This window comes from Sphingomonas cannabina, assembly GCF_021391395.1.
Classification (GTDB): domain Bacteria; phylum Pseudomonadota; class Alphaproteobacteria; order Sphingomonadales; family Sphingomonadaceae; genus Sphingomonas; species Sphingomonas cannabina.
This window is the reverse complement of the sequence record NZ_CP090059.1, coordinates 3404681-3516552: the sequence shown is the minus strand read 5'-3', so window position 1 is coordinate 3516552 and position 111872 is coordinate 3404681. Positions and strand designations below refer to the sequence as shown.

At 68.2% G+C, this 111872-nt stretch carries 108 protein-coding genes and 3 tRNA genes (2 of these 111 running past the window's edge); 68 read left to right on the top strand and 43 right to left on the bottom strand.

From position 1 onward, the window contains the following. The 9 genes from LZK98_RS16640 to LZK98_RS16600 form a co-directional block, all read left to right on the top strand. Positions 1–4, top strand: partial view of a FadR/GntR family transcriptional regulator gene (locus LZK98_RS16640; protein ID WP_319937510.1) — the final stretch only. Its footprint begins 743 nt before the window's first position; 4 of the gene's 747 nt are visible here — the last part of the coding sequence; its start codon lies off the left edge, out of view; it ends in the stop codon at positions 2–4. A gap of 182 nt (positions 5–186) precedes the next feature. Then, entirely contained in the window at positions 187–2556 is a 2370-nt protein-coding gene (locus tag LZK98_RS16635) for a glycoside hydrolase family 127 protein (protein ID WP_233783637.1), read from the top strand. Next, positions 2553–3575, top strand: coding sequence for an Ldh family oxidoreductase (locus LZK98_RS16630; protein WP_319937509.1), 1023 nt, complete (start codon positions 2553–2555; stop codon positions 3573–3575). Before LZK98_RS16635 ends, LZK98_RS16630 begins: the two co-directional genes overlap by 4 nt. 20 nt (positions 3576–3595) lie before the next feature. Next, positions 3596–5362 (top strand): DUF885 domain-containing protein, encoded by a 1767-nt coding sequence (locus LZK98_RS16625; protein ID WP_406693395.1) that lies wholly within the window; start codon positions 3596–3598, stop codon positions 5360–5362. After that, a complete protein-coding gene (locus tag LZK98_RS16620; RefSeq protein WP_233783636.1) occupies positions 5352–6908 on the top strand; it encodes a family 43 glycosylhydrolase in 1557 nt (518 codons plus the stop codon). The genes LZK98_RS16625 and LZK98_RS16620 overlap by 11 nt, the downstream gene beginning before the upstream one ends. A gap of 249 nt (positions 6909–7157) precedes the next feature. Beyond that, complete coding sequence (locus LZK98_RS16615) at positions 7158–9908, top strand: TonB-dependent receptor (protein WP_233783635.1); 2751 nt, start codon at positions 7158–7160, stop codon at positions 9906–9908. A gap of 143 nt (positions 9909–10051) precedes the next feature. Continuing rightward, entirely contained in the window at positions 10052–10453 is a 402-nt protein-coding gene (locus LZK98_RS16610) for a hypothetical protein (RefSeq protein WP_233783634.1), read from the top strand. Positions 10454–10543: 90 nt separating this feature from the next. Then, positions 10544–11473 carry a dihydrodipicolinate synthase family protein gene (locus LZK98_RS16605; RefSeq protein WP_233783633.1) on the top strand — a complete coding sequence of 310 codons (930 nt, stop codon included), beginning with the start codon at positions 10544–10546 and terminating at the stop codon, positions 11471–11473. Between the two features lie 9 nt (positions 11474–11482). Then, on the top strand, positions 11483–12481 hold the full coding sequence (locus tag LZK98_RS16600; RefSeq protein WP_233783632.1) for a 4-hydroxyproline epimerase: 999 nt from the start codon (positions 11483–11485) through the stop codon (positions 12479–12481). Between the two features lie 190 nt (positions 12482–12671). Here the strand turns inward: LZK98_RS16600 and LZK98_RS16595 are convergent. From LZK98_RS16595 to infA, 5 genes are all read right to left on the bottom strand, one after another. Continuing rightward, positions 12672–12747: transfer RNA gene (locus LZK98_RS16595), tRNA-Phe, on the bottom strand. A gap of 31 nt (positions 12748–12778) precedes the next feature. Continuing rightward, positions 12779–12964 (bottom strand): DNA gyrase inhibitor YacG, encoded by a 186-nt coding sequence (locus tag LZK98_RS16590; protein ID WP_233783631.1) that lies wholly within the window; start codon positions 12962–12964, stop codon positions 12779–12781. Next, entirely contained in the window at positions 12942–13898 is a 957-nt protein-coding gene (locus LZK98_RS16585) for a ribonuclease (RefSeq protein ID WP_233783630.1), read from the bottom strand. Before LZK98_RS16585 ends, LZK98_RS16590 begins: the two co-directional genes overlap by 23 nt. Further along, positions 13891–14472, bottom strand: coding sequence for a Maf family protein (locus LZK98_RS16580; protein WP_233786621.1), 582 nt, complete (start codon positions 14470–14472; stop codon positions 13891–13893). The genes LZK98_RS16585 and LZK98_RS16580 overlap by 8 nt, the downstream gene beginning before the upstream one ends. Beyond that, positions 14469–14717 (bottom strand): translation initiation factor IF-1, encoded by a 249-nt coding sequence (gene infA, locus LZK98_RS16575; RefSeq protein ID WP_097063066.1) that lies wholly within the window; start codon positions 14715–14717, stop codon positions 14469–14471. Before infA ends, LZK98_RS16580 begins: the two co-directional genes overlap by 4 nt. A 291-nt stretch (positions 14718–15008) precedes the next feature. Here infA and LZK98_RS16570 point away from each other — a divergent pair, with 291 nt between their 5' ends. Further along, positions 15009–15293 (top strand): hypothetical protein, encoded by a 285-nt coding sequence (locus tag LZK98_RS16570; protein WP_233783629.1) that lies wholly within the window; start codon positions 15009–15011, stop codon positions 15291–15293. An 82-nt stretch (positions 15294–15375) separates the two neighbouring features. Here the strand turns inward: LZK98_RS16570 and LZK98_RS16565 are convergent, their stop codons facing one another. From LZK98_RS16565 to LZK98_RS16555, 3 genes are all read right to left on the bottom strand, one after another. Continuing rightward, entirely contained in the window at positions 15376–17541 is a 2166-nt protein-coding gene (locus tag LZK98_RS16565; RefSeq protein WP_233783628.1) for a sodium-translocating pyrophosphatase, read from the bottom strand. Positions 17542–17654: 113 nt separating this feature from the next. Beyond that, on the bottom strand, positions 17655–18524 hold the full coding sequence (thiL, locus tag LZK98_RS16560; protein ID WP_233783627.1) for a thiamine-phosphate kinase: 870 nt from the start codon (positions 18522–18524) through the stop codon (positions 17655–17657). A 227-nt stretch (positions 18525–18751) separates the two neighbouring features. After that, positions 18752–19336, bottom strand: coding sequence for a TetR/AcrR family transcriptional regulator (locus LZK98_RS16555; protein WP_233783626.1), 585 nt, complete (start codon positions 19334–19336; stop codon positions 18752–18754). Positions 19337–19427: 91 nt separating this feature from the next. On the opposite strand from LZK98_RS16555, the gene LZK98_RS16550 reads away from it, so the two are divergent. Further along, complete coding sequence (locus tag LZK98_RS16550) at positions 19428–20018, top strand: DUF308 domain-containing protein (protein WP_233783625.1); 591 nt, start codon at positions 19428–19430, stop codon at positions 20016–20018. A gap of 143 nt (positions 20019–20161) precedes the next feature. Here the strand turns inward: LZK98_RS16550 and LZK98_RS16545 are convergent, their stop codons facing one another. The 4 genes from LZK98_RS16545 to hisG all read right to left on the bottom strand — a co-directional run bounded on the left by LZK98_RS16545 (position 20162) and on the right by hisG (position 22931). Continuing rightward, positions 20162–20338 carry a DUF4169 family protein gene (locus LZK98_RS16545; RefSeq protein ID WP_233783624.1) on the bottom strand — a complete coding sequence of 59 codons (177 nt, stop codon included), beginning with the start codon at positions 20336–20338 and terminating at the stop codon, positions 20162–20164. A 3-nt stretch (positions 20339–20341) separates the two neighbouring features. Next, positions 20342–20812: a transcription antitermination factor NusB gene (gene nusB, locus LZK98_RS16540; RefSeq protein WP_233783623.1), complete on the bottom strand. Its 471-nt coding sequence runs from the start codon at positions 20810–20812 to the stop codon at positions 20342–20344. Positions 20813–20982: 170 nt separating this feature from the next. After that, entirely contained in the window at positions 20983–22275 is a 1293-nt protein-coding gene (gene hisD / locus LZK98_RS16535; protein WP_233783622.1) for a histidinol dehydrogenase, read from the bottom strand. Beyond that, positions 22272–22931 (bottom strand): ATP phosphoribosyltransferase, encoded by a 660-nt coding sequence (gene hisG, locus LZK98_RS16530; protein WP_233783621.1) that lies wholly within the window; start codon positions 22929–22931, stop codon positions 22272–22274. The genes hisD and hisG overlap by 4 nt, the downstream gene beginning before the upstream one ends. A 53-nt stretch (positions 22932–22984) precedes the next feature. On the opposite strand from hisG, the gene LZK98_RS16525 reads away from it, so the two are divergent. Beyond that, positions 22985–24085 (top strand): DUF2332 domain-containing protein, encoded by a 1101-nt coding sequence (locus tag LZK98_RS16525; protein WP_233783620.1) that lies wholly within the window; start codon positions 22985–22987, stop codon positions 24083–24085. A gap of 160 nt (positions 24086–24245) precedes the next feature. Here LZK98_RS16525 and LZK98_RS16520 read toward each other — a convergent pair whose 3' ends face one another. The 4 genes from LZK98_RS16520 to LZK98_RS16505 form a co-directional block, all read right to left on the bottom strand. After that, positions 24246–25133: an alpha/beta fold hydrolase gene (locus tag LZK98_RS16520; RefSeq protein ID WP_233783619.1), complete on the bottom strand. Its 888-nt coding sequence runs from the start codon at positions 25131–25133 to the stop codon at positions 24246–24248. Positions 25134–25253: 120 nt separating this feature from the next. Continuing rightward, on the bottom strand, positions 25254–26156 hold the full coding sequence (locus LZK98_RS16515) for a pirin family protein (protein WP_233783618.1): 903 nt from the start codon (positions 26154–26156) through the stop codon (positions 25254–25256). Beyond that, positions 26153–26863 (bottom strand): glutathione S-transferase, encoded by a 711-nt coding sequence (locus LZK98_RS16510; protein WP_233783617.1) that lies wholly within the window; start codon positions 26861–26863, stop codon positions 26153–26155. Before LZK98_RS16510 ends, LZK98_RS16515 begins: the two co-directional genes overlap by 4 nt. Further along, positions 26863–27150 (bottom strand): BolA family protein, encoded by a 288-nt coding sequence (locus LZK98_RS16505; RefSeq protein WP_233783616.1) that lies wholly within the window; start codon positions 27148–27150, stop codon positions 26863–26865. Before LZK98_RS16505 ends, LZK98_RS16510 begins: the two co-directional genes overlap by 1 nt. Before the next feature lie 46 nt (positions 27151–27196). Between LZK98_RS16505 and LZK98_RS16500 the strand changes: the two genes are divergently transcribed. Then, entirely contained in the window at positions 27197–27799 is a 603-nt protein-coding gene (locus LZK98_RS16500) for a J domain-containing protein (RefSeq protein WP_233783615.1), read from the top strand. 149 nt (positions 27800–27948) lie between these two features. Here the strand turns inward: LZK98_RS16500 and LZK98_RS16495 are convergent, their stop codons facing one another. The 5 genes from LZK98_RS16495 to LZK98_RS16470 all read right to left on the bottom strand — a co-directional run bounded on the left by LZK98_RS16495 (position 27949) and on the right by LZK98_RS16470 (position 31406). Further along, entirely contained in the window at positions 27949–28620 is a 672-nt protein-coding gene (locus tag LZK98_RS16495; RefSeq protein ID WP_233783614.1) for a dihydrofolate reductase family protein, read from the bottom strand. Between the two features lie 30 nt (positions 28621–28650). Then, positions 28651–29151 carry a VOC family protein gene (locus LZK98_RS16490; protein ID WP_233783613.1) on the bottom strand — a complete coding sequence of 167 codons (501 nt, stop codon included), beginning with the start codon at positions 29149–29151 and terminating at the stop codon, positions 28651–28653. A gap of 22 nt (positions 29152–29173) precedes the next feature. Then, positions 29174–29932 carry a VOC family protein gene (locus LZK98_RS16485; RefSeq protein WP_233783612.1) on the bottom strand — a complete coding sequence of 253 codons (759 nt, stop codon included), beginning with the start codon at positions 29930–29932 and terminating at the stop codon, positions 29174–29176. A gap of 134 nt (positions 29933–30066) precedes the next feature. Further along, entirely contained in the window at positions 30067–30783 is a 717-nt protein-coding gene (locus LZK98_RS20725; protein ID WP_406693387.1) for a DUF1428 domain-containing protein, read from the bottom strand. A gap of 191 nt (positions 30784–30974) precedes the next feature. Further along, positions 30975–31406 carry a VOC family protein gene (locus LZK98_RS16470; protein ID WP_233783611.1) on the bottom strand — a complete coding sequence of 144 codons (432 nt, stop codon included), beginning with the start codon at positions 31404–31406 and terminating at the stop codon, positions 30975–30977. An 81-nt stretch (positions 31407–31487) separates the two neighbouring features. Here LZK98_RS16470 and LZK98_RS16465 point away from each other — a divergent pair, with 81 nt between their 5' ends. The 6 genes from LZK98_RS16465 (at position 31488) to LZK98_RS16440 (ending at position 36288) form a co-directional block, all read left to right on the top strand. Beyond that, positions 31488–32180: a winged helix-turn-helix transcriptional regulator gene (locus LZK98_RS16465; protein ID WP_233783610.1), complete on the top strand. Its 693-nt coding sequence runs from the start codon at positions 31488–31490 to the stop codon at positions 32178–32180. Between the two features lie 109 nt (positions 32181–32289). Continuing rightward, positions 32290–33294, top strand: a complete 1005-nt coding sequence (gene cobS / locus LZK98_RS16460) for a cobaltochelatase subunit CobS (protein ID WP_233783609.1) — start codon at positions 32290–32292, stop codon at positions 33292–33294. Positions 33295–33337: 43 nt separating this feature from the next. Continuing rightward, positions 33338–33625, top strand: coding sequence for a type II toxin-antitoxin system Phd/YefM family antitoxin (locus LZK98_RS16455; RefSeq protein WP_233783608.1), 288 nt, complete (start codon positions 33338–33340; stop codon positions 33623–33625). Continuing rightward, the gene (locus LZK98_RS16450; protein WP_233783607.1) at positions 33622–34008 is read left to right on the top strand and encodes a type II toxin-antitoxin system VapC family toxin; all 387 of its coding nucleotides are present in this window, start codon (positions 33622–33624) and stop codon (positions 34006–34008) included. Before LZK98_RS16455 ends, LZK98_RS16450 begins: the two co-directional genes overlap by 4 nt. Further along, the gene (cobT, locus tag LZK98_RS16445) at positions 34008–35837 is read left to right on the top strand and encodes a cobaltochelatase subunit CobT (RefSeq protein WP_233783606.1); all 1830 of its coding nucleotides are present in this window, start codon (positions 34008–34010) and stop codon (positions 35835–35837) included. The genes LZK98_RS16450 and cobT overlap by 1 nt, the downstream gene beginning before the upstream one ends. A 178-nt stretch (positions 35838–36015) precedes the next feature. Beyond that, positions 36016–36288, top strand: coding sequence for a ribbon-helix-helix domain-containing protein (locus tag LZK98_RS16440; RefSeq protein ID WP_233783605.1), 273 nt, complete (start codon positions 36016–36018; stop codon positions 36286–36288). A 96-nt stretch (positions 36289–36384) separates the two neighbouring features. Here the strand turns inward: LZK98_RS16440 and LZK98_RS16435 are convergent, their stop codons facing one another. After that, positions 36385–41010: an NAD-glutamate dehydrogenase gene (locus tag LZK98_RS16435; RefSeq protein ID WP_233783604.1), complete on the bottom strand. Its 4626-nt coding sequence runs from the start codon at positions 41008–41010 to the stop codon at positions 36385–36387. Between the two features lie 57 nt (positions 41011–41067). After that, positions 41068–42348 carry a PAS domain-containing protein gene (locus LZK98_RS16430; protein WP_233783603.1) on the bottom strand — a complete coding sequence of 427 codons (1281 nt, stop codon included), beginning with the start codon at positions 42346–42348 and terminating at the stop codon, positions 41068–41070. Between the two features lie 171 nt (positions 42349–42519). Between LZK98_RS16430 and LZK98_RS16425 the strand changes: the two genes are divergently transcribed. Next, positions 42520–42595, top strand: a tRNA-Thr gene (locus tag LZK98_RS16425). A gap of 218 nt (positions 42596–42813) precedes the next feature. Here LZK98_RS16425 and LZK98_RS16420 read toward each other — a convergent pair. Together LZK98_RS16420 and LZK98_RS16415 are read right to left on the bottom strand one after the other, a co-directional pair. Continuing rightward, the gene (locus LZK98_RS16420; protein ID WP_233783602.1) at positions 42814–44448 is read right to left on the bottom strand and encodes a DUF6438 domain-containing protein; all 1635 of its coding nucleotides are present in this window, start codon (positions 44446–44448) and stop codon (positions 42814–42816) included. 208 nt (positions 44449–44656) lie between these two features. Continuing rightward, entirely contained in the window at positions 44657–47266 is a 2610-nt protein-coding gene (locus tag LZK98_RS16415; protein ID WP_233783601.1) for an amino acid adenylation domain-containing protein, read from the bottom strand. Between the two features lie 231 nt (positions 47267–47497). Between LZK98_RS16415 and yghU the strand changes: the two genes are divergently transcribed. The 6 genes from yghU to LZK98_RS16385 all read left to right on the top strand — a co-directional run bounded on the left by yghU (position 47498) and on the right by LZK98_RS16385 (position 53151). Beyond that, the gene (gene yghU, locus LZK98_RS16410) at positions 47498–48400 is read left to right on the top strand and encodes a glutathione-dependent disulfide-bond oxidoreductase (protein ID WP_233783600.1); all 903 of its coding nucleotides are present in this window, start codon (positions 47498–47500) and stop codon (positions 48398–48400) included. A gap of 8 nt (positions 48401–48408) precedes the next feature. Next, positions 48409–49410: a methionine ABC transporter ATP-binding protein gene (locus LZK98_RS16405; protein WP_233783599.1), complete on the top strand. Its 1002-nt coding sequence runs from the start codon at positions 48409–48411 to the stop codon at positions 49408–49410. After that, on the top strand, positions 49407–50072 hold the full coding sequence (locus LZK98_RS16400; RefSeq protein WP_233783598.1) for a methionine ABC transporter permease: 666 nt from the start codon (positions 49407–49409) through the stop codon (positions 50070–50072). Before LZK98_RS16405 ends, LZK98_RS16400 begins: the two co-directional genes overlap by 4 nt. Positions 50073–50088: 16 nt before the next feature. After that, positions 50089–50889, top strand: coding sequence for a MetQ/NlpA family ABC transporter substrate-binding protein (locus LZK98_RS16395; protein WP_233783597.1), 801 nt, complete (start codon positions 50089–50091; stop codon positions 50887–50889). A 338-nt stretch (positions 50890–51227) separates the two neighbouring features. Then, entirely contained in the window at positions 51228–52421 is a 1194-nt protein-coding gene (locus LZK98_RS16390) for a sensor histidine kinase (protein WP_233783596.1), read from the top strand. Then, entirely contained in the window at positions 52411–53151 is a 741-nt protein-coding gene (locus LZK98_RS16385; protein ID WP_233783595.1) for a LytR/AlgR family response regulator transcription factor, read from the top strand. Before LZK98_RS16390 ends, LZK98_RS16385 begins: the two co-directional genes overlap by 11 nt. A 255-nt stretch (positions 53152–53406) precedes the next feature. On the opposite strand, the gene LZK98_RS16380 is transcribed toward LZK98_RS16385, so the two are convergent. Beyond that, positions 53407–53748 (bottom strand): UrcA family protein, encoded by a 342-nt coding sequence (locus LZK98_RS16380; RefSeq protein WP_233783594.1) that lies wholly within the window; start codon positions 53746–53748, stop codon positions 53407–53409. Positions 53749–54063: 315 nt separating this feature from the next. Between LZK98_RS16380 and LZK98_RS16375 the strand changes: the two genes are divergently transcribed. The 6 genes from LZK98_RS16375 (at position 54064) to LZK98_RS16350 (ending at position 60885) form a co-directional block, all read left to right on the top strand. After that, positions 54064–55176, top strand: a complete 1113-nt coding sequence (locus LZK98_RS16375) for a Gfo/Idh/MocA family protein (RefSeq protein ID WP_233783593.1) — start codon at positions 54064–54066, stop codon at positions 55174–55176. Between the two features lie 235 nt (positions 55177–55411). Further along, entirely contained in the window at positions 55412–58369 is a 2958-nt protein-coding gene (gene uvrA, locus LZK98_RS16370) for an excinuclease ABC subunit UvrA (RefSeq protein ID WP_233783592.1), read from the top strand. A 124-nt stretch (positions 58370–58493) separates the two neighbouring features. Further along, positions 58494–59045, top strand: coding sequence for a hypothetical protein (locus tag LZK98_RS16365; protein WP_233783591.1), 552 nt, complete (start codon positions 58494–58496; stop codon positions 59043–59045). After that, positions 59014–59196, top strand: coding sequence for a hypothetical protein (locus LZK98_RS16360; protein ID WP_233783590.1), 183 nt, complete (start codon positions 59014–59016; stop codon positions 59194–59196). Before LZK98_RS16365 ends, LZK98_RS16360 begins: the two co-directional genes overlap by 32 nt. A 175-nt stretch (positions 59197–59371) precedes the next feature. Next, complete coding sequence (locus tag LZK98_RS16355; RefSeq protein WP_233783589.1) at positions 59372–60427, top strand: GmrSD restriction endonuclease domain-containing protein; 1056 nt, start codon at positions 59372–59374, stop codon at positions 60425–60427. Further along, entirely contained in the window at positions 60427–60885 is a 459-nt protein-coding gene (locus LZK98_RS16350) for a HEPN domain-containing protein (RefSeq protein ID WP_233783588.1), read from the top strand. The genes LZK98_RS16355 and LZK98_RS16350 overlap by 1 nt, the downstream gene beginning before the upstream one ends. A 106-nt stretch (positions 60886–60991) precedes the next feature. On the opposite strand, the gene LZK98_RS16345 is transcribed toward LZK98_RS16350, so the two are convergent. Further along, positions 60992–61228 (bottom strand): DUF433 domain-containing protein, encoded by a 237-nt coding sequence (locus LZK98_RS16345; RefSeq protein ID WP_233783587.1) that lies wholly within the window; start codon positions 61226–61228, stop codon positions 60992–60994. A 179-nt stretch (positions 61229–61407) separates the two neighbouring features. On the opposite strand from LZK98_RS16345, the gene LZK98_RS16340 reads away from it, so the two are divergent. From LZK98_RS16340 to LZK98_RS16325, 4 genes are all read left to right on the top strand, one after another. After that, positions 61408–62679: a hypothetical protein gene (locus tag LZK98_RS16340; RefSeq protein WP_233783586.1), complete on the top strand. Its 1272-nt coding sequence runs from the start codon at positions 61408–61410 to the stop codon at positions 62677–62679. Between the two features lie 103 nt (positions 62680–62782). After that, on the top strand, positions 62783–62995 hold the full coding sequence (locus tag LZK98_RS16335) for a cold-shock protein (RefSeq protein ID WP_233783585.1): 213 nt from the start codon (positions 62783–62785) through the stop codon (positions 62993–62995). Between the two features lie 101 nt (positions 62996–63096). Next, positions 63097–63318: a hypothetical protein gene (locus LZK98_RS16330; protein ID WP_233783584.1), complete on the top strand. Its 222-nt coding sequence runs from the start codon at positions 63097–63099 to the stop codon at positions 63316–63318. 177 nt (positions 63319–63495) lie between these two features. Further along, positions 63496–64020, top strand: coding sequence for a hypothetical protein (locus LZK98_RS16325; RefSeq protein WP_233783583.1), 525 nt, complete (start codon positions 63496–63498; stop codon positions 64018–64020). A 3-nt stretch (positions 64021–64023) separates the two neighbouring features. Here LZK98_RS16325 and LZK98_RS16320 read toward each other — a convergent pair whose 3' ends face one another. From LZK98_RS16320 to LZK98_RS16310, 3 genes are read right to left on the bottom strand one after another with little or no spacing between them, the layout of a single operon-like run. Beyond that, on the bottom strand, positions 64024–64494 hold the full coding sequence (locus LZK98_RS16320; protein ID WP_233783582.1) for a vgr related protein: 471 nt from the start codon (positions 64492–64494) through the stop codon (positions 64024–64026). Between the two features lie 12 nt (positions 64495–64506). Then, positions 64507–65025, bottom strand: a complete 519-nt coding sequence (locus LZK98_RS16315; RefSeq protein ID WP_233783581.1) for a PH domain-containing protein — start codon at positions 65023–65025, stop codon at positions 64507–64509. A 14-nt stretch (positions 65026–65039) separates the two neighbouring features. Next, positions 65040–65471, bottom strand: a complete 432-nt coding sequence (locus tag LZK98_RS16310) for a copper chaperone PCu(A)C (RefSeq protein WP_233783580.1) — start codon at positions 65469–65471, stop codon at positions 65040–65042. Between the two features lie 165 nt (positions 65472–65636). Between LZK98_RS16310 and dnaK the strand changes: the two genes are divergently transcribed. Then, positions 65637–67544, top strand: coding sequence for a molecular chaperone DnaK (gene dnaK / locus LZK98_RS16305; RefSeq protein ID WP_233783579.1), 1908 nt, complete (start codon positions 65637–65639; stop codon positions 67542–67544). Between the two features lie 120 nt (positions 67545–67664). Then, positions 67665–68780 carry a molecular chaperone DnaJ gene (gene dnaJ, locus LZK98_RS16300; protein WP_233783578.1) on the top strand — a complete coding sequence of 372 codons (1116 nt, stop codon included), beginning with the start codon at positions 67665–67667 and terminating at the stop codon, positions 68778–68780. Between the two features lie 760 nt (positions 68781–69540). Here the strand turns inward: dnaJ and LZK98_RS16295 are convergent. Continuing rightward, the gene (locus tag LZK98_RS16295) at positions 69541–70116 is read right to left on the bottom strand and encodes an NADPH-dependent FMN reductase (RefSeq protein ID WP_233783577.1); all 576 of its coding nucleotides are present in this window, start codon (positions 70114–70116) and stop codon (positions 69541–69543) included. A 119-nt stretch (positions 70117–70235) separates the two neighbouring features. Between LZK98_RS16295 and LZK98_RS16290 the strand changes: the two genes are divergently transcribed. Next, positions 70236–70571: a winged helix-turn-helix transcriptional regulator gene (locus LZK98_RS16290; protein WP_233783576.1), complete on the top strand. Its 336-nt coding sequence runs from the start codon at positions 70236–70238 to the stop codon at positions 70569–70571. 143 nt (positions 70572–70714) lie between these two features. Here the strand turns inward: LZK98_RS16290 and purB are convergent, their stop codons facing one another. Next, positions 70715–72028: an adenylosuccinate lyase gene (purB, locus tag LZK98_RS16285; RefSeq protein WP_233783575.1), complete on the bottom strand. Its 1314-nt coding sequence runs from the start codon at positions 72026–72028 to the stop codon at positions 70715–70717. A 210-nt stretch (positions 72029–72238) separates the two neighbouring features. Here purB and LZK98_RS16280 point away from each other — a divergent pair, with 210 nt between their 5' ends. The 3 genes from LZK98_RS16280 (at position 72239) to LZK98_RS16270 (ending at position 74399) form a co-directional block, all read left to right on the top strand. Further along, positions 72239–72733, top strand: a complete 495-nt coding sequence (locus LZK98_RS16280) for an EF-hand domain-containing protein (RefSeq protein WP_233783574.1) — start codon at positions 72239–72241, stop codon at positions 72731–72733. A gap of 108 nt (positions 72734–72841) precedes the next feature. Continuing rightward, entirely contained in the window at positions 72842–73411 is a 570-nt protein-coding gene (locus LZK98_RS16275; protein WP_233783573.1) for a septal ring lytic transglycosylase RlpA family protein, read from the top strand. 181 nt (positions 73412–73592) lie between these two features. After that, entirely contained in the window at positions 73593–74399 is an 807-nt protein-coding gene (locus LZK98_RS16270) for a phytanoyl-CoA dioxygenase family protein (RefSeq protein WP_233783572.1), read from the top strand. Positions 74400–74409: 10 nt separating this feature from the next. Here the strand turns inward: LZK98_RS16270 and radC are convergent, their stop codons facing one another. Beyond that, entirely contained in the window at positions 74410–75117 is a 708-nt protein-coding gene (gene radC / locus LZK98_RS16265) for a RadC family protein (RefSeq protein ID WP_233783571.1), read from the bottom strand. A 57-nt stretch (positions 75118–75174) separates the two neighbouring features. Between radC and LZK98_RS16260 the strand changes: the two genes are divergently transcribed. The 9 genes from LZK98_RS16260 (at position 75175) to LZK98_RS16220 (ending at position 82492) form a co-directional block, all read left to right on the top strand. Then, positions 75175–78306 carry a YdbH domain-containing protein gene (locus tag LZK98_RS16260; protein ID WP_233783570.1) on the top strand — a complete coding sequence of 1044 codons (3132 nt, stop codon included), beginning with the start codon at positions 75175–75177 and terminating at the stop codon, positions 78304–78306. Between the two features lie 77 nt (positions 78307–78383). Continuing rightward, on the top strand, positions 78384–78554 hold the full coding sequence (locus LZK98_RS16255) for a YnbE family lipoprotein (RefSeq protein WP_233783569.1): 171 nt from the start codon (positions 78384–78386) through the stop codon (positions 78552–78554). Beyond that, entirely contained in the window at positions 78554–78922 is a 369-nt protein-coding gene (locus LZK98_RS16250) for a YdbL family protein (RefSeq protein WP_233783568.1), read from the top strand. The genes LZK98_RS16255 and LZK98_RS16250 overlap by 1 nt, the downstream gene beginning before the upstream one ends. A gap of 502 nt (positions 78923–79424) precedes the next feature. Further along, the gene (locus LZK98_RS16245; protein WP_233783567.1) at positions 79425–79742 is read left to right on the top strand and encodes an AtpZ/AtpI family protein; all 318 of its coding nucleotides are present in this window, start codon (positions 79425–79427) and stop codon (positions 79740–79742) included. 66 nt (positions 79743–79808) lie between these two features. Continuing rightward, positions 79809–80561: a F0F1 ATP synthase subunit A gene (locus LZK98_RS16240; RefSeq protein ID WP_233786619.1), complete on the top strand. Its 753-nt coding sequence runs from the start codon at positions 79809–79811 to the stop codon at positions 80559–80561. A 49-nt stretch (positions 80562–80610) separates the two neighbouring features. Next, positions 80611–80838: a F0F1 ATP synthase subunit C gene (locus LZK98_RS16235; protein WP_055984318.1), complete on the top strand. Its 228-nt coding sequence runs from the start codon at positions 80611–80613 to the stop codon at positions 80836–80838. Positions 80839–80882: 44 nt separating this feature from the next. Then, positions 80883–81374 (top strand): F0F1 ATP synthase subunit B family protein, encoded by a 492-nt coding sequence (locus LZK98_RS16230; protein ID WP_233783566.1) that lies wholly within the window; start codon positions 80883–80885, stop codon positions 81372–81374. Further along, on the top strand, positions 81367–81954 hold the full coding sequence (locus LZK98_RS16225; RefSeq protein WP_233783565.1) for a F0F1 ATP synthase subunit B family protein: 588 nt from the start codon (positions 81367–81369) through the stop codon (positions 81952–81954). Before LZK98_RS16230 ends, LZK98_RS16225 begins: the two co-directional genes overlap by 8 nt. Before the next feature lie 202 nt (positions 81955–82156). Next, positions 82157–82492 (top strand): hypothetical protein, encoded by a 336-nt coding sequence (locus LZK98_RS16220; RefSeq protein ID WP_233783564.1) that lies wholly within the window; start codon positions 82157–82159, stop codon positions 82490–82492. A 99-nt stretch (positions 82493–82591) separates the two neighbouring features. Here the strand turns inward: LZK98_RS16220 and LZK98_RS16215 are convergent, their stop codons facing one another. Then, entirely contained in the window at positions 82592–83335 is a 744-nt protein-coding gene (locus LZK98_RS16215) for a class I SAM-dependent methyltransferase (RefSeq protein WP_233783563.1), read from the bottom strand. A 77-nt stretch (positions 83336–83412) separates the two neighbouring features. After that, a complete protein-coding gene (locus LZK98_RS16210; RefSeq protein ID WP_233783562.1) occupies positions 83413–83580 on the bottom strand; it encodes a hypothetical protein in 168 nt (55 codons plus the stop codon). A 127-nt stretch (positions 83581–83707) separates the two neighbouring features. On the opposite strand from LZK98_RS16210, the gene LZK98_RS16205 reads away from it, so the two are divergent. From LZK98_RS16205 to leuB, 7 genes are all read left to right on the top strand, one after another. Continuing rightward, positions 83708–84109 (top strand): hypothetical protein, encoded by a 402-nt coding sequence (locus LZK98_RS16205; protein WP_233783561.1) that lies wholly within the window; start codon positions 83708–83710, stop codon positions 84107–84109. 444 nt (positions 84110–84553) lie between these two features. Next, positions 84554–86476, top strand: a complete 1923-nt coding sequence (gene uvrC, locus LZK98_RS16200) for an excinuclease ABC subunit UvrC (protein WP_233783560.1) — start codon at positions 84554–84556, stop codon at positions 86474–86476. Between the two features lie 90 nt (positions 86477–86566). Continuing rightward, on the top strand, positions 86567–89365 hold the full coding sequence (locus LZK98_RS16195) for a DUF3857 domain-containing protein (protein ID WP_233783559.1): 2799 nt from the start codon (positions 86567–86569) through the stop codon (positions 89363–89365). A 228-nt stretch (positions 89366–89593) separates the two neighbouring features. Continuing rightward, positions 89594–90547, top strand: coding sequence for a polysaccharide deacetylase family protein (locus LZK98_RS16190; RefSeq protein ID WP_233783558.1), 954 nt, complete (start codon positions 89594–89596; stop codon positions 90545–90547). Next, positions 90544–91437 (top strand): GNAT family N-acetyltransferase, encoded by an 894-nt coding sequence (locus tag LZK98_RS16185; RefSeq protein ID WP_233783557.1) that lies wholly within the window; start codon positions 90544–90546, stop codon positions 91435–91437. The genes LZK98_RS16190 and LZK98_RS16185 overlap by 4 nt, the downstream gene beginning before the upstream one ends. 154 nt (positions 91438–91591) lie before the next feature. Next, a complete protein-coding gene (gene recO, locus LZK98_RS16180) occupies positions 91592–92323 on the top strand; it encodes a DNA repair protein RecO (RefSeq protein WP_233783556.1) in 732 nt (243 codons plus the stop codon). A 44-nt stretch (positions 92324–92367) separates the two neighbouring features. Further along, a complete protein-coding gene (leuB, locus tag LZK98_RS16175) occupies positions 92368–93417 on the top strand; it encodes a 3-isopropylmalate dehydrogenase (protein ID WP_233783555.1) in 1050 nt (349 codons plus the stop codon). Between the two features lie 124 nt (positions 93418–93541). Here the strand turns inward: leuB and LZK98_RS16170 are convergent, their stop codons facing one another. Continuing rightward, positions 93542–94771 carry a phospholipid carrier-dependent glycosyltransferase gene (locus tag LZK98_RS16170; RefSeq protein WP_233783554.1) on the bottom strand — a complete coding sequence of 410 codons (1230 nt, stop codon included), beginning with the start codon at positions 94769–94771 and terminating at the stop codon, positions 93542–93544. 294 nt (positions 94772–95065) lie between these two features. Between LZK98_RS16170 and LZK98_RS16165 the strand changes: the two genes are divergently transcribed. The 6 genes from LZK98_RS16165 to LZK98_RS16140 all read left to right on the top strand — a co-directional run bounded on the left by LZK98_RS16165 (position 95066) and on the right by LZK98_RS16140 (position 100897). Next, positions 95066–96271 (top strand): trans-sulfuration enzyme family protein, encoded by a 1206-nt coding sequence (locus LZK98_RS16165; RefSeq protein ID WP_233783553.1) that lies wholly within the window; start codon positions 95066–95068, stop codon positions 96269–96271. Continuing rightward, complete coding sequence (gene apaG, locus LZK98_RS16160; protein ID WP_233783552.1) at positions 96271–96669, top strand: Co2+/Mg2+ efflux protein ApaG; 399 nt, start codon at positions 96271–96273, stop codon at positions 96667–96669. Before LZK98_RS16165 ends, apaG begins: the two co-directional genes overlap by 1 nt. Next, positions 96666–97454 (top strand): LysR family transcriptional regulator, encoded by a 789-nt coding sequence (locus tag LZK98_RS16155; RefSeq protein ID WP_233783551.1) that lies wholly within the window; start codon positions 96666–96668, stop codon positions 97452–97454. Before apaG ends, LZK98_RS16155 begins: the two co-directional genes overlap by 4 nt. Continuing rightward, entirely contained in the window at positions 97451–97711 is a 261-nt protein-coding gene (locus tag LZK98_RS16150; protein ID WP_233783550.1) for a hypothetical protein, read from the top strand. Before LZK98_RS16155 ends, LZK98_RS16150 begins: the two co-directional genes overlap by 4 nt. Positions 97712–98316: 605 nt before the next feature. After that, positions 98317–99150, top strand: coding sequence for a TIGR00266 family protein (locus tag LZK98_RS16145; RefSeq protein ID WP_233783549.1), 834 nt, complete (start codon positions 98317–98319; stop codon positions 99148–99150). Positions 99151–99409: 259 nt separating this feature from the next. Further along, on the top strand, positions 99410–100897 hold the full coding sequence (locus LZK98_RS16140; RefSeq protein ID WP_233783548.1) for a DUF4403 family protein: 1488 nt from the start codon (positions 99410–99412) through the stop codon (positions 100895–100897). 14 nt (positions 100898–100911) lie between these two features. Here LZK98_RS16140 and LZK98_RS16135 read toward each other — a convergent pair whose 3' ends face one another. Beyond that, the gene (locus LZK98_RS16135; RefSeq protein WP_233783547.1) at positions 100912–102246 is read right to left on the bottom strand and encodes a serine hydrolase; all 1335 of its coding nucleotides are present in this window, start codon (positions 102244–102246) and stop codon (positions 100912–100914) included. 74 nt (positions 102247–102320) lie between these two features. Next, positions 102321–104300, bottom strand: a complete 1980-nt coding sequence (gene parE, locus LZK98_RS16130; protein WP_233783546.1) for a DNA topoisomerase IV subunit B — start codon at positions 104298–104300, stop codon at positions 102321–102323. 129 nt (positions 104301–104429) lie between these two features. Between parE and LZK98_RS16125 the strand changes: the two genes are divergently transcribed. Next, entirely contained in the window at positions 104430–104618 is a 189-nt protein-coding gene (locus tag LZK98_RS16125) for a hypothetical protein (protein WP_233783545.1), read from the top strand. A 6-nt stretch (positions 104619–104624) separates the two neighbouring features. Here the strand turns inward: LZK98_RS16125 and LZK98_RS16120 are convergent, their stop codons facing one another. Beyond that, complete coding sequence (locus LZK98_RS16120; RefSeq protein ID WP_233783544.1) at positions 104625–105242, bottom strand: DNA-3-methyladenine glycosylase family protein; 618 nt, start codon at positions 105240–105242, stop codon at positions 104625–104627. A gap of 61 nt (positions 105243–105303) precedes the next feature. Between LZK98_RS16120 and LZK98_RS16115 the strand changes: the two genes are divergently transcribed. Then, positions 105304–105621, top strand: a complete 318-nt coding sequence (locus LZK98_RS16115; RefSeq protein WP_233783543.1) for a 2Fe-2S iron-sulfur cluster-binding protein — start codon at positions 105304–105306, stop codon at positions 105619–105621. 207 nt (positions 105622–105828) lie between these two features. Here LZK98_RS16115 and LZK98_RS16110 read toward each other — a convergent pair whose 3' ends face one another. From LZK98_RS16110 to LZK98_RS16100, 3 genes are read right to left on the bottom strand one after another with little or no spacing between them, the layout of a single operon-like run. Next, positions 105829–106566, bottom strand: a complete 738-nt coding sequence (locus LZK98_RS16110) for a hypothetical protein (protein ID WP_233783542.1) — start codon at positions 106564–106566, stop codon at positions 105829–105831. Between the two features lie 16 nt (positions 106567–106582). Beyond that, positions 106583–107338, bottom strand: coding sequence for a TrmH family RNA methyltransferase (locus tag LZK98_RS16105; RefSeq protein WP_233783541.1), 756 nt, complete (start codon positions 107336–107338; stop codon positions 106583–106585). Next, positions 107335–108945, bottom strand: coding sequence for a M20/M25/M40 family metallo-hydrolase (locus LZK98_RS16100; RefSeq protein WP_233783540.1), 1611 nt, complete (start codon positions 108943–108945; stop codon positions 107335–107337). The genes LZK98_RS16105 and LZK98_RS16100 overlap by 4 nt, the downstream gene beginning before the upstream one ends. 151 nt (positions 108946–109096) lie before the next feature. On the opposite strand from LZK98_RS16100, the gene LZK98_RS16095 reads away from it, so the two are divergent. Both LZK98_RS16095 and LZK98_RS16090 read left to right on the top strand, forming a co-directional pair. Continuing rightward, positions 109097–109182: transfer RNA gene (locus LZK98_RS16095), tRNA-Tyr, on the top strand. 523 nt (positions 109183–109705) lie between these two features. Continuing rightward, entirely contained in the window at positions 109706–110212 is a 507-nt protein-coding gene (locus LZK98_RS16090) for a hypothetical protein (RefSeq protein ID WP_233783539.1), read from the top strand. Positions 110213–110387: 175 nt separating this feature from the next. Here the strand turns inward: LZK98_RS16090 and ppdK are convergent, their stop codons facing one another. Continuing rightward, on the bottom strand, positions 110388–111872 hold the 3' portion of the coding sequence (gene ppdK / locus LZK98_RS16085; RefSeq protein ID WP_233783538.1) for a pyruvate, phosphate dikinase. The gene runs 1197 nt beyond the window's last position; 1485 of the gene's 2682 nt are visible here — the last part of the coding sequence; its start codon lies beyond the right edge, outside the window; it ends in the stop codon at positions 110388–110390.

The window sequence follows — 111872 nt, the reverse complement described above, 5'->3', positions numbered from 1 at the left end:
GTAAGGCCATCCTTCTCCCCTTGGGAGGGTGAGGGTGACCTCACTCACCACAGTCACCCTCACCCTCCCGCCGCTTCGCGGCTCCTTCCCTCTCCCAATGGGAGAGGGACACTGAGTTCGGGATTGACAGCCGGGACAGCCGGCCTATCGTATGGTATACGATATTCGATAGGAGTTATTGACGCGATGAAAGCCAGTCGCCGCGAATGGATGGCGGGCGTTGCCGCGCTGGCTGTCTGCAACGTCTCCACGTCCGCCATGGCAGCGCTGGCGCCAGGGATTCCGCCGCGCGCGAAGCCGCTGCCGCTGACCGACGTGCGCCTGCGCCCCTCGGACTATGCGACCGCGGTCGAGGTCAACACCGCCTATCTCCATTCGCTGAGCCCCGACCGGCTGCTGCACAATTTCCGCAAATATGCGGGGCTGGAGCCCAAGGCGCCGATCTACGGCGGCTGGGAGTCCGACACGATCGCCGGGCACACGCTCGGCCATTACATGACCGCGCTGGTGCTCGCCTGGCAGCAGACCGGCGACGCCGAATGCCGCCGCCGCGCCGACTATATCGTCGACGAGCTGGCGCTGTGCCAGGCGAAGCGCAGCGACGGCTATGTCGGCGCGCTGGGCCGCAAGACCAAGGACGGCAAGATCGTCGACGGCGAGGAAATCTTCCCCGAGGTGATGCGCGGCGAGATCAAGTCGGGCGGCTTCGACCTCAACGGCTCCTGGTCGCCGCTCTATACGGTCCACAAGATCTTCGCCGGCCTCCTCGACGTCCACGGCGCCTGGGGCAATGCCAAGGCGCTGGAGGTAGTGACCGGCCTCGGCAGCTATTTCGAGACAGTGTTCGCCGCACTCGACGATGCGCAGATGCAGCAGCTGCTCGGCTGCGAATACGGCGGTCTCAACGAAAGCTATGCGGAGCTTTACGCCCGCACCGGCGACCCGCGCTGGCTGAAGGTCGCCGAGCGCCTCTATGACCGCAAGGTGCTCGATCCGCTGGCCGCCGGCGAGGACAAGCTCGCCAACTTCCACGCCAACACGCAGGTCCCCAAACTGATCGGCCTGGCGCGCATCCACGAACTGACCGGTAACGAAGCGCCCGCGCGCGCCGCGCGCTTCTTCTGGGAGCGGGTGACGCAGCATCACAGCTACGTGATCGGCGGCAACGCCGACCGCGAATATTTCTTCGAGCCGGACTCAACCGCGCTGCACCTGACCGAGCAGACCTGCGAGCATTGCAACACCTACAACATGCTCAAGCTGACGCGGCACCTCTATTCGTGGCAGCCCGACGGCGCGCTGTTCGACTATTACGAGCGCGCGCATCTCAACCATGTGATGTCGGCGCAGAACCCGGCCAACGCCGGCTTCACCTACATGACCCCGCTGATGAGCGGCGCGGCACGCGGCTATTCGCAGCCCGACGAGGACGCTTTCTGGTGCTGCGTCGGATCGGGGATGGAAAGCCATGCCAAGCACGGCGATTCGATCTTCTGGGACGGCGGCGACACGCTGTTCGTGAACCTCTACATCCCCGCCGACGCCGAGTGGAAGGCCAAAGGCGTCGCGCTGTCGCTGGAGACCGAATATCCGTTCGAGCCCGACGTCCGCCTGACGCTGAACGCGGTGCGTCAGGGACGGTTCGCGCTGGCGCTGCGCATCCCCGGCTGGGCCGGCGGCCGCGCGACGATCGCCGTCAACGGGGAGAGCGTCCCCGCCACCCCGGCGAACGGCTATGCCGTCATCACGCGTCGCTGGAAGAAGGGGGATGTGGTGACGCTCCGCCTGCCGCTCGAGCTGCGCCTCGAATCCGCGCCGGGCGCCGACGACACCGTGGCGGTGCTGTGCGGGCCGCTGGTGATGGCGGCCGATCTCGGCCCCATCGAGAAGGACTGGACCGGCGTCGAGCCGGCGATGGTGGGCGAGAACCCGCTCGCCGCCTTCACCCCGATCGTGTCGAGTCGACCGCGCTACCGGACGCGGGGCATCATCCGGCCGGAGGACCTCGCCTTCGTGCCGTTCTACAGCCAGTACGAGCGGCGCAGCGCGGTCTACTTCAAGCGCTTCTCCGAAGCGGCATGGAAGACCGAGGAGGCGGCTTTCCTGGCCGAGCAGGCGCGGCAGAAGGACATCGCCGCCCGATCGGTGGATATCATGCACCTCGGCGAGATGCAGCCCGAGCGCGACCATGGGCTGACGTCGGAGATCTCCTATCCGGTCTCCTACCGCGGGCGGAACGGCCGCGATGCCCGCTCCGGCGGCTATTTCGAGTTCGCCATGAAAGTGAAGCCGGGCCCGCTGCTCCTCCAGGCGACCTATTGGGGCGGCGAGCGCCAGCGCAGCTTCGACATCCTGGTCGACGGCGTGAAGCTCGCCACCCAGGCGCTGGCCAACGACCGGCCCGGCAAGTTCTTCGACGTCGAATATCCGATCCCCGAAGCGCTGACCAAGGGCAAGAGCAGCGTCCGCGTGAAGTTCGTGCCGCACGATCGCAGCTCGGCCGGCCCGGTGTTCGGCGTCCGCCTGTTCACCGCCAAGCCGGGGTCGGCGGTGTGAGCAGAGACGGCGATGTCACGCTGACGCTCGGCGAGGCGGAGGCGCTGGCGCGATCGGTGCTGGAGCGGCAGGGCCTTGCACCCGACCATGCCGCCGCCGTCGCGCGCACCATGGCCGCGGGCGAGCGCGACGGCTGCGCGTCGCACGGGCTCTACCGCCTGCTGGTTGCGGCCAACTCGATCGCGAAGGGTGTTGTCGTGCCGGATGCGGTCCCGGTGCTGTCGGAGCCAGCCGTGGCGCTGGTCCGCGTCGACGGCGGCGGCGGCTTCGCCCAGCTGCCGTTCGAGCAGGGCAAGCCGCTACTGGTCGAGAAGGCGCGGCGGTTCGGCATCGCCGCGCTGGCGCTCAACAACGTCGTCCATTTCGCCGCGTTGTGGCCGGAGGTCGAGGCGCTGGCGGGGGAGGGCCTCGCCGCGCTCGCCTTCACCCCCAGCCACGCCTGGGTCGCGCCGGAGGGCGGGACGAAACCGGTGTTCGGCACCAATCCGATCGCCTTCGGCTGGCCGCGGCCGGGCAAGCCGCCGTTCGTGTTCGACTTCGCCACCAGCGCGGTCGCGCGCGGCGAGATCGAGCTCCATCGCCGCGCCGGCAAGCCGATCCCGCCCGACTGGGGCTACGATGACGCCGGCAATCCGTCGACCGATCCCGTCGCGGTGCTGAACGGGGCGATGCGGACCTTCGGCGGGCACAAGGGATCGGCGCTGGCGGCGATGGTCGAGCTGATCGCCGGGCCGCTGATCGGCGACATGACCAGCGCGGAATCGATCGCTGCCGACCAGGGGCGCATGGGATCGCCGATCGGCGGCGAGCTGGTGATCGCGATCGATCCCTCGGGTTTCCTGGGCGCGGGCCTGGAGGACCACCTGCGCCGCGCCGAGGCGATGTTCGAGGCGATCGAGGGACAGGGCGCGCGCCTGCCGTCCGCGCGCCGCTATGCCGCGCGGGTCCGGTCGGAGACGGAGGGCGTGCGGATTCCGGCGCAGCTCCATCGCGACATATCGGCGTTGCTGAAGGCTTAGATTGAGGAAGGGGACGGAGCGTGACGATATCGGGTCGCTGGCTGCTTGCCGGTGTAGCAATCGCAATCTGGACCGCCCCGGCGCCTGCCCAGAAACCGGCCGCGCAATCCGCCGACGAGGCGTTCAAGGCGATCTACACCGCCGAATATGACTGGCGCCTCAAGCAATCCGGGCCGAGCGAGGACGGCCCCAAGGACAAGCAACCGTCGCTCCCCGACGTCGGCCCGGAGGCGCAGGCCGCCCGACTCGCGCGCTGGGAGGCGGTGGAGAAGCAGCTCGCAGGGGTCGACGTGAACCGGCTGTCCCCGGCCAACCGCGTCAACTTCGCGGTCTACAAGGCACAGATCGACGCCCTGCTCGCCGCCCAGCGCTACCGCGAGTACGAGAAGCCGCTGAACGCCGACTCCAGCTTCTGGGGGGAACTGGCCGAAGGCGCACGCGACACCTTCCGCACCGAGGAGGACGCCCGGCGCTACATCGCGATGCTGCGCGAGATTCCCCGCTATTTCGACCAGCAGATCGCCAACATGCGCGCGGGCCTCAAGCGCGGCTTCACCGTGCCGCAGGTGACGCTGAAGGGCCGCGATGCCGGCGTCGCGCTGGTGGCGAATGCGAAGAGCGCGGAGGAATCTCCCTTCTACGCGCCGTTCAAGATGCTGCCGCCGACCATCCCCGCCGCGACCCAGGCAGCGCTGCGCGGCGAGGCGCGCGACGCGATCACCCAGGCGGTGGTGCCCGCCCATGCCAAGCTGCTGGCGTTCCTCAGGACAGAATATATCCCCGGCGCGCGCACGACACTCGCCGCCTACGAGCTGCCCGACGGCAAGGCCTATTACCGCTCGAAGATCCGTGAATTCGTGACGCTCGACAAGAGCCCGGAGGAGATCCATCGGATCGGCCTTGCCGAGATGGCGCGCATCCGCGGCCAGATGGCCGAGGTCATGAAGCAGGTCGACTTCAAGGGCGATTTGCCGGCGTTCCTCACCTTCCTGCGCACCGATCCGCGCTTCTATGCCAAGACGCCGCAGGAGCTGCTCTACCGTGCGGCGTGGATCGCCAAGACTTTCGACGGCAAGGCGTCGCAGTTCTTCGGCCGCCTGCCGCGCAGCCGCTTCGCGATCCGGCCGGTGCCCGACGACATCGCGCCCTTCTACACCGGCGGGCGCGGCGGGCCGGGCATCTACCTCGTCAACACCTACAACCTGCCGGCGCGGCCGCTCTATTCCCAGGTCGCGCTGACGCTGCACGAGAGCGCGCCGGGCCACGCGATGCAGATGCCGCTGGCCGCCGAGAACAAGGACCTGCCGGCCTTCCGCCGCGACACCTATGTGTCGGCCTATGGCGAGGGCTGGGCGCTCTATTGCGAGGCACTGGGCGAGGACATGGGCATGTACGAGACGCCCTACGACCGTTTCGGCATGCTGAGCTACCAGGCATGGCGGGCGTCGCGGCTGGTGGTGGACACCGGCATTCACGCGATGGGCTGGACGCGCGAGCAGGCGCAGCAATATCTCCACGACAATACCGCGCTCGCCGACCACGAGATCGAGACCGAGGTCGACCGCTACATCGCCTGGCCGGGGCAGGCGCTCTCCTATTACATGGGCGAGCTCGCCTTCCTCGACGCGCGCCGGAAGGCGGAGAAGGCGCTGGGGCCCAGGTTCAACATCCGCGCCTTCCACGATGCCGTGCTCGAGCTGGGCGGGGTGCCGCTGCCGGTGATCGACCAGCGCGTCGACCGGCTGATCGCCGACGGCGGAAAGGGCCCCTATCCCGATGAGGAATAGGCTGGCGCCGCTTCTGCTCGCGGGGATGGCGGCCGCCGGCGTGGCGCAGGAACCGCGCGCGATCATCGCGCCGGGCAACCCGATCCTCGCCGACGGCGACTATTATTCGACCGATCCCGCGCCGTTCGTCGCGGACGGCGCGCTGTGGATTCTCGCCGGACGCGACGAGGCGCCGCCGGACGTCAACGACTTCATCATGAACGAATGGCAGCTGCTCAGGACCGACGACCCGGCGTCGGGCAAGTGGCTGCACTATCCCGCCGTCGCGCGGCCGGAGCAGGTGTTCGCCTGGGCGGAGACCGGCCGTGCCTATGCCGGGCAGATCGTGCAGGGGCCGGACCGGCGCTATTATCTCTACGCGCCGGTGCTGGAGAAGGACAGCGACGCGCCGGACCGTTTCGCGATCGGCGTCGCCGTCGCCGACAATCCGGCCGGGCCGTGGCGCGACGCGCACCCCTCCGGCCCGATCGTCTCGCAGCGCGTGCCGGTGCGCAACGACATCCAGAATATCGATCCCACCGTGCTGATCGACGACGATGGCCGGGTCTATCTCTACTGGGGCACCTTCGGTCGGCTGCGCGGCATCGAGCTCGAACGCGACATGATCACCCCCAAGGGCCCCGAGCAGGTCATCGAGGGCCTGACCGGTTTCTTCGAGGCGCCGTGGATCATGAAGCGCAAGGGCGTCTACTACATGCTCTACGCCGGCAACCGCGCGGGGCCGGCGTCCGACTGCACGCCGGCGCTCTATCACGCCTGCATCGCCTACGGCACCGCGCCGTCGCCGATGGGGCCGTGGACCTATCGCGGCGTCGTGCTGAAGCCGGTGTCCTCCACCACCTCCCATGCCGGGGCGGTGGAATACAATGGCCAGTGGTATCTCGCCTATCACACCGCCGATGCGAAGGACGGTGGCCATTTCCGGCGCAGCGTCGCGCTCGACCGGATGGAGTGGGACGACAGCGTGACGCCCGCCGCGATCCGCCTGGTGGTGCCCACGCCGCGCCCGCGGCCGCCGCTTGGCGTCACCCGCAACATCGCCCGCGCCGCCTTCGCGACCGCGTCCAACGATCCGGTGCCGGTGCAGTTCTGGATCAAGGCGCTGAACGACGGCATCACCAAGGCCGCGCCGCTGCCGCCCGACATGTGGGGCAGCTGGACCGCGAACAATCCCCGCAGCCAGTGGATCGAATATCGCTGGAACCGGCCGGTGACGATCGACGGGTCGCGCATCTGGTTCTGGAACGACCAGCCGGCGGGATCGGGGATCGGAGTGGCGCCGCCGGCGCACTGGCACCTCGAATATTGGGATCGCGGCTGGAAGCCGGTGCCGGGGGCCGGCGCTTATGGCACCACGCCGGGCACGTTCCAGACGGTGACCTTCCCTCCGCTCAGGACGCGCTGCCTGCGCGCGGTCATGACCGCTTCGAGCGACGGCAAGACCAACGCCGCCCTCGCGGTCCAGGAATGGGAAGTGCTGGCGCCCGCCGCTCGCGAGCCGATGATACGAGAGCAAGGGAAGCAGCCGCCCGCATCCTGCGGCTAGCTTCTACCCCCCTTCAGATAGAAGCAGAGTGCTCCTGCGAAGGCAGGAGCCAGGCCGCGAGCGATGTGCCCGCGATCCAACGCTCCTGCCTTCGCAGGAGCACGAGTCCGCTTTGTCCGAACCGGGCGGAGCCGCCACCTCCACTTGTTTCCCCTCCGTGACAACCCTGTTGACTCCCTCAGAATAATATAGTTTGTATACGATATAAAGTAGGGCGTTTGACCCGAAAAACAAAAGGGGGGTTTGGGGATGAAGTCACTTACGCTGCTCAGGATGTCGACCGCGCTGCCGGTCTTCGCGCTCGCCTCGATCTCGCCGATGGCATTGGCGCAAGTGGCCTCCGATTCATCAGACCAGACTGCTACGCTGCCGTCCGACCAGGAAGGGAACGCGTCGGACATCCTCGTGATCGGCGTCCGCGGCAGCGTCGAGGCGGCTTCGACCAAGAAGAAGAACGCCAAGCAGATCGTCGATTCCGTCGTCGCGGAAGACGCCGGCAAGTTGCCGGACAACAATGTACCCGAGGCGCTCTCACGCGTGACCGGCGTGCAGATCGATCGCGAGCGCGGGCAGGGGCAGAGCGTCACCATCCGCGGCCTCAGCCAGGTGCAGACGACGATCAACGGCAACAACACCAACCTGGGGACGGAGCGCTCGCTCAACCTCGCCGATATTCCCGCCGAGCTGCTGAAATCCGTCGAGGTCTACAAGACGCGCACGGCCGATCAGGTGGAAGGCGGCGTTGCCGGAACCGTCAATGTCGAGCTGCGGCGCCCGCTGGACCTCAAGAAGGGATGGACGATCGCGGGCAGCGCACGTGGCGCCTATGACGAATTCGCGAAAAAGGTCAGTCCCTACGGCAGCCTTCTTGTCGGAGACCGTTTCGAGACGGGGATCGGCGAACTGGGCTTTCTGGTCAACGGATCGTGGACCAAGACCTTCTACCGGGAAAACTACGTCGAGAGCGAATCGCCGGATACCGTCTGCTGCGAGGCGGATCCGAACAGTCCCCTATACAATCTTCCCGCCAACCTGCGGAACATCGTCATCCCCTATCGCACCCAATATGGGCTGGAGAGCGGGCATGTCACGCGCCCCTCGGTCAACGTCGTGCTCCAATGGAAACCTTCGGACAAACTGGAGTTCGTGCTGGAGGGCGGCTACCTCGGTTCGCGGGAAAAGCGTTCGATCGACAAGATGTGGACGCTCAATCGCGAATGGAACACGCAGTTCAGCGGCATCGAATTGATGCCCGACGGGCAGACGATCAGCAAGCTGACCATTGCCGATCCCAACGGTGTCCGGGCCTATATCGAAGGCACTTACAACTCGCTCGAATCCAACCTCTACACCACGAACTTCGAGGCGAACTGGAAGGGCGACCGGGCGCAGCTCCACTTCGGCGCGCAGTACAACTGGAGCAATGACAGCTATTATTTCGTCCAGCAGATCCTGCGCCCGCAGAATCTGGCCTCGGCGACGATCGACTTCGTCTCGAACAATTATTCGCGGCCGATCCCGTCGATCACCCTCAACGGCGTCGATCTCGACGATGTCTCGGTCTACGGCGTCGATCGCTTCCAGGACAATGCCGGCGACTCCAAGAACAAGGAGTTCGCGACCCAGGCCGACCTGACGCTGACGCTGAGCAATGACAGCTTCCTGCGTTCGCTGCAGGCCGGCGTGCGTTACAACCGGCGCAAGGTCGACCGCTACTACGGCTATCGCGACGGTTTTCCGCGCGTCAATGGCGTGGCTGCTCCGCTCACGGCTCTGCCGGGGGGCGATCAGGCGGCGATGATCGGTCCGGACCTCGACGGATCGCCGCAATGGTATCGCATTCCCGGCCCGGTGCTGCTCGCCAACATCACCGCGGTCCGCGAGTATATCCAGGTAACCGATCCGGGGAATGCGGAGCGTTTCGCGAGCGAACTGCCGCCGAGCGATCAGGGGCAGACGTTCCGGTCGACCGAAAACACTTTTGCCGCCTATGCGCAGCTCAACTACGGACTGGATGTCGGCTTCCCGATCGATGGCGTCATCGGTTTGCGCGCGGTCAATACCTGGGGCGTGTCGAACAGTTTCAACTATCGCATCTCCCCCGCCCCGGAAAATGCGCTGATCATCGAACAGGCGACCGGCCGCGGCAATTTCATGGATTATCTGCCCAGCGTCACGAGCACGCTGCACTTCGATTCCAAGACCCAGCTCCGCCTGTCCTACACCACCAATGTCTCGCGGCCGAGCTTCTACGATCTTCGTCCCTTCTATTTCGTCGATCCCAATGCCGCGAACCCGCGCGTCGATGCCGGCAATCCCGATCTGAAGGCGCAGAAGGAATGGGCGATCGACGGCAGCCTGGAACATTATTTCGGTCGCGCCGGGTCCGCGTCGCTGGCGGGATACTACAAGAAGGTCACCAACTGGACCTACTATAGCGCCGAAATCGTGGACGATCTTGCCGCCTATGGGCTACCCGGCCGCAGCGGCACCGTCGCCCAACAGCGTAACGCCGGCGATGGCGAGTTCATCGGCGCGGAGGCCGCGGTTCAGAGCTTCTTCGATTTCCTGCCGGGCTTCTGGAAGAACTTCGGCGCCAGCTTGAATGTGACTCGCATCATCCGCGCTCGCGTCGAATATCCCTATCCCGAGGATTTTCCGGGTGCGTTCGATTCTGTCGATACTTCGAAGTGGACGGCCAACGCGGCTCTTTATTATGATACGCCGAAGTTCAGCACGCGCGTCGCGTTCAATTATCGCTCCCCTTATCGCCTGTGGGTGTGGACCGACAATCCGGAATATTCCTGGTACAACGACGATACCTATCGGCTCGACGCGGCGATCAACTACACTCCCGTCAAGTTCATGACCTTTTCCCTCGAAGGGACGAACCTGCTCGGCAACGATGTCTATCGCTATTTCGGTCAGCAGAATCTGCTGCCGCTGGGTGTCCGTACCCTGGCGCGGACGGTGCAAGGCAGTGTCCGTTTCCGGTTCTGAGGCGATCGCCGGCACGGCGGCGGCATGATGAAAGGAGCCATGGCGCAAGACGCCGTGGCTCTTTTCGTTTGAAGGCTACGCATATCGTCCTACCATCCATACCGGCGATCTTGGGGACGATCATTTTCTTTGGGAGGTAATCCATGTCCCGGGAATCCATACTGAGGAATACCACCCTGATCCTATCGCTGCTGCTTGCCGTCGGCCCGGCTGCGGCACGGGAGGACGCGGCGCGAGCCAGGCGCTGTGTGCCCCAGGGCTTGGTCGCGGCGCCGGTCGTGCGGGACGACGGCCGCCTCTACTTCCGCGGCCAGCCCGACCGCCGGCAATCCTATATCGCGGTGTTCAAGGGCGGTGAGTGTCCCGGCCTCAACCGCTTCTCGATCGTCGCGATCGAGACCACCGGGGCCGGCTATTGCGAAGGGGACAAGGTCCAATCGCGGACGACGCCGACCCAGATTCCCGGTCCGCGCTGCGTGATCGATCACCTGCAGCCCTTCGCCGGTGACCTGGACGATCCGATTCCACCGGATCCTGTGTGGTAAAAATCATTGCTGCGGTGCGGAAGCCCTCTTGTGCATGCGTTGGTAATATCGTATACGATATTTGATAAACAAGAACGCAGGTAGAGCATCATGGCAATTGGTTGGAAGGGCGTATTTCCGGCAGTCACCACGCAGCTGCGCGAGGATCTGTCGATCGATCTCGCCGACACGCAGCGCGTCGTCGACGATCTGATCCGCGACGGCGTGACCGGCGTGATCGCGCTGGGCACGGTCGGCGAGAACAATTCCCTGGAATATGCCGAAAAGGTGTCGGTACTCTCCGCGATCGTCGAGGTGGTGGCGGGGCGCGTTCCGGTGATCACCGGCGTGTCGGAGTATGACACGCGCCGCGCCGTCCGCTACGCGCAGGCGGCCGAGAAGGCTGGCGCCGACGGCCTGATGCTGCTGCCGCCGATGGTCTATGTGCCCAAGCCGCACGAGCTGGTCGCGCATTTCAAGGGCGTGGCCGATCAGACCGGCCTGCCGATCATGCTCTACAGCAACCCGCCGGCCTATCGCACGGTGATCGGTGCCGAAGTGCTGACCGCGCTGATCGACGTGAAGAACATCGTCGCGGTCAAGGAATCGGCGCCGGACACCCGCCGCTTCACCGATTTCCGCAACGCGTTCGGCGACCGCTACACGCTGTTCGCCGGCCTCGACGACGTCGCGCTGGAGAGCCTGTACCTCGGCGCGCAGGGCTGGGTGTCGGGCCTCACCAACGCCTTCCCGAAGGAATCAGTCGAGCTCGTCGCCGCCTTCGAGCGCGGCGACCATGCCAAGGCGCTGGAAATCTACCGCTGGTTCATGCCGCTGCTGCATCTCGATGCCGAGCACGACCTGGTCCAGTCGATCAAGCTGGCCGAGCAGGTGATGGGCCGCGGGTCCGAGCGCGTGCTGCCGCCGCGCCTGGTGCTGCAGGGCGAGCGCCGCGCGCAGGTGATCGCCATGGTCGAGAAGGCGGCGGCGACGCGGCCGGACCTGTCCGCCGCGGCCGTGGCGGCGGAAGCGGCGGCCTGACGCACGACGATGCGCCACACCTTCTTCTGCATCGATGGCCACACCGCCGGCAATCCCGTCCGCCTGGTGGCGGGCGGGGCACCGCTGCTGAAGGGCGGCTCGATGTCCGAGCGGCGGCAGGATTTTCTCGCCCGCTTCGACTGGATCCGCACCGGCCTGTGCTTCGAACCGCGCGGGCACGACATGATGTCGGGCGGATTCCTCTATCCGCCGACGCAGCCCGAAAACGACATCGGCATCCTGTTCATCGAGACCAGCGGCTGCCTGCCGATGTGCGGCCACGGCACGATCGGCATCGTCACCTTCGGCCTCGAGCACGGGCTCATCCAGCCGGCGACGCCGGGAAATCTCCGCATCGAAGTGCCCGCCGGCGTCATCGACATCGCCTATGAAACCGCCGGCGAGAAGGTGACATCGGTCCGCATCACCAACGTCCCGGCATATGTCGCGGCGCGCGGCATCGTCGTGGACGTGGAAGGGATCGGCCCATTGTCGATCGACGTCGCCTATGGCGGCAACTATTACGCGATCATCGAGCCGCAGGGCGCCTATACCGGCCTCGACGACATGGGCGCGTCGAGGCTCGTCGACTTGAGCGGCCGCATCCGCGCCGCCATCCGCGAGACGTTCGAGCCCGTCCATCCGCTCGATCCGACGATCCGCGGGGTCAGCCATATCCTCTGGGCCGACCGGCCGAAGGGCGAGGGCGCCGACGGCCGCAACGCCGTCTTCTACGGCGACAAGGCGATCGATCGCAGCCCGTGCGGCACCGGCACCTCGGCGCGGCTGGCGCATCTGGCGGCAACGGGCCGGCTCGCGGTCGGCGACCGGTTCGTCCACGAAAGCTATATCGGCAGCCGCTTCGTCGGCCGCATCGAGCAGGCGGTGACGCTGAGCGACCAACCGGCGATTATCCCTTCGATCGAAGGCTCGGCGATTGCCACCGGATTCAACACGATCTGGATCGACCGCGCGGACCCGTTCTGGGCCGGCTTCCAGGTAAAATGACGCCGCGGATGTCGGAGTGTCTCGCCCCCGCGTAGCGTCGCGCGGGTCGCCGCCTGCTGAGATTGGCGCACCTTCGTGCTTCTGCGGAGGCAGGAGCGCTGGATCATGAACGTGTCGCTCGCGGCCTGAGCTCCTGCCTTTGCAGGAGCACCGAAGCTGTTTCGATCCGAATAGGATGGTTTCAGGAAGATGGTGCCCAGGGGCGGGATCGAACCACCGACACTGCGATTTTCAGTCGCATGCTCTACCAACTGAGCTACCTGGGCATTCACGGCGTGCCGCGAAGGAGCGTCGCCTTTAGTCGCGGCTTTCGGGGCTGTCTAGCCCCGCCGGATCGACCGGCGGGCCCGGCAGGCGATAGCCCTCGCCGAGCCAGTTCAGCAGGTCGCGGTCGCGGCAGCCCTGGCTGCAGAAGGGCGCGAGCCCGGGATCGGTCGGCTTGCCGCACAGCGGGCAGAGATCATGCGAATTGGGCCTGGACATGCCCGCCGGACATGGTGAGCGACGCGTCCTCGCGCAAGACGATTTCGGTGCCGAGGCGGCGGGCCAGCTCCTCCCGCCAGCCGGGAGCGATCGCGGCGATCACCGCCGGGTGCGCCGTGAGCGTCCGCGCGCCCGCGCCGGATGTGCGCTCGGCGCGGCGGAGGAGCGCGCGGGCATGGGCGGGCGCCGGCTCCATCGCGTAAATCTCGGGCAGCGATCGGCGGCGGCGCGGGCGGACGATCTGGACGAAGCCGAAGCCGTTGACGGCGGTGCGCTCGAACGGCTGCGGCAGTGCGGCGTCGATCGCCTCCGCTGCGGCGTGGCGCACGGCCTTGTCGGCCCCGCCCGGGAGGTCGATGCCGATCGAGCCGGCGATGTCGAGGCGGCGGATCGCTTCGGCCGCGGCTCGCGCGCCGGCGATCGCGAGCGGCGCGGACGCGAGCGTGCCGTCGACGTCGATCAGCGTCATCGCCGGTGTCAGCGCGATGCGGAGCTCGCCGCCGGGAAACGCGACCACGCCCGTGGCGGCCTCCTCGATCAGCTCGGACCATCCGGCCGCCTCGAGCAGGTCGGGGTCCGTGTGCCGCAGCGCGCGCCCGTCGAGCGACGGTGCCGGTGCGGGCTCGGCATCGCTGGGGCGGGCGCGGGCGCGCTTGGGCTTGCCGGGCTCGGGGATGGCCGGCCGGACGATCTCGACGCGGGTGAGCGCCCCCTCGGTGACGCCGGCGGGGAGGGGCGACACCAGCGCCTCATGCCCGTCCCAGGCGACGATGCCCTGACCCCGCTCAGGGATACGGGCGACGAGGCGCGCCTCCACCACCGTCCCGGCGATCAGCTCACCGTCGGGAATGATCCGTGCTTCCAGGATGCGATCGCCCTCGACCAGCACGGCGCGGGTTTCGCCGATGCCGGCCTCGACCAGCCACTCAGCCAAGCGGATAGCCCGCGGCACTGAGCAGCGCGCGCGTCTCATAGACGGGCAGGCCGACCACGCCCGAATGGCTGCCGGACAGGAAGCGCACGAACGCCTCGGCGCGGCCCTGGATGGCATAGCCGCCCGCTTTGCCCATGCCTTCGCCGCTGGCGACATACCAGTCGATCTCGGCGTCGCTGAGGCGCTTGAAGGCGACGACGGTCTGCGAGACGCGCAGCCGCGCGCGGCCCTCGCGGTCGATCACGCAGACCGCCGAGAAACAGGCGTGGCGCCGGCCGGAGAGCAGGCCGAGCATCCGGCGGAGGTCCGCTTCGTCGCGCGGCTTCTCCAGGATGCGTCGGCCGACGGCGACGGTGGTGTCGCCGGCGAGGACGATCTCGTCCGGCGTGCGTTCGACCGCGCGGGCCTTGGCCTCGGCGAGGCGCAGGACGTAGGGTTTGGGCAGCTCGCCCTTGAGCGGCGTCTCGTCGATGTCGGGCGCGGCGAGCCGGGCCGGCGCGATGCCGAGCCGCGCGAGCAGCTCGAGCCGGCGCGGCGAAGTGGAGGCGAGAACGAGTGCGGGCGGTTCGCTCAGGATTGCGGCCCGGGCCCGCCGCGGCCGGGCATGAAGCGATAGGTGATGCGGCCCTTGGTCAGGTCATAGGGAGTGAGCTCGACCAGCACTTCGTCGCCGACGAGCACGCGGATGCGGTTCTTGCGCATCTTGCCGGCGGTGTGGCCGAGAATTTCGTGATCATTCTCCAGCCGCACGCGGAACATCGCATTGGGCAGGAGCTCGACCACCTGGCCGCGCATTTCGAGCAGTTCTTCCTTGGCCAAACAAAACCTCTTGGGTGCAAACGGGTGGCGCCCCTTACTCCCTGAACGGCAAAAAGGAAAGCGGCGAAGGGACTTGGCGGCAAGGTGGACTGTCCGCGTCCGGACAGCATGCGTCCGTTTCCGTTCAGGTCCGGATGTGAGAAACCGGCGATCGGCGCCAAGGCTTGGCCGAAATTGCTTGGCTCATTCGGTTAAGTGATTGAATTTGTGTAAGTGGAGGCACTTGGCACGGGGGATGCACCTCGTTGGACGCGGGCGACGAGCCCGAGCGTTCAGTTCGAGGAGGTTTCCATGTCCGTTTCACTTCGTCCGTTCGGTGCCGCCCTTGCCGCCGGGATCGCCGCCACCCTCTGCATCGCCGCGGCGGCCGCGCCGGCGATGGCGCGCGACAAGGAGGAGTCGGTATCCTCCAAATTCGACGTGAAGACCCAGGGCGACAAGATCTGCCTGATCGCGAAGGAGGTCACGACCGGCTCGATCATGAAGCCGCGCACCTGCAAGACCCGCGAGGCCTGGGCGGCCGAGGGCGTGAAGTTCTCGGCGCGTGCGGATGCAGCGAAGGTCGCGGCGAACTGACGTCGCCGTCGGCCTTCAATCGTCCCAATGAAAAGGCCCGCCCGGATCGCTCCGGGCGGGCCTTTCGCATCGCCGGAGCGGATCAGCCCGCTGCGTGGGCCGCCAGCGCCGCGAGCAGCAGCAGCGCGACGATGTTGGTGATCTTGATCATCGGATTGACCGCCGGGCCGGCGGTGTCCTTGTAGGGATCGCCCACCGTGTCGCCGGTCACCGCCGCCTTGTGCGCGTCGGAGCCCTTGCCGCCGTAATTGCCGTCCTCGATGTACTTCTTGGCATTGTCCCACGCGCCGCCGCCCGAGGTCATCGAAATGGCGACGAACAGGCCGGACACGATCACGCCGAGCAGCATTGCACCCAGCGCCGCGAAGCCCTGGCCCTGGCCGGCGACCGCGGTGATCAGGAAATAGACCAGGATCGGGCTCAGCACCGGCAGCAGCGACGGCACGATCATCTCCTTGATCGCGGCGCGGGTGACGATGTCGACGGTGCGGGCATAGTTGGGACGGCTGGTGCCCTCCATGATGCCGGCGTTCGAGCGGAACTGCTCGCGCACGTCCTCCACCACCGATCCGGCAGCGCGGCCGACCGCGGTCATGCCGAAGGCACCGAACAGATAGGGCAGCAGCGCCCCGAGCAGCAGCCCGACGATCACGAACGGGTTCGACAGCGAGAAGTCCACCGTGATGTCCGGGAAGAACTCCTTGAGGTCGGTCGTATAGGCGCCGAACAGCACCAGCGCCGCCAGCGCGGCGGAGCCGATCGCATAGCCCTTGGTCACCGCCTTGGTGGTGTTGCCGACCGCGTCGAGCGCGTCGGTCTTGTGGCGCACGTCGTCGGGCAGGCCGGCCATCTCGGCGATGCCGCCGGCGTTGTCGGTGACCGGGCCGTACGCGTCGAGCGCCACCACCATGCCGGCGAGCGCCAGCAGCGAGGTCGCGGCGAAGGCGACACCGATGATGCCGGCGAGCTGATAGGTTGCGACCACCGCGACGACGATCACCAGCGTCGGCAGCGCGGTCGATTCGAGGCTGACGGCGAGGCCCTGGATGACGTTGGTGCCGTGGCCGGTGACCGATGCCTTGGCGATCGACTTGACCGGGCGATAGTTGGTGCCGGTGTAATATTCGGTGATCCAGACGAGCAGGCCGGTGACGCCGAGGCCGATCATCATGCACCAGAACAGGTCCATGCCGGTGAAGCTCGGACCGGCTGCTTCCAGCCCGAGCGCCGCCTCGGTGGTGAGCCCCTCGCTGGCGGGATCGAGGAAGCCGGCGCCGCCGATAACGGCATGCATGTCGCCGAGCGTATAGCTGGTGACGAGGTAGATCGCCGGCACCGCCAGGATCACCGTCGTCCAGAAGCCCTTGTAGAGCGCCCCCATGATCGAGCCGTTGCCGAGCCGGACCGCATAGGTGCCGATGATCGAGGTGATGATGCAAACGCCCCCGACGATCAGCGGCAGGCTCATCAGCGCGAGCAGCTCGGCCGAGCTCGCCTTCACCAGCAGCGCGATCGACACCATGGTGAGGCCGAGCGTGACGACATAGGTCTCGAACAGGTCGGCGGCCATGCCCGCGCAGTCGCCGACGTTGTCGCCGACGTTGTCCGCGATCACGGCGGGGTTGCGGGGATCGTCCTCGGGAATGCCGGCCTCGACCTTGCCGACCAGGTCGGCGCCGACGTCGGCCGCCTTGGTGAAGATGCCGCCGCCGAGACGCGCGAAGATCGAGATCAGCGAGGCGCCGAACGCGAGCGCGGTCAGCGCGTCGATGATCGGGCGATCGTTGGGCGCATGGCCGGCGGGGCCGATCAGGTACCAGAACAGCCCGGCGATCGCGAGCAGGCCGAGCCCCGCCACCAGCATCCCGGTGATCGCGCCCGAGCGGAAGGCGAGGGTGAGGCCGCCCTGCAGGCTGCCGCGCGCCGCCTCGGCGGTGCGCACGTTGGCGCGCACCGAGATGTTCATGCCGACATAGCCGGCGACGCCCGACAGCACGGCGCCGATCAGGAAGGCGACGGTCGACAGGATGCCGAGGGTGAAGAACAGGACGACCGCGACGATCGCGCCGACGATGGCGATGGTGGTGTACTGCCGGCCGAGATAGGCCTTGGCCCCCTCCTGGATGGCGGAGGCGATGTCCTGCATCTTGGCGTCGCCCGCGGGCGCGCGCAGGACCTGGCTACTGGTGAAAAGGCCATAGAGCACGGCAATCAAGCCGCACAGGATAGCGCCGTAAACGATCGTCATAAGCGAACGTCCCCTTCTCTTCCTAAAGGCCGCGCGTTGGGTTGCCCGGTCTGACGCCGGATGCGCGTTAGGAGAAAGGTATAGGCGCGAGCCGACTGAGCGCAAGCGCGCCGTCAGAGGTGCTCGTACCCAAGGCGTGAGGGGAGGGGGATCGGCCTGCCTCGATCGGTGAGGCTGAGGCCCCGTCCGGCGGCAAAGGCGCCGATGCGGGTGGCGGGCACGGGCGGCTCGGTGCCGGCGGGGAGGGCGAACAGCAGCTCGTAATCGTCGCCGGCGGTGGCGGCGGCGAGGCGGTCGCCGGGATGGTGCGGCGACAGCGGAACGTGCGCGAGATCGATCGTGACCGCGCAACCGCTGGCAGCCGCCATGCGGGCAGCGTCGATCAGCAGCCCGTCCGACACGTCCATCATCGCCGTGACGAGCGGCGCGAGCGCTGGGCCCTCGGCGAGGCGAGGAATGGGCCGCCGATACCGCTGGAGCAACTCGGGCGGCCCTGCCGTCCCCCGCGCAATGGCAAGGCCGATTCCGGCATCGCCGATCGTGCCGGTCACCCAGAGCGCATCGCTCGGCCGCGCACCGGATCGGGTCGGAGAAACGGCGGCCCGGCCGATCGCGGTCAGTGCCAGGGTGCGCGGGCCGGCAACCTTCACCGTGTCGCCGCCCAGCAGCGGGCAGGCGAAGGCGGCGAGCGCCGCGCCCAGGCCGGCGAGGAAGGCGCGATCCCAGGCCTCGTCGCCGAGGGGATAGCCGAGCAGGATGCCCTCCGGCCTGGCACCTTTCGCGGCAAGATCGGAGAGGTTCACCGCCACCAGCTTCCAGGCGACGTCGCCGGGCGGATCGGCGGGAAGGAAATGGACGCCCTCGGCGATCAGGTCGGTGGTGATGACCAGTTCGCCGAGGCGTGCGGCATCGTCAGCCAGACCCAGCGCGCCGGTATGGAGCGGGAGCGTGCGCAGCGCGGCGAGGAACTCGGCTTCGGTCATGACGAACGACATAGCCCGGTTCGGCGGGGGCGTCTGCCGTGAGTGATCCGCTGCAATCAGGTTCTACTGGTATGGATCGACATTCAATCCTCCCCCGCCAGGGGGAGGTGGCACGCGAAGCGTGACGGAGGGGGCGGAAGCCGGTCGATAGTGAGTCGCCGTCCTCCCCCTCCGTCAGCCTACGGCTGACACCTCCCCCTGGCGGGGGAGGATTGAATGGGGCCGCCCTAGTGAAGTGGGACAATGCGCGACAGCAACGTCTCGGTGATCACCGCGAACCGTTCGGGATCGCCGAACGCGCGGGCCGACAGCATCGCCCCATAGACGGCGGACATGAAGGCATCCGCTTCTTCCGCAGGCGGCCGGACGAGCGATACGCTCTCCTGGCGGACGCCCAGGGCCAGGATGCGCGTCAACCATCCCGTCAGCTCGGCGAAATGCGCCCTGACGACGACGACGAGATCGTCCGGCAGGCTCGGCAGCTCGGCGGCGAGCATCGCGGCCACGCAGAACGGCGCCGAGTCATCGGCGATGCAGCGCTCCCAATAGGTCACATAGGCACGAAGCTGCGCGGCGGCTTCGGGTTCAACATTCGCCAACTGCTCGACCTGTGCGCGGATCACAGCGCGCGACTGTTCCACGACAGCTTTCGCCAGGTCGCTCTTGGCCGCGAAGTGGTGGTGGATGCTCGCCTTCCGGATGCCGATCGCGGCGGCGACGTCGGCATAGCTGAAGCCGTTATATCCCCGCGTCATGATGAGGCGCCGGCCTTCATCGACGATCTGCTCGGCCGTGGATCGCGCTGGTTCCATGTTTCTACCTTCCGATAGGTAGGTAATCGCTTGCAATGGGCACGACAATCATCCTATCGCCTACCTACTGATAGGTAGATGGAGAATTTCCATGAGTCGAGTCGTCGAACACAACGCCGTTTCCGTGACGACGAGCGCACCTGCAGCGGGTGCTGCCGAGCTGCGGAACTATTACTGGATACGAGCAACCGTCGCGGCGGGCTGGGTCATTGCGGCCTTCTCGCTCGGCAGCGCGATGCCGACGGCAGCCGCCGTCCTGCTGATCGCCTACCCAGCCTGGGATGCGGCCGCCAATCTGATCGACGCCGCACGGAACGGCGGATTGAAGCGGAACCGTACCCAGGCGCTGAACGTGCTGGTGAGCGCCGCGACGACGGTCGCGGTGGCGGCAGCGATCGGGGACATGAGGTTGGTCGTCGGTGTGTTCGGCCTATGGGCGATCCTCGCCGGCCTTCTGCAACTCGCTACGGGCGTGCGGCGGTGGCGGTCCTATGGCGCGCAATGGGCGATGGTCCTGAGCGGCGCGCAGTCGGCACTGGCCGGCGGCTTCTTCATCAAGAGGTCGCTCGGAAGCGCCACACTGGGCATCACTGATGTGGCACCCTACGCCGCGTTCGGCGCCTTCTACTTTTTGGTTTCGGCGCTCTGGCTCACCGTCCGCCGCGGCCGTCTCAGCCGCTAGAGTTTGATCCATCTGGCTTGCAGCAGCCGTTCCCCGGCGAAGGCCGGGGCCCAGTTGCGAGCGGTTCGAGACTGGGCCCCGGCCTTCGCCGGGGAACGGATTCAAAACTGGCCGAATCCGACTCTAGCCGGCCACTCGCAGCGTCAGTCTTCCCGTTTGGCGCCGTCGAGATCGCGCTCGCGCCGCTCGGCCTCGCGTCGGGCGGCTGCCTTCTCGCTCTTGGTGCGGCCGAAGGCGACTCGGTTGGCAGCGGCCTGCGCCTCGGCCTCCGTGCGGCGCTTCGCCTTGCGGGCGCGGCCCAGGTTGACGACCTCGCCCACCGCCTACCCGCGGACGTCCTTCGCCACCGCATCGAGCAGGCCGTTGACGAAGCCCTTCTCGCGCTTGTCGTAGAAGGCGTCGGCGACGTCGAGATATTCGCTGATCACCGCCGCGGTCGGCACGTCATTCCGCGCGAGCAGCTCGTAGGTGCCGGCGCGCAGGATGCCGCGCATCGGCTTGTCGAGCCGGTCGATGCTCCAGCCCGATGAGAGCTTGGCGGTGATGAGGCGGTCGATCTCCTCGCCGCGCGCGTCGACGCCTTTCACGACGTCGTCGAAGAAATCGACGTCGGCGTCGGCATATTCGACGTCCTCGATCGTGGCGCCGAGCCGGTGATGGTGGAACTCATGGAGCAGCTGCGCGAGCGGAGTCGCCTCCATCTCGCGCTGGTAGAGAGCCTGGACCGCGGCGAGCCGCGCGGCGGCACGCGCCTGGCTGCGCGCGCGGGTTCGGGAATTGGCGTGAGTCGTCATCGTGCGGCCCATAAACTGCGGAAGAGGGGTTTGTCGAAGGCCGCCGTTCGCCCTTCCGTCATGCCGGACTTGTTCCGGCATCCACCAGGCCGCAAATATCGCAGCAAGAGGCGCGACCGCATAGCCTGCCTCCCGGTGGACCCCGGCACAAGGCCGGGGTGACGGAGAGGCTATCGGGCCACGAGCCGCATCGCCACCGACTTGGCGTGCGCCGGCAACCCTTCGGCTTCGGCAAGCGTCACCGCCGCCGGTCCGATCTCGGCCAGCGAAGCCGGATCGCAGGCGAGGAAGCTGGTGCGCTTCATGAAATCGAGCACCGACAGACCCGAGGCGAAGCGCGCGCGGCGTCCGGTCGGGAGGACGTGATTGGGGCCGGCGACATAATCGCCCACCGCTTCGGGCGTATGGCGGCCGAGGAACACCGATCCGGCGTGACGGACGCGGTCGAACAGCGCCTCGGGATCGTCGCAGGCGAGCTCGAGATGCTCGGGGGCGAGGCGGTCGACCAGCGGCAGCGCCTCCTCCAGGCTCGCGGTGACGATGATCGCGCCGTTGGCGTCCCAGCTCGCGCGGGCGACCTCGCGCGTGGCGAGCTGGCCGATCTGGAGGTCGACCGCATCCGCCACCGCGGCGGCGAGTGCGGCATCGTCGGTGAACAGGATCGACTGGCTGGTGGGGTCGTGCTCGGCCTGGCTGAGCAGGTCGGCGGCGATCCATTCGGGATCGTTCTTTCCATCCGCGACCACCACGATCTCGGATGGACCCGCCACCATGTCGATGCCGACCACGCCGTAGAGCTGGCGCTTGGCCTCGGCGACCCAGGCGTTGCCGGGGCCGGTGATGACGTCGACCGGCGCGATGCGCCCGGTGCCATAGGCGAGCGCGGCGATCGCCTGCGCGCCGCCGATCCGCCACGCCTCGTCGACCCCGGCGAGATGCGCGGCGGCGAGGACCAGCGGGTTGATCTCGCCCTTCGGCGTGGGCGTCACCATGACGAGCCGCTCGACCCCGGCCGCCTTGGCGGGAAGCGCGTTCATCAGCACCGACGAGGGATAGGCCGCGCGACCGCCGGGGACGTAGACGCCGGCCGCCTCCACCGCCCGCCAGCGCGCGCCCAGCCGGACGCCGTTGGCGTCGATCTCGTCGCGGTCGGCCGGCACCTGCTTGGCGTGATAGGCGGCGATGCGCTCGGCGGCGAGCTCGAGCGCGGCGCGCAGGTCCGGCGCGAGACCTTCCCAGGCGGCCAGCATGTCGGCACGCTCGATGCGCCAGCCGGTCTCATGGAGGTCGTGACCGTCGAAGCGCTTGGTATAGGCGGCGACCGCCGCATCGCCCTCGTCGCGCACAGAGGTGACGATCGTGCGGACGTCGCGCGCGACGTCTGCGTCGGCCTCGCGCCGTGCGTTGACGAGCGTGTCGAACGCCTGCGCGAAGCCGGGGTCTGAGGTGGACAGCTTGATCATGCCGCGACCGGCTCCACCGCGCGGCGGAAGGCGTCGACCAGTGGCACGACCTCTGCGCGGGTCTTGAACGCGGCGCGGTTGACGATCAGGCGGCTGGTGACCTCGGCGATCGTCTCGACCTCGACCAGGCCGTTCTCCTTGAGCGTGCGGCCCGAGGAGACCAGGTCGACGATGCGCGGCGCGAGCCCCAGCACCGGCGCCAGCTCCATCGCGCCGTTCAATTTGATGCACTCGGCGCCGACGCCGCGCGCCTCGAAATGGCGGCGAGTGGTGTTCGGATATTTGGTGGCGATCCGGATATGGCTCCAGCCGCGCGGATCGTCGCGGGCGGCGAGCGCCGCGGGCTCGGCGACCGACAGGCGGCAGTGGCCTATCCGCAAGTCGACCGGCGCGTAAATCTCCGAATAGGCGAATTCCTCGAGCACGTCGGAGCCGACGATGCCGAGCGAGGCGGCGCCGTGCGCGACGAAGGTCGCGACGTCGAACGCGCGCACGCGGATGAGGTCGATGTCGTCGCGGCTGGTCCGGAAGCGGAGCGCGCGCGACTCCTCGTCGGCGAAGGCATCCTCGGGATCGATGCCGACCCGCTGCAGCAGCGGCACGGCTTCCTCCAGGATACGCCCCTTGGGCACGGCGATGATGATCGGATCGGCCATCGTGCGCCGGCCTTAGTCATGAGCTACAGGTGGCGCAACTGAAGGAGCGGGCGATGGCGAACGAGACCAACAATCGCGGGGCGTTCCGGATCCAGGCATATTATTGCGATCGCATGGGCGCGCCGATCTACGCGGCGATGTGCGAGGCGATCGCCGAGGGGCTGACGCGCAGCAGCCTTACCGCCCGGCGGGTGCTCGACTGGGCGGGCGAGCCGACGCGCGATGCGCTGCCGCTCCGGCTGATCGGGGGACTGCACGCGCTGGTCCGTGCCGGGGCGGACGAGGAGCTGGCAGCGGTGTTCGCTGGCGAGGTCCAGGGTCAGGAGCAGATCGCGGCGGTGATCAACCGCGTGCTCGCCCGTCATGACCAGGCGCTGCTGCCCTGGCTCGACGGCCCGCCCCAGACCAACGAGCCCGGCCGCTCGGGCGCGCTGATCGTCGGGCTGATCGAGGTCGCGCGGCGCTGGGGGCCGAGGCTGGAGGTGCTGGAGATCGGATCGAGCGGCGGCCTCAACCTGCTGATCGACCGCTATCGCTTCGACCTGGGCGGGGCGGTGCTCGGCCCGGCCGATTCGCCCGTGACGATCGCACCCGAATGGCGTGGCCCCGCGCCCGACCTGCCGGCGATCGAGATCGTGAGCACGCGCGGCTGCGACATCGCGCCGCTCGACGTCACCGACCCGGCGGTCGAGGCGCGGCTCGCCGCCTATGTCTGGGCGGAGAAGCCGGAACGGCTGGAGCGGCTGGCCAAGGCGATCGCGATGGTGCGCGAGCGCGGCGTGCGGCTCGATGCCGGCGACGCGGCGGATTGGGTCGAGGCGCGGCTCGCCGAGCCGCAGGCGCCGGGCGTGACCCGCGTGCTGATGCATTCGGTGGTGTGGCAATACCTCCCGGAGACGAGCGCCGAGCGTATCCGCGCCGCGATGACGGCGGCGGGCGCCCGCGCGACGGCGGAGACGCCGCTCGCCTGGCTGGCGATGGAACCCGACCGCGCGCTCGCCGAACAGGTGGTGAGCGTGCGCGGCTGGCCCGGCTCGGGCGAATGGGAGGTGGTGGCGATCGCCCATGCCCATGCGGCGTGGGTCAAGCCGGGCAAGCCCGACGGGCGCGAGCCGGAGATTCAGCTCGAGGCGGCGGCGCGGGTGATCGTTTGAGACCGATCGATACTTAAATCCTCCCCCGCCAGGGGGAGGGGAACCGCCGAAGCGGTGGAGGGGGAGGGCGGCGACTCATTATCGGTTCGCTTCCTCCCCCTCCGTCACGCTTCGCGTGCCACCTCCCCCTGGCGGGGGAGGATTGGAATGCCGATCCGCTTCAGGGCTGCGCCAACCATTCCCGCACCGCGTCCGTAACCGCCTCCGGCGCCTCCCACGGCACGAAATGCCCCGCGTCCACCCGCACCAGCGTCAGCTTCGGCACCAGCGCGTCGAGCCCGTCGAGGTTCGACGGCAGCAGCGCCTTATCGCCGGTGCCCCAGATCACCAGCGTCGGCTGCCGGATCGGCGGGAAGGGCGCATCGAGGAAGGCGGGGCGTTCGGGCGTCTCGTCCATCGCCGGCACCTGGATCGCACTGGCGCGATACCAGTTGAGCATCGCCGTCATCGCGCCGGGCTGGGCCCATTGCGCGAGGTAGACCGGCTTCTCTTGCCTGACCTTCTCGAAGTCGGTGTGGCGCATGAAGCTGCCGTCGAAGAACGCCGACAGGCCGATCGCGTCGATATGCCTCTCGAACTCGGGGTTGCGGAAGGCGCGGATATACTGGCTCGCCTCGCGCTGGGCCGGGTCGTCGAACATCAGCTTCTGGAAGAGGAAGGGATGCGGCGCGTTGACGATGATCAGCCGCGCGATCCGCCCCGGATTCTGTAGCGCCGCCATCCACGCGATCGCGCCGCCCCAGTCATGGCCGGCCAGCGTGAAGCGCTCGATCCCGAAATGGTCGGCGAGGGCGATCAGGTCGGCGACCGGCTTGTCGGGCGTATAGTTCTCGACGCCCGCGGGCTTGGAGGAGCGGGCGAAGCCGCGCTGGTCGGGAACAAGGACGAAATGGTCCGCCGCCAGTGCCGGCACCTGATGGCGCCAGGTGCGATGCGATTCGGGAAAGCCGTGGAGCAGGACGATCGCGGGATCGGCCGGGTCGCCCGCGACCTGCACGTCCAGTTCGACGCCGGTGGGAAGGGCGATGCGCTGCAGCTGATCGGTCATGCTTCTCTCCTAAGCCCCTCCCCTTCAGGGGAGGGGTTGGGGGTGGGGCAGTGCGGCAGGCGCGGCGCTTGTAGATAGGCCCCACCCCAACCCCTCCCCTGAAGGGGAGGGGCTATAAGATCACGGATAGCTCACCGTCTTCGGCACCTCCGGGATCGGGATGAACTCCTTGTCGTCCCCCGGCACCTTCGGGAAGCGCCCGGCCTTCCAGTCCTCCTTGGCCTGGTTGATGCGGTCGCGGCTCGACGAGACGAAGTTCCACCACACATGACGCGGCGTCGCGAACGCCTCGCCGCCGCACAGCATCACGCGCGCGCCGCTATCCGAGCGCAGCGTCGCCGCGGTGCCCGGCCGCAGGACGTAGAGCGTCATCGGCTCCAGCGTCAGCCCGTCGAGCGTCGCCTCGCCGACGCCGACATAGATCGCGCGCTCCTCGGCATCGGCGTCGATCGGGATCGCGCCGCCCGCGGCGAGCTGGATGTCGGCATAGACGGTGTCGGCATAGGTGGTGGTCGGCGCCCGGCGGCCCCACAGCGATCCCATGATCACGCGCGCCTTGGCGCACTCGTCCTCGACCACCGGCAGGTCGTCGCGGGTGACGTGCTCGAACGCCGGGTCGATGTCCTCGGCGCCGTCAGGCAGCGCCAGCCAGGTCTGGATGCCCGACAGCTCCGGCCCGTGCGCCCGCTCGTCGGCCGGGGAGCGCTCGGAATGGACGATGCCGTGGCCGGCGGTCATCAGGTTGACCGCGCCCGGCTCGATCCGCGCATTGGTGCCGAGCGAATCGCGATGGTCGATCGCGCCGGCGAACAGATAGGTGACGGTGGCGAGGTTGATGTGCGGATGCGGCCGCACGTCGATGCCGGTGCCGGCGTCGAGGATCGCCGGCCCCATCTGGTCGAAGAAGATGAAGGGGCCGACCATCGTCCGCGGCTTCGACGGCAGCGTCCGGTGGACCTTGAACCCGCCGAGGTCGTGCGTGACCGGAGCGATGGTGTGGATGAAGAGGTCCTCGTTGGTCATGCCGCATCAAGCTCCGGATAGTGGCGGAAAATGCCGTCGGTATTGAACGCGATGCGGCGGTCGCTCTGCAAGTAGGATTGGATGCCGGGCAGCTCGGCGACCTGGTCGTGGATACGCAGGAGCGTCGGATAGTCGCCTTCGATCGCCGCCATGCGCTCCGGAAACATGTAGCGCAGCCCCTCGACGAGCTGGAACAGCGAGCAGTCGACATAGGTCCAGCGGTGATTGATCACCCATGGGCCGGGATTGGCGTTCGCCGCCGCATCGAAATGGTGGAGGAACTTGGGGATGCGCGCCTCGCGGAACCGCTCGGCGGCGCGCGCGGCTTCGGCCTTCTGCTCCTCGTAATAGAGGTCCGCGCCGACCGGGTGATGGACGTCATGCACCTCGGCGACGAAATCGGTGATGGTGAGCTGGAGCTGGTGGAGCCAATACCGGTCGGCCATCGCCGGAGGTGCGAGATCGTGCCGCTCGCCGAGATAGAGCAGGATGTTGGCGACATGCGCGATCACCATCCCGTTGAACTCGATATAGGGCGGGGCAAAGGGGCCGCGGCCCCCGCTGCGCAGCTTCATGTCGGCGACCAGCGCCTCGTCGCCAAGCTCGCGCGCACAGTCGCGATAGGCGATACCGGCCGCTTCCATCGCCAGCCGGACGAACTCGCCGCGTCCCTGGATGCCGGTCCAGTACCAGAGATTGTAGATCATCATGCCTCTCCGGGAGCACGCGCCCGGATCACGAGCGCATGGACGCGCTCGCGGAGGAGGTCCGCCAGCGCCGCGTTCACCAACCGCTGGCGCGCGACGCGGTTCAATCCGGCGAAGGCGGGGCTTTCGACGATCACGGTGAAGTGCGATTCGCCCGCCGGATTATGCCCGGCATGGCCGCGATGGCCGGCGCTGTCGTCGATGACCTCGAGGTGCGTCGGATCGAGCGCCTCGCGGAGGCGGACGGTGATTTCGGCGGCGACGGGGCCGGTGGCGGGAGCTGTCATCGCGCCTATATAGACCGTTTTGCGAGGGGTTTGAGTGGCGCGTGGAATGCCCGGAAAGGATCGTCCCAACGCCCGCTTCCACGGCCGCGTGGAAGCGGGCGATCGGCTGTGCGAGGAACCGGGCTGCGATCAGCCCGGCGAGTTCCGCGCGCCGCCTCTGGAGGGCTCGGGCGCGAGCGGGGAGGGGCCGGGGCGTTACCGCTGGCTGTGCCTCGATCATGTCCGCGCGTTCAACGCCGGCTATAATTTCTTCAACGGCATGACGCCGGAGGAGATCCACGACGCGCAGCGTCCCTATGCCGGCTGGGAGCGCGAGACCCGCGCCTTCTCCACCGCCGGCGCCGACCGCCCGCCGCGCTGGGCCGACTTCAGCGACCCGCTCGACGCGATCGGCGCGCGCTTCCGCGAACGGATGGCGACAGAGAGGGCGCGCGCCGACGGCAAGCCGCTGCTGCCCGAGGACCGCGCGGCGCTGCGCGTGCTGGGGCTCGGCGTCGACGCCGACCGCAAGGCGCTGCGCGCGCGCTATTCGGAGCTGGTCCGCAAATTCCACCCCGACCGCAACGGCGGCGACCGCACCCATGAGGCGGCGCTGCAGAAGGTGGTCGAGGCGTACCAGCGGCTGAGGAAGGCGCCGGCGTTCGCGTGACCCGATCCTCCCCGAGCTTGCTCGGGGAGGGGGACCGCGCGACGCAGTCGCGTGGTGGAGGGGAAATGCGAGACGGTGGGATTCTCCCCTCCACCAGCCTTCGGCTGGTCCCCCTCCCCGAGACAAGCTCGGGGAGGATCTGACAGCTTCTACCCCTCGATCCTCATCCTCTCCTGCCGCGCCACCTCCGCCGCACTCGGCTCGGCAAGCTGGAACGACCCGATCGGCACCGGCCCGGCCGGCTCATAGGTCGCGATCGTCACGCCAGTGGTGGAGACCTTCTGGTCGACCAGCCTGAGTGCGAACGACGGTGTGCCCGGTCCGAACAGCCGCTTGCCGCCGCCGAGCACCACCGGGAACGTCATCACGAACAACCGGTCGATCAGCCCCGCCGCGAACAGCTGCGGGTAGAGCGTCGTGCTGCCCTGGATGAGCAGGTCGGGCCCGTCGCCCGCCTTGAGCTCGGCGACCCGCGCCGTGACATCGCCGCCGACGATGTGGCTGTTGTTCCACGCCAGCGGATCGGTCGACGAGGTGACGACGTATTTGGCGATCCGGTTGAACTGCTCCGCGATCTCCTTGTCCGGTCCCTCGGTGGCATAGGGCCAGTGCGCGGCGAAGATCTCATAGGTCTTGCGGCCGAGCAGCAGGTCGTAGGGCTGGGAGAACAGCCCGCCCATCGCCTCGCCCATCGCTTCGTCCCAGAAGCTGGTCGACCAGCCGCCGAGCGCGAAGCCGCCGGTCGGGTCCTCGGTGGGGCCGCCGGGTGCCTGCATCACCCCGTCGAGCGACTGGAAGACGCCGCCGACGATCCTACGCATCGACCGTCTCCCCTGCCTGGCCGGCCGCGCTCATGCCGGCACCTGCTCGCCGCGGATGGCGGCCTCGATCGCGGCGACGTCGATCTTGCGCATCGTCATCATCGCATCCATCGCCCGCTTGGCGGCGGCGCGGTCGGGATTGTCCATCGCTTCGAGCAGCACCCGCGGCGTGATCTGCCACGAGAAGCCCCAGCGGTCCTTGCACCAGCCGCAGGCGCTCTCCTGGCCGCCGTTGTCGACGATCGCGTTCCAATAGCGGTCGGTCTCGGCCTGGTCCTCGGTCAGCACCATGAAGCTGACCGATTCATTCGCCTTGAAGTTGGGCCCGCCATTGAGGCCGACGAACTGCTGCCCGAGCACGGTGAAGTCGACCGTGATCTCGTTGCCCGCTTCGCCGCCCGGATAGTCGGACGCGGCATAGTGGCCCGACCCGACATGGCTGTCGGGGAAGGTGGCGGCATAGAATTCGGCCGCCTTGCGCGCCTCGCCGTAATCGAACCACAGGCAGGTGATGAATTTGCCGTACGTCATCTCGTCTCTCCTTCGATGTTGATCAGCGTGCGGGCTCGACGAGCCCGAAGACGGCACCCTGCGGGTCCTGGCAGAAGGACACGCGCTCGCCGCCGGGGACTTCCATCGGCTCGTAATGAACCTTACCGCCGTCGGCGCGGACCTTGGCCAGCGCGGCGTCGAGGTCGGGAATACGGAAATAATAGTTCCACATCGCCGGCTGCTCGGGCCCCTGGCGGTTCATCACCGCGCCGATCATGCCCTCGCCGTCGCTGAGGAAGGTATAGTCGCCCTGCTCGCCCATCGGCATCGCGCCATCCTTCCGCCAGCCGAACATCTCGCCGTAGAAATCGAGCGCGGCGACCTGGTCGGTGGTGGTAAGCTCGTTCCAGCAGCAGTGGCCGAGGCCGGTGCGGTTCCACGCCTTGCTGTCCTCCGGACTGAACCCGCGCATGATGTTGAACTTTACGCCCTGCGGGTCTTCGACCAGTGCGAAGCGACCGACGTCCGGAATGTCGGCGGGACCGAAGTGGACCGATCCGCCGAGCGCCTTGATCTTCTCGGCCGAGGCATCGACGTCGTCGACGCCGATATAGCCGAGCCAGACCGGCGGGGTGGGGGCCGGGTTGGTCATGATCCCGGCGGCCCCGTCCGCGCCTGCACTGGCGACGATGTAGCCGCCGTGACCGCCGGGAAACTCGGCGGTAGTCCAGCCGATCACGTCCTCGTAGAATTTGACGGCCGCGTCGCGATCGCTCGTCAGCAGCTCGTACCAGATATGCGTGCCCTGCGGGTTCGCCATGATGGTTCTCCGGTTTTGTCCACCCCGCTCGCCCTGAGCTTGTCGAAGGGCTGCCCTTCTTCTTCGAGGAAGAAAGGACAGGGCTTCGACAACCCCGGATCAAGTCCGGGGCCGAACGGTGCAGGGGGAGGGGTTTACGCCTGGACGATCGGCTCGAAGCCGCCCCAGATCATGCGCTTGCCGTCGAACGGCATCTCCGCGGGCGGCTTCATCCGCTCGTCGGCCATCACCTTCTCCCAGCCGGCGTTGCGCGCCTCCTTCGAGGGCCATTCGATCCAGGAATAGACGACGTTCTCGCCCTTCTCGGCGAGCACCGCGCCCTTGTAGTCGGTGACCTTGCCGTCGGGCACGTCGTCGCCCCACGCCTCGACCACCCGGGTGGCGCCATGCTCGCGGAAGATCACCGCCGCCTTGGCCGCCATCTCGCGATAGGCCTCGCGCTTCTCCGGCGTCACCGGCACCAGGAAGCCGTCGGTATAGCCCGTGCCCTTGCCGTCGCCTTCCTCGACGATCGGCTCGAAGCCGGCGAAGATCATGCGCATCCCGTCGAAGGGCATGGTCTTGCCCATCTCCTCCATGCGCGGGTCGCTCATCATCTTCTGGTTGGCGGCATCGCGCGTGGCCTTGTCGGGATATTCGAGCCACGAGAAGACCACGACCTCGTCGTCCTTGGCCTTCACCGCGCCCTTCAGGTCGTTGACCTTGCCGTCCGGCACGTCGTCGCCCCAGTTCTCGACGAAGCGGGTCGCGCCGAACTCCCTGAACAGCGGCGCCGCGCCGGCGGCATGTTCGCGATAGGCTTCCTTGTTCGCGGCGGGCACGGCCAGCACGAACCCTTCGATATAGGTCATCGTATCTCTCCTGCGTCTTGTTTGAGGCGGCATGTCGTTCCGCGCTGCCGCCGTGGCGCGATGTTACGCGAAAAGCCCCGGGCCGGCGACCAGCGCGTGGCCCAGAATCGCCAGCACGGTGGTCGCGAAGGCCGTGACGCCGATCGCTATGCTGTCCCTGAGCCGCATCGCCGGTCTCCCTGTCCGATCGCTCAGGCCGGCTCGCCGGCGAAGGCCGCCATTGCCGCCTCGACGTCCATGTACATCGGCTCGAAGATATGGCCGTCGAGGTCCTCGAAGGTGCGGCCGTACATGAAGCCCATGTCCTGCGGCGCGCGGACGTCCGCCTTGCCGCCGGCCTTCGCCGCCGCCTCGGCGATCGCGTCGACCTCCACGCGGCTGTCACGCGACAGCGCGATCAGCGCACCGGTCGCGGCCTTGGCGTCGGCGACCGGCCGCGGGGTGAAGGTGCCGAAATACTCGCGGCTCAGCAGCATGACGACGATCGTGTCCGACCATTGCATCGATGCCGCGGTGCCCTCCTGGCTGAAGCGCAAGTCGCGGACGAAGCCCAGCGCCTCGTAGAAGGCGGCCGACTTCTCCACGTCGGCGACCGGCAGGTTCACGAAGATCATCTTGGCCATGGCCCTTCTCCCTTGAAAACGAATCGACGAAGGCGTATCTGCACGACTCAGTTATCAAAAGCAACTATGAAGTTAGAAAAAATGACTAAACACGGAAATGGCGCGGAAAAACGGTGGTACGACGATGCGTGCGGCACCGCCTTCGCCATGGAGCTGGTGGGCGAACGCTGGTCGCTCCTGATCGTGCGCGAGCTGATGTTCGGGCCGCGCCGCTTCGGCGAGCTGCGCCAGGGCCTGCCGGGGATCAGCGCCAACGTGCTGACCCAGCGGCTCGAGGGGCTGGAGCGCGCCGGCATCCTCAAGCGTCGCAAGCTGCCGCCGCCTGCGTCGGTGCAGGTCTATGAGCTGACGCCCTGGGGTTATGAGAGCGAAACGGCGATCCAGGAGCTCGGCCGCTGGGCGACGCGCTCGCCGGCGCACGATCCGTCGCTGCCGGTGTCGGCCGCCTCGATCATGCTGTCGTTCCGCACCATGTACGACCGGGCACGCGCGAAGGGGATCGGCGCCACGATCGGCTTTCGCTTCGGCGACGAAGGCTTCGTGGGCGTGCTGACCGACGAGGAGATCAAGGTGCGCCGCGCCGAGCCGGAGGGCGATGTGGTGTTCGAGACCACACCGATGGGGATGGCGGCGATCGTCTACGGCGGCCTGCCGATCGCCGCCGCCGAGGCCAACGACATGCTCACGCTGGAGGGCGACCGCGCGCTCGCCGAACGCTTCGTGACGCTGTTCCCGCTGCCGCCGAAGATCGAAATCGAAGCCGCTGCGGCTTGACCTTCTCGCCATCCGTTCGCACTGAGCCCTACGAAGTGCCGTTCCTCTGACTCGTGCGTTGAGGGGAGGACAGGGGCTTCGACGAGCTCAGTCCGAACGGTAGCGCATCATGACCGACATCCCCAACACCCAGCCCGACAGCCGCGAGACCACGATCCTCGACGCCCCTGACAAGGTGGTGAAGGTGCGCGAGCTGTTCGGCATCGACTCGGATCTGGAGGTGCCCGCCTTCAGCGAGGCGGACGAGCGCGTGCCCGATCTCGACCCGGCCTATGTGTTCGATCCCGACACCACGCTCGCGATCCTCGCCGGCTTCGCGCACAACCGCCGCGTGATGGTGCAGGGCTATCACGGCACCGGCAAGTCGACCCACATCGAGCAGGTGGCGGCGCGGCTCAACTGGCCGTGCATCCGCATCAACCTCGACGCGCACATCAGCCGCATCGACCTGATCGGCCGCGACGCGATCGTGCTCAAGGACGGCCAGCAGGTCACCGAGTTCCGCGAGGGCCTGCTGCCCTGGGCGCTGCAGACCCCTACGGCATTGGTGTTCGACGAGTATGACGCCGGCCGCCCCGACGTGATGTTCGTGATCCAGCGCGTGCTGGAGACCGAGGGCAAGCTGACCCTGCTCGACCAGAACCGGGTGATCCGGCCCAATCCCTTCTTCCGCCTGTTCGCCACCGCCAACACCATCGGCCTCGGCGACACCAGCGGGCTCTATCACGGTACCCAGCAGATCAACCAGGGCCAGATGGACCGCTGGAACATCGTGGTGACGCTCAACTACCTGCCGGCGGCGGTCGAGGCGCAGATCGTGCTCGCCAAGTCGGGCGAATACGACAAGCCCGGCGGTAAGGAGACGGTCGACAACATGGTGCGCGTGGCGGACTTGACCCGCCGTGGCTTCATCAACGGCGACATCTCGACCGTGATGAGCCCGCGCACGGTGATCACCTGGGCGCAGAACGCGCTGATCTTCGGCGACGTCGGCTTCGCCTTCCGCCTGTCGTTCCTCAACAAGTGCGACGACGCCGAGCGGCCGCTGGTCGCCGAATACTACCAGCGCGTGTTCGGGACGGACCTGCCGGAGAGCGTGGTGGGGAAGGCTTGAGGAATCGGGTGGACTAACCTACTTAGTCCACAGGAGGTGCGCGATGGCCGAAGCCGATCCGCAGAAGACGTTCAACGTCCACGACGCCAAGACCCATCTGTCGCGGCTGATGGATCGCGCGCACGCAGGCGAGGAGATCATCCTCGCGAAGGCGGGAGTGCCCTACGCCAAGCTGGTGCCGGTCGATCCGGTCGACCTGCCGCCGCGCAAGCCGGGGCGGTTCAAGGGCGAGTTCGACGGGATTCCGGATTCGGTGTGGTTCGATCCCTTCTATTCCGACGAGGAGCTCGATGCCTTCGCATGCGAGTTCGCCGACGAGCCGAAGACGTGAAGTGCCTGCTCGACAGTCATACGCTGATCTGGTGGTGGAATGCCGATCCGGCGTTGTCACCGGCCGCTCGCGCGATCATGGCGGATAGGACCAACACCATCTTCGTCAGCGCGGCGACGGCCTGGGAGCTTGCGACCAAATTCCGCTCGGGCCGATTGCCGTCGGTCGGCCGCCGGCTCGACGCATTCGATGCCGTTATCCGCGACGACGGTTTCCATCACCTCGACGTGCGGCATGAGCATGGCCTTCGCGGGGGCTTGCTCGAAAGCGAGCATCGCGATCCGTTCGACCGTCTGCTCGCCGCGCAGGCGCTGATCGAGGGATTGACCGTCCTGACGCGGGATCGCGCCTTTGTGGGCTTCGGCTGCGAGACGCTCTGGTAATGGCTCAGGAAACCCCTCTCGACCGCTTCAAGTCGGTGCTCGCCGGCACTGCCCGCGCGCTGTCGGGCAAGGAGGACGTCGAGCTCGCCTTCACCGCCGACGCACCGAGCCAGGCCGGGCGTCACCTCAAGGTGCCGATGCCCGCGCGCACCCTGCCTGCCGACCAGGTCGCAGAGGCGAGGGGCTTCGCCGACAGCTTCGCGCTGCGCCTGCGCCACCACGATACGGCCCTCCACGCCCGCGGCGCCCCGCAGGAGGCGGTGGCGCGCGCGGTGTTCGACGCGGTCGAGACCGCGCGGGTCGAGGCGCTGGGGTCGAAGGGTTATGCCGGCATCGCCGACAACCTCGACCAGGCGCTGGAGATGCGGATGAAGTCCGATCCGATCGCCCGCGCCCGCACGCCCGAGGAAGTGCCGCTGTCGACCGCGATCGGCCTGATGGTGCGCGAGCGGCTGACCGGCCGCGCGGCCCCCGAGAGCGCGACTGCCGGCCTGGCGCTGGTATCGGAATGGGTCGAGGAGAAGGCTGGCGCCGAGCTCGACGCGCTCGGCCTCGCGATCGACGACCAGCGGGCGTTCGCCGATCTGGTCACGCGCCTGCTCGAGGACCTTGAGCTCACCGAAGGCGACATGAAGCCCGACGAGAGCGACGAGGGCGGCAGCGACGACGAGGGCACGGAGGAGCAGGAGCAGGACGAAGGCGACGACGGCGACGAGGAAGGCGCCGCCGGCGAGGGCCAGGTCGAGGCGCGCGGCGAGCAGCGCGATACCGATGCCGACGACGGCGAGGCGAGCGAGCAGGGCGAGGACAGCCTCGACGACGCCGAGGGCGAGCCCGGCGACGAGGGCGACGAGGGCATGATGCCAGTACGCCCGAACCGCCCCTGGTCGGACATGCCGCCGCAGTTCGAGTACAAGGCGTTCACCACGCGCTTCGATGAGGTGATCGCTGCGACCGAGCTGTGCGACGAGGACGAGCTCGACCGCCTGCGCGCCTATCTCGACCAGCAGCTGGTCCATCTCCAGGGCGTGGTGACCAAGCTCGCCAACCGCCTCCAGCGCCGGCTGATGGCGCAGCAGGCGCGCTCGTGGGACTTCGACCAGGAGGAGGGATTGCTCGACGCGGCGCGGCTGGCGCGGGTGGTGGTCAACCCGATGCAGTCGCTGTCCTACAAGGTCGAGCGCGACACCGAGTTCAAGGATACCGTCGTCACCATCCTGATCGACAATTCGGGGTCGATGCGGGGCCGCCCGATCTCGATCGCGGCGATCAGCGCCGACATCCTCGCGCGCACCTTGGAGCGGGTCGGGGTCAAGACCGAGATCCTCGGCTTCACCACCCGCGCGTGGAAGGGCGGGCAGGCGCGCGAGGCATGGCTGGCGGCGGGCCGGCCGCCGCAGCCTGGCCGGCTCAACGACGTCCGCCACATCGTCTACAAGCAGGCCGACGAGCCGTGGCGCCGCGCCAAGCGCAGCCTCGGGCTGATGATGCGCGAGGGGCTGCTCAAGGAGAACATCGACGGCGAGGCGCTGCTGTGGGCGCACCAGCGGCTGATCGCGCGGAGCGAGGACCGCAAGATCCTGATGGTGATCTCCGACGGCGCGCCGGTCGACGATTCGACGCTGTCGGTCAATTCGGGCAGCTATCTGGAGCGGCACCTCAGGCAGGTGATCGGCTGGATCGAGGCGCGCTCGCCGGTCGAGCTGGTCGCGATCGGCATCGGCCACGACGTGACGCGCTACTACCAGAAGGCGGTGACGATCATGGACGCCGACCAGCTCGCCGGCACGATGATCGAGCAGCTCGCCGGGCTGTTCGAGGAGGCGTGAGGGTCGGTTGGCTCAAGCCCCTCCCCTTCAGGGGAGGGGTCGGGGTGGGGCCTCGCCCCAAGCGATATGGCCTGCCGCACTGCCCCACCCCCAACCCAGTTGCAGGTAAACGATGCCCCGCATCGTTTAGGTCATGCCGGGGGCATGACCGACCTGCAACTCCTGAAGGGGAGGGGCTATGAAGGTTATCCCACCCCCCGGCGGCTTCCTCGGCCCGGTGAAACGCTCGATCACCATCGCCGGGCACGAGACCTCGATCAGCCTGGAGCCGCTCTTCTGGCAGGCGCTGGAAGCGGCCGCTGCCGACCGCGCATTGCCGCTGTCCGCACTGGTCGCGGCGATCGACGCGGCGCGGATCGAGGCGGCCGATCCGCCCAACCTCGCCAGCGCGATCCGCAGCTGGCTGTTCCATGAGGCGCAGACCGGCGAGGATCCTTCCGGCCTGAAATAGCCGTTCCCCGGCGAAGGCCGGGGCCCAGAATCGGACCGCTCGCATCTGGACCCCGGCCTTCGCCGGGGAACAGATTCAAGCAGACCGAGCCGACGCTTACCGCCCCAGCAGCACCCGCGCCTGGCCCGCGATCTGCGCCAGCATCGCCGCATTGGGCGCCGCCGCCAGCTTCGCGCGCCGGACCAGCCCGGCGAACTGGCGCACCCGCGCCGCGTTCGCCGTCAGCCACGCCTCGACCGCCGCCTCCGGGTCCTTGCCCTCGATCCGGCTCAGGAACTCGAGCCGAAGCTGCTGGAAGTCGCGCGCGAGGCCGGCGATCAGCAGCCGCTCCCACGGATCGCCGGTGGTGATCCGCGCCGACACGGTCTGCGCCCAGTCGAGCCCGAGCGCCTGCCCGAGATGGGTGAAGGCATGGGTCAGCCGGATCTCGTCGATCCCGCGCGCATTGCCGAGCGCGGCGAGGCCGATCGCCCCGTCGAGCTCGAACAGCCGCACGATCTTGCGCACCAGCGGCTTGGGCGCGCCGGCCTCCTCCAGCACGGCGGCGATGCGTTCGCTGCCCGCGCGCGCCTCGGCCTTGAGCAGCGTCTTCACCTGGCGGTCGAGCGCGTCGACGCCGGGCTTCAGCCGCTTGACCACCTCGCCCGGACCTTCGTCCGGCCGCTGGGCACGGAGCAGGTCGGCGATGTGGCTGCGCACCGCCGTCGCCGCCTCGTCGAACAGCGCGATGCGCGCGCCTTCGCCGATCGCGGCACTCTCGATGTCCTCCCACAGGTCGGGCAGGCCGAAGATGCGCTCGGCCGCGACGAACATCGCCGCGATGTCGCCCATCGACGCGCCTTCCTCCTCGGCCAGCTCGAACGGGTGGAGCACGCCCATCCGGTTGATCACGCGGTTGGCGAGCTTGGTCGCGACGATCTCCCCGCGCAGGCGATGGGCATCGATCGCCGCGCCGAACTTCTTGCGCATCGCCGGCGGGAAGGCGGCGTGGAGATCGGGCGCCAGCTCGGGATCGAGCCCCAGCCCGCGGTCCTCGATCGCATCCTGCAGCCCGAGCTTGGCGGTGGCGAGCAGCACGGCGAGCTCGGGCCGGGTCATGCCGCGGCCCTCCTGCGCGCGCCGCAGCAGCTCCTCGTTGCTGCCGAGCCCCTCGACCTTGCGGTCGAGCCGGCCCGATGCCTCGAGCATCTCGATCACGCGGACATAGCTCGGCACCGCGATCGCGCCGTCGTTCTCCATCGTGGAAAGCGCCAGCGTCTGCAGGCGGTTGTCCTCCAGCACCAGATGCGCGACATCGTCGGTCATGCTCGCCAGCAGCTTGTTGCGGTTGGCGAAGGTGAGGCGCCCCTCGTTCATCTCGCGGTTGAGCGCGATCTTGATGTTGACCTCGTTGTCCGAGCAGTCGACGCCGGCCGAATTGTCGATGAAGTCGGTGTTGATCCGCCCGCCGAGCGTGGCGAAGGCGATGCGCGCGGCCTGCGTCACGCCCAGGTTCGCGCCCTCGCCGATCACCTTCGCGCGCAGCTGCTCGGCATCGACGCGCAGGCGGTCGTTGGCAGGATCGCCGACAGCCACGTTGTTCTCGGCCGCCGCCTTCACATAGGTGCCGATGCCGCCGAACCATATGAGGTCGACCGGCGCCTTGAGGATGGCGGAGATGAGCACCGTCGGCTCGTAGCTGCCGGGGGCGAGGCCGAGCACCTCGGCCGCCTGCTTGCTGAGCTTGATCGCCTTGTCGGTGCGCGCGAACACGCCGCCGCCCTTGGAGATCAGCTTGGGGTCGTAATCCGCCCAGCTCGACCGCGGCAGCGCGAACATACGCGCGCGCTCCTCCCAGCTCGCCGCCGGATCGGGCGAGGGGTCGAGGAAGATGTGCCGGTGGTCGAACGCCGCGACCAGCCTGATCGCTTTCGACAGCAGCATCCCGTTGCCGAACACGTCGCCCGACATGTCGCCGCAGCCGACCACGCTGACCGACTGCGTCTGGACGTCGACTCCCATCTCGCGGAAGTGCCGCTGGACCGAGATCCAGCCGCCCTTGGCGGTGATCCCCATCGCCTTGTGGTCATAGCCGTGCCCGCCGCCCGAGGCGAAGGCATCGCCCAGCCAGAAGTTGCGGCCGACCGCGATCTCGTTGGCGACGTCGCTGAAGGTCGCGGTGCCCTTGTCCGCGGCGACCACGAAATAGGGATCCTCGCCGTCGAGCACGCGCACCTTCTCGGGATGCACCACCTTGCCCTCGACGATGTTGTCGGTGACCGACAGCAAGGTCCGGATGAAGATGCGGTAGCTCTCCGTCCCCTCCGCCAGCCAGGCGTCGCGGTTCGACGGCGCCGGCAGCAGCTTGGGATAGAAGCCGCCCTTGGCCCCGGTCGGCACGATCACGGCGTTCTTGACGCGCTGCGCCTTCATCAGGCCGAGGATCTCGGTGCGGAAGTCGTCGCGCCGGTCGGACCACCTGAGGCCCCCGCGCGCGACCGGACCGGCGCGCAGGTGGATGCCCTCGACCCGCGGGCTGTAGACCCAGATCTCGCGCCACGGCAGCGGCGCCGGCAGGCCCGGCACCTTGGCGCTGTCGAGCTTGAACGCCAGCGCCTCGGTCGCCGCGGGCGCAAAGGCGTTGGTCCTCAGCGTCGCGTCGACGACCCCGCGGATGGTGCGCAGGATACGGTCGTCGTCGATCGCCGAGACCGCATCCAGTCCCGCCTCGATCGCGCGGTCCGCCGCTTCGATCTTCGCCTCGGCGCCCTTCGCCTGCGCCGGATCATGCGCCGCCTCGAACCGCTCGATCAGCGCCGTAGCGACCTTCGGCGCCCGCCGCAGCGCGTCGACCACCGTGACCAGGCCATAGGGCAGGCCGGTCTGGCGCAGGTAGCGGAACCACGCCCGGAACAGCACGACCGAGGCCGGCTTCATTCCCGCCTCGACGATCAGCCGGTTGAACGCATCGTTCTCGGCACGCCCCTCGAGCACCGCGTCGATCGCGCCCTCGATGGTCGTGACGTCGCAGCGCAGCGCCCCGCCCGGCAACGCCACGCCGAAGTCGTGAATATAGGCGCCGTCCTCGCCTGCCAGCTTGGTCGGGATCTCCTCGATCACGCGGAAGCCGAAATTCTCGAACACCGGCACCGCGTCCGACAGCGGCAGCGGCCCGCCGAGCCGGTAGAGCCGCACGCGCAGCACGTCGGGCTGCGCGGGATCGGCGACGATGCGCACCGCGCGCGACCCGGCGTCGGTCAGCTCGCCGAGGCGCAGGATGTCGTGCGCCGCCTCCTCGGGCGAATAGGCGAGACGATAGCCGTTCGGGAAGGCGTTGGCGTAGCGCAGGGTCAGCCGCGCGGCGCGCGCATCCCCGGCGAGCGCCGCCAGCGCCGCCTCCACCGCCGGCGTCCAGCCGCGCACCATCCGCACGATCTCGGCATCGAGCTTCGCCACGTCCGGCGTCCGCCCGCTGCCGCGCACGTCGAGCGTGTAGCGGATCAGCGCGACCACGCCGTCCTCCAGCGCGATCGACCAGTTGAGCACGGTCGCGTCCGCCGCCTCCGCCAGCATCTCGCCGATGCCGACCCGGCGCGCGGTGGTGACGTCGTCGCGCGGCAGCCAGACGAAGGCGAAGATGTGCCGCCCCAGCGTCGAGCGGATCAGCTCCAGCTTCGGCCGCGGCCGGTCGGCGAGCGACATGGCGGTGAGCGTCAGCCGCTCCAGCTCCTCTTCCTGGAAGGCGGTGGTGAGGTCGTGCGGCAACGCGGTCAGCGCATGGGCCAGCGCCTTGCCGGTATGCCCCTTGGGGTCGAAGCCGAACTTCGCCTCCAGCGCGTGCAGCCGCTGGCGGAGCACCGGCACGTCCTCGGGCTCGCTGTGCAACGCGGCGCTGGTCCACAGCCCCGCGTGCAGCGACAGGCCGACCACCTCGTCCTTCTCGATCAACGGCAGCAGCACCAGGTCGAGCGGCACGCGGCGATGCACGGTCGAGATGCAGTTCGACTTGAGCAGCAGCGGCGCCGCGCCGCCCTTCTCGAACCATGTGAGCGCCAGCTTGCGCGAAGCCTCGGCGAGCAGCGGGATCGCCAGCTCGTGGCGGGCGAGGCCGAGTTGGTTGCTCGCCTTGCCGTCCCGCCGCCATTGCTCATGGCCGAGCAGGGTCATGTTCTTGTCGTGGAACCACTGAAGCAGCTGCGCGCCCTCGACATTGTCGATCGCGGTCAGCCGTTCGGCATCGAATCGCATCGCCGCCTGCAGCTTGGGCCAGTCGTCGACGGCGCTGCGGACATGGCCGAGGTTGCGCTCCAATTCGGCGACCAGCGCGTTGCGCGTGCGCGCCTCGGCGCGGCGCAGCTCGATGTAGATCATCGATTCGCGCCCGCCCTCGCCGATCGCGCTCAGCACGCCCTTGGCGTCACGGGTGACGGGGAGGACGGGGTGGATGATGCGGTCGATCGGGATGTCGTGCGCGGCGATCGTCGCCGCGATCGAATCGACCAGGAACGGCATGTCGTCGTTGACGACGGCGAGCCGCATCCGCCGCTCGCGCCCTTCGGCCTCGACCATTTCGAGCGCGATCGCCGGGGTGCCCGGCGGGCGCGTCGCCGCCGTCTCGGCGACGAAGCCGGCGGCTTCGGCCCGATCCGCCTTGCTCAGTCCTTCAATCTCTCCCGGGAGTGCACCTTCGGTCAGTCGGGCGGCGAGCGCCTGCGACAGCGACTTTATCGTTTGTCTTGCCATGACCGTCGCCTACGCCGGGTGTGTGACCGGCTCAAGGCTTGTGGCGACTGCGAAATATCATGCTGCAGCGCGGCGGGCGGCGCGGTCGGTCAGGGCCTTGTCGTCGTCGATCGCCACCACGTCGAGCGCGCCGTCGGCCGCCTTGCGCGCGAGCAGCACGACGAACTCGCCGTCGATCTCGCCCACCTCGATGCGCGCGAGCGGCGGGCGGCGGCGCAGCTCCGCGGCGATCGCGTCCCAGCCGCCGGCCTTCTCGGCCGGCCGGCGCGCGGCGCGCTCGGCGGCGACCACGCCCTTGATGCCGCCCCGGAAGCTCTCGAGGAAGGCGACCAGCGCGGCCGGCTCGACCTGGCAGCGCTCGGCATGGGTCAGCACGGTGGCGAACTCGGTGAGTCGCGTCTTGTCGTAATCGGCGCCGAACACGAGCTTGACGATCGGCGTCATCGGCGCGCGCGCCTGCGCCTTGATCCCGGCCTCATCGAGCAGCGCGGCATAGCCGTCCGGATCCTCGCCGGCGGCGCGGGCGAACTCATAGGCGCGGGCGAGCGCGCGATAGAGCGCGGCGCGGCTGCGCGTCTCGGTCGAGGTCGCGGCGACCGCCCATTCGCGGGCGGCGGTCAACCGGTCGGCGAGGGCGGCATCGGCCGGCAGCGGCTCCTCGCCCGGCAGCTGGCCCGCCCCGCCGGCCACGCCCGAGCTCGGCCCGTCCGCCCACACCGGCGTGGTGGCGGGCGCGGCCGGCGCGGCGCGGTGCGCGGCAGCAAGGTCGGCGGTCAGCTTCGCCTGTGTGTCGGCGTCGACCGTCTCCTTCCAGTTGATCACGCCGTAGATGAAATCGATCGTGTCCTCGTCCGAGGAGAAGGGCATCAGGATGCCGCGGTAGAGCGTATTGTGCCCGCGCGTGCCGACGAACTCGGCCTCGAAGCCGATCGGCGCGCGATTCGCGATGATCTGGAGATAATGGTCGGTGAGCCGCGACAGCAGCGAGCGGCCCGGCACCTCGGCGATGCGGCTGATGCCGGCATCGACGCCGCATTCCTCGCGCAGCGCCCTGCCGAGGAACTGGATCTTCGGATCCTCGACGCTCCCGGTGAAGTCGAGCAGCACGCTGTGCGGCCCGAAGTCGGCGATCGAGGCTGGCTCCAGGTCCTCGATCGAGGGATAGGCGCGCCCGCGCAGCAGCGACACCCAGTGATTATAGGCGCGCACGTGCATCCGCCGCTCGTCGCCGCCGACGTCGAGCGTGGCCTCGCTCACCGTGCCGTCCCGATCCGGCCTGCCCCGATCGTGGGTTTCGCCGGTGTCGAACCGATCGTCGATGTCACGCGAGCTATCCATGCACCTGTCCTTCGCCGGACGCGGCGATGCCGCCTCCATTCACGGGCAGGTCTGCACCGGATGTGGTAAACAGGGCGTAAAGCCGGGGCAGGGCTGCGACGCCGCTTGCGCGAGCGCCCCCGCACTGCTAAGCGCCGCCGCCTCGACCGGCCCGAGCGGCGCCGGCCGCGGGCCGCCTTAGCTCAGTTGGTAGAGCATCGCATTCGTAATGCGGGGGTCACAGGTTCGAGTCCTGTAGGCGGCACCATGGCTCTCCCGGGCCGCAGTTTCTGCCAAATCACGCTTTTCCAAGGCTTTCAGGTCCTTCCCGGTACATGGCGGAGGTGCAAGAAGGCTGCTATGGGCATCATCGTGAAGAACCTCCACAAGAATGCGTCTGGTCGGGTCGATTATCGAATATCTTGCACGGTTTGGATTGGCTGAATGCATCAGCCCGATAAATAACGCCGGCGGTTCGTCATCACCTCAGCGCAGGTTGTGTGCGTCCAGCCAGGCGAGCGTCGCTGGCATGTGCTGTTTCAGGGCCTGTTGCCGGACAGTGCCGTTATCGTCGTGCACCCGCGGATCGGCGCCCGCCTCGAGAAGGAGCCGCGCCACCCGGTCGTCGTCGGTAGCCAGCAACGGTGTCGTGCCATCCTTGTCGCGGGCATTCGGGTCGGCATGATGGGCAAGCAGCACCTTCGCGAGCGCGGGGGAGTCGACGCCCATCAGCGCGGTCCAGCCGAGATCGTCACGCGCTTCGGTCGGGACGCCCAGGTCGAGTAGCGCGACGGCCATCTCCGCGACCTCATCCTCGCTCCTTCCTTCGCAAACGCCGTAGCTCTCTCGGATCGCAGTGAGGGCGCTGGTGCCCGCTGGGGGGCGGCGCGCCTCCGCTCCGGCCTTCGCCAGCGCGCGGGCGATCGCGGGCGAACACGCCGCGCCATTGTGGAGGAGCGCGGTCAGCATGGTCTTATCTGCCTTTTCAAGCACACCCCGGTCTACGAGCTTGCCGAAGAGCCGGGTGCTTGGCCCCTCCAGCGCTCGGCTCAACAGCCAGTTGCCAAGAACGATCTTGGGCCCTGCCTTCCGATCGTCGCTACCCCAAAGCATCGGCTGCGTGACCGCTGCATCGAGCGGAAGACCACGATCGATCAGCAGCGCCAGCAACGCCTCGGTCTCCGGCTCCGGGGTTCGTGAGAATCCAAGTCGGAGTGCTGCCGCCGCGGCCAGGTTCGCGCTGGCGGGGGAGCGCACGTCGAAACCGTCTTTCTCCAACAAGGTAAACGTCTCGGGCGTGCCGCTCACCCAACGTGCCGTCCCGGCGACGCGGTCGATCTCCTCCTCGAGCTCGGCGACACCGTGCGGCATGCCGACGCACTCACCGACGTAATCGGTCACCGTTTTCTTCACGCCGGGGGCGGCGAACGTCAGTTGCGTCGCGGACTGGTCGGTCACGGGGCAGGAATATTCGTCCTTCAGCCCCAGGAACCCGACCTGCCGAAACCGCTCGATCAGCTGGCGCGCGACGACCGGATCGATCCGGGCGGTGTGAACGCCGGGCCAGAGCACTCCGCTACCGTTGAAACGACGATGGACTTCGCTGGCGCCGGCAATGGTGTCGTCTGTCGTGCTGAAGCGCACCAGGCCGGCACCCGAGATCGTGACGCTATAGGCGGGACAAGCGCCGAAGCAGGCGCCGCGCGTCAACGTCATGACGACCTGGTTCGGATCAACTGGAGGGAAGGGGACTGGCTCTGGGGCAATCTCCGGGACGGTATAGGAAATCTGCACCCGACCGATTGCTTCTACCGGGCGACCCTCGAACTGCTGCGGGCGAAAGCGCCACGCTTTGACAGCCGCGATGGCCGGAGTGGGATCGAGGCGCCGTCGGTCGTCGCCGTCCATATGGGCGTCGACCACCTCCCCGTCGGTGTTGACCGTGACCAGGATGGTAACGCTGCGGCTCAGCCCTTCGCCGGGGACGACGACGCTCGTTTCCCCGCTGACACGCTGCGATGCAAGATCCCAAATGCCAACGCGCGATGGCGCTTGTTGCGCCTCGGCACCGCACCCCGCCACCGACAGAACTGTAACGCACCACACCGCCCAGCGCTTCATCGATGCCCCTCCCCAGAACGACGCTACGCTGCCAGCGGGATGGGCCATATGCCAGTCTCAAACGGCCATCGCCGCAAAAGACGTATAGACTCCACCGATGATCGTTATGCGGGCTACGGTTATCGTCCCGCCGCTACCTGCGGCATATGGCCCGCCATCAACAGGGGCGCCAGCACGGCATAAAGTCCCGTAAGCGGCACCCGTCCGTTCAGGCTACGTACGCAACGGATCGCCCGGCTTCAGGAGCGCCATCCTCCCCGGACAGCGCGGAGAAGACCTCGGCCACGCTGGCGACATGCGGATAGCGCATGATCTCGAGATGCGACGCGGGCAACGTCACCGTCCGCACCTCTCCGCGCAGCGCCTGGCCCCAGCCCTGACGGCCGTCGTGATCGAGCAGCCGCTCCAGCGGATCGCGGACGCCGGCGTGGATCAGCATCGTCGGTCCGCCGAAGGTCCCGATCCGATAGCGACGCGTCGCATCGATCATCGCCGCGGCCAGGTCGCGGCTGCGCGCCGACACCCAGCTCGGCGGCGCCGGCTGCGACCTCATCCAGGGTATCCACCGCGACACCATCGCCTTATTCAGCAGCTGCCGCACCCCCGTGCTCCGCGCATAGGCGAGTCCGTGCCTGACCAGCCACGGCAGCCAGACCCGCGGCTCGAGGATCCGGTATCCGACCAACGCATCGATGAGGACCAGCGTCACCTCTTCCCCCGCCGCCTCGAGCGCGCGCGCCAGGTCGAAGGCGGCGACGCCGCCGAAGGAATAGCCGGCGATGCAATAGGGGCCCGTCGCCTGCAGCCCGCGGACCGTCCTCAGATAGCGGGCGGTCAGCGTCTCCACGCTGAGCCGACCGGTCCGTTCCACGCCGGGTGCGGGCGTCAGGCCGTAGATCGGTCGCACGTCCCTGAGCACGTCGGCGAGCGCCGTGAAGCTGACCGGCTGCCCGAACACGTCGGGAAGGCAGAAGATCGGCCGCCCACTGCCTCCGGCGTTGAGCACGCAGAAATCGCCGTCCTGTGAGGCATCGGTCAGCTCCAGGATCTGGGCAAGCGCGCGCGGCGTGCTCGCCTGCGCCATGATCGCCGGCGACACCGGGCGGTCGAGCAGCTCCTCCAGCTCGAGCGTGAGGTTGTAGGCGGACAGCGAATCCCCGCCGAGCGCGAAGAAATCGTCGTCGACGTCGATGTCATGACGATGCAGCCCCCTCGCGAAGGCGGCGACGACCAGCGCTTCGAGCGGCGTGGCCCCGGCCGGCGCATCCTCCTTCGCGGGGAAATCGCCCGGATGGAGCGATGCGAGAGCCTGATGGTCGACCTTGCCGGACACGCCGCGCGGCAGCCGCGGCATCGGCATGATCCGATGCGGCAGCATATGCGACGGCAGCCAGCGCCCCAGCTCGCGAAGCGCCGCGGTCTCGTCGAAACCCGCTTCCACTTCGAGGAAGGCGACGAGCCGGTCGGGCCGGCCATCCGCATGGAACCACTCGACCGCGGCCTCCACCACCAGCGGCAGCCCGCGCAGCGCATGTTCGATCTCGCCGAGCTCGACGCGCTGCCCGCGGATCTTGACCTGGCGCTCCCGTCGCCCGACGAACATCAGCTTGCCCGGCGCGCCGTAGAAGGCGAGGTCGCCCGTCCGGTACATCGGCCGGGCCGGGTCGGTCCCTGGCTCGGGCACGAACCGTTCACCGGTGAGCTCGGGACGGTTCCAATAGCCGCAGGCGACGCCGTCCCCGCCGATGCAGATCTCGCCGACCTCGCCCTCGGCAACCGGCTCGCCCGCCTCGTCGAGCAGATGGATGCGCGCCCCGGCCACCGGCTCGCCCAGCGGCGGGTCCTCGCGCGTCCCGCGCGGCACCGGCGCGATCGTCGCGACGATCGTCGCCTCGGTCGGCCCATAGTGGTTGTAGAGCCGCTCGATCCGCGACAGCCGATAGAGCCGCTCGACGATCTTGGCCTGCAGCACCTCGCCGCCGCAGTTGATCGCCCGCACCGTCTCGGGGATCGCACCGCGCCGCGCCAGCCCGTCCATCACCGACGGCGGCCCCTGGACGAGCGTGGGGCATTCGCCGTGCCGGAACGGTTCGAGCAGGCTCTCCTTCAGGACCACGCAGCCGCCCCAGGACAGCGGCCCGAAGATCTCGATCACCGAGGGGTCGAAGGTGATGGAGGTGGTCGCGGCGATCCGCTCCAGGTCGCCGGCGTCCATGGTCGACGCCATCCAGTCGATGATCCCCATCGCGCTGTGCCGCAGCATCACGCCCTTGGGAACGCCGGTCGAGCCGGAGGTGTAGATGATATAGGCGAGGTCGAGATGATCGCCCGCCGGTTCGAGCGGGTCCGCGGACAATGTGTCGGTCGCGGCCGGCAGCGTCTCGACCCGGCAGCCGCTGTCCGCGAACAGCGACGCCGCGCTCGCCGCGTCGGTCAGCAGGATCGCGGCGCCGCTGTCGCGGAGCAGGAAGTCGAGCCGGTCGGGCGGCTGCCTGAGGTCGAGCGGCACATAGGCGCCGCCCGCCTTCAGGATCGCGAGCAACGCCACGATCAGCTCGGCCGTACGCGGCAGGGCGACGGCGACGCGCACCTCGCGATCGACGCCGATCGCGCGAAGGTGGCAGGCAAGCCGGTTGGAGCGCCGATCCAGCGCGCGATAGGTGAGCGCCTGTCCCGCGCACAGGACGGCGATCCTCTCCGGTGTTCTCGCGGCCTGCTCTACAAATGCGGCGTCCAGCCGCCTTTCCCTGGTAGAGGGGGCGGGAGTCTTAATATCGTCTCGCTCGTAAGCATGATGACTTAATTGGCGGTATTTCATGCCGCCTCCCGTCCTCTGGCCGTTATTGTGTTGCTTCTGAGGCAATCGGTTTCAATGACGCATCGGGATTATGTATCGATGTCAGGAGTAGCTCCCGGATAGCCCGGAATCGCCGTTCCGGCGGATCATGCGGACCTTGGGCGTCGGAAAGAAAGAAATGGGCGGGTGCGCTGGCGCATCCGGTTTTCGGGCTTAAATCAGCGGCCGCATCATCATGACCGGAGGGACAGCATGACCGACGCCGCCGACAGCGCGAACAATCAGCCGCCGGGCTATGTTCCGCCCAGCGTCTGGACCTGGGACCAGCCGAGTGGCGGGACCTGGGCCAGCATCAACCGTCCGATCTCCGGCGCGACGCATGAGGCGGCGCTGCCGGTCGGCGATCATCCGCTCCAGCTCTACTCGATGGGCACGCCCAATGGGCAGAAGGTCACGATCATGCTCGAGGAGCTGCTCGCTGCCGGCCATGCGGGCGCGGAGTATGACGCCTGGCTGATCGACATCGGCAAGGGCGACCAGTTCGGCAGCGGCTTCGTCGGGGTCAATCCCAACTCCAAGATCCCGGCGCTGATGGACCATTCCACCACCCCGCCGACGCGCCTGTTCGAGAGCGGCTCGATCCTCTTCTACCTCGCCGAAAAGTTCGGCGCCTTCCTCCCCACCGATCACCACAAGCGGGCCGAGACGATGAACTGGCTGATGTGGCAGATGGGCTCGGCGCCCTTCGTCGGCGGCGGCTTCGGCCATTTCTACGCCTATGCGCCGTTCAAGATCGAATATGCCATCAACCGCTATGCGATGGAGGCCAAGCGCCAGCTCCACGTCCTCGACACCCAGCTGGCGCGCCACCAATTCGTCGCCGGCGACGACTACACCATCGCCGACATGGCGATCTGGCCCTGGTACGGTGCGCTGGTGCTCGGCGACGCCTATCGCGGCGACGGCTATGACGCGCAGCAGTTCCTGGGCGCCGGCGAATATGAAAACGTCCAGCGCTGGGCCGAGCAGATCGCCGCGCGCGAGCCGGTGAAGCGCGGCCGCATCGTCAACCGCACCGCCGAGGGCAAGCTGCGCGAGCGCCACGCCGCGAGCGACTTCGACCGGATCGGCGCAGCCGCGGGCGAGCGGGTCTGACCGCGCCCGTGATCCGGCTGGAAGGCGTCCACAAGACCTTCACCGGCGGCCGCCACGCAGCGCTGGCGGCCGTCGACCTTCAGGTCGCGCGCGGCGAGGTGTTCGGCATCATCGGTCGCTCGGGCGCGGGCAAGTCGACGCTGGTGCGGCTGCTCAACGGCCTCGAGCGGCCGAGCGCGGGGACGGTGTCGATCGACGGCACCGACGTCGCCGCGCTGGACGGGGAGGGGATCCGCACGCTCCGCCGCCGCGTCGGCATGATCTTCCAGAACTTCGGCCTGCTCGCCTCGCGCACCGTCTCCGCCAACGTCGCGCTGCCGCTCAGGATCGGCGGCGCCGACGCCGCCACCATCGCGGCCCGCGTGCCCGAGCTGCTCGCCCGCGTCGGGCTCGCCGACCATGGCGACAAATATCCCGCGCAGCTGTCCGGCGGGCAGAAGCAGCGCGTCGGCATCGCCCGCGCGCTCGCCACCGGCCCCGACATCCTGCTGTGCGACGAGGCGACCAGCGCGCTCGATCCCGAGACGACGCGCAGCATCCTCGCCCTGATCGCCGACCTCAACCGCGAGCTCGGCCTGACGATCGTGCTGATCACGCACGAGATGGAGGTGGTGCGCCAGGTCTGCGACCGTGTCGCGGTGCTCCACGCCGGCCGCGTCGTCGAGAGCGGCAGCGTCGCCGACGTCTTCCTCGATCCCCAGGCGCCCGAGACGCGCGCGCTGCTCGCCGAGACCGACGACCATCCCGAGCCGGTCGGCTTCACGGGCCAGGTGATCCGGCTCACCCTGCGCGGCGAGGCGGTGTGGCAGCCGGTGCTGACGCGGATCGCGCGCGAGACCGGCACCGACTTCGCGATCCTCGACGGCCGCATCGGCCGGCTCAAGGACCTGAGCTTCGGCCAGCTCACTCTGGGCCTCACCGGCGGCGACGTGACGGCGGCGATCGACGCCCTGCGCGCGCATGGAAACGTTGACGCGCTCCGCGCCGGGGGCGAAGTGGCGGCGTCATGAACGACTGGTTCGTCAACATCGACTGGGCCGACATCGGCCAGGCCAGCCTCGACACGCTGGCGATGCTCGGCGGCTCGCTGGTGCTGACCGTGCTGCTCGGCCTGCCGCTCGGCATCGCGCTGTTCCTGACCGGTCCCGGCCAGGTGTGGGAGAGCCGGCTCGGCAACGGCGTGCTCGCGCTGGCCGTCAACCTGCTGCGCTCGGTGCCCTTCATCATCCTGCTGATCGTGATGATCCCGCTGACCGTGCTGCTCGTCGGCACCTCGCTCGGCGTCGTCGGCGCGATCCCGCCGCTGGTGGTCGGCGCCGCGCCCTTCTTCGCCCGGCTGGTCGAGACCGCGCTGCGCGAGGTCGACCGCAACACGGTCGAGGCGGTGCAGGCGATGGGGGCGACCACCCGCGACCTCGTGCTCCGCGCGCTGCTGCCGGAGGCGCTGCCGGGCATCATCGCCGGCGTCACCGTCACCGCGATCGCGCTGGTCTCGTTCACCGCGATGGCCGGCGCGGTCGGCGCGGGCGGCCTGGGGGACCTCGCCATCCGCTTCGGCTATCAGCGTTTCCAGACCGACGTGATGCTCGTCACCGTCGTGCTGCTGCTGGTCATCGTCCAGCTTCTCCAGATGGCGGGCGACCGGCTCGTCCGCCATTTCAGCCATCGATAAGAGAAAGGCCGCTCCCATGAACCGACGCATCCTGCTGGCGGCGCTCGGCGCCCTTGCGCTCGCCGGCTGCGGCGGCGGCAAGCCCGGTGCCGGCGATCCCGGCACGCTGACGGTCGCCGCCACCGCGGTGCCGCACGCCGAGATCCTCGAGTTCGTGAAGCCAATCCTGGCGCGCGAGGGCGTCAAGCTCGATGTCCGGGTGTTCAACGATTACGTCCAGCCCAACGTCCAGGTCTCCGAGGGGCGGATCGCGGTCAACTATTTCCAGACCGGCCCCTATCTCGACGAGTTCAACAAGGCCAAGGGCACGCATCTGGTGAAGATCGCCGGGGTGCACATCGAGCCGCTCGGCGCCTATTCGCGCAAGTGGAAGGCGCTGGGCGAGCTGCCCGACGGCGCCACCGTCGCCATCCCCAACGAGCCGAGCAACAGCGGCCGCGCGCTGCGGCTGCTCGCCGGGGAGGGGCTGATCACGCTGCGCGACCCGAGCGACATCACCGCCACGCCCAAGGACGTCGTCCAGAACCGCAAGCAATTGAAGTTCCGCGAGATCGAGGCGGCGACGCTGCCCCGCGTGCTCGACCAGGTCGACCTGGCGCTGATCAACACCAACTATGCGCTCGACGCCGGCCTCAACCCGACCCGCGACGCGCTCGCGATCGAGGGGAAGGACAGTCCTTACGTGAATTATGTGGTGGGCCTGGAGAGCGAGCGGAACGATCCGCGGGTGCAGAAGCTCGTCACGGCGCTGCGCAGCCCGGAGGTGAAGGCGTTCATGGAGCGCAAGTACGGCGGGGCTGTGGTGCCGGTGTTTTAGGGCGGATCGACATTTAGGAGGAAGCAAGGCGCCACCCTTCCTTCCCTCCGTCACCCCGGCCTTGTGCCGGGGTCCACCCAGCCTCACCGGTGAAGCTCGAACCTCTTGTCCGGCACTTGCCTCCCGGTGGACCCCGGCACAAGGCCGGGGTGACGGAGGGAAGGAAGGCGCACACTTCCACGGTTCTGAATGTCGACCCATTCCAGCGCGTACTCCACACCGACAATGGCGTAGACGGAGCGCCCCGGCCTCCGCGCGTTTCGATGAATGTCCGACAGTCTTCGATCAGCGACATGGTGCGATCTTCTACCGCCGCCGGCCTGACGCTATGATCCGCCATGCCTGAAGAATTCGCTGCGGACCCGCACGACGAACCTGCTCTTCCGCCGCGTGTCGCCTTGCTGTCGATCGTCGGTTTCTGGCTGTTCTATTGCGCCATCGTCACGTTGCGCTCGGCGGTCATGGGAAAGACCGGCCAACTCGACACGCTGGTGCGGCACCTGGAGCTCATGGTCTTCAGCATGGGCCTCACCTATCTGCTCTACCTGGTGCTGCGCAGGGTGGTGAGGAAGTCGCTGCGGCGCGGCATGATCGTCGCGGGCCTGCTCGCCGCGCCTGCGGCATTGGCCTTCTCGGCTGCCGACTGGGTGGTGTTTGAGGTCATGAAGTCGCCATGGCCCGCGATCGCCGCCAGTGCGGAAAAGGCGCCTGCCGAGACGGAGCAGGCTCCGCCAGCCGGCAGGATGATGGTGGAGGTTGGAGGAACGAACGCCGACGACGCCAATATGGAAGTGATCAAGATGATCACGGACAACGCGGTCAACAGCTATTTCTTCTTCGTCGGCTGGGCAGCGCTCTACCTCGCGCTTCGCTATGCCGCGGAGGTCGGCGCGCTGGAACGCAAGAACGCGGCGTTCCGCGCTGCGGCGCAGGCGGCCGAGCTTCGGGCGCTCAGATACCAGGTCAACCCGCACTTCCTGTTCAACACGCTCAATTCGCTGTCTTCGCTGGTCATGTCCGACCGACGCCCCGCCGCCGAGCGCATGATCATCAATCTCTCGAGCTTCTTCCGGGCCAGCCTGGTCGGCGACCCGAGCGAGGATGTGCGGCTGGAGGAGGAGATCCGGCTTCAGCGCCTCTACCTCGAGATCGAACAGGTCCGCTTCCCCGTTCGGCTGCGCCTCGCCATCGACCTGCCCGACGACCTGCGCGATGCCCTTGTCCCCGGATTGATCCTGCAGCCGCTGATCGAGAACGCCGTCAAATATGGTGTGTCGCGATCGCGCCGCCCCGTCACGATCAGCATCCGCGCGCGCAGCCAGGAGGGGCTTCTCCTTCTATCGGTGCAGGACGATGGCGAAGCGGGAGCGGCCGGCAAGGAGAGTGTCGGAGGAACCGGCCTGGGCCTGCGCAACGTCGCCGACCGCATTGCCGCGCGGTTCGGCGGTGGGGGCTCCTGCCGCGTGCACCCGCTCGACCCCGGCGGTTTCCTCGTCGACCTCACGATGCCGCTGACCTTCGATGCCCGGTGAACCTGCCTTGCGCACGCTGATCGTGGACGACGAGCCGCTCGCCATCGAACGGCTGGTCATGCTGTGCTCGCACGTCCCCAGCCTCTCGCTGGTGGGGACCGCGTCCGACGGGGAGATCGCGCTGCGGCTGGCCAAGGCGCTGTCGCCCGACCTCGTTCTTCTCGACATCGCCATGCCGCAGGTGGACGGCATGGATGTGGCAAAGACGCTCTCCACCGGGGAGCAGCCGCCCGCCATCGTCTTTTGTACGGCCTTCGACGGCTTTGCTCTGGCGGCGTTCGATGTTGCCGCGGTCGATTATCTGCTGAAGCCGATAACGTCCGAAGGACTGGTCCGGGCGGTTGCGCGCGCACGCCGGAAGATCGGCAGCCCCGAGCACCGCGCCGCCGTGCCGTCCGACCGGATCGAGGAATTCTGGGTTCCGTATCGTTCGGAAATGGTGCGCATTGCGGCGGTCGATGTCGATCGGATCGACGCGATGCGCGATTACATGTCCCTGCAGATCGGGTCGCGCAGCTTCCTGCTCCACCAGACGCTCGGCGACCTCGAGCGCCGGCTGGACCCGGCCATGTTCATCCGCGTCCACCGCTCGACGATCGTCAGGCGCGACTTCATCGCCAGGCTCCGCCATGACGGGCTCGGAATCTGGTACGTGATCCTGGCCAACGGGGCCGAGGTCCGGGTCGGCCGCTCGCATCTCGCGGCGGTAAAGGCGCTTGCGGGCAGGTAAGAGCCTGTCGACATTTGAAGTTGCAGGTCTGCCGTAATCCGGTTCCCGCCGTCACCCCGGACTTGTTCCGGGGTCCACTCAGCCTCACAGGCTGAGCTGGAACCTCTTGTCCGGTCCTTGCCTCCCGGTGGACCCCGGAACAAGTCCGGGGTGACGGTGAGGAGGGTTGAGATGTCAGTCGCTTCCTTAATGTTGATCTGATCGATCGAAATCTCATCCTCGATGAGGCTCGAGCGAGCGGCCGGACCGGGCCGGCTATCGATCGTGCCTGCCTGTGTCGGCCATGGCGACGCGATCGTTGCTTGCGCGCGAGGCCAAGGCGGCAATCCTGGGCTCTGCTTCGCGCGTCGCGGTCGTGCGGCACCGCGCGATTCCCGGCGGCGGCAAGAGGCCGACGCGCGGATAGTCACCGCAAACCTGTTCCGCCGCACGGCGGACACGCGCTCGCGCCGCCCTGACACCCGCATCGGTCGAAAGGTCGAGGCCGCGCGTGGAGACGACCACCCTGTGCGACGGTTTCATGTCCATCGCCGCCTCTGCGAAACTGGGCGAACCAAGGAAGGCGAGCGACAACAGTCCCAAATGTGCAATACGCATCACATCGTTCCCATGTTGTTGAGGTCAATCGCTCGCCCCCGAAAGGGCGGCGACTGATGAATATTCGATCGGGCGGGCGGAGGGGCGCGCTCTTCGATCAAGAGGATGGACCGTTCTATCAACCGCAACGGCGGACGATGAACGGCAGATGCGGTTCGATGAACGACGGGTACGGACGGCTCCGGCGGGCCTTCAGGCACGATGTCGGGCGCGGGAATTTCCCGAAACGCCCTTTTGCGAACGGCACTTTCCCGTTACCGATAGCGTTAACAGTTTCCGGGCCCGCACATCGGCGGGCGTTGCGGGAGAGAGGGGATGTTGGACGGCACGCGTCGCGGGCTCCTCGTCGGCATGGGCGGTGCGCTGGTGGCGGGCGCCGCCGCCGCGGTCACGCTGCGGCAGGGGACACCCGGCCGCAAGCTCGGCCTGGCGGTCGTCGGGCTCGGCAGCTACGCCACGCGCCAGATCATGCCGCGCCTCGCCGGCTGCGAGTCGATCAGGCTGACCGCGCTGGTCAGCGGCACGCCGGAGAAGCTGACACGCTACGGCACCGAATACGGCATCCCGAAGACGCACCACTACAGCTACGCCAACTACGACAGCATCCGCGATAATCCCGACATCGACGCGGTCTACGTCATCCTGCCCAACGCGCTCCATGCCGAATACACGATCCGCGCCGCCCAGGCGGGCAAGCACGTCCTCTGCGAGAAGCCGATGGCCGTCTCCGCCGCCGAGGCCGAGGCGATGGTCGCCGCCTGCCGCAAGGCGGGCCGCAAGCTGATGATCGGCTACCGCTCGCGCTTCGAGCCCTACAACCGCCACGCGATCGAGCTGGTCCGCTCGGGCTTCCTGGGCAAGCCGCGCCTGATCACTGCGGAGTCGGGCTTCACCATCAGCCCCAATCAATGGCGGCTCGACAAGCCGCTGTCGGGCGGCGGGTCGCTGATGGACATCGGCATCTACAGCCTCCAGGCGGCGCGCTACCTCTCGGGCGAGGAGCCGGTCGAGGTCAATGCGATGGAATCGACCGACCGCAGCGACCCGCGCTTCAGGACGGTCGAGGACCGCATCGACTTCCAGCTCAAGTTCCCGTCGGGCCTGATCGCCGACTGCGTGTCGAGCTACAGCTCCAACCACAATGCCCACCGCGTGACCGGCACCGAAGGCTGGGTGTGGATGGAGCCCGCCACCGTCTACGAGGGCCAGCAGATGTGGGTGCGCAAGGGCGGCAAGATGGAGCCGCGCGTGCTGCCGGCGCCGGCCAAGAACCAGTTCGTCGGCCAGCTCGACCATTTCGCCGAGTGCGTGCTGACCGACCGCGACCCGATCGTCCCCGGCGAGGAGGGCCTGCGCGACATGCGCCTGATCGAGGCCATCTACCGCGCGGCCAGGGAAGGGCGCACCGTGCGGATGGCGGCGGCGTAGGAGACATCCAATCCTCCCCCGCCAGGGGGAGGTGGCACGCGAAGCGTGACGGAGGGGGAGGAAGCACGCCGATAGCGGATCGCCGTCCTCCCCCTCCGTCAGCCTGGGCTGACACCTCCCCCCGGCGGGGGAGGATTGAAAGGGCCCCCACTACTGACACCACGCTGGCAACATCCCGCCCCGCTTCCTATCTCTAGGCTGGAATCCCCTCCAGAACGAAGATAGAACGTAGAGCATGGCCCTCACCACCATCTCCGTCCGCGGCGCGCGCGAGCACAATCTCAAGGACGTCTCGGTCGACATCCCCCGCGACACGCTGACGGTGATCACCGGCCTCTCGGGCTCGGGCAAGTCCAGCCTCGCCTTCGACACCATCTATGCGGAGGGCCAGCGCCGCTACGTCGAGTCGCTGTCGGCCTATGCCCGCCAGTTCCTCGAGCTGATGCAGAAGCCCGACGTCGACCATATCGAGGGGCTCAGCCCCGCGATCTCGATCGAGCAGAAGACCACCAGCCGCAACCCGCGCTCGACGGTGGCGACGGTCACCGAGATCTACGATTACATGCGCCTGCTGTGGGCGCGCGTCGGCATCCCCTATTCGCCCGCGACCGGCCTGCCGATCGCCGCGCAGACCGTCAGCCAGATGGTCGACCGCGTGCTCGCGCTGCCCGAGGGCACCCGCCTGCTCCTCCTCGCCCCCGTCGTCCGCGGCCGCAAGGGCGAGTATCGCAAGGAGCTGGCCGAATGGCAGAAGGCCGGCTTCCAGCGCGTCCGCATCGACGGCGAGCTCTACGCGATCGACGAGGCCCCGGCGCTCGACAAGAAGTACAAGCACGACATCGAAGTGGTGGTCGATCGCATCGTCGTCCGCGACGATATTGCGTCGCGCCTCGCGGACAGCTTCGAGACCGCGCTCAAGCTGGCCGAGGGGCTGGCCTATATCGACCTGGTGGATACCACGGTCGCCGAGCTCGCCGGCAACCGCGTCAACGAGGCGCGCCAGGAATTCGTCGCCGAGGGCGGCGCGATGAAGGGCGCCGGCGTCCCCGCCAACCGCATCGTCTTCTCCGAGAAGTTCGCCTGCCCCGTCAGCGGCTTCACCATCCCCGAGATCGAGCCCCGCCTGTTCAGCTTCAACGCCCCCCAGGGCGCCTGCCCGGCCTGCGACGGCTTGGGGGAGAAGCTGGTGTTCGACGAGGACCTCGTCGTCCCCAACCACGCGCTCAGCATCAAGAAGGGCGCGATCGTCCCCTGGGCCAAGTCCAACCCGCCGTCCCCCTATTACATGCAGGTCCTCGGCAGCCTGGCGCGCGAGTTCGGCTTCAGCCTCGACACCCCCTGGGAGGATCTGCCGCAGGAGCACCGCGACGTCATCCTCCACGGCACTCAGGGCCGCCCCGTCACCCTGACCTTCGTCGACGGCAGGAAGAGCTACGACGTCCGCAAGCCGTTCGAGGGCGTGATCGGCAACCTCAACCGCCGCATGCTCTCGACCGAAAGCGCCTGGATGCGCGAGGAGCTCTCCAAATACCAGAGCTCCCAGCCCTGCGAGGTCTGCCACGGCGCCCGCCTCAAGCCCGAGGCGCTGGCGGTCAAGATCGCCGGCGAGGACATCAGCCACGCCACCCGCCTGTCGGTGGTCGACGCGCTGCAATGGTTCGCCGCGCTCCCCGACCAGCTCACCGACCAGCAGCGCCAGATCGCCGAGCGCATCCTCAAGGAGATCCTCGAGCGCCTCGGCTTCCTCAACAACGTCGGCCTCGACTATCTCAACCTCGACCGCACCTCCGGCACCCTCTCCGGCGGCGAGAGCCAGCGCATCCGCCTCGCGTCGCAGATCGGCAGCGGCCTGTCGGGCGTGCTCTACGTCCTCGACGAGCCGAGCATCGGCCTCCACCAGCGCGACAACGACATGCTGCTGGCGACGCTCCGGCGCCTGCGCGACCTCGGCAACACCGTCCTCGTCGTCGAGCATGACGAGGACGCGATCCGCACCGCCGACTATATCATCGACATGGGCCCCGGCGCCGGCGTCCACGGCGGCGAGGTGGTGGCGAAGGGCACGCTCCCTGAGCTGCTGGCGAGCCACGACAGCATCACCGCCGACTATCTCAACGGAACGCGAGAGGTCCCGGTCCCGCCCAAGCGCCGCAAGGGGTCGGGCAAGAAGCTGACGGTGGTCGGCGCCACCGCCAACAACCTGCGCGGCGTCACCGCCAGCATCCCGCTCGGCACCTTCACCTGCGTCACCGGCGTCTCCGGCTCGGGCAAGTCGAGCTTCACCATCGACACGCTCTACGCCGCCGCCGCGCGCCAATTGAACGGCGCCCGCCTGCTCGCCGGCAAGCACGACAAGATCACCGGCCTCCAGCACCTCGACAAGGTGATCGACATCGACCAGTCGCCGATCGGCCGCACCCCGCGCTCGAACCCGGCGACCTACACCGGCGCCTTCACCCAAATCCGCGACTGGTTCGCCGGCCTGCCGGAGAGCCAGGCCCGCGGCTACAAGCCCGGCCGCTTCAGCTTCAACGTCAAGGGCGGCCGGTGCGAGGCGTGCCAGGGCGACGGCGTGCTCAAGATCGAGATGCACTTCCTCCCCGACGTCTACGTCACCTGCGACGTCTGCCACGGCGCCCGCTACAACCGCGAGACGCTGGAGGTGAAGTTCAAGGGGCGCAGCATCGCCGACGTGCTCGACATGACGGTCGAGGACGCGGTCGAGTTCTTCAAGGCGGTCCCCCCGATCCGCGACAAGATGGCAATGCTGGCGGAGGTCGGCCTCGGCTACGTCAAGGTCGGCCAGCAGGCGACGACGCTGTCGGGCGGCGAGGCGCAGCGCGTCAAGCTGGCGAAGGAGCTGAGCCGCCGCGCCACCGGCAACACGCTCTACATCCTGGACGAGCCGACGACCGGCCTCCACTTCGAGGACGTCCGCAAGCTGCTCGAGGTGCTCCACGCGCTGGTCGAGCAGGGCAACACGGTGGTGGTGATCGAGCACAACCTCGACGTCATCAAGACCGCGGACTGGATCCTGGACCTGGGGCCGGAAGGCGGCGTCAAGGGCGGCGAGGTGGTCGCCGAGGGCACCCCGGAAGATGTGGCGCGCGAACCGCGGAGCTTCACGGGCCGGTATCTCGCGCCGCTGCTGGAGAAGGGGAAGGCCGCGAAGGAGGCGGTGGCGGCGGAATAAACTCCCTCTCTCTTTGGGAGAGGGAAGGGGTGTTCGAGCGAGATCGTGCCTTCCAGGCACGATCTTGGCCTGCCGGGGGCAGGCCAAAGCTCGAACACGCGAAGCGATGGGAAGGGTGAGGGGGATGACGAACCTGTACCGACCCGAATTCGAAGCGGCCCTCCGCGTCTTCGCCCGCGTCAGCGAGGCGATGCTGCGCGAAGGCCACGAAGCCCCGATCCTAGTCGGCGGCGCCGCGGTCGAACTCTACTCAGGCAGCGCCATCACCACTGGCGACTTCGACGTGGTCACCGGCCGCCAGCAAGCCTTCGAGCAAGCACTCGTACAACAGGGCTTCGTCCGCCCCTCCGGTCCCGGCCACAGCTTCACCGGCTGGATACACCCCGACCTCAAGCTCGGCTTCGAGGTCGTCTCCGCCACGCTGCTCGACGGCCTCGCCGACCGCGACCGCGTCCGCCTGATCACGCTCCAGCCGGACGGCACCGCCGCCGTGCTGGCGGTCGAAGACATGATCGCCGACCGCATGGGCCAGTTCGCCTCGGGCACCGCGCCCGAGATGCTGGAGCAGGCCCGCGTGCTGCTGTCGCTTCACCCGGACCTGGATCGCGCCTATCTTGAGCGCCGCATTCGGGAAGAGACGTCCAATGAGCACGGCATCGCCACCCTCGCGCCCTGAACCGGTGACCTTCGAGGAGTTCGCCGCGGATATCGCGCGCCGGCGGGCCGCTACAGGCGAGCCGGAGATGCCGCGGAATAGCGGCAAGCGGCGAACGCCGAGCAAGAAGGCGCTGCTCGCGGCGATCGAGGCTGTGGGCGGGAAGTGGTAACCACGCCGGCCCGACAACACAGTCTACATCCTCGATGTGCCCGTTAGCGGATACACTTCAGAAACGTCGCAGGCTTTGAACTCGTCGATATCCACGCATGCGAAGTGTGATGTCGTCAATACTCCCTTGACCGCGTTTTGGGGACCGGTCAGCTTACCTGAAAAGGGCGGGAATCATGGAAGATACTGAAGCGACTGAGGATTGGGATGTTGAACCCACGGAGGATGCACCTGAAGAAGAGCAGGAGCCCAAGCTCGAATATGAAATAATGAACTATCCGGCCGATATCACTCTTGCCGGGTATGTCGATCTATGGGATCGGAAAGAACTCACGGTTCCCCCATTCCAACGCATGTACGTATGGGATCGGATTAAAGCGAGCAAGTTAGTTGAAAGTTTCTTGCTAGGTTTGCCTGTTCCTGGGACGTTCCTTTATAAGGAGCGTGTCAAGGCTGGTTACCTCATCATTGATGGTCAGCAGAGGATTACGTCCCTTATCCGTTTCATTAAAGGAACCTTCGATGAAACGGTATTCCGTTTAAAGAACGTTCATCCGCGATATGAAGGAAAGTCATTCTCTGACCTTAGCGAAGATGAACAGTTTAAACTTAAAGGGGTTACTCTGCGCGCTACGATTATACAGCAAATTGACCCTCAAGATGATACAAGTATCTATCAGGTTTTTGAGCGTCTAAATACGGGCGGTGTTAATCTTAACCCGATGGAAGTTCGTCAGTGTGTCTCTTATGGGCCATTCGTAGATGCGCTAAAGAAGATGAACGAAGTAGATTCATGGCGCAAGATAATCGGTCAGCCAAAAATCGACAAGAGACTTAGAGATGTGGAACTCGTTCTCCGTTGTCTCGCGTTAAGCGAAAAAGGCAGTGCTTACGAGAAGCCTATGAAGGGATTCTTGAATAAGTATATGGAAGATCGCCGTGGTGATGATAGTGACTATGATAACCTAATTTATAATTTTAAGATATCTTCTGATTATATACTGTCTCAGCTTGGTGAAAAGCCGTTCCATCTTCGCGGACGCTTAAATTACGGCGCACTCGATTCTATAATGGCTGCAGTACTCGCAGATATCGCGCCATCAGATTTGAACGAGCGATTCATGGCTTTGCGAGAAGATACTGCATACGATGCCGCGATCACGTATAATACAAGTGACGAATCGGTAGTTGAGCTGAGACTTGCAAAGGCGATAGAATACCTGAGCGAATAATGCATCTCGTTCGGACCACATTCGCTTATGAGGAAATTTCCAACCATCTCGCGATTGTTGGACGAAATCCTCTTGTGGAGATTTACTTAGTACAATTCCTGCTGGTCGCGCTTTATGCCGAAATGGAAGAAAAGATTAAAGATATCATTTTAGCTAGACTTAAATTAATCCAAGACCAGAGAGTGGCTGAGTTTATATTCAAAACCAACGAGAGCATGCTTAAAAGAGTAAAAAAGGCAGAGATAAATGACGTTTTGCAGAAATTTGGATGCGGAGAGGGTGATGTAATAGCAGAACGATTGCCTGAGATAAATCTTCAGCCATATTTTGATGCTATAACTAATCGGCATAGAGTGTCTCATGATGACGGGGCATCTATGACGTTAGAGGATTTTGGAAAAGCTCTGCCGTGTGCTGAACATATACTGGACGCTGTTGAGCAGGCTCTCACCGAATAATCATGCCGGTCTCGAACACATGGACCGCCTCATGTCCATGCTCGCGCAATCATCCGCACAGGGCAGGCGGCAATTGGGCTTAGGCGGTGACAGCTTACTAACCCACTCAACTTACTGCGCCTCCGCCCACGAGATGATCCGCCTGCGCCGCCGCATAGGCCAGCACTGCGCGGACATCGTCCTCGCTGAGATAGGGAAAGTCAGCCGCGATCTCGGCCGGGCTCGCGCCGCCGGCCAGCATCTCCAGCACGTCGGTGACGCGCACCCGCGTTCCCGCCACCACGGGCCGCCCGCCGCAAACCTGCGGGTCGACGGCGATGCGAGGGAATCCGGCAAGGGTCATGCGAGCAGGATGTGCCCGACCTGGGTACAGGTCAAGGCAAGGGATGGCATAGGCAGACGCCGGCACCAAGCCGCACCGTCACACCGAAACGAACCAAATAGGAACAAAACCCTTTCCTACATCACCAAATCTGTATAACTGGTCGGTCCTCTTTTGTTCTCACGAGAGGAACCCGCATCATGTCAGCACCCACCACCATCACCCCGCCCGCGGAGGAAACCCCGGCGGACCCCGCGACCTTCATCCCGGTCAACCTCAAGCACTATTCCGCCCCGCAATCCCAGCGCACCGCCGGCTGGACGGCCGAGCGTCAGCGCACCTTCCTCCAGGCGATCGCGGAGGGCGCCACGGTCACCGACGCCGCCCGCTCGGTGGGCCTCACCAAGCAATCCGCCTATGCCTTCCGCACCTCGGCGCGCGGGGCGGGGTTCGCGCTCGGCTGGCAGGCGGCGGCGCTGCTCGCGCGCGACACGCTCGCCGAGACGCTGATGGAGCGCGTGATCGAGGGCACGGTCGAGGTCGTCACCCGCTCCAACGGCGACACGACGGTGACGATCGAGCGCGAGCGCTTCGACAACCGCCTCGCCATGCAGCTCCTCAATCGCCTCGACCGCATGGCCGACAGCGCGACCGGCGCCGCCGGCCAGGCCGCCGCGCGGCTGGTCGCGGCCGAGTTCGACCAGTATCTCGACCTCGTCGGGCGCGACGGCGGCCCGGCCCGCGCCGGCCTGTTCCTCGGCGCGCGGCTGGGCGCGGCCGGGGCCGAGTCCGCCACCGAGGACGATCTCGCCCCGATCCGCGCGCTCGCCCGCGCCGACCGCTGGCTCAGGACCCACACCGACCTCGCCGAGGGCGTCGACACCGCCGACCTCGATCCCGCCGCCCGTGCCGGCTGGACCGGCGAGCAATGGGCCCGCGCCGAGGCCGCCGGGCTGGTCCAGCTCGCCCCGACGCCGCCGCCTGCGCCCGACGCCGCGCCCGCACCGTCGAAGGCGGCAAACCTGGACGATGAGATGAGTCAACTTCGTCAACATTTCGGCCTGCCGCCCTATGTCGCGCCCGAGGACCGGCCCGAGCCGGTGTGGTGCGACGAGGGCGAGGAGGAATGGCGCACCCGCTTCCCGCCGACCGACCGTTTCTACGGCGAGGAGGACGGCGAGTACGGCCAGCAGGGCTACAGCCGCACGCTCGACGACGACGAGCTCGCGGCGGTCGAGGCGTCCTGGCAGGCCGAGGTCGAGCTCCGCCGCGTGCCCGAGGCGCGCGAGCGCGACGCCTGGTTCGCCGCCTGCGTCTCTGCGTCGGCGAGGGGCGGCGAGGCGGCCGGCGATGCACTCGACGAGGCGCCCGATGATGCGGACGAGGACGCGCCGGCCGCCGCCGCGCCGGGGCCGTCGGTTGCAATCCCGGCCCCGGAGGCCCATATCGAAGCCGCTACAGTCGCAAATTGACGGTCTTTGGCGCTTTGCGGCTCCTCATTCCTTCTTTCCCTGCCCCTCGCAGCACACGAGGGCTCCCGACGTCCGGGATCCCGCCAACAGAAGGAAAGCTCGCATGAGCATCACCGGTACCGTCAAGTTCTTCAATTCCGACAAGGGCTATGGCTTCATCGCGCCCGAGAGCGGCGGCCAGGACGCGTTCGTCCACATCACCGCCGTCGAGCGCGCGGGCCTGCGCACCCTCACCCAGAACCAGCGCGTCAGCTACGAGCTGGAACAGGATCGTCGCGGCAAGACCAGCGCGGTCAACCTGCAGCTGCAGGACTGACCGGCGCGGGACGCGGGCGGGGCGGCCCCCTGCCTCGCCCGCGCTTCCTCCCTTTGCTGTTCCCGTTCCCGTTCCCGTTCCTCCAGCGAAAGGGCCGAGCCATGGCCTATGATGCCGCCTATTACCGGGGTCAGGCCGCCCGCGCCCGGGCCGAGGCCGATGCGGCGACGCTCGCCAACGTCCGCGACCGCGCAATGCGCTCGGTCGCCGCGTTCGAGGCGATGGCCGCCAAGGTCGAGCGTGTCGCCCGCAGCCGCGCCGAGCGCGAGGCGAGCGGCGGCACCGACCTCCGCCCCTCCTTCACCCGCGAGCGGGAAGGTTAGGGTGGGGCGCCTTCTTCAATCCTCCCCGGGACGGGGAGGGGGACCGCCGAAGGCGGTGGAGGGGGCTCGCCTCGTGCTCCATCGCTTGAGGTGCCCCCAGCCCAGGCGATGATTGCCTTCGTCCCCGCTTCGGATAACCACCGCCGACGAGACGTTGTCGTTGGGATGGAGAAGACGATGCGTGACCTGACCAAGATTCTGGCAGCTGCCGCAACCCTTGCAGCCGCCCTGCCGACCACCACCGCCGCGGCCCAGAGCAGCCAGCCGGCCTGCCCGGCAAACCCCGCGCCGCCCCCGGCCGAGTTCGCCGGCTGGACCACCCCGGCGGCGCGGACGGTGTCGACCAACGACCGCGTGCTGCCGATCGCGGTCGGCCAGGCAGTGCGGCTGACGCTGGCGCCGGGGAGCGAGGTCGCCTTCGCCCGCGCTCCGGAGAAGGCTCCGGCCGCGGGCAGCTTCGCCGGTCTCGTTGCACTCGAGGTGCCGAAGGCGGGCCGCTACCGCGTCGCCCTCGGCGGGCCGGCGTGGATCGATCTGGTCCGGGACGGCGCCCCGCTTGCGTCGGCCGCCCACGGCCACGGCCCGGCCTGCACCGGCATCCGCAAGATCGTCGACTTCGATCTCCAGCCGGGCCACTATTTCCTCCAGCTGTCGGGTTCGCCGGCGGCCGAGGTGGTGCTGATGGTGGCGGGGCCGCGGTAAGGATCAGGAGGAGGGCCGAAACGGCAGGATCGTCTCATATTGCCCCAGGCTCGGCGCGCCGGGAACGACGGCGCCGCGGCGGAGCAGGAAGGCATGGCGGGCGATCTCGGCCTGCTGCTCGATGCCGTAGCGCTCGAACCGCCGCCCCGGCTGGATGGTGTAGCCGTAGCGGCAGAAGGGATGGCGGCGCAGCGGCAGGTAGATGCCCGACTGATACTGCCAGACATGCGTCATCTCATGGATGAACAGGGCTTGATGACCAAGGTCGGCGCAGGCGAAGTCGTCGTGGTAGAGGTCGCCCTTGGGATTGAAGTGGATGCAGCCGGTGGGGGCCATGGCGATCTTTTTGGGCTGGAAGAACGCCCATTTCCGGTTGGCCACCGCGGCGCGGGCATAGTCGATGGCGTCGCCGAACACGCTGCGGGCGAGCTCGATCTCGCCGGGGGTGAGGGAACGGGGGAGGTGGAGGCTCATCAGCGGCTGGCCTTAGGCAAACGTCTCCGGCGCCACGTCGATCTCCCGCACGCCGCGGCTGAGGCGGGCGGCGTTGACCAACTCGCGCAGCTTCTCGCGGCGGGCGCGGGCATGCTCGATGTCGCGCATCACCAGCGGGGTGGCACGGGTGGTCTCGTCCGACGAGCCGATGGTGATGGTGCCGAGGTCGGCGAGCTGGTTGACGATGCTGAACTGGATGCGCACGTCCTTGACGCGGTAGAGCTCGATCTCGTCGATCGACTTGTTGAGGATGCCGCGGTGGAGGATCAGCCGGTCGGCGGTGACCTCGTAGGTGGCGGCGGCATTGCCGATCCATTTCACCAGCACGATCCCCGCCGCGAGCAACGTCAGCAGCAGCGGCGCGGCCGGCGGCACCGGCAGCGCGTCGCCGCCGGCGAGCACTATGCCGATCAGCCCCGCCGCCGCGAGCAGCACCGTCCCCCAGCCGGCGAGCGAGCCCTTGAGCCAGCCGAGAGTGGAAGAACGGAAACGGTCGATCACCTGCGGCATCTGCGCGGACCCTCTCATGGTGCGGGGTCGGCGGCGCCGACCACCTTCGCCTCGACCTCCAGGTTGCGGCCCTCGGCGAACTGGAGCGTCACCGGCGTGATGTCGCCCGGCTTGAGCTTCGGATTCACCCCGAACAGCATGACGTGCCGGCCGCCCGGCGCGAAGCTCACCGTCGCACCGGGACCGACGTCGACCTGGCCGAGCGGCGCCATCTGCATCATGCCATGATGCTCCATGCTCTCGTGAAGTTCGGCCTTGAGCGCCGCCGGGGTCGAGACCGCGAGCAGCGTCGTCTTGGCGGTGCCGCCCGTCACGGTGAAATAGGCGGCGGCAGGCCGGCCCGGCACGGCCGGCAGGCGGATCCACGCCTTGTCGGCATGGAGCTCGGGCGGCCGTCCGCACGCCGCCAAGGCCAGCGCCAGGCCGATCGCAATCAGTGGCCGCATGCAACCCACTCCCAAAGCGAGATATTGTGGAGCCCTTAGCGTGCCCAGCAATCTTGCGGCAATAGAAGGCCCACCTATATCGCCAATGTTGCAAGACGCCGCATCGCCGCTCTTGGGGTGCGGTGGAGCGTTCAATTCTGAGACCTGGGGGTACAGGCAAAGACTATGGCTAAAGTGATCGGCATCGACCTCGGCACCACCAACAGCTGCGTGGCAGTGATGGAGGGCGGCAAGCCCAAGGTGATCGAGAATGCGGAGGGCGCCCGCACCACGCCGTCGATCGTCGCGTTCGCCAAGGATGGGGAGCGGCTGATCGGCCAGCCGGCGAAGCGGCAGGCGGTGACCAACCCGGACAACACCATCTTCGCGGTGAAGCGCCTGATCGGCCGCCGCTTCGACGATCCCGTGACGAAGAAGGACACCGAGCTGGTGCCCTATACGATCGTGCGCGGCTCGAACGGCGATGCGTGGGTGAAGGCGGGCGGCGAGGATTATTCGCCGTCGCAGATCTCGGCCTTCATCCTCCAGAAGATGAAGGAGACCGCCGAGGCCTATCTCGGCGAGACGGTGACGCAGGCGGTCATCACCGTGCCGGCCTATTTCAACGACGCCCAGCGCCAGGCGACCAAGGACGCCGGCAAGATCGCCGGCCTCGAGGTGCTGCGCATCATCAACGAACCGACGGCCGCGGCGCTCGCCTATGGCCTGGACAAGGACAACAACAAGACGATCGCGGTCTACGACCTCGGCGGCGGCACCTTCGACATCTCGATCCTCGAGATCGGCGACGGCGTGTTCGAGGTGAAGGCGACCAACGGCGACACCTTCCTCGGCGGCGAGGACTTCGACGCCAAGCTGGTGCAGTTCCTGGCCGACGACTTCAAGAAGGCGGAAGGCATCGACCTCACCAAGGATAAGCTGGCTCTCCAGCGGCTCAAGGAAGCCGCCGAGAAGGCGAAGATCGAGCTGAGCTCCGCCGCGACGACCGAGGTCAACCTGCCCTTCATCACCGCGGACCAGAACGGGCCGAAGCACCTGGTCAAGTCGATCACCCGCGCCGATCTGGAGCGGCTGGTCGACGACCTCATCCAGCGCACGCTGGAGCCGTGCAAGAAGGCGCTGGCCGATGCCGGCGTCAAGGCGAGCGCGATCGATGAGGTCGTGCTGGTCGGCGGCATGACCCGCATGCCCAAGGTGCGTGAGGTCGTGAAGAGCTTCTTCGGCAAGGACCCGCACACCGGCGTCAACCCCGACGAGGTGGTGGCGATCGGCGCTGCGATCCAGGCGGGCGTGCTGCAGGGCGACGTCAAGGACGTGCTGCTGCTCGACGTCACGCCGCTGTCGCTGGGCATCGAGACGCTGGGCGGCGTGTTCACCCGCATGATCGACCGCAACACGACGATCCCGACCAAGAAGTCGCAGACCTACTCCACCGCCGACGACAATCAGCAGGCGGTGACGATCCGCGTGTTCCAGGGCGAGCGCGAGATGGCGGCGGACAACAAGCTGCTCGGCCAGTTCGACCTGGTCGGCATCCCCCCCGCGCCGCGCGGCGTGCCGCAGATCGAGGTCACCTTCGACATCGACGCCAACGGCATCGTCAACGTCTCGGCCAAGGACAAGGGCACCGGCAAGGAGCAGCAGATCCGCATCCAGGCCTCGGGCGGCCTTTCGGACAACGACATCGAGCAGATGGTCAAGGACGCCGAGCGCTTCGCCGACGAGGACAAGAAGCGCCGCGAGGCGGCCGAGGCCAAGAACAACGCCGAGAGCCTGATCCACACCACCGAGCGCCAGCTCGCGGAGAATGGTGACAAGGTCGACGCCGCGCTCAAGTCCGAGATCGAGGGCGCGATCGCCGAGGCCAAGTCGGCGGTCGAGAGCGGCGATGCCGAGGCGATGACCGCCAAGGCGCAGGCGCTGGCCCAGGTCGCGATGAAGCTCGGCCAGGCGATCTACGAGAAGCAGCAGCAGGCCGAGGCTTCGCCCGCGGCTGACGGCGCTGCCGAGGGCCCGCAGGAGGACGTCGTCGACGCCGAATTCTCGGAAGTGGACGACAACCAGAAGGCGTAAGTCTATGTCCCATATCCGTCATGCCGGCGAAAGCCGGCATCTCAGGCCGGATCGCATGTCGCCTGAGACCCCGGCTTCCGCCGGGGTGACGGAGGGGGGATGGACCGGCGGGGGCCCTGAATGAGCACCGAAGTCGACTATTACGAGCTGCTTGAGGTCGATCGCACCGCCGACGAGGCGACGATCAAATCGGCGTACCGCAAGCTCGCGATGAAATACCACCCCGACAAGAACGGGGGCTGCAAGGACCACGAGGCCAAGTTCAAGGCAGTCAGCGAGGCCTATGACTGCCTCAAGGACCCGCAGAAGCGCGCCGCCTACGACCGCTTCGGCCATGCCGCGTTCCGCAACGGCGGAGGCGGGGCGGGGCCGGGCGCGGACTTCGCCGGCTTCTCCGACATCTTCGAGAGCGTGTTCGGCGAATTCATGGGCGGCGGCGCCCGCGCGCGCCAGCCGCGCCGCGGCGCGGACCTGCGCTACGACATGGAGATCACGCTCGAGGACGCCTTCCACGGCAAGGCGACCGAGATCACCGTCGACGTCTCCGCGCCCTGCGACCATTGCCACGGCTCGGGCGCCTCGCCCGGCACCGGCAGCCGCGCCTGCTCGCTGTGCCACGGCATCGGCAAGGTGCGCGCGCAGCAGGGCCCGTTCGTGTTCGAGCGCACCTGCCCGAGCTGCGACGGCGCCGGCCAGGTCATCTCCGATCCGTGCAGCCGCTGCCGCGGCGAGGGCCGGGTCGAGAAGACCAAGACGCTGGCGGTGAACGTGCCGCCCGGCGTCGACGACGGCACGCGCATCCGCCTGGCCGGCGAGGGCGAGGCGGGACCGCGCGGCGCGCCGGCCGGCGACCTCTACATCTTCCTCCACGTGCGCCAGCATCCGATCTTCGAGCGCGAGGGCACCACGCTCTACGCCCGCGCGCCGATCAGCTTCACCACCGCGGCGCTCGGCGGCACGATCGAGATCCCGGGACCGGACGGCGTCGCCCATGCGATCCGCATCCAGCCCGGCACGCAGTCGGGCCGGGAAGTCCGCCAGCGCGGTGCCGGCATGCCGGTGCTGCAGGGCCGCGGCCGCGGCGACCTCGTGGTGCGCATCGAGGTCGAGACGCCGACCAAGCTCACCGCCCGCCAGCGCGAATTGCTGGAAGCGTTCCGCGAGACCGAAACCGGCGAGGAATGCCCGGAAGCGACCGGCTTCTTCGCCAAGGTACGCAAGGCGGTCGGGGGCTAAAAGCGGATCGACCTTTGGGAATGCGATCTTCCACTTCGTCACCCCGGTCTTGTGCCGGGGTCCATCGGGAGGCAAGGACCGGACGAGAGGCTCAAGCACAGCCCATGAGGCCCAGTGGACCCCGGCACAAGGCCGGGGTGACGGGCTGGTGTTGGGGCTAGGGAAGGCTCAGAGTTCAGATGTCGATCGGCCCTAGCTGGCAGTGTCGGACGAAATCTCGGCGTTGAACGCCGGCCACCCAACGCCCTTGCAATGTAGGATTTCGTTTGCTTGGCTCGTGCGGTCCGATGTGCGCAGGCATCGGCCCGCTCTTTGACCCCGTCGATTTCCTTCGTATTGCGTCGGCTCGCACAGACGCAGCAGAGTCAACTTAGTCAACTTTTGGTCAAGCTGAGCTTGCAAGCGACCGCCGTGGTTTGCCGTATCACCGGCCGCCGCCGCAGAAACCTGAATGTCAGGAACCAGGACCGTTCCGCCCGTCCGCACCCCTCGTGGGGCGGGACAGGCGGGAATCGCCCAGGGCTGACTTAGGCCGCGAAGATCGCGGCGATGACCAGCGCCTGGGCAACCATCACGGCGGCGCCGAACGCCGACGCTTCGAAGTTGCGCATGGTGGGTCTCCTGTTTGCGCCGGGCCGCGAGAAGTGGCCCGGCAACCGCTTTGTTGCGGTGCAGCATGAATACGCCTCCGCAATAAAATTTCAATGGCAAACAGGATTATTACGATTGCAGGAAACGCAATCGTCGCGTGCAGCGGGCGTTACTTCCCGCGCGCCGCCTTCAGCGCATTGCCCCACCAGGCGAGCTCGTCGAACAGCGTGGCGCGGGCGGTGACGAGATGGTCGTAGTCGTCGAGCGTCTTGCCGTGCATCATCACGCCGACGAAGGGCTCCATGGTGATGTTCACCTCGGCCTTGATCGGCGCCATGTGCAGCTCGATCGCGATGGTGCGGAGCTGCTCGATCGCGCGCACGCCGCCGACGCCGCCATAGCCGACGAAGGCGATCGGCTTGCGGCGCCATTCGAGGAAGGCGGAATCGAGCGCGTTCTTGAGCGCGCCGGTGGGGCCGTGGTTATATTCGGCGGCGGTGGCGATATAGCCGTCGAACTGGCCGATCCGGTGCCGCCAGGCCTCGGCGGCGGGATTGGAATAGACGCCGCCGGTGAACAGCGGCGAGGCGGGTTCCTCGTACAGCGGCAGGCCCTGGTCGCGCAGGTCGAGCACCGTCAGCTTCAGGTCGTCCCGGCCCTTGGCGCCTTCGACGATCCAGCTGGCCGGCGTGTCGGCGAAGCGGTTGGGACGGGTGGTGCCGATGATGAGGGCGATGTCGAGCATGGAATGTTCAGCCTTTCATGGTTACGTTGAGTAACAAAGGCTGCAATGGTGTGGTGGCGATGGCGGAACAAGAAGGCACATTTTCGGAACCCAGGCACACGCATGAGCGCTGCACACCCGTGCGTCAGGTCCTGGCGCGGGTGGGGGACAAGTGGAGCATCCTCACCGTGATGCTGCTGCGCGATGGGACCAAGCGGTTCAGCGAGCTGCAGCGGTCGATCGAGGGCATCTCGCAGCGGATGCTGACGCTGACGCTGCGCGGGCTGGAGCGCGACGGCTTCGTGACGCGCACCGTCTATCCGACGATCCCGCCCAAGGTGGAATATGCGCTGACGCCGCTCGGGCGGTCGCTGTGCGAGCCGGTCACGGCGCTCGGTCAGTGGGCACAGGCGAACGTCGCCGCGATCGACGCGGCGCGGCGGCGATTCGATGCGGCGCAGGAGGAGGCGGCTTGAAGCCACTGTCCCTCTCCCTTTGGGAGAGGGAAGGAGCAGCGAAGCTGCGGGAGGGTGAGGGTGCCTACGGCCAGCGTGGTCACCCTCACCCTCCCACTCGGCTGACGCCGAGCGGGCCCCTCCCTCTCCCAGAGGGAGAGGGGTTAGTTGCCGAACACCCGCGCGAAGATCGTGTCGACGTGCTTCAGGTGATAACCGAGGTCGAACTTGTCCTCGATCTCCTCCGCCGACAGCGCCGCGGTCACCTCCGGATCGGCCTTGAGCAGCTCGAGCAGCGAGAGCTGGCCGTCCGATTCCCACACCTTCATCGCATTGCGCTGGACGAGGCGGTAGGCATCCTCGCGGCTCACGCCGGCCTGGGTCAGCGCCAGCAGAACGCGCTGCGAGTGGACGAGCCCGCCCATGCGGTCGAGGTTCTTCTGCATCCGCTCGGGATAGACGAGCAGCTTGTCGACCACGCCGGTGAGGCGCGCCAGCGCGAAGTCGAGCGTAATGGTCGCGTCCGGGCCGATGAAGCGCTCGACAGAGGAATGCGAGATGTCGCGCTCATGCCATAGCGCGACATTCTCCATCGCCGGGATCGCCGCCGAGCGGACCATGCGGGCGAGGCCGGTCAGGTTCTCGGTCAGCACCGGGTTGCGCTTGTGCGGCATCGCCGAGGAGCCCTTCTGGCCCGGCGAGAAATATTCCTCGGCCTCCAGCACCTCGGTGCGCTGGAGGTGGCGGACCTCGGTCGCGAGCCGCTCGATCGAACTGGCGATCACGCCCAGCGTCGCGAAGAACATCGCGTGGCGGTCGCGCGGAATCACCTGGGTCGACACCGGCTCGACGGTGAGGCCGAGCTTCGCCGCGACATGCTCCTCGACGCGCGGATCGATGTTGGCGAAGGTGCCGACCGCTCCCGAGATGGCGCAGGTCGCGATGTCCGCGCGCGCTGCCAGCAGGCGGGTCCTGGCGCGACTGAACTCGGCATAGGCCTCGGCGAGCTTGAGGCCGAAGGTGACCGGCTCGGCATGGATGCCGTGGCTGCGGCCGATGGTGGGGGTGAGCTTGTGCTCCTCGGCCCGGCGCTTGAGCACCGCCAGCAGCGCATCGAGATCGGCGAGCAGGATGTCGCTCGCCCGCGCGAGCTGGACCGCCAGGCAGGTGTCGAGCACGTCCGAGCTGGTCATGCCCTGATGCATGAAGCGGGCGTCGTCGCCGACATTCTCGGCGACCCAGGTCAGGAAGGCGATGACGTCATGCTTGGTCACCGCCTCGATCGCGTCGATCGCCGCGACGTCGATCGTCGGATTGGTCGCCCACCAGTCCCACAGCGCCTTGGCGGCCGACTTCGGCACCACGCCCAGCTCGGCAAGCGCGTCGGTGGCGTGCGCCTCGATCTCGAACCAGATGCGGAAGCGGGCCTCGGGGGACCAGATCGCAGCCATTTCAGGCCGCGAGTAGCGGGGGACCATGGGACTCCTTTCAGGGGTACGCGACGAATCGGCTCCTAGCATCGGCGAATGCCTGCGCCAAACGGCGAAGCGAAGGAACTACAGGATGAAATCCTTCGTTGTTCATTTGCTGTCCAGGGAAGCATTCCTATCTCTTCTTCAAAAGAAGAGTGTCGATTTATCTTAAGGAGATTCATAGTGTTGAAGAGTGTTTTGCTTGCAAGTGCGGTGATGATTTCTGTGCCTGCGCTGGCCCAGGATCAGGTGCCTTCGACCAGCACTCAGCAGACGACCCCGCCGACCGAGCAGAGTGTCCAGCGGCCTGCCCTGTCGCAGGATAGCTCGACGCCGCAGACGGCCACGCCCGACGCGCAGGATCCGGCCGCCGCGCAGACGCAGCAGCCGACCACTGCGGACCAGGCGCAGACCGCACCGGCGCAGCCGGCGACCGGTCAACCCGCGAGTGCCGCCGCGCAGGTCGCGCAGATCGTGAACCAGGAGTTCCCAACCTACGACAAGAACGCGGACGGCAACCTCGACAAGACCGAGTTCGGCAGCTGGATGGTCGCGCTCAAGACCGCGAGCGATCCGACCACCAAGCCCGACGATCCGGCCACCAAGAGCTGGGTGAACGGCGCCTTCGCGTCGGCCGACACCGACAAGTCGGCGCAGGTCTCCAAGGACGAGCTCACGGCCTATCTGTCGAAGAGCGTATCGGGCGACTAAGCCAACTCACCAGCTCCTCCCTGGAGCGGCCGCCGGGTTCCTCGGAATCCGGCGGTTGTTTTTTGCCTGGACGTTGCCCGGCCCCAGGCGAGCTTCTAGGGTTCCGCCATGCGGGACTTGGCAAGGGCGCGGATCGGTGGCGCGGCGATGGCGACGCTGATGCTATCCGCCTGTGCGGGCGGCAATTTCCGGCCGGTGAGCGACACGCCGACGGTGATCGGACGGCCCTATGTGGTCCGCGGCACGACCTATGTGCCGGCCGCCGATCCGACCTACGACATGCTGGGCTATGCGAGCTGGTACGGGAGCGAGTCCGGCAATCGCACCGCGCGCGGCGAGCGTTTCCGTCCCGGCTGGATCACGGCGGCGCACACCACCCTGCCGCTGCCGACCTATGTCGAGGTGACGGCGCTGGCGACCGGGCGGCGGATCATCGTCAGGGTCAACGACCGCGGCCCCTTCGTGCGCGGCCCGCGCATCATCGACCTGTCGCGCGGCGCTGCGGAACAGCTCGGCATCAAGGCACAGGGCCATGCGGCGGTGCGGGTGCGGCGGGTCGAGCCGTCGGAGGAGGATCGCGAACGCCTGCGCCACGGCAAGCCTGCGCGCGACTTGCCGCCGGTGCCGGAGCCGGTGCTGCAGAACCTCAGGGGACAGCTCGCGGCGGCGGGATATTAGTCGCAAGGTCTCCAACGGCTTGCATCGGCCGGAGCCGTTCCTATGCTGGACGGCGCCATGATGTTCATCGCTTTCAATCGCGCGGCAGCGTTCCCGCTCACCTGAGCGGATGACGAGAACCTGGAACGGCGGTGCCTGGCGGCGCCGCTGCGAACGCCTGCACATCCGATTGGAACACATCATGGGATCTGAACCTAGGTGCGCGCTGGACGCCGCCGCCATCACGTCATTCATCAACGACGGCTTCGTCCGCATCGACAGAGCCTTTCCGAAAAATCTGGCGGAGGAAGCACGCACGATCCTGTGGCGCGACACCGGCTGCGATCCGCACACCCCCTCGAGCTGGACGCGGCCGGTCGTACGGCTCGGGCACTATGGCCAGCCGCCCTTCCGGGCAGCGGCGAACGGGCCGTTGCTTCACGCCGCATTCGACCAGCTCGTCGGGCCCGGACGGTGGCTGCCGCCCGGCGCGCTCGGCACCTTTCCGGTGCGTTTTCCCTCGTCCGCCGATCCCGGCGACGACGGCTGGCACATCGACGTGAGCTTCGGCGACGACAATCCGGACTTCATGGAATGGCGCGCGAACATCGTCAGCAGGGGCCGGGCGCTGCTCATGCTGTTCCTGTTCTCCGACGTCGGACCCGACGATGCTCCGACGCGGATCCGGGTGGGGTCGCACATCGACATCGCGCGCCAGCTCGCGCCGGCCGGCGAGGCAGGGCTGACCCTGCGCGAGCTGGCGGCCGACGGCTTCGCCGGATCGGCCCATCGGCCGGAGGTGTCGGCTGTCGGCGAGGCCGGCACGGTCTATCTGTGCCACCCCTTCCTCGTCCACGCGGCGCAGCGGCACCGCGGAACCGAGCCGCGTTTCCTGGCGCAACCTCCGCTGCTCCCCCGCGAGCCCATCCGCATCGATCGGTCCGACGGCGGCTATTCGCCGGTCGAGCAGGCGATCCGGATCGCGATCGGCGGCATCGGGGCCGGCTGAACCTGGCCCCCTAGATCAGCCCCTGCGCCCTGAGGCTCGTATGCCCGCCGGCGGCGATGATGATGTGGTCGTGGAGCGCGATGCCGAGGCGCCTGCCGGCATCGGCGATGGCGCGGGTCACGTCGATGTCGGCGCGGCTGGGGCTGGCGTCGCCGGAGGGGTGGTTGTGGACGAGGATGATGCCGGTCGATTTGAGGTCGATCGCGCGGCGGATCACCTCGCGGGCATAGAGCGCGGCCTCGTCGATCGTGCCTTCGCTCATCAGCTCGTCGCGCAGCAGCCGGTTGCGGCTGTCGAGATGCAGCACCCGCACCCGCTCGACGCCGTGGTGTGCCATGTCGGCGCGCAGATAGTCGAGCAGCGCCTGCCAGTTGGACAGCACCGGCCGCTCCATCACCTCGGCGCGGAGCAGGCGGAGCGCCGCGGCATGGGCGATCTTGATCGCGGCGGCGGAGGTCTCGCCCATCCCGGGCACGCGCGCCAGCGCCTCGCCGTCGGCGGCGAGCAGGCCGCCGATGCCGCCGAACTCGCGCAGCAGCGCCTTGGCGAGCGGCTTGGTGTCGCGGCGCGGGATGGCGAGGGCGAGGAGATATTCGATCAGCTCGTGATCGAGCAGCGCGTCGCCGCCGCCTTCGAACAGCCGGCGCCGCAGGCGTGCGCGATGCCCGGTGGCATCGCCGTTCGGCTGCGGGGTCGGCTTGGTTGCGGGAACGTCCATCGGCGGGCAAGGTTAGGGGGAGCATGAGCCCCGCGCAATGCGGGCGCGGGAGCGCGGGTGGACGACGAAGAGGCGGCGACGGAGACGAAGCAGCGGCGGCGGCGCTGGCGCCGGCCGCTGCGCGGGCTCGGCATGCTGCTGGCGCTGGTCGCGGTGGCAGCGGGGCTCGCCTGGTGGCAGCGGCGCGGCATCGCCGAGGATCTCGTGGCGCGCGAGCTGGCGAAGCGCGGCGTTCCGGCGCGCTACCGCATCGCCGACGTGGGATTCGGCACGCAGCGGCTCACCGATATCGTGATCGGCGATCCGCGCGATCCCGACCTCACCGCCGATTGGGTCGAGGTCTACACGCGGATCGGGCTTGGCGGCCCCGAGGTGACGGGGATCGCGGTTGGCCACGCCTTCCTCAAGGCGCGGCTGGTGGACGGAAGCGTGTCGCTCGGCGCGATCGACCGGCTGCTGCCGCCGCCCTCCGGCAAGCCCTTCGCGCTGCCGCAGCTCGGCGCGCGGATCGATGACCTGCGCGTGCGGCTCGCCACCGATTACGGGCAGGTCGGGTTCAAGATCGCCGGGCGCGGACGGCTCGACGACGGGTTCGACGGGCGCGTCGCCGCCTTTGCCTATGCGCTCGGCGGCGGCGGGTGCCGGGCGGTGCGGCCGCATATGGTAGCCGCTGTCCGCATCCGTGGCGGCAAGCCGACGCTGACCGGACCGGTCGCCGCGGATGCGCTGGCCTGCAAGGGGACGCCGAAGGTCACGGCGCCGGGCGCGGACGTGGCGGTGACGCTCGGCGAGCGGCTCGACCGCTGGCAGGGCGAGGCGAAGGCGATCGGGGCGGCGATGGTGGGTGCGCCGGAGCAGGGCGTCGCGCGGGTGCGCGGCACGGTCAGTTTCGCGGGCGACGCGCGGCGGACCGCGGGGACGCTGGACATCGGCAGCGGCGGCTTCGCCGTTCCCGGCGTAGCCGGCCGCGAGGCGCGTGCGAGCGGGCGCTATGCGATTGGAGCGGACGGGTTGCAGTTCGCCGGAACGCTGCGCGCCGCCGGCGCTGCCGCGGACCGGCGGATGCTGGGGATGATCGCCGGCTATCGCGATACCGGAGCTGGAACGCCGATCGGCCCGCTCGTGGCGCGGCTGGCCTCGGCACTCGGCGCGGCGGGGCGGAACTTCGACGTCGTGGCGCAGGTGCGTGCCCAGGACAGCGAGGTGGCGGTCGAACGTCTCGGCGCCACCTCCGCAAGCGGTGCGCAGGCGATGTTGAGCGGCAACGCGTTGCGGTTCGGCACGATCTCGCTCGGCGGCAGCCTGGCGGTGCGCGGCGGCGGCCTGCCCACGCTCGACGCCGCGCTCCGGCAGGAAGGCGGCGCCATCGCCGGCCGGGTGGTCGCCGCGCCCTATGAGGCGCTCGGCGCGCGGCTGGCGCTGGCGCCGGTCACCTTTCGCGCAGGGAGCGCAGGTGTGACTGAAGTCGCGACCGCCGCGACGCTGTCCGGCCCGCTCGGCGATGGCCGCGTCGACGGTCTGCGGCTGCCGATCGAGGCACGCTGGCGCGGGAGCGCGCTCGCGCTCAACCCGCACTGCGTGCCTCTGTCGTGGGAGCGGCTCGCAGTGGCGGGGCTGGCGCTCGATCCGGCGCGGCTGACATTGTGCCCGCGCGGGCCGGCGCTGCTGACCCTGGCGGACGGCCGCATCGGCGGCGGGACGCGCATCGCCGCGCCGCGCCTCTCCGGCCGGATCGGGGGCACGCCGCTGACCCTTGCCGCCACCGGCGCGGACCTGGCGTTCGGAGAGCGCGATTTCGTGCTCGCCGACGTCGCGGCGCGGCTCGGTACGCCCGAGCGGCTGACGCGGATCGACGCCGCGCGGCTCACCGGCCGTCTCGAAGGCGCCGACGTCGCCGGCCGCTTCGAAGGCGCGAGCGGGCAGATCGGGAATGTGCCGCTGCTGCTGTCCGACGGGGCCGGGACATGGCGGCTGGCGGGCGGCCGGCTGACGCTGGGAGGCGGGCTCCAGGTCGCCGACGCCGCGCCGCAGCCGCGGTTCAAGCCGCTGCGGAGCGACGATGTCGCGCTCACGCTGATCGACGGCCGGATCGAGGCCGCCGGCACGCTCCATACACCGAAGGACGGCAGCAAGGTCGCCGACGTGACGCTCGGCCACGATCTGTCGAGTGGAACGGGGCAGGCGGCGCTGGTGGTGCCCGGGATCGCCTTCGCGGAGAAGGGGTTGCAGCCCGACGACCTCACGCCGCTCACCTTCGGCGTGATCGCGGCGGTGAACGGCCGCGTCTCGGGCCGCGGCGACATCGCCTGGAGCGGCGAGGGCGTGACCAGCAGCGGACGGTTCGCGACCGACGGGACCGATCTCGCCGCGGCCTTCGGGCCGGTGACGGGGCTCAAGGGCGAGGTCGCGTTCAGCGACCTGCTCGGCATGGTGACGGCGCCGGGGCAGGTGGCCGCGATCGCCACGGTCAATCCCGGCGTGCCGGTTGAGAACGGGACGGTGCGCTATCGCCTGCTCAGTCCCGAGAGAGTGCAGATCGAGGGCGGACGCTGGCCCTTTGCGGGCGGCGAGCTGGTGCTGGAGCCGACCGTGCTCGACTTCTCCGCCAAGCAGGTGCGGCGGATGACCTTTCGCGTGATCGGCGTCGATGCCGGGCAGTTCCTCCAGCAGTTCGAGTTCAAGAACCTCAACGCCACCGGCGTCTTCGACGGCGTCCTGCCGATGGTGTTCGACGAGAGCGGCGGCCGGATCGAGAACGGCCATCTGACCGCCCGCGCCGGCGGCAACCTCGCCTATGTCGGCGAGGTCAGCCAGAAGGATCTCGGCACCTGGGGCAATCTCGCGTTCCAGGCGCTGAAGTCGCTCGACTACCGCAATCTCGAGCTGACGATGAACGGACCGCTGGCGGGCGAGATGATCACCGAGATCCGCTTCGCCGGATTGAGCCAGGGCAAGGGCACCAAGAGCAACTTCCTGATCCGCCGCTTGGCGCGGCTGCCTCTGGTGTTCAACGTGCAGGTGCGCGCGCCCTTCCGCCAGCTCGTCGATTCGGTGCGATCCTATTACGACCCGTCGCTGCTCATCCAGCGCAACCTGCCCGCGCTGCTCGAGGAGCAGCGGCGGCGCCAGGAGCAGCCGCGGACGCCTGCGACTCCCATTCAGCCCTCCGAAAGCGGGAAAGTGCCATGAGCGAAACAGGCCAAGAGCAAATAGGATTGAGTGCGCGGACGTTCCGCGCGAGCATGGGAACGATGACGAGACGGATGATGGCAGGCGCAGCTGCGGCGACGGTGATGATGACGGGCGGTTGCGTGAACGTGACCGCGCCGGACAAGCCGATCGTCATCAACCTCAACATCTCGATCACGCAGGAAGTGGTCTATCGCCTCGACGGCGAGGCGAAGTCGCTGATCCAGCAGAATCCGGGGATTTTCTGATGAAACGAACGATCATCCTGGCGGCAGTGGCGCTCGGCGCCGTGTCGGGCACGGCGCTGGCGCAGCGCGATCCGGCCTATGCCGCCGCCCGCGCGGCGGGGAAGGTGGGTGAGCAGCCCGACGGCTATATCGGCGTGGTCGGCGCGGCGACGCCGGAGTTGCGCGCGCTGGTCAACAACATCAACATCCAGCGCAAGGCCGCCTATACCAAGGGCGCCGCCAATGGCGCGACGGTGGAGCAGTTCGCCTTCGTCTCCGGCTGCAACCTGATCGCCCAGACCAAGCCGGGCGAGATGTACCAGACGCCGTCGGGCGCATGGAAGAAGCGCGATGCCGGCCCGCCGGAGCGCGACCCGCGCTGCGTGTGAGCGGAATTGAATTTCAGGACGTTTCACGCTACATCAGCTGCGGCGGTTGAAGATTCACATAGATCACCTCCAGACCCCGGTCGTGCCAGCGGCCGGGGTCTTCACGTTCAGGGGCCGAGTGCCAGCTCGACCCCATCCCGCCGCTATTTGGAGCGGGCCACCTCGATGATCTTCAACACCAAGGTGGCAAAGGCCACCATCAGCGCACCTGCGCCGATGATGACCACGGCGGTATCATCGTTCACATAGCGTCACCTCCCTCCGCCATTGATTTGCACCCGAAACGTGGATGCGGTGGGCGATCGGAGGATAGCTGCGACTTCCGGGGACCGACCACTTTCAAATTTGTAATTTGACCCTCCGCCGATCACCGCTCCCCGAGCGGCCGCAGCTTGCAGTATCTGCAATTGTTGACTCGGGCCGCCCCCCTTCCTAAAGCGCGCATGCCTTGGCGGGCTCGCCGCTCGGCTTTTGTGCTGCCCGTTGGAAACGGAGTAACGCATTGGCGGAGAACGAGCCCGGACTGGACCCCCTCCCAGAGGACGCGCGCCTGACGTCGCTCGATGAGCGACTGGCGAAGGCGAAATCCGAGGAGGCGATCAGGTCCGGCGAAGGACGCGAGACGGGCGAGGACGGCTATCGCCTCGGCAATCGCGTGCTCGCCGAGCTGATCGGCGGAATGGTCGGAGGGGCGCTGATCGGCTGGGTGCTCGATCGGTTGCTCGGCACCTCCCCATGGTTCCTGCTCGGCCTCCTGTTCCTCGGGATCGCGGCGGCCTTCAGGAACATCATTCGGATTTCATCCAAACGCTCGAAGTGATTCGGGCGTTTGTCGTAACAGTTGGGGCTCACAGGCGTGGCGGCAGGTTCTGGCAAGATCGACCCGATGCACCAGTTCGAGGTGCAGACGATCTGGGACGGCTTCACCATCGGCGGACACCAGATCGCCTTCACCAATTCGGCCGCCTGGATGTGCGTTGCGGTGGTGGCGCTGTGGGCGTTCATGCTGATGGGCATGCGGCGCCAGCTGGTGCCGAGCCGCGGCCAGATGCTGGTCGAGAATTTCGTCGGCTTCATCGATTCGATGCTGGCGCAGAACATCGGCAAGGCGGGGCGGAAGTACCTGCCCTACGTCTTCTCGCTGTTCATGTTCATCCTGTTCGCCAACATCCTCGGCCTGCTGCCGCTCGGCGTGTTCGGCATCCATCCCTTCACCTTCACCAGCCATTTCACCATCACCGGCATCCTCGCGATCCTGTCCTTCTCGATCGTGCTGGTGGTCGGCTTCTGGAAGCATGGCCTCCATTTCTTCAGCCTGTTCGTGCCGCACGGCACGCCGCTGGTGATGATCCCGATCATCGCGCCGATCGAGTTCGTGTCGTTCATGGTGCGCCCGTTCAGCCTGGGCCTGCGACTGTTCGTGGCGATGACCGCCGGGCACGTCCTGCTGAAGGTGCTGGCGGGCTTCGTGATCAACTCGGCCAATGCCGGCGCGGGCTATGGCCTGCTCGTCGGGGTGCCGAGCTTCGCGCTGATGGTCGGCATCTCGGCGCTGGAGCTGCTGGTCGCCGGCATCCAGGCCTATGTCTTCGCGCTGCTCACGTCGCTGTACATCAACGACGCCGAGCATCTGCACTGAGTTTTCCGTTCGTACCCAACCCAAAAAGTTTCACGCAGGAGTTTTTCAAATGGACGCAGAAGCAGCAAAGCTCGTCGGTGCCGGTCTCGCCGCCATCGGTGCGGGCATGGCCGCGATCGGTGTGGGCAACGTGTTCGGCTCGTTCCTCGAGGGCGCGCTGCGCAACCCGGGTGCCGCCGACGGCCAGCAGGGCCGCCTGTTCATCGGCTTCGCCGCGGCCGAGCTGCTGGGCCTGCTCGCGTTCGTCGTGGCGATGATCCTGATCTTCGTCGCGTAACAGGACTTGAGGGCCGGAGCTCGTCTCCGGTCTGAAGGATTGCAATGCCTCAGATCGCGCAATTGGGGGCCACCTGGGCCTCGCAGCTTTTCTGGCTGATCGTCACCTTCGGCATCGTGTTCGTGGTCGTCGGCCGCGGCATGGTGCCCAAGGTGCAGGCGACGATCGACGCGCGCGACGCGTCGGTCGCGGCCGACCTCAGGGCGGCGGAGGCGGCGCGTGCCGACGCCGATGCCCAGGAGGAACGCTGGCGCGTCGAGGAGAACGCCGCGCGCGAGCGTGCCCAGCGCACCCTTGCCGAGGCCCGCGCCAAGGCGTCGGCCTCGACCGAGGCGAAGCTCGCCAAGGCGGGTGAGGCATCCAATGCCCGCATCGCCGAGGCGGAGGCGCGCATTGCGTCGGCCAGCGCCGAGGCGATGAAGGAGATCGAGGAGGTCGCCGTCGAGGCGGCGCAGGACATCGTCCAGCGTCTGTCGGGCGCCAAGGTGACCAAGACCGACGCCAAGAAGGCAGTGAAGGCGGCGCTCAATGGCTAATTCGCACGGCGCACCCGCGGAAGGCCACGAGGCCGGCACCGCCACGACCGAGGCGCATGGCGGCGCTCCCGCGCATCATGCCGAGCCGGCGCTGTTCGGCGTGCTCGACGCGACGGTGTGGGTATCGATCGCGATGCTCGCCTTCCTCGCGATCCTCTTGTGGAAGAAGGTTCCGGCCCTTCTGACGGCAGGGCTCGACAAGCAGATCGCGGCGATCCGCCAGCGGCTCGAGGAAGCCAGGCAGCTCCGCGCCGAGGCCGAGGCGCTGCGCGACGAATATGCGCGCAAGATCGCCGACGTCGAAAACCAGACCCAGGCGATCGTCGCCCATGCCGAGGACGAGGCCAAGGCGCTGGTCGCCAAGGCCGAGGCCGATGCCGCGGAGCTGGTCAAGCGCCGTACCAAGATGGCCGAGGACAAGATCGCCGCCGCCGAGCGCGCGGCGCTCGCCGAGGTCCGCGCCAAGGCGGCCGATGCCGCCACCCAGGCGGCGCGCGCGCTGATCGCCGACAAGCATGGCGCCGAAGCCGACAAGGCGCTCGTCGACAAGACGATCGCAGGGATCGGCCGGCTCAACTGAAATCGCGTCAGTGCTCCTGCGAAGGCAGGAGCCCAGGCCGCAAGCGGGACGTTCGTGATCCACCGCTCCTGCCTTCGCAGGAGCACGGAACTTCTTGCTCCGAACGGGCTCCGGCGGCTTCCCGTCGGATCGCCGGCGGGCTAGGCAACCTCATGCGAGGGGCGGCAGTCGGGCCGAGTCCTTGCATGGAGGCTCCTTGCCGATGAAGACCGTCCTGCTGCTCGCCGCCCTCACCGGTACAACGCCCGCGTTCGCCCAGACCGCGCCCGCTGCGACCGCACCCACGACAGCCGCGACGGCGGCGCCCGCCACGCCGGCGGCCGCGCCCAAATTCACGCTCGATACCCCGATCGAGACGATCGCCGCCGATCCGGCCGGCAAGAAGGCGCTGGACGAGACCATGCCGGGCCTCACCACCCATGAGGCCTATGAGATGTTCAAGTCGATGAGCCTCAATCAACTCCAGCCGATGGCGGGCGGCAAGATCACCGACGAGGTGATGGCCAAGACCAAGGCCGCGCTCGAGGCGGTCAAGTAACTCTCCAACCGTCATCCCGGCGAAAGCCGGGATCTCAAGCCGCAAGCGTACGGCGAATTGAATGAGATTCCGGCTTGCGCCGGGATGACAGCGGGAAAGCTACGCCGGCTTCCTGAACCGATAGACGAACTGGTCGGTCTTCCCACGGATCGACGGGTCGAACACGCTCGCGGTATGCGGATCGGCGGGGTTGCGCAGCACCGGCAGCTCGCCGTCGAACTGGAAACCGGCCTTCTCGATTTCCGCGCGCGCGGCGGCGGGGTCGACGCGGTGGAGCGTCTGCGGCACCGCGAAGCCCGGGTCGGCGTTGGCGACATGGTCGACCACCAGCAGCGTGCCGCCCGGCTTCAGCGCATCGTAAAGCTTCTTCGTGATCGCGAGGGCCGCGCCCGGCGGGGCGGCCTTGAGGTGCAGGTCGTGGTAGTTCTGCACCGTGATGATCGCGTCGAGCTTCTCCGGAAAGGCGAAGGACGCCAGCGGATCGCTGCTCGCCGTGACGTTGGCGCGGCCCGCCACCGCCGCCTTCTGCTCGTCGGCATAGGCGGCGCGGAAGTCGATGAATTCCTTGGGCTGGTAGGCGTAGACATGGCCCTTGGGCCCGACCAGCGGCGACAGGATGCGCGTCCAATAGCCGCCGCCCATGATGAAGTCGGCGACCTTGTCGCCCGGCTTGATCCTGGCGAAGGCGAGAATCTCACCCGCATGCCGCGCCTCGTCCCGCGCCTTCTGGTCGGCGGGTCGCGCCGGATCGGCGAGCGCGCTCTTGATGGCGGGAGTGACGGTCTGGGCAGCAAGCGCAACGGGTGCGGCGGCAAGCAGCATGACGGCGAACAGACGCTTCATCGAACGACTCCTCTCCTGATGAGCGGAGGCTAATCCGTTCGCGGGCGGAATGAAATGCTACCGTCGGCGGAGCCGCGTCAGCGCGCCGGCGCTGCGCTGTTCGCCGTCGTCTGCTCGTTCCTCGCATCCTTGTAGTGCGAGATGTTGAAGGTGACGAAGATCGCGACGACGATCAGCAGCACGATCCCGACGACGAGGACCGCCGCGCTGCCGAGGCGGCGGTTGCTGGGTCGTTCTTCCGGCATGACACGTCTCCCAGGGCCCCGAGTAGGAAAGCGCGGCCGGAACGGACGTTCCGTCGCGCGTGGCGGAACGTCGGCATCGCGCCGCCCGTTGACCCTGCGAGACGGCGGGTGACGAGGAGAAGTGATCATGGACGACGCAGACGAACGGCGCGTCGATCCGGAACGGCGCGAGCGGAATGCCTTCGACGTGTCCACCGGCTATTCGGGCCAGGACTATCATCGCGATCGCGAGGAGCTGGAGCGGCGGCGTGCGCCCGGCGGGCAGGTCCATCCGGGCCTTGCGGAGAAGGATCGCGCGGCCGCACCGGCCGGCGGCGAGGACATCCCGCCCGAGAACGGCCGGCGCGCCTGGATCGACCCCGCGACGGGCGCGGTGCACGGCGCGGGATCGGGCGCAGGCGGCGGCGCGGCGGGCGAGGACTTCGATAGCGATCCGCAGGCGGGCGACGGCTATCCGGCGACCGGCGTCGAAGGCGAGGCGGCCGTACGCGAGGCCGCAGGCGATGTGCCGGGCGAGGATCGACCTTGAGGTGCCCGTCCCCCTTGCAATGTAGGATTTCGCCTGCTTGGCTCGCCCGGTCCGAGCCGCGCGAGCGCCGGTCCGCTCTTTGACCTCGTCGATCTCGCTCATGTCGCGTTAGTGTCGCGCCACTGTCGCGTTGGTGGCGCGTCGCAGCCGCCTCCGCGTCGCGCCACTGTCGCGCCTGTGCCGCATTGCTGTCGCGTCCATGGCGCGTCGCCGCCGCGTCCGCGTCGCGGTCCCGTCGCTTCTGCGTAGCGTCAAGGCGGAGCGGCGCGCAAACACGTGACCTGAGTCAACTTAGTCAACTTTTCTGGGGCGACCCCGGCACCGAAAAGCCTCGCTCGGACCAACCCCGGCACCTATCTTCTAGGAGCGTGGATTGCCTTCGGGATCGGAGTCCGGCGCACGACACGTTGCCGCCCTCCGCCGGCGGGCCTAAATCGCTCGACGATGTCCGAGCCCAATTCCCCCAATCGATTCAACGAGGAGAAGGCGACCTACGCGGTCCGCGGTGCCGATGCGCCCGACCTCGATGCCGGCGTGGCGGCGATCCGCAACGTGCTGAAGACGCTGCCGACGCGGCCGGGCGTGTACCGGATGCAGGATGCGCGGGGCGATGTGCTCTATGTGGGAAAGGCGCGCGCGCTCAAGAACCGCGTCACCAACTACACCCAGGTCGCGCGCCTCTCGAAGCGGCTCCAGCGCATGGTGGCGCAGACGCGGTCGATGACGATCGTCACCACCAACAACGAGGCCGAGGCGCTGCTGCTCGAGGCGCAGTTGATCAAGCGCTTCCGCCCGCCGTACAACGTGCTGCTGCGCGACGACAAAAGCTTCCCCTTCATCCTGCTGCGCGCCGACCACGAGTTCCCCCGCGTCCAGCTCCACCGCGGCGCGCGGCGGATCAAGGGCGACTATTTCGGGCCGTTCGCCGGGGCGGGGCAGGTCAGGAAGACGCTCAACGCGCTGCAGAAGCTGTTCCTGCTCAGGAGCTGCACCGACGGCTTCTTCAACACGCGCGACCGGCCGTGCCTGCTCTACCAGATCCGCCGCTGCTCTGCGCCATGCGTCGGGCGGATCGACGAGGCCGGCTATGCCGAGCTGGTCGCCGACGCCAAGGACTTCCTCCAGGGCAAGTCGACCAAGGTGCAGGCCAAGCTCGGCGCCGCGATGACCGAGGCGGCCGAGCGGATGGATTACGAGCTGGCCGCGGTCTACCGCGACCGGCTGAAGGCGCTCACCTTCATCCAGGGCAGCCAGGCGATCAACGCGGAAGGGGTGGGCGACGCCGACGTGTTCGCGATGGCATGCAAGTCGGGCATCTACGGCGTCCAGGCCTTCTTCATCCGCGGCGGGCAGAACTGGGGGCACCGCGCCTTCTTCCCGACGCACACCGCCGACGTGCCGGAGGAGGAGGTGCTCGCCGCCTTCCTGATGCAGTTCTACGAAGAGGTGCCGCCGCCGAAGACCGTGCTGGTCGACCGGACGCTGGGCGAGGCGGAGCTGTTCGCGACGGCCTTGAGCGAGCGCGCCGGCTTCAAGGTGAGCCTGAGCGTGCCCCAGCGTGGCGACCGGCGGCGGCTGATGGAGCAGGCCAAGCGCAATGCCGAGGAAGCGCTCGACCGGCGGCTGGCGGAATCGACCACGCAGGCGAAGCTGCTGCGCGACCTCGCCGATCTGTTCGAGCTGCCCGAGCCCCCCGACCGCATCGAGGTCTACGACAACAGCCACATCCAGGGCACCAATGCGCTCGGCGCGATGGTGGTCGCGGGACCCGAGGGCTTCCGCAAGAACCAGTACCGCAAGTTCAACATCAAGCGCGCCGAGACGGTGCCCGGCGACGATTTCGCGATGATGCGCGAGGTGCTCTCCCGCCGCTTCGCCCGCGCGCAGGAGGAGGACCCCGACCGCCAGGGCGACGCCTGGCCGGACCTGGTGCTGATCGACGGCGGGCGCGGTCAGCTGAATGCGGTGAAGGCGGTGCTGGAGGACCTCGGCATCGAGGACGTGTGCCTGGTCGGCGTCGCCAAGGGTCCGCACCACGGCCGCGAGGGGCGCGAGGTGTTCCACCTGATGGACGGCCGGGAGCTGACCCTGCCGGTCAATTCGCCGGTGCTGTTCTACCTCCAGCGTCTGCGCGACGAGGCGCACCGCTTCGCTATCGGCGCGCATCGGCAGAAGCGGGCCAAGGCGATCGGCGCCAGCCCGCTCGACGAGGTCCCCGGCATCGGCCCGGCGCGCAAGAAGGCGCTGCTGATGCACTTCGGCACCGCGCGGGCGGTGAAGGCGGCGAGCCTGGAGGACCTCAAGAAGGCGCCCGGCGTCTCGGCGGCGGTGGCGCAGCAGGTCCACGACTTCTACCACGCGCGCTGACTTGGATCGGGACTGACGGCATTCTCGCGCCCGCTTGGCGCTGCCGATGCCGCGCGTTACGATGACCCGTTTTTGGAACGGGGGTTCTTCATGCTTTCGCGCGTTGCGCTGGCCACGGCTCTGCTGTGTGCGGCGGGTAGTGCTCATGCCGGCGACAAGCCGCTCTACGGACCGGCGCCCGCCTGGGTGACGCCGGCGCCGCCGATCGATCCGGCCAAGCTCGGCGCCGACGGACCGGTGATGGTGATCGCCGACGCCCAGCAGTTGCTGAAGGACGGCACCGTCTGGGGCTATGCCGATCTCGCCATGCGGGCCAGCTCGTCCCAGATATTGACGCAGATCGGCACCGTGAAGCTGCCGTGGATGCCGGACAAGGGCGACCTCATCATCCACCGCGCCGAGATCATCCGCGGCAGCGAGCATATCGACCTGGTGAAGGGCGGCGAGCCGTTCCAGGTGCTGCGCCGCGAAGAGGGGCTCGAGCAGCTCCAGCTCACCGGATCGCTCACGGCGACCCTACCTGTCCAGGGGCTCCAGATCGGCGACGTGCTGCGCGTCAGCTTCTCGATCACCCGGGCCGACCCGGCGCTCAAAGGGCGGTTGCAGAGCATTATCCCGCTGCTGGCCGAGCCGGTGCCGGTCGGCTTCGGACGCGTGCGCCTGTTGTGGCCGACAGGGAACAAGGTGCAATGGCGCGCCTATACCGACACCGCCAAGCCGGTGGTGAAGACGGTCGGCGACCAACGTGAGCTCGTCCTCGCTCTGCCGCTATCCAAGCCGGAGGATCAGCCGAGCGACGCCCCGCCGCGCTTCCTGAAGACGCCGCTGCTCGACGTCGGCGACTTCGCCGACTGGGCGGAGGTTTCGCGGACGATGGCGCCGCTCTATGCGACCGAAGGGCTGATCAAGCCCGGTGATCCGCTCGCCGCCGAGGTCGACCGGATCAAGGCGGCCGAGACCGATCCGCTGAAGCGCGCGCAGCGTGCGCTCGAGCTGGCGCAGGACAAGGTCCGCTATCTCGCAGTCAGCATGAACGGTGGCAATTATGTGCCCCAGAAGCCGGCCGACACCTGGCAGCTCAAATACGGCGACTGCAAGGCCAAGACGCTGCTGCTGCTCGCGCTGCTCCACGCGATGGACATCGAGGCGGAGCCGGTGCTGGCGAGCGTGCAGCTCGGCGGCGTGGTGAGCGAGCGGCTGCCGACGGCGGGCGCCTTCGATCATGTGCTGGTGCGCGCCGCGATCGGCGGGCGATCGCTGTGGCTCGACGGTACCGGCGCGGGTGCGCGGCTCGCCGATATCGGCGACACGCCGCCGTTCCGCACCGTGCTTCCGCTCCGGCTTGGCGGTGCGGAGCTGATGCCGTTGCCGATCCATGCCAATGCCCGGCCCGATATCGCCGTCGCGATCGATTTCGACCAGAGCGCCGGCCTCGACCTGCCGATGCTGTTCAAGGCGACGGTGACGATGCGCGGGCCGATGGCGACGGCGCTGAACGACGCCGCCAGCCAGGCCAAGCCCGAGCAGAAGCGCGACCTGATCCGCAGCGCGATCAGCAGCTATCTCGGCGACACCCAGATCGGCGATAGTGCGATCCGCTATGATGCGGCCGCGGGGGCGGTTGTGGTCACCGCGTCCGGCCTGGTCACGACCTGGTGGTCGCGAGAGCAGAAGCGCTACCGGCTCGACCTCGACCGCGTCGTGAATGGCCTGGAGTTCGAGCCCGATCGAGCCCGCCCGGCGTGGCGCGACATCCCGGTCGCGACCGCCGGACCGGCGAGCCTGCTCTACCGCACCACTGTGCGCCTGCCGGACGGCGGCGCAGGTTACAGTTTCGAGGGCGACCAGACGCTGTCGGGGCCATTGGCCGGCAGCATGGTCTCCCGCACCAGCAGCCTGGCGAACGGCGTCGTCACCGTCGAGGACCGGATCGACAATCTCGGCACCGAGATCGCGCCGGCCGAGGTCGCCGCGGTGCGCGCGCGGCTGGCGCTGGCCAAGAGCCGCCTTCTCCGCCTGGTCGCCCCCGCCGAGATGCCGCCGCGCTGGAAACAGGTGCTGGCGGCGCAGAAGGACGGCCGCTTCAAGCCGATCGAAGCGATGTTCGCACAGGCGATCGCCGCCGATCCCAAGGAGGCGACCGGTTACGAGAGCCGCGCGAGCTTCCGCGCCGGCACCTACGACTATCGCGGCGCGATCGCCGATCTCGGCAAGGTGATCGAGATCGAGCCGACGATCGACATTTATCTGCGCCGCGCCGGCCTCTATCGTGCGATCGGAGAGAATGCGAAGGCGCTGGCGGACATAGAGACTGCGCGCTCGCTCGATCCGTCCTCGACCGCCGCGCTGAACAGCCTGGCCTCGCTCAAGGCCGACGGCGGGGACGGGGCGGTGGCGCTCAAGCTGCTTCAGGAGCGGATCGATCAGGGCGGCAAGGAACGGTTCCAGGTCATCGCCGCCAAGGCCGAGGTGCAGGCGGACACCGGCGCCGCGGCGGAGGCGATCGCGACGCTCGACGCCGCGCTCGCCGAGCGTCCGGGCGACCCGACGCTGCTCAACGAGCGCTGCTGGCTCAAGGGCACGCGCAACCTGGCGCTCGACACCGCGCTCAAGGACTGCACCAAGGCGATCGAGCTTGCAGAGGGGCCGGCGGGAATACTCGACAGCCGGGCACTGGTCTATTTCCGCATGGGGCGGCTGGACGACGCGCTCGCCGACCTCAACGCCGCGCTCGACGTGGCGCCGGCGCAGGCCGCCAGCCTGTTCATGCGCTCGGTGGTGAACAAGCAGCTCGGCCACACGGCGCAGGCGGCGGAAGACCTGACTGGCGCGCGCCTCATCTCGCCGCAGATCGACCGCGACTATCGCAAATACGGGATCACGAATTAGGCGAAGCGGACCCTTCCAATCCTCCCTCGCCAGGGGGAGGTGGCACGCAAAGCGTGACGGAGGGGGAGGAAGCACGCCGATAGCGGGTCGCCGTCCTCCCCCTCCGTCAATCCCCGCTTTCGCGGGGACTGCCACCTCCCCCTGGCGGGGGAGGATCGGGATTTCCGCTACCCCACCTCATCCGGCGCGTTACCGCTTCCTTCACTCCCATGCGGCTAGGGCGGCGCGATGGTGACGCCGGTTTTCCTGACGATCGATACCGAGCTCAAATGGGGGCATCACGCCGCCGGGCTCGACGTGGCCGCGATGGCGGCGCGGTCGCTGGAGCCGGCGGGCGTCGGCATCGGCTGGCAGCTCGATCGGCTGGCGGCGCATGGACTGAAGGCGACCTTCTTCGTCGATCCGATGCCGGCGCTGGTGCACGGGATCGATGCGATCCGGCCGGTTGTGGAGGCGATCCTGGCGGCGGGGCAGGAGGTGCAGCTTCATCTCCATCCCAATTGGGCCGGCGCCAATGCGAAGGATCGGGCGGTCCATGGGCGGTTCGAGCTCACCGATCTCTCCGCGATCGAGCAGCGGGCCATGATCGACCGAGCCCGCAGCCTGCTGGTCGAAGCGGGCGCGCCGGTGCCGGTCGCCTTCCGCGCCGGCAGCTATGCCGCCAACGACGACACGCTGGCAGCGCTCGCGTCGCTGGGATTCGCCTATGACAGCAGCCACAACGGCTGCGAGCATCCCTGGCCTAGCGCGATCGGCTTGCCGCGTGCGCAGATCGCGCCGATCGTGCATCGCGGGATCGTCGAAGTCCCGGTGACGGTGATCGAGGATCGTGCCGGCCGGCTCCGCCATTTCCAAATCTGCGCGCTGTCGGCCGGCGAGATGCGCGCCGCGCTCGACCATGCCGCGCGCGAGCGCCACGCGGCGGTGACGATCGTCGGCCACAGCTTCGAGCTCGCCAACCGGGCGGGGACGCGGCCCAACCGCGTGCACGTCGCGCGGTTCGAGGCGCTGTGCCGGCTGCTCTCGGCCCGGCGCGACACGCTGCCGACCGCCCATTTCGCGGAACGGCCCGCGCTGGCGCTGAGGCAAGGGGACGTCCCGCTCGGCGCCAGCCTGCTGCGCACCGGCTGGCGGCAGGCCGAGCAGCTCTGGTCGAACCTGGTCGAGGAGCGCGCGGCATGACCGCCGCCGCATCGCTGCCGCTCCGGTTCCAGATCGGTGCGCGGACGCTGCTGTCGGTGCGGCGCAAGCTCCGGCGCGTGCCGCTGTCGCTCGACGACGCGCTGTCGGGGCGCGTGCCGCCGCTGCCACCGGTGGAGGATGGCGACGGCTATTTCGTGACCTCGCTGCCGGCTGCGCTGGTGCCGGAACTCGCGGCGGGCGGCATGGTCGCTTTCGTGCGGCAGCGCTATACCCGCTACTACGCCGATCTCGCCGCCGGCTTCGGCGCGTGGTGGGCGGGCCTCTCCGGCAACACGCGCTCCGGCTTCAAGCGCAAGCTCAAGCGGATCGGCACCCCCGACGTGCGCGCCTATCGCACGCCCGAGGAATTGGAGGCATTCCACGCCGCCGCGCGCGGCATCGCCGAAAAGACCTATCAGGAGCGGCTGCTCGGCATGGGCCTGCCGGACGATGGCGAGTTCGTCGCCGGGATGTTGGCACAGGCGGCGGCGGGCGCGGTGCGGGCGTGGCTGCTGTTCGTGGAGGAGCGGCCCGTCGCCTATCTCTATTGCCCGGTGCAGGCGGGAACGGTGATCTACGAGTACGTCGGGCACGACCCGGCCTGCAACGACCTGTCGCCCGGCACGGTGCTGCAGCTCGAGGCGATGCGCGACCTGTTCGCGGAAGGCGGATTCAGCCGGTTCGATTTCACCGAAGGCGAGGGGCAGCACAAGCGCAGCATGGCGACGGGCGGCATCGAGTGCGTCGACCTGCTGCTGCTCCGGCCGACCGCGGCCAACCGCGCGGTGGTGGCGGCGCTGGCGGGTTTCGACCGGGCGGTGGCGTTGGCGAAGCAGGCGGTGGGGCGGATCGGTTTGCAGGATCGGGTGAAGCGGCTGCGACGGGGCTAAGATCCTCCCCGGCACGGGGAGGGGGACCGCGACGCGCAGCGTCGTGGTGGAGGGGGGCGACCACAAGCGAGGCGATCTTGGGGAGGGCCCCCTCCACCATCGCTACGCGATGGTCCCCCTCCCCGTGCCGGGGAGGAACCTATATGTCTCCCTCATGCACCTCCGCACCCAGGCCATCGTCCTCTCGGTCCGCGCGCATGGCGAGCACGGGGCGGTGGTGCGCTGCCTGACCCCGGCGGACGGGGTGCAGCCCGGCTATGTCCGTGGCGGCCATTCGCGCAAGCTGAGGCCGATCCTCCAGCCGGCCAATCTCGTGCTCGGCGAATGGCGATCACGGACCGAGGAGACGCTGGCCGGCCTCACCGTCGAACTGGTGCACAGCCGCGCGCCGCTCCATGCCGAGCCGCTCGCCGCCGCCGCGCTCGAATGGGCGACCGCGCTCACCGCGGCGACGCTGCCCGATGCGCAGCCCTATCCGCGGCTCTACGAGGCACTCGACGGCCTGCTCGCCGCGATCGAGGCGGCGCCGGGCGCGCGCGGCTGGGCGGGCGCGCTGGTCCGCTATGAGCTGCTGGTGCTGGCCGAGCTCGGCTTCGGCCTCGATCTCGACCGCTGCGTGGCGACCGGATCGAACGACGACCTCGCCTATGTCAGCCCCAAGAGCGGCGCGGCGGTGAGCCGATCCGCGGCGGCCGGCTACGAGGCGCGGTTGCTGCGCTATCCGGCGTTCCTGCAGGGCGGCGGGGCGGCGGAATGGGACGATATCCTCGACGGCCTCAGGCTCACCGGCCATTTCCTCGAACGCGACCTGCTCCACGGCCGCGCCGCCGACGCGCTCGCGGCGCGGGGGCGATTGGTCGAACGGCTCAAACGCGCGGTTGCGTGATCGCCTCGCGCCCGGCAATGCGGCGCCGAACCGAGGGAAGATAGATGGCATTGATCGCATTGTTGCCCGGCGACGGGATCGGACCGGAAGTGGTGGCAGAGGCGCGGCGCGTGCTCGACGCGCTCGGGCTGGACCTCACCTTTGAGAAGGCGCCGGTCGGCGGCGCCGGCTATGAGGCGCTGGGCCATCCGCTGCCGGTGTCGACGCTCGACCTCGCGCAGCAGGCCGATGCGGTGCTGTTCGGCGCAGTCGGAGATCCGCGCTTCGACACTCTCGAGCGTTCGCTCCGGCCCGAGCAGGCGATCCTGGGGTTGCGCAAGGCGCTCGGCCTGTTCGCGAATCTGAGGCCGGCCAAGGGCTTCCCCGGCCTGGAGGACGCATCGGCGCTGAAGCCGGAGATCGTGCGCACGCTCGATCTCGTCATCCTGCGCGAGCTGACCGGCGACGTCTATTTCGGCGAGAAGGGCCAGCGCCGCACCGCCGAGGGGCTGCGCCAGGGCTATGACGTGATGGCCTATGACGAGGCCGAGGTGCGGCGGATCGCCACCGTCGGCTTCGAGATGGCGAAGCGGCGCAAGGGCCGGCTCTGTTCGGTCGACAAGGCCAACGTGCTGGAGACCTCGCAGCTGTGGCGCGACGTGGTGAACGAGCTGGCGGCGAGCTACCCCGAAGTCGCGCTGACCCATATGTATGCCGACAACGCCGCGATGCAGCTGGTGCGCGCGCCTGGCCAGTTCGACGTGATCGTCACCGGCAACATGTTCGGCGACATCCTGTCCGACCAGGCAAGCATGTGCGCGGGCTCGATCGGGATGCTGGCGTCGGCGTCGCTCAGCGAATGGAGCGGCGCGTGCGGCCTCTACGAGCCGATCCACGGCTCGGCGCCCGACATCGCGGGGCAGGGCAAGGCCAATCCGTGCGCGGCGATCCTGTCGGCGGCGATGATGCTGCGGCACTCGCTGGAGCAGCCGGAGGCAGCCGACCGGGTCGAGGCGGCGGTGGCGGCGGCGATCGCCGACGGCGCACGCACGGCCGATCTCGGCGGCTCGCTGTCGACCTCGGCGATGGGCGACGCGGTGCTGGCGCGGCTGTAGCGCGTTAAGCCCCTCCCCTTCAGGGGAGGGGTTGGGGGTGGGGCAGTGCGGCAGGCGCGGCGCTTGTAGATAGGCCCCACCCCAACCCCTCCCCTGAAGGGGAGGGGCTTAAGACCGATCCGTCCTACCGCCAGCTGTCGAGCCACATCCAGCGGTTGAACCCCTGGTCGTCGGGCAGCGCGCCGGCGGCGATGATCGGGTAGAAATGCACGAACGCCGCCACCGCGGCGACGGCGGTCGCGGCCGTCCACCAGCTGCGCGATCCGCGGCCGTACATGTGGCAGGCGGCGGCGAGCGCGATGCAGATGAAGATGCCGGAGAGGTGGTAGTAATAGTAGAAGCCGAGGCTCTTCGGGATGATCGCCCAGATCGCGAGCGACGCCGCCCATAGCAGCGCGACCGCGCCCGCCTCCGCCGACCCCTTCCACCACCGCCAGGCGAGCAGCAGCACCGCGACCAGCCCGCCCCACATGATCACCGGATTGCCGATCAGCAGCACCCCGCGCACCGCGCCGTCGACCGGCTCGTAGAGATACCAGATCGGCCGGAACATCAGCGGCCAGCTCCACCAGCTCGACTGATAGGGATGGGGGGAGAGGATCTGCGTCTGGCTCTCGTACATCCGCCACTGGAAGGGGATGATGCCGGCCGGCGTCAGCGCATCGTGCGCGTAGAAGAGCGCGGGCAGGAAGGTGACGAAATAGACGGCGACGCTGACGATCCCGAGCGACAGGATCGCCCTGGTCCTGCCGAGTCCCGGCCAGGCCCGCGGCCGGATGCTGCGCACCCAGAGGAAAGCAACCATCGCAAAGGCGACATAAGGCGCCGCCGCCCATTTGGTCGCGGTGGCGAGCCCCAGCAGCGCCGCCCCGAGCAGCCAGCGCCGCAGGACCTTGTCCGGCGGCGCACGCATCGCCCACAGCAGGCTGGCGATGCCGAGCACGACGAACGCCGCCATGAAGCCGTCGAGCATCGCGATCCGCGCCTGGATGAACACGGTGAAGTTGAGCGCGGTGAACAAGGCGCCATAGCTCGCGGTGCGGACGCTGCCGAACAGCAGGACCAGGATCGCGAACACCCCCAGCACGGTCGCGGTGCCGGCGAGCGTCGAGAAGGCGCGCCAGCCGAGCGAATCGTCGCCGAAGACGGCGATGCCGGCGGCGATGATCTCCTTGCCGAGCAGCGGATGCTCGGTGTTCATCGGCCGGTCGAGCGTGAGGATCGCGCGGGCGGCGGGGACGTAATGGACCTCGTCGAACATCAGCTTGTGCGGCCGGGCGACGTTGACGCTGAACAGGATCTGCGCGGCGAGGCCGATGAGGAGGGCAACGAGCCACGGGCGGCGGGCGGTCATGGGCTTTTCTCCGTCATGCCGGGTGCCAGGCCCCTTGCCGCCGTATTTGCCGTCCGACGGAGGCTGGAACAAGACTCCCCTGATCTAAGTCAGATCGACATCCGGCGAGCCCCTCCCCTTCAGGGGAGGGGTTGGGGTGGGGCCTGGCCTCAAGCACTATAGCCTGCCGCACCGCCCCACCCCCAACCCCTCCCCTGAAGGGGAGGGGCTTGAGATATAGATTAAGTGGCGGGTTACGGCATGACGCCTGGGGGAGGTTGACCCCACGGGGTCCCCTCCGCCAAAGCGTCAGTCATGAAGCGCCGTACCGGACAGGACACATCGATCACCCGCAACTGGCGTCCCGCCACCCAGGCCGTGCGCGGCGGCACCGCGCGCTCGGAATGGGGCGAGACGAGCGAGGCGATCTTCCTCACCTCCGGCTATGCCTATGACTGCGCAGGCGACGCCGCCGCGCGCTTCGCCGGCGACCAGGTCGGCATGACCTATTCGCGGCTGCAGAACCCGACCGTCGAGATGCTCGAGCACCGCATCGCCCTGCTCGAGAAGACCGAGGCGTGCCGCACCATGGCGAGCGGCATGGCGGCGATGACCGCGGCGCTGCTCTGCCAGCTCTCGGCGGGCGACCATCTGGTCGGCGGGCGCGCGGCGTTCGGCTCCTGCCGCTGGCTGACCGACACGCTGCTGCCGCGCTTCGGGATCGAGACGACGGTGGTCGACGCGCGAGACCCTCAGGCATTCGTCGACGCGTCCAAGGGCAATACCAAGGTCTGGTTCTTCGAGACCCCCGCCAACCCGACGATGGACATCGTCGACCTGAGGGCGGTGTGCGCGCTCGCCAGGGAGCGCGGCATCGTCACGGTCGTCGACAACGCCTTCGCCAGCCCGGTCCTGCAGCGCCCCGTCGAGTTCGGCGCCGACGTGGTCGCCCATTCGGCGACCAAGGCGATGGACGGCCAGGGCCGCGTGCTCGCCGGCGCGGTGTGCGGCACCGAGGACTTCATCACCAACACCCTGCTTCCCTTCACCCGCAACACCGGACCGACGCTGAGCGCGTTCAACGCCTGGGTGGTGCTGAAGGGGCTGGAGACGCTCGACCTGCGCATCCGCCGCCAGAGCGACAATGCGCTGAAGGTCGGCAAATTCCTGGAAGACCGCGTGCCCAGGCTCCTCCACCCGGGCCTTCCCAGCCACCCGCAGCACAATCTGGCGATGAGCCAGATGGAGGCGGCCGGATCGATCTTCGCCTTTGAGGTCGAGGGGCGGAGCCAGGCGCACGGCCTGCTCGACGCGCTGCGGCTCGTCGACATCTCGAACAATATCGGCGATTCGCGCTCGCTGATGACGCATCCGTCCTCCACCACCCATTCGGGCGTCGAGGAGGCGAAGCGGATCGAGATGGGGGTGAACGAAGGGATGCTGCGCATGAACGTCGGGCTGGAAGACCCGCAGGACCTGATCGACGATCTCGACCAGGCGTTGAGGGCCGTGGGGCTCTGATGGAGGCGCTGTTCGCCCACGCCGCCGAGACCCGCGGGATCGCGGTGCGCGTGCAGGTGAGCTATCTAGCCGAACAGTCGGAGCCCGCGCGCGGACGCTGGTTCTGGGCCTATCACATCCGCATCGAGAACGCGTCGGACCGGACGGTGCAGCTCCTCACCCGCCACTGGATCATCACCGACGGCCGCGGCGCGCGCCATTCGGTCGAGGGCGAGGGCGTGGTCGGCGAACAGCCGGTGATCGCGCCGGGGGGAAGCTACGACTATGTCTCGGGCTGCCCGCTGTCGACGCCGACCGGATCGATGCAGGGCAGCTATCACATGATCGACGAGGACGGCGAAGGCTTCGACGTCGCCATCCCCAAGTTCGCGCTGCTGGCGCCGGCGGTGGGGGTATGAAACGCACCCATCTCCCCCTCAACGGCCTGCGCGTCCTCGACGCCGCCGCGCGGCACCTGTCCTTCACCCGCGCGGCCGACGAGCTGGCGGTGACCCCGGCCGCGGTCGGCCAGCAGATCCGCGCGCTCGAGGATACGCTCGGCACCGTGCTGTTCCGCCGCACCACCAAGGGGCTGGAGCTGACGCCGGAAGGCGAGGCGGGCCTGCCGGCGCTGCGCGAGGGCTTTCTTCAGTTCGAGGAGGCGGTGCGCGCGATGCAGGCGGGCCAGTCGTCCAAGTCGCTGACCATCGCCGCGCCGCGCGACCTCACCGCCAAGTGGCTGATGGCCCGGCTGACCGAGATCGCCGCCGCCGACCCGGAGCTGCGCTTCGCGATCGTCGCCGACGAGGAGGTCGACTTCGCCCAGGCCAATCTCGACCTCGCGATCCGCTGGGGCGAGGGACCGGGCGAGCATGAGGGCGAGGCGCTCGAATCGGACGGCATGGTGACGGTGACCGCGCCTTCGGGCGGCGCCGACGTCGCGATCGCCTGGCCCGGCTGCATGGGCGAGGACGCGACCTCGCCGGTGCGGGTCGCCGACGCCGGACTCGCGCTCGACGCGGCGGCGGCGGGGCTGGGCCGGGCCTGCGTGCCCGAGCTGCTCGCCCGCGCCGACCTGGCGGCGGGACGCGTGGTGATGGTCGGCGAGCCGAGGATGGTCCCGCGCGGCTATTGGCTGATGGCGCCGCTCCCGCAGTGGCGGCAGAAGAAGGTCAAGGCGCTGGTCGAAGCGCTGGCGTCGTGAGCGAGCGGCCCGACCTCGGCGACCCGGCCGAGCTCGCGCGCTATCGTCATGAGCTTCGGATGGTGGCGCGTGGCACCCGCCTGTCGGGCATTGCGCTCGCGCTGCTCGGCGTGCTCGCGGCGATCCTGCGCGGCAGCGTGCTGCCGTCGCTGCCGGAGGTGGTGCCGCTCGCGCTGATCGTCACCGCGCTCGGCCTGATGCTGATCGGCACATGGCGGCGCGTCCGCTATCACATGCAACGGATGCGCAGGCTTTAGGCTTTGGGCTCGACCAGATTGAATCGTTGAGGTGTGCAAGCCCCTCCCCTTCAGGGGAGGGGTTGGGGTGGGGCAGTGCCGCAAGCGGGTTGCCCGTGGATAGGCCCCACCCCCAACCCCTCCCCTGAAGGGGAGGGGCCTAAGAAGGGTCGAGAGTGCGAGCCTGATCGAACCCGAGTCTAGGCACCTGACGCCGACGATCTTGCGCCCTTGCAATGTAGGATTTCGTTTGCTCGGATCGCCCGATCCCCGATCTGCGTAGGCATCGGCCCGCTCTTTGACCCTGTCGATTTCCCCTTGTCGCGCCGGTGCCGCATATGTGTCGCGCCGGCGGTGCTCGTGTGTCGCGTCAGCGTCGCGCACGTGTCGCGTATCTGTCGCTTCGGTGTCGCGCATGTGTGACCCCGGTGTCGCGTCGGCGCCGCGTTTTAGTCATCCCCCTCTCGCGACGGGGCCGTATTGGCTCGCGCACATGTCCCGCGAGTCAATTTAGTCAACTTTTTTGGTCAACCTCGGCCCTGCGGTTGCCGTGACTCGCCGGACCTCTGGGTGCCGGCCGCGGCCCCCGCTATAGCGCCGCCGAATCCTCAAGCGGAGAGTGAATCATGCCTCAGTCGAGCCCGTGGTCGCACATGCGCAGCAGCGGCGTCGCCGACGACATCGATTTCGAGATCAAGGGCCAGGAGCTGCAATTCCTGGAGATCGAGCTCGATCCCGGCGAGAGCGCGGTCGCCGAGGCGGGCGCGCTGGTGTGGAAGGACGCCGCGGTCGGCATGACCACGGTGTTCGGCGACGGCAGCGGCCAGGATGGCGGCTTCATGGGCAAGCTGCTCGGCGCCGGCAAGCGGCTGGTGACCGGCGAGAGCCTGTTCACCACCGTCTTCACCCACAATGGCTCCGGCAAGGCGCGCGTCGCCTTCGCCTCGCCCGTGCCCGGCGCGATCATGCCGCTGAAGCTCAGCGACGTCGGCGGCACGCTCATTTGCCAGAAGGACAGCTTCCTCGCCGCGGCCAAGGGGGTGACGATCGGCGTCGCCTTTCAGCGCCGGGTGATGACCGGCCTGTTCGGCGGCGAGGGTTTCATCATGCAGCGGCTGGACGGCGACGGCTGGGTGTTCGTGCAGATGGGCGGCACCATCGTCGAGCGCGAACTGGCGCCGGGGCAGGAGCTGCACGTCGATACCGGCTGCCTCGCCGCCTATACGCCGAGCGTCGACTTCGACCTGGTGACCGCGGGCGGCGTGCGCAGCGTGTTCTTCGGCGGCGAGGGGCTGTTCTTCGCCCGGCTGCGGGGTCCCGGCAAGGTGTGGGTGCAGTCGCTGCCCTTCTCGCGCCTCGCCGGCCGGATGCTGGCGGCGGCAGGATCGCGCGGCGGGCAGAATCGCGGTGAAGGGTCGATCCTGGGCGGCCTCGGCGACTTCATTGGCGGGAACGACTAGCATCTGCCCTCCCATCGTCACCCCGGACTTGTTCCGGGGTCCACGGGGCAGCCGAGCGCAGGTTTCGAGGCTCCAGCCGGAATCTCGACGCCCGTCCTCGCGGAGGAGTGGGTGCCGGAACAAGTCCGGCATGACGTGTGGGAGCAAGCCCCGACAAAATCGCTTCCCTAATAGGATTTGCTTTGCTTGACTTCCCCTCGGCCGGCCGTGCGAGGCGGCTGATCCTGGGTGCCGTAGCTGCTGGCGAGGGGAAACGCCGATGCGGAGAGGGTGGATTGCGGCGGCGATCGCGGCGACGCTGCTCGGCGGATGCGAGCGCGAGCGCCGGCAGGGCGGCAACCCGGCACCGCCCAAGGTCGAGGCGCCGGCCGACCTGCCGAGCGAGACCTCGACGATCGTGGTGCCGCTGACGATCGACCTCGCCGCGCTGGAAGCGGGCCTCAACGCGCGCGTTCCTCGCCAACTCTGGCAGATCGACAGGTTCCAGCCGAAATGCGTCGCCGCCAAGCGGGTCAAGGTGCTGGGCGTCCGCGCCAAGGTGACGCCCGACATCGGCTGCCGCATCGTCGGGCAGGTGACGCGCGGACGCATCCGGCTGAGCGGCAAGGGCCAGTCGCTGATCGCGACGTTGCCGGTCTCGGCGGTGATCGCCGCGCGCAACGTCGGCGGCGTCCTCAAGGGCGAGACCGCGACCGGCGCCGCCGAGGTGCGCGCGACGGTGCGGCTCGCCGTCGATCGCGCGTGGCAGCCCACCGCCAAGGTCGACATCGCCTATGACTGGACCGAGCCGCCGGGCATCGACTTCCTCGGCCAGCGCATCAAGTTCGCCGAAAAGGCCGACGCCAAGCTCAAGGGCGTGATCGCCGGCCTCGAGCGCAGCCTGCCGCAGGAGCTGGCGAAGCTCCACGCCCGCGCACGGATCGAGCAGCTGTGGCGGCAGGCGTTCACCGCGATCGAGCTCAACCGCGAGAAGCCGCCCGCCTGGATGCGGGTGACACCGAAGCGGCTGGGCTTCGGCGGCTATCGCGTCGCCGGCCGCCGGCTGGAGATGACGCTCCAGGCCGAGGCGCTGACCGAGACCTTCGTCGGCGGCCGCCCGCCCGATCCCGCGCCGACCCCGCTGCCGCCGCCGGCGACGCGGCTCGGTCCGCGCGGGCTGCGTTTCTTCGTGCCGGTGCTGGCGGACTATGCCCAGCTCGAGCCGGTGGTGCACCGCGCATTGGTCAAGCGGGCGGCCAGGGGGATCACGCTGAAGGGCGTCGGTCCGGTCGAGGCCGAGTTCGGCAAGGTCACCGTCTATGCGACCGAAGGCGGGCGGCTGGCGGTCGGGGTCAAGGCGAAGGTGCGGGCGCGGTCGCGGCCGGAGCTCACCACCACGCACGGCGAGGTCTGGCTGTGGGGCGTACCGTATAACGAGCCCAATTCGCAGGTGGTGCGCGTGCGCGACCTCAGCATCGCGGGAGAGACCGACCGGCAGGCGGTGGACATGCTGATCCAGCTGTTCCTCGATCCCGGCGTGCTCGCCGAGATCCGCGAATCGCTGACGCATGATTTCGCGCCGGATTATCAGCGGGTGCTGACGGCGGCGCGCAAGGCGATCGCCGGGCGGCGCGAGGGCGACTTCCTGCTGTCGGCCAATGTCTCGGATGTGAGCAACGGCGAGATCAGGGTCACCGGGCAGGGGCTGTTCCTGCCGGTGCGGGCGAAGGGGACCGCGGCGATCCGGTACAGTCCGGCGACGCGATGAGCCGGGCTGCGCTGCTAGGGAGCGGGTGCCGCCAGTTCCGCCGCCTTGCCGATCAGTCCGGCGAAGCGGCCGGTCTCGACGTCGCGGGCCGGATCGTTCCAGCTCCCGGTCAGCACGTACCAGTCGCCGTTCCGCGCCTGGAGCAGCAGCGTCATCGCCATCACGCCGGGCTCCGAACCACCCTTGTAGCCGACATATTGCCATTTGCCCGCAGCCAGCGGCGGGATGCCGGCGTTCTTCGAGAGCACCGCCCGCGCGTCGGCACCTTTCGGTGCCTCGGTATTGCGCCGGATCCAGTCCATCACGCGCACCAGGTCGGCGGGCGATTCGAACCATTCGAGCTGATCGATCATCACCGGCTTGCCGTCCTTGAACAGCATCGGATCGACCGCGCTGAGCGGCGTGGCGGCAACCTCGCCTGCGAGCAGCTTGCGCCTGCCAGCCTCGTCGAGCGCCAGATAGCGCCGGGCGAGCGCACCGCCGCCGACGCCCTTCAGCTTGAACAGCTCGGCCGTAGCCAGGAAGGGCCGGTTGCGCGCCGGGTCCTTGATGCCTACCACCGGCATCATCGCCTCCACCTTCTCGCGGCCCAGCGCCTTCAGCAGGACGTCGGTCGCGCTGTTGTCGCTCACCGAGATCATCTGCGTGGCGAGCTCGCGCAGCGAGACCTGCGTCCCGGCCGGCTTCTGCGCATAGCCTCCGCCGGGCAGCGGCGCGCCGTCGAGGGTGACGAGGTCGTCCCACTTGCGCTCGCCCGCATTGGTGGCGCGGATCAGCTCGGCCAGGATCACCAGCTTGAACTCGGATCCGATCGCGAACAGCCGGTCGGCGTTGTGCTCGACCAGCATCTGCGGCGCGCCGGCGCCGAGCCTGGCCAGCGCGAGCCCCGATGCGCCATGCAGCCCCTTCACCGCCGCGGCGACCTCGTCGAGCGTCTTCTCGCGCGCGGTGACGCCGTTGATCAGCAGGCCGGTGACCTGGTGCGGCGCATTCGGGTCGACCGCGATCCGGGCGGTCGCCAGCGCGTCGCGATATTCGACCGTGACCGTGCCCGACCAGGGCGTAGCGGCCTCGAGATGCTGGAGATCGGAATAGGGACCGTTGGCGACGAGCAGCTGCGCGACGATCTGATTGAACTTCTCCTTCGGCACCTGGGCGCGGAAGGCCGGAGCGAAATAGGCGTCGTAATTGCCCTTGCCGGACAGGATCTCCGCCAGCTCGTTCACCCGCGCCCTGAATTCGGGTGCCGCCTGCACCGGTACGGCAGCCGGTGCCTGCGCCGGAGCAGTCTGTGCGGTCGCCGGCGCGCAAAGGAGGAGCGCGGGCAGGCTGAGCAGCAAGGATCGCATCACGGCATTCCCCCCAAGGATTGTGTATTACTCGAATAATACACAAATCTCCGTAGGGCAAGGACCGCCGTGCGTCAGGCGTCGATCGCCTCTTCCTCCAGCCGCGCGGCGTTCTCCTGGATGAAGGCGAAGCGGTGCGCCGGGTTGTTGCCCATCAGCCGGTCGACCAGGTCCTTCACCCCGGCGCGCTCCTCATATTCCTGCGGCAGCGTGATGCGGAGGAGCTGGCGCGTCGCCGGGTCCATCGTCGTTTCCTTGAGCTGCTGCGGGTTCATCTCGCCCAGCCCCTTGAAGCGCGACACCTCGACCTTCTTGCCCTTGAACTCGTTCGCCTCGATCTCGGCGCGGTGGGCGTCGTCGCGGGCATAGATCGACTTCGATCCCACCGTCAGGCGGAAAAGTGGCGGCTGGGCGAGATAGAGGTGCCCGCGCCGTACCAGCTCCGGCATCTCCTGGAAGAAGAAGGTCATCAGCAGCGTGGCGATGTGCGCCCCGTCGACGTCGGCGTCGGTCATGATGACGATGCGCTCGTAGCGCAGGTTGTCGGGGACGCAGTCCTTCCGCGTGCCGCAGCCCAGCGCCTGGATCAGGTCGGCGATCTCCTGGTTGGCCAGGATCTTGGCCGAGGTGGCGGAGGCGACGTTCAGGATCTTGCCCCGGATCGGCAGGATCGCCTGCGTCTTGCGGTCGCGCGCCTGCTTGGCCGAGCCGCCGGCCGAATCGCCCTCGACGATGAACAGCTCGGTCCCCTCCGGGCTGTCGGCGGCGCAGTCGGTGAGCTTGCCGGGGAGGCGGAGCTTGCGGCCCGAGGTGGCGGTCTTGCGCTTGACCTCGCGCTCGGCCTTGCGGCGCAGGCGCTCGTCCATCCGCTCGAGGACGTAGCCGAGCAGCGCGCGGCCGCGCTCCATGTTGTCGGCGAGGAAATGGTCGAAATGGTCGCGCACCGCGCGCTCGACCAGCGCGGTCGCCTCGGGCGAGGTGAGGCGGTCCTTGGTCTGGCTCTGGAACTGCGGGTCGCGGATGAAGACCGAGAGCATCAGCTCCGATCCGGTCATCACGTCGTCGGCGGTGATGTCCTTTGCCTTCTTCTGCCCGACGAGGTCGCCGAACGCACGCAGGCCGCGGGTGAGCGCCTGGCGCAGGCCCTGCTCATGGGTACCGCCGTCGGGCGTGGGAATGGTGTTGCAGTACCAGCTGTAGCTGCCGTCGGACCACAAGGGCCACGCCACCGCCCATTCGACGCGGCCCTGCTCGTCGGGGAAATCCTGCCGCCCCGCGAAGAAGTCCGCGGTCGCGCACTCCCGTCCGGCGAGCTGCTCGCGCAGATGGTCGCCGAGGCCGCCGGGGAACTGGAACACCGCCTCGGGCGGCGTGTCGTCGGTGATGATCGAGGGATCGCATTTCCAGCGGATCTCGACGCCGGCGAACAGATAGGCCTTGGAGCGGGCGAGCTTGTAGAGCCGCGCCGGCTTGAAGTGCATCTCCGGCCCGAAGATCTCGTCGTCGGGGGTGAAGGCGACGCTGGTGCCGCGCCGGTTGGGGGTGCCGCCGACATGCTCGAGCGGCCCCAGCGTCACGCCGCGCGAGAAGCTCTGGCGATAGAGTTGCCGGTCGCGGGCGACCTCGATCACCGTGTCCTTGCTCAGCGCGTTGACCACGCTGACGCCGACGCCGTGCAGGCCGCCCGAGGTCGCATAGGCCTTGCCGTTGAACTTGCCGCCGGAATGGAGCGTCGAGAGGATCACCTCCAGAGCGGACTTGTCTTTGAACTTCGGGTGGGGATCGACGGGTATACCTCTCCCATTGTCGACGATGGTGAGACGGTTGCCGGGCTCCAGCGTCACTTCGATCCGTGTGGCGTGCCCGGCCACCGCTTCGTCCATCGCATTGTCGAGGACCTCGGCCGCGAGGTGGTGGAGCGCGCGTTCGTCGGTGCCGCCGATGTACATGCCCGGACGGCGCCGGACCGGCTCCAGCCCTTCGAGGACCTCGATCGACGATGCGTCGTAGTCGTTGGAGGAGGGGATGGGCGCGGCGAACAGATCTTCGGACATGGAACAAAGCTATAGGAGGGTGCGATTCCCTCACGCAACCATGTCGCGCGTCCATGTGCATCGCAATGCGATCGGTGGTATGGACCGGCATCGGCCAGGGGCTGCCGTCGCGTACGGAGGAGAATGGCCATGCATCTGATGCAGCGTGTCTTGTGCCTGTTCGGCGTGCATCGCCGCAGCCGCGGGGCTGCGGTCCACTATCCCGATGCCTTGCGGTCGGTGTGCCGCGGGTGCCACGCCCGGATGATCAAGGATCAGCACGGCTGGCGCATCGATCACGATCCGATTCCCGCAATGCCGCCGTCGCCCTTCACCTGAGCGGCGTCAGATCACCTCGATCTTGTAGTGGTGCCAGGCCATGATCGCGGCCGCGCCGCGGTGCGGCCGCCATGGCTCGGCGAGGGCACGCACAGCCTTCTCGCTGGGCCGTTCGGCATGGCCGAGCAGCCGCCCGACCTCGACCTGCACCGCCAGGTCGCCGGCGGGCCACACATCGGGCCTCCCCTCGGCGAACAGCAGGTAGATTTCGGCCGACCAGCGGCCGATGCCCTTGATGCCGGTCAGCGCCGCGATCGCCTCCTCGTCGTCCTCCGGGAGGTTCGCAAGGTCGAGCCGGCCGCCGGCGACCTCCTCGGCGAGGCTGCGGGCATAGCTTGCCTTCTGCCGTGAGAGGCCGCTGGCACGTAGCATCTCGTCGGAGGCTTTGGCGACGTTCGCCGGATCGGTGAGATCGCCGAGCGTCGCTTCCATCCTAGCCCAGATCGATTGCGCCGCGGCGACGCTCACCTGCTGGCCGACGATGGTCCGAAGCAGCGTCTCATAGCCACGCGCGCGGATGCGGGGCTCCGGATAGCCGGCGCGTTGCAGCGCGACGGCGAACGCCGGTTCGATGGAAGCCAGCGCGTCGATCGAGATGCGGAGCTGTTCGGCGGATAGGCCCATGGGATTCCTTGAATTCGGTTGACGTGCACGGCATGGGACAGGCGAACGTCAGGAGATAGCCATGCCGACATTGATCGTCACCACCCGCGACGGACAGGAGCGCGCGGTCGAGGGCGAGGCCGGCCTGTCGGTGATGGAAGTGATCCGCGACAACGGATTCGACGAGCTCCTCGCGCTGTGCGGCGGCTGCTGCTCGTGCGCCACCTGCCACGTCCATGTCGATCCGGAATTTGCCGCCAAACTCCCGCCGATGAGCGAGGACGAGAATGATCTGCTCGATTCGTCGAGCGACCGCGACGAGACCTCGCGTCTCGGATGCCAGATCGAGTTCACCGTGGCGCTGGATGGTCTGAGGGTGAGGATTGCGGCGGAGGACTGACCGTCCCGCTAATTGGTTCACGCAGAGGCGCAGAGGACGCAGAGATGTCTAGCCAGCGGCAATCATCTCGCGTCAGCGAGACCTTATCGTCCGAAGAAGGCCACTGACGCGGCCGAGATTGCCGACAGGCACCTATCTCTGCGCTCTCCGCGCCTCTGCGTGAACAAACTCTCTTTCTTCTTCTTCGCGCCTTCGCGTGAACCGGGATCAAGGCGCCAAAGGCGCCACCTTCAGCACCGCCATCGGCGTATCCTTGGTCGTCGGCGTCGCGCGCCAGCTGATCGTCTTCTTCCCGCCTGCCGTCGTGGCGCCGCTTTCGTTGTTCTGGCTGACGATCTCGGCATCGGTGGTGAGCGTGAAGGTTCCGTCGACCTTGTTCGCGGCCTTACCAGCGTCCGACATGCTGCTCTTCGACGAATCCGCCCCGAACGCCGGCGCCTTGACCCGGATGCGGTCGGCCCCGCGCAGCTCGACCATCACGAAGGGGAAGATCACCTCGGCATCGCTGCTGAACGGGAAGAGGAAGGGATAGGTGAGCTTGCCCGAGGCGGCATAGTCGATCTCGAACTTGCCGTTCCCGACATACTGGACCTTGCGGAAGCCCGCCTCCTTGGACAGCGCCTCGGCGATCGCCCTGTTCTTGGCCTCGCTGTCCTCGCCGTCCTTCGCGTCGTCGCCCTTCACATCCTGCGCCGCGATCGCTTTCGCGGATGCCTCATCGCCGGTCGCATCGGTCGACGTCTTGTCGGTGTCGCTGTCCTTGAGCCCCTTGGTGAACTCCTTGCCCATGTCGACGGCATAGACCTCGCCGACATAGGTGAAGGCGAAGCTGCGGTCGGCGCGGATGTCGAGCGTCGACACGAACTTGCCCGGCGTCAGCACGCAGCCCCACAGGATCAGCGGCGCGGCGAGCGCGAGCGACAGGCTTCTGAGACGAGCCAACATATGCGGTTACCCCTGTTCAGGCCGCCGCGGAGGTCGCCACCGCATAGAGGGCGATCGCGGCGGCATTCGATACGTTCAGGCTTTCGACCTTAGGCGAGATCGGCAGCCGCGCAAGCTGGTCGCAATGCGCCTCGGTGTTCTGGCGCATGCCTTCGCCCTCGGCGCCGAGCACCAGGCACACCTTGGGCGGTCCCAGCGCCTCGGCCAGGGTCACCGATCCGGCGCCGGTGAGGCCGATCCGCCAGTAGCTTGCCTCGGCGATCTCCTCGAGCGCGCGGGCGAGGTTGACGACGCGCACCCACGGCACCGTCTCCAGCGCGCCCGAGGCCGAGCGCGCCAGCGCGCCGGACTCGGGCGGAGCGTGGCGGTCCTGGGTGACGATGCCGAGCGCGTCGAACGCCGCCGCCGAGCGCAGCACCGCGCCGACATTGTGCGGGTCCGTCACCTGATCGAGCACCAGCAGCGGACGGCGGTCGCCGGCGCCCTGCTCCAAGAGGTCGCCGAGCCAGATGTCCTCGAGCGGATCGACTTCCGCCACCAGCCCCTGGTGAGGCGCGTCCGACGGCACCAGCCGGCCGAGGTCGGCGGCGTCGGCGAAGGTGACCGGAATCGTGTTCGGCAACGGCCCCAGCGCCGCCAGCGCCTCGCGGGTGCCCCAGATGCGGCGCACGGTCCGCTCCGGATTGGCGAGCGCGGCGATCACCGGGTGGCGGCCCCAGAAGCGGGGCCGTGACGCCGGTGCCTGGCTGGGCCTGTGTCCGCGCCGGCTCACCGGTCCTCGTCCGGATCGGGATAGGCGAAGGGATCGGTGACCTTGGGCTGCTGCGGCACCGCGCGGGGCAGGGGCTTCTCCATATTGGCGGCGTTCAGCAGGAAGGCGGCGAGCACGATCGAGCCCTGGCGCATGTCGTCGGCCTTCAGATGGTCGAAGGTGTCGACCGACGAATGATGCACCCGGCTGCCATAGTCCAGCGGGTCCTGGATGAACTGGAAGCCCGGCACGCCGACCGCCTGCATGAAGACATGGTCGGTGCCGCCGGTCTTGGAGATGGCCACCTGCGTCGCGCCCATCGAGGCGAACGGGGCGAGCCAGTCCTTGAAGATCGGCACCACCGCCGGATTGTTCTCGGCATAGATGCCGCGCAGCCGGCCCGAGCCGTTGTCGATGTTGAAATAGGCGGCGAGGTCGCCGTAGCCCGGCTGCGGGGTGATCGGCCAGCGGTTGGTCCAGCCCATCATCCGGCCGATGCCGCTGCTGGTGTCGGCGCCGCTGCCGCGCGTCGCGAGGTGTTTCTCGACGAACGCCATCGAGCCGAGCAGCCCCTGTTCCTCGCCGGCCCAGAGCGCGAAGCGGATCGTGCGCTTCGGCTTCACCCCCATCGCGGAGAGGATGCGCGCCGCCTCCATGATCATCGCGCTGCCGGCGCCGTTGTCGGCCGCGCCGTCGCCGGCGACCCATGAGTCGAGATGCGCGCCGGCCATGACGTAGCCGGCCTTGGGATCGGTGCCGGGGATGTCGGCGAAGACGTTGTAGGCCTGGGTGTCGCTGTCGTCGAAATGGACGTTGCTGTTGATCTCGAGCACCGGGGCGGGACCGACCTTGGCGATGCGGGCGAGGCGGCGATAGTCCTCGGCGGCGATCTGCACGCCGGGCAGCGGCATGGTGTCGCCGACGCCGTAGAGATAGCCTTCGCCATGGACCAGCTTGCCGTCGCGGTAGCTCTCGGTCGCATAGGCGACGGCGCCCTCGGCCTTCAGGAAGGCGCCGAGCTTCTTGGCGAACTCGAAGCGCTTGATGCGCCGGTCGGTGGCATCGGGATCGTAGCGCGGCTGCTTGAACTGATCGAGCTTGGCGAAGTCGTCGTTGCCCAGCCGCTGGAAGGCCGGCTTGTCGGGCTCCGAGCCATCGGTGGGAAGCGAGATCAGTACGATCTTGCCCTGGAGCTTGCCGCGCCAGGCGTCGAAATGGCGCTCGGCGCTCATCGGTGCGACGATCACCGGCGCCGAGATGGTGCCGTTGGTCGGCGGCGTCCAGGCGATCGGGATCGCGGTGAGCTGGATCGGGCGGGGAGTCACCATCCGCACCGAGGAGCTCTCGATCCACCAGCCGCGGCCGAAATCGAAGCCTTCCTTGTGGACGTTGCGCAGGCCCCATTCGCGGAACTTGGCTTGGGTCCATTCCTCCGCCTTGCGCATGTTCGGCGAGTTGGTGAGGCGCGGGCCGATGAAGTCGGAGAGATATTCGGCGGTGCGCGCCACCTCCGACTGGTTGGTGCCTTCGTCGATGATGCGGGCGACCTGGGTGCGGTCGGTCTCGGCCGGCGCGGGCGCGGCGAGCGCGATCAGCGAGACGGCGGCGAGAGCATGGGCAAGGCGCATCGTTATCCCCCCTTCGATCGTTTGGATGGTCGCGGTGCTATTGACCGGCGCCCCTGCTGACAAGGCCGCTCGCCCGCAAAGTCGAACACGCGTTGACATGGCGCAACACGTTCGGCATTGGGCGCCCCTCGCCTCGACAAGAGCACCCCGTGGAAGGGTGGCCGAGTGGTTAAAGGCAGCAGACTGTAAATCTGCCCACGCAAGTGTACGCTGGTTCGAATCCAGCCCCTTCCACCATCATCCGTAAATGAGAAAGCAGGCCCGCGCCCTTGCGGCGATCGGTGCGCGCTCGCTCGGGATCGATCAGAAAATGTTGACTAAATTGACTCGCGGGACATGTGCGCGAGCCAATACAGCCCCGTCGCGAGAGGGGGGTGACTGAAACGCGACACCCACGCGACACCCACGCGACACCCACGCGACTGGTGCGCGACGCGGATGCTAATCGGACGCGACGAGAGCGCGGCTTGGACGGGATTGACGGACTCAAAGAGCAGGCCGATGCCGCAACGGCGCCGGACCCTCGGGAGCCAAGCAGGCGAAATCCTACATTGCAAGGAGGTCACACCTTTCGATCCTCCCCCGCCAGGGGGAGGTGGCACGCGAAGCGTGACGGAGGGGGAGGAAGCACATCGATAGCGGGTCGCCGTCCTCCCCCTCCGTCGCCTTCGGCGCCACCTCCCCCTGGCGGGGGAGGATTGAAAGGGTACGGAACGCATCCTGCTTCCACATCGTTGGGCCTCCGTAACAGGAGGCGCATATGATCTTCACCACGCCGACCCAATATGCGGTGCTCGCGCTGTGCCTGATCGCGGGCTGGCTGTTCGGGCTCGCGTCGCACCCCGGCGGGCGCAAGTGGCGCGAGCGGTTGCGGCAGGCCGAGGTCGATCATGCTGTCTACCGCAAGGAGGCCGAAGCCCGCATCGCCGCCGCCGAGGCCGAACGCGACCGGCTGGCCAGGGCGGCGCCGGTCACCGCCCAGATCGTCGAAGGCGCCGATACCCGGCCGGCGCGGCGGGGCTGGTTCGGCTGGGGCCGCGACAATCTCTCGCGCATCCGCGGCATCGACGAGGTGCGGGAGAAGGCGATCAACGCCGAGGGCATCAAGACCTATGAGCAGGTCGAGACGATGAGCGTCGAGGACGAGGCCGAGCTCGAACGGCGGCTGGGGCTCGAGCCCGGCACCATTGGGCGGGAGGACTGGCGCGCCCAGGCGGCGATGCTGCGCGAAGGGCGCGACGAGGAGCACGGTCGGCGCTGGGGGTGATACTCCCGGGGTTGGTCCAGGCCGGGTCGCCATTCAAATCCTCCCCCGCCAGGGGGAGGTGTCAGCCATAGGCTGACGGAGGGGGAGGACGGCGACAAACTATCGGTGTGCTTCCTCCCCCTCCGTCACGCTGCGCGTGCCACCTCCCCCTGGCGGGGGAGGATTAAAAGGACCGTCAGCCCTCCTTCCCAAGCGCCGCCTGCGCCGCCGCCAGGCGGGCGATGGGCACGCGGTAGGGCGACGCCGAGACGTAATCCAGGCCGACCACCTCGCAGAAGGCGATGCTCGCCGGGTCGCCGCCATGCTCGCCGCAGATGCCGAGCTTGAGGCCGTCGCGCGCCGCGCGGCCGCGTTCGGCGGCGATCCTCACCAGCTCGCCGACGCCCTCGACGTCGAGGCTGACGAACGGGTCCTTGGCGTAGATGCCCTGCTCGACATAGGCGGTGAGGAAGCGGCCGGCGTCGTCGCGGCTCACGCCCAGCGTGGTCTGGGTCAGGTCGTTGGTGCCGAACGAGAAGAACTCGCCGACCTCGGCGATCTCGCCGGCCTTGAGCGCGGCGCGAGGCAGCTCGATCATCGTGCCGACCAGATAGTCGACGCGCTTGCCGGTCTCGGCGAACACCGCCTCGGCGGCCTTGTCCACGACCGCCTTCATCAGCTCCAGCTCGCGGGCGGTGGCGACCAGCGGGATCATGATCTCCGGCACCGGCGCCTCATCGAGGCTCACCGCCGCCTCGAAGATCGCGCGGGCCTGCATCTCGTAGATCTCGGGGAAGGTCACCCCCAGCCGGCAGCCGCGGTGGCCGAGCATCGGGTTGAACTCGTGGAGCTCGGCGGCGCGGCGCTTCAGCGTCTCGATGTCGACGCCCGAGCTTTCCGCGACCTCGGCGAACTCGCTTTCCTCGTGCGGCAGGAACTCGTGCAGCGGCGGGTCGAGCAGGCGGATAGTGCAGGGGAGGCCGGCCATCACCCGGAAGATCTCGGCGAAGTCGGCGCGCTGCTCGGGCAGCAGCTTGTCGAGCGCGGCGCGGCGGCCGGCCTCGTCCGACGCCAGGATCATCTGGCGGACCGCGGTGATGCGGGCGGCATCGAAGAACATGTGCTCGGTGCGGCACAGGCCGATGCCCTCGGCGCCGAACTCGCGCGCGGTGCGGCAGTCGAGCGGCGTTTCCGCGTTGGTGCGGACCTTGAGGCGGCGGACGCCGTCGGCCCACACCATCAGCGTGCCGAAGTCGCCGGCGAGCTCGGGCTGGATTGTCGGCACCTCGCCCACCATCACCTCGCCGGTGGTGCCGTCGATGGTAATGACCTCGCCCGCGCGGACCTCGCGCTGGCCGACGCGCATCACGCCTTCGGAGGCCTTGATCGACAGGGTGCCGGCGCCCGACACGCAGGGGCGGCCCATGCCGCGCGCCACCACGGCGGCGTGACTGGTCATGCCGCCGCGTGCGGTCAGGATGCCCTTGGCGGCGTGCATGCCGTGGATGTCCTCCGGGCTGGTCTCGACGCGGACCAGGATCACGCTCTCGCCGGCCGCGGCCGCCTTCTCGGCGGCGTCGGCGTCGAACACCACCTTGCCCGATGCGGCGCCCGGGGAGGCGGGGAGGCCCTTGGTCAGCACGTCGCGCGGTGCGGCGGGATCGAGCGTCGGGTGGAGCAG

Bases quoted from the DNA above. Each gene is read 5' to 3' on its own strand.
- LZK98_RS16635 (WP_233783637.1), top strand. From the start codon at position 187: ATGAAAGCCAGTCGCCGCGAATGGATGGCGGGCGTTGCCGCGCTGGCT.
- LZK98_RS16620 (WP_233783636.1), top strand. From the start codon at position 5,352: ATGAGGAATAGGCTGGCGCCGCTTCTGCTCGCGGGGATGGCGGCCGCC.
- LZK98_RS16615 (WP_233783635.1), top strand. From the start codon at position 7,158: ATGAAGTCACTTACGCTGCTCAGGATGTCGACCGCGCTGCCGGTCTTC.
- LZK98_RS16610 (WP_233783634.1), top strand. From the start codon at position 10,052: ATGTCCCGGGAATCCATACTGAGGAATACCACCCTGATCCTATCGCTG.
- LZK98_RS16605 (WP_233783633.1), top strand. From the start codon at position 10,544: ATGGCAATTGGTTGGAAGGGCGTATTTCCGGCAGTCACCACGCAGCTG.
- LZK98_RS16600 (WP_233783632.1), top strand. From the start codon at position 11,483: ATGCGCCACACCTTCTTCTGCATCGATGGCCACACCGCCGGCAATCCC.
- LZK98_RS16590 (WP_233783631.1), bottom strand. From the start codon at position 12,964: ATGTCCAGGCCCAATTCGCATGATCTCTGCCCGCTGTGCGGCAAGCCG.
- LZK98_RS16570 (WP_233783629.1), top strand. From the start codon at position 15,009: ATGTCCGTTTCACTTCGTCCGTTCGGTGCCGCCCTTGCCGCCGGGATC.
- LZK98_RS16565 (WP_233783628.1), bottom strand. From the start codon at position 17,541: ATGACGATCGTTTACGGCGCTATCCTGTGCGGCTTGATTGCCGTGCTC.
- thiL (WP_233783627.1), bottom strand. From the start codon at position 18,524: ATGACCGAAGCCGAGTTCCTCGCCGCGCTGCGCACGCTCCCGCTCCAT.
- LZK98_RS16555 (WP_233783626.1), bottom strand. From the start codon at position 19,336: ATGGAACCAGCGCGATCCACGGCCGAGCAGATCGTCGATGAAGGCCGG.
- LZK98_RS16550 (WP_233783625.1), top strand. From the start codon at position 19,428: ATGAGTCGAGTCGTCGAACACAACGCCGTTTCCGTGACGACGAGCGCA.
- nusB (WP_233783623.1), bottom strand. From the start codon at position 20,812: ATGACGACTCACGCCAATTCCCGAACCCGCGCGCGCAGCCAGGCGCGT.
- hisD (WP_233783622.1), bottom strand. From the start codon at position 22,275: ATGATCAAGCTGTCCACCTCAGACCCCGGCTTCGCGCAGGCGTTCGAC.
- hisG (WP_233783621.1), bottom strand. From the start codon at position 22,931: ATGGCCGATCCGATCATCATCGCCGTGCCCAAGGGGCGTATCCTGGAG.
- LZK98_RS16525 (WP_233783620.1), top strand. From the start codon at position 22,985: ATGGCGAACGAGACCAACAATCGCGGGGCGTTCCGGATCCAGGCATAT.
- LZK98_RS16520 (WP_233783619.1), bottom strand. From the start codon at position 25,133: ATGACCGATCAGCTGCAGCGCATCGCCCTTCCCACCGGCGTCGAACTG.
- LZK98_RS16515 (WP_233783618.1), bottom strand. From the start codon at position 26,156: ATGACCAACGAGGACCTCTTCATCCACACCATCGCTCCGGTCACGCAC.
- LZK98_RS16510 (WP_233783617.1), bottom strand. From the start codon at position 26,863: ATGATCTACAATCTCTGGTACTGGACCGGCATCCAGGGACGCGGCGAG.
- LZK98_RS16505 (WP_233783616.1), bottom strand. From the start codon at position 27,150: ATGACAGCTCCCGCCACCGGCCCCGTCGCCGCCGAAATCACCGTCCGC.
- LZK98_RS16500 (WP_233783615.1), top strand. From the start codon at position 27,197: ATGCCCGGAAAGGATCGTCCCAACGCCCGCTTCCACGGCCGCGTGGAA.
- LZK98_RS16495 (WP_233783614.1), bottom strand. From the start codon at position 28,620: ATGCGTAGGATCGTCGGCGGCGTCTTCCAGTCGCTCGACGGGGTGATG.
- LZK98_RS16490 (WP_233783613.1), bottom strand. From the start codon at position 29,151: ATGACGTACGGCAAATTCATCACCTGCCTGTGGTTCGATTACGGCGAG.
- LZK98_RS16485 (WP_233783612.1), bottom strand. From the start codon at position 29,932: ATGGCGAACCCGCAGGGCACGCATATCTGGTACGAGCTGCTGACGAGC.
- LZK98_RS20725 (WP_406693387.1), bottom strand. From the start codon at position 30,783: ATGACCTATATCGAAGGGTTCGTGCTGGCCGTGCCCGCCGCGAACAAG.
- LZK98_RS16470 (WP_233783611.1), bottom strand. From the start codon at position 31,406: ATGGCCAAGATGATCTTCGTGAACCTGCCGGTCGCCGACGTGGAGAAG.
- LZK98_RS16465 (WP_233783610.1), top strand. From the start codon at position 31,488: ATGACTAAACACGGAAATGGCGCGGAAAAACGGTGGTACGACGATGCG.
- cobS (WP_233783609.1), top strand. From the start codon at position 32,290: ATGACCGACATCCCCAACACCCAGCCCGACAGCCGCGAGACCACGATC.
- LZK98_RS16455 (WP_233783608.1), top strand. From the start codon at position 33,338: ATGGCCGAAGCCGATCCGCAGAAGACGTTCAACGTCCACGACGCCAAG.
- cobT (WP_233783606.1), top strand. From the start codon at position 34,008: ATGGCTCAGGAAACCCCTCTCGACCGCTTCAAGTCGGTGCTCGCCGGC.
- LZK98_RS16440 (WP_233783605.1), top strand. From the start codon at position 36,016: ATGAAGGTTATCCCACCCCCCGGCGGCTTCCTCGGCCCGGTGAAACGC.
- LZK98_RS16435 (WP_233783604.1), bottom strand. From the start codon at position 41,010: ATGGCAAGACAAACGATAAAGTCGCTGTCGCAGGCGCTCGCCGCCCGA.
- LZK98_RS16430 (WP_233783603.1), bottom strand. From the start codon at position 42,348: ATGGATAGCTCGCGTGACATCGACGATCGGTTCGACACCGGCGAAACC.
- LZK98_RS16420 (WP_233783602.1), bottom strand. From the start codon at position 44,448: ATGAAGCGCTGGGCGGTGTGGTGCGTTACAGTTCTGTCGGTGGCGGGG.
- LZK98_RS16415 (WP_233783601.1), bottom strand. From the start codon at position 47,266: ATGAAATACCGCCAATTAAGTCATCATGCTTACGAGCGAGACGATATT.
- yghU (WP_233783600.1), top strand. From the start codon at position 47,498: ATGACCGACGCCGCCGACAGCGCGAACAATCAGCCGCCGGGCTATGTT.
- LZK98_RS16400 (WP_233783598.1), top strand. From the start codon at position 49,407: ATGAACGACTGGTTCGTCAACATCGACTGGGCCGACATCGGCCAGGCC.
- LZK98_RS16395 (WP_233783597.1), top strand. From the start codon at position 50,089: ATGAACCGACGCATCCTGCTGGCGGCGCTCGGCGCCCTTGCGCTCGCC.
- LZK98_RS16390 (WP_233783596.1), top strand. From the start codon at position 51,228: ATGCCTGAAGAATTCGCTGCGGACCCGCACGACGAACCTGCTCTTCCG.
- LZK98_RS16385 (WP_233783595.1), top strand. From the start codon at position 52,411: ATGCCCGGTGAACCTGCCTTGCGCACGCTGATCGTGGACGACGAGCCG.
- LZK98_RS16380 (WP_233783594.1), bottom strand. From the start codon at position 53,748: ATGCGTATTGCACATTTGGGACTGTTGTCGCTCGCCTTCCTTGGTTCG.
- LZK98_RS16375 (WP_233783593.1), top strand. From the start codon at position 54,064: ATGTTGGACGGCACGCGTCGCGGGCTCCTCGTCGGCATGGGCGGTGCG.
- uvrA (WP_233783592.1), top strand. From the start codon at position 55,412: ATGGCCCTCACCACCATCTCCGTCCGCGGCGCGCGCGAGCACAATCTC.
- LZK98_RS16365 (WP_233783591.1), top strand. From the start codon at position 58,494: ATGACGAACCTGTACCGACCCGAATTCGAAGCGGCCCTCCGCGTCTTC.
- LZK98_RS16360 (WP_233783590.1), top strand. From the start codon at position 59,014: ATGAGCACGGCATCGCCACCCTCGCGCCCTGAACCGGTGACCTTCGAG.
- LZK98_RS16355 (WP_233783589.1), top strand. From the start codon at position 59,372: ATGGAAGATACTGAAGCGACTGAGGATTGGGATGTTGAACCCACGGAG.
- LZK98_RS16350 (WP_233783588.1), top strand. From the start codon at position 60,427: ATGCATCTCGTTCGGACCACATTCGCTTATGAGGAAATTTCCAACCAT.
- LZK98_RS16345 (WP_233783587.1), bottom strand. From the start codon at position 61,228: ATGACCCTTGCCGGATTCCCTCGCATCGCCGTCGACCCGCAGGTTTGC.
- LZK98_RS16340 (WP_233783586.1), top strand. From the start codon at position 61,408: ATGTCAGCACCCACCACCATCACCCCGCCCGCGGAGGAAACCCCGGCG.
- LZK98_RS16335 (WP_233783585.1), top strand. From the start codon at position 62,783: ATGAGCATCACCGGTACCGTCAAGTTCTTCAATTCCGACAAGGGCTAT.
- LZK98_RS16330 (WP_233783584.1), top strand. From the start codon at position 63,097: ATGGCCTATGATGCCGCCTATTACCGGGGTCAGGCCGCCCGCGCCCGG.
- LZK98_RS16325 (WP_233783583.1), top strand. From the start codon at position 63,496: ATGCGTGACCTGACCAAGATTCTGGCAGCTGCCGCAACCCTTGCAGCC.
- LZK98_RS16320 (WP_233783582.1), bottom strand. From the start codon at position 64,494: ATGAGCCTCCACCTCCCCCGTTCCCTCACCCCCGGCGAGATCGAGCTC.
- LZK98_RS16315 (WP_233783581.1), bottom strand. From the start codon at position 65,025: ATGCCGCAGGTGATCGACCGTTTCCGTTCTTCCACTCTCGGCTGGCTC.
- LZK98_RS16310 (WP_233783580.1), bottom strand. From the start codon at position 65,471: ATGCGGCCACTGATTGCGATCGGCCTGGCGCTGGCCTTGGCGGCGTGC.
- dnaK (WP_233783579.1), top strand. From the start codon at position 65,637: ATGGCTAAAGTGATCGGCATCGACCTCGGCACCACCAACAGCTGCGTG.
- dnaJ (WP_233783578.1), top strand. From the start codon at position 67,665: ATGAGCACCGAAGTCGACTATTACGAGCTGCTTGAGGTCGATCGCACC.
- LZK98_RS16295 (WP_233783577.1), bottom strand. From the start codon at position 70,116: ATGCTCGACATCGCCCTCATCATCGGCACCACCCGTCCCAACCGCTTC.
- purB (WP_233783575.1), bottom strand. From the start codon at position 72,028: ATGGTCCCCCGCTACTCGCGGCCTGAAATGGCTGCGATCTGGTCCCCC.
- LZK98_RS16280 (WP_233783574.1), top strand. From the start codon at position 72,239: ATGATTTCTGTGCCTGCGCTGGCCCAGGATCAGGTGCCTTCGACCAGC.
- LZK98_RS16275 (WP_233783573.1), top strand. From the start codon at position 72,842: ATGCGGGACTTGGCAAGGGCGCGGATCGGTGGCGCGGCGATGGCGACG.
- LZK98_RS16270 (WP_233783572.1), top strand. From the start codon at position 73,593: ATGGGATCTGAACCTAGGTGCGCGCTGGACGCCGCCGCCATCACGTCA.
- radC (WP_233783571.1), bottom strand. From the start codon at position 75,117: ATGGACGTTCCCGCAACCAAGCCGACCCCGCAGCCGAACGGCGATGCC.
- LZK98_RS16255 (WP_233783569.1), top strand. From the start codon at position 78,384: ATGGCAGGCGCAGCTGCGGCGACGGTGATGATGACGGGCGGTTGCGTG.
- LZK98_RS16250 (WP_233783568.1), top strand. From the start codon at position 78,554: ATGAAACGAACGATCATCCTGGCGGCAGTGGCGCTCGGCGCCGTGTCG.
- LZK98_RS16240 (WP_233786619.1), top strand. From the start codon at position 79,809: ATGCACCAGTTCGAGGTGCAGACGATCTGGGACGGCTTCACCATCGGC.
- LZK98_RS16235 (WP_055984318.1), top strand. From the start codon at position 80,611: ATGGACGCAGAAGCAGCAAAGCTCGTCGGTGCCGGTCTCGCCGCCATC.
- LZK98_RS16230 (WP_233783566.1), top strand. From the start codon at position 80,883: ATGCCTCAGATCGCGCAATTGGGGGCCACCTGGGCCTCGCAGCTTTTC.
- LZK98_RS16225 (WP_233783565.1), top strand. From the start codon at position 81,367: ATGGCTAATTCGCACGGCGCACCCGCGGAAGGCCACGAGGCCGGCACC.
- LZK98_RS16220 (WP_233783564.1), top strand. From the start codon at position 82,157: ATGAAGACCGTCCTGCTGCTCGCCGCCCTCACCGGTACAACGCCCGCG.
- LZK98_RS16215 (WP_233783563.1), bottom strand. From the start codon at position 83,335: ATGAAGCGTCTGTTCGCCGTCATGCTGCTTGCCGCCGCACCCGTTGCG.
- LZK98_RS16210 (WP_233783562.1), bottom strand. From the start codon at position 83,580: ATGCCGGAAGAACGACCCAGCAACCGCCGCCTCGGCAGCGCGGCGGTC.
- LZK98_RS16205 (WP_233783561.1), top strand. From the start codon at position 83,708: ATGGACGACGCAGACGAACGGCGCGTCGATCCGGAACGGCGCGAGCGG.
- uvrC (WP_233783560.1), top strand. From the start codon at position 84,554: ATGTCCGAGCCCAATTCCCCCAATCGATTCAACGAGGAGAAGGCGACC.
- LZK98_RS16195 (WP_233783559.1), top strand. From the start codon at position 86,567: ATGCTTTCGCGCGTTGCGCTGGCCACGGCTCTGCTGTGTGCGGCGGGT.
- LZK98_RS16190 (WP_233783558.1), top strand. From the start codon at position 89,594: ATGGTGACGCCGGTTTTCCTGACGATCGATACCGAGCTCAAATGGGGG.
- LZK98_RS16185 (WP_233783557.1), top strand. From the start codon at position 90,544: ATGACCGCCGCCGCATCGCTGCCGCTCCGGTTCCAGATCGGTGCGCGG.
- recO (WP_233783556.1), top strand. From the start codon at position 91,592: ATGCACCTCCGCACCCAGGCCATCGTCCTCTCGGTCCGCGCGCATGGC.
- leuB (WP_233783555.1), top strand. From the start codon at position 92,368: ATGGCATTGATCGCATTGTTGCCCGGCGACGGGATCGGACCGGAAGTG.
- LZK98_RS16170 (WP_233783554.1), bottom strand. From the start codon at position 94,771: ATGACCGCCCGCCGCCCGTGGCTCGTTGCCCTCCTCATCGGCCTCGCC.
- LZK98_RS16165 (WP_233783553.1), top strand. From the start codon at position 95,066: ATGAAGCGCCGTACCGGACAGGACACATCGATCACCCGCAACTGGCGT.
- apaG (WP_233783552.1), top strand. From the start codon at position 96,271: ATGGAGGCGCTGTTCGCCCACGCCGCCGAGACCCGCGGGATCGCGGTG.
- LZK98_RS16155 (WP_233783551.1), top strand. From the start codon at position 96,666: ATGAAACGCACCCATCTCCCCCTCAACGGCCTGCGCGTCCTCGACGCC.
- LZK98_RS16145 (WP_233783549.1), top strand. From the start codon at position 98,317: ATGCCTCAGTCGAGCCCGTGGTCGCACATGCGCAGCAGCGGCGTCGCC.
- LZK98_RS16140 (WP_233783548.1), top strand. From the start codon at position 99,410: ATGCGGAGAGGGTGGATTGCGGCGGCGATCGCGGCGACGCTGCTCGGC.
- LZK98_RS16135 (WP_233783547.1), bottom strand. From the start codon at position 102,246: ATGCGATCCTTGCTGCTCAGCCTGCCCGCGCTCCTCCTTTGCGCGCCG.
- parE (WP_233783546.1), bottom strand. From the start codon at position 104,300: ATGTCCGAAGATCTGTTCGCCGCGCCCATCCCCTCCTCCAACGACTAC.
- LZK98_RS16125 (WP_233783545.1), top strand. From the start codon at position 104,430: ATGCATCTGATGCAGCGTGTCTTGTGCCTGTTCGGCGTGCATCGCCGC.
- LZK98_RS16120 (WP_233783544.1), bottom strand. From the start codon at position 105,242: ATGGGCCTATCCGCCGAACAGCTCCGCATCTCGATCGACGCGCTGGCT.
- LZK98_RS16115 (WP_233783543.1), top strand. From the start codon at position 105,304: ATGCCGACATTGATCGTCACCACCCGCGACGGACAGGAGCGCGCGGTC.
- LZK98_RS16110 (WP_233783542.1), bottom strand. From the start codon at position 106,566: ATGTTGGCTCGTCTCAGAAGCCTGTCGCTCGCGCTCGCCGCGCCGCTG.
- LZK98_RS16100 (WP_233783540.1), bottom strand. From the start codon at position 108,945: ATGCGCCTTGCCCATGCTCTCGCCGCCGTCTCGCTGATCGCGCTCGCC.
- LZK98_RS16090 (WP_233783539.1), top strand. From the start codon at position 109,706: ATGATCTTCACCACGCCGACCCAATATGCGGTGCTCGCGCTGTGCCTG.